At 35.0% G+C, this 113,721-nt stretch carries 133 protein-coding genes, 3 tRNA genes, 1 other RNA gene and 1 pseudogene (1 of these 138 only partly in view); 67 read left to right on the top strand and 71 right to left on the bottom strand.

The window, feature by feature from the left end; genetic code table 11:
* Positions 1–41, bottom strand: partial view of an MFS transporter gene (locus SACI_RS00685; RefSeq protein WP_015385369.1) — the beginning only. The gene continues 1,099 nt to the left of window position 1, outside the view; only the first 41 of its 1,140 coding nucleotides appear in the window; its start codon is at positions 39–41; its stop codon lies off the left edge, out of view.
* A gap of 56 nt (positions 42–97) precedes the next feature.
* Here SACI_RS00685 and SACI_RS12155 point away from each other — a divergent pair.
* Both SACI_RS12155 and SACI_RS00670 read left to right on the top strand, forming a co-directional pair.
* Positions 98–1,352: pseudogene (locus tag SACI_RS12155) on the top strand (SLC13 family permease).
* Positions 1,353–1,721: 369 nt separating this feature from the next.
* Positions 1,722–2,390 (top strand): creatininase family protein, encoded by a 669-nt coding sequence (locus tag SACI_RS00670; protein ID WP_011277065.1) that lies wholly within the window; start codon positions 1,722–1,724, stop codon positions 2,388–2,390.
* Here SACI_RS00670 and SACI_RS00665 read toward each other — a convergent pair.
* The 4 genes from SACI_RS00665 to thiC form a co-directional block, all read right to left on the bottom strand.
* Positions 2,380–3,219: a DUF973 family protein gene (locus tag SACI_RS00665; protein WP_011277064.1), complete on the bottom strand. Its 840-nt coding sequence runs from the start codon at positions 3,217–3,219 to the stop codon at positions 2,380–2,382. The genes SACI_RS00670 and SACI_RS00665 overlap by 11 nt on opposite strands.
* A 67-nt stretch (positions 3,220–3,286) precedes the next feature.
* Positions 3,287–3,955 carry an A24 family peptidase C-terminal domain-containing protein gene (locus tag SACI_RS00660; RefSeq protein ID WP_080504002.1) on the bottom strand — a complete coding sequence of 223 codons (669 nt, stop codon included), beginning with the start codon at positions 3,953–3,955 and terminating at the stop codon, positions 3,287–3,289.
* A gap of 138 nt (positions 3,956–4,093) precedes the next feature.
* A complete protein-coding gene (locus SACI_RS00655; RefSeq protein WP_011277062.1) occupies positions 4,094–4,948 on the bottom strand; it encodes a translation elongation factor in 855 nt (284 codons plus the stop codon).
* 55 nt (positions 4,949–5,003) lie between these two features.
* Entirely contained in the window at positions 5,004–6,290 is a 1,287-nt protein-coding gene (gene thiC, locus SACI_RS00650) for a phosphomethylpyrimidine synthase ThiC (RefSeq protein WP_011277061.1), read from the bottom strand.
* Positions 6,291–6,426: 136 nt separating this feature from the next.
* Between thiC and SACI_RS00645 the strand changes: the two genes are divergently transcribed.
* Together SACI_RS00645 and SACI_RS00640 are read left to right on the top strand one after the other, a co-directional pair.
* Entirely contained in the window at positions 6,427–7,671 is a 1,245-nt protein-coding gene (locus SACI_RS00645) for an FAD-dependent oxidoreductase (protein ID WP_011277060.1), read from the top strand.
* On the top strand, positions 7,668–8,471 hold the full coding sequence (locus SACI_RS00640) for an aldo/keto reductase (RefSeq protein ID WP_011277059.1): 804 nt from the start codon (positions 7,668–7,670) through the stop codon (positions 8,469–8,471). Before SACI_RS00645 ends, SACI_RS00640 begins: the two co-directional genes overlap by 4 nt.
* Before the next feature lies 1 nt (position 8,472).
* Here SACI_RS00640 and SACI_RS00635 read toward each other — a convergent pair whose 3' ends face one another.
* Positions 8,473–9,411: an NAD-dependent epimerase/dehydratase family protein gene (locus SACI_RS00635; protein ID WP_011277058.1), complete on the bottom strand. Its 939-nt coding sequence runs from the start codon at positions 9,409–9,411 to the stop codon at positions 8,473–8,475.
* Between the two features lie 8 nt (positions 9,412–9,419).
* A complete protein-coding gene (lrs14, locus tag SACI_RS00630; protein WP_176586671.1) occupies positions 9,420–9,803 on the bottom strand; it encodes an HTH-type transcriptional regulator Lrs14 in 384 nt (127 codons plus the stop codon).
* Positions 9,804–10,046: 243 nt separating this feature from the next.
* Between lrs14 (SACI_RS00630) and SACI_RS00625 the strand changes: the two genes are divergently transcribed.
* Entirely contained in the window at positions 10,047–10,505 is a 459-nt protein-coding gene (locus SACI_RS00625; protein WP_011277056.1) for a hypothetical protein, read from the top strand.
* Between the two features lie 199 nt (positions 10,506–10,704).
* On the top strand, positions 10,705–11,778 hold the full coding sequence (locus SACI_RS00620) for a DUF1641 domain-containing protein (RefSeq protein ID WP_011277055.1): 1,074 nt from the start codon (positions 10,705–10,707) through the stop codon (positions 11,776–11,778).
* 66 nt (positions 11,779–11,844) lie between these two features.
* Here SACI_RS00620 and SACI_RS00615 read toward each other — a convergent pair whose 3' ends face one another.
* Positions 11,845–12,105 (bottom strand): sulfurtransferase TusA family protein, encoded by a 261-nt coding sequence (locus SACI_RS00615; RefSeq protein WP_011277054.1) that lies wholly within the window; start codon positions 12,103–12,105, stop codon positions 11,845–11,847.
* A 262-nt stretch (positions 12,106–12,367) separates the two neighbouring features.
* Here SACI_RS00615 and SACI_RS00610 point away from each other — a divergent pair, with 262 nt between their 5' ends.
* Positions 12,368–13,093 carry an exodeoxyribonuclease III gene (locus SACI_RS00610; protein ID WP_011277053.1) on the top strand — a complete coding sequence of 242 codons (726 nt, stop codon included), beginning with the start codon at positions 12,368–12,370 and terminating at the stop codon, positions 13,091–13,093.
* Here SACI_RS00610 and SACI_RS00605 read toward each other — a convergent pair.
* The 5 genes from SACI_RS00605 to SACI_RS00585 form a co-directional block, all read right to left on the bottom strand.
* Positions 13,079–14,059: a stage II sporulation protein M gene (locus SACI_RS00605; RefSeq protein WP_011277052.1), complete on the bottom strand. Its 981-nt coding sequence runs from the start codon at positions 14,057–14,059 to the stop codon at positions 13,079–13,081. The genes SACI_RS00610 and SACI_RS00605 overlap by 15 nt on opposite strands.
* 37 nt (positions 14,060–14,096) lie before the next feature.
* Positions 14,097–16,313, bottom strand: coding sequence for a tRNA(Met) cytidine acetyltransferase TmcA (locus SACI_RS00600; RefSeq protein WP_011277051.1), 2,217 nt, complete (start codon positions 16,311–16,313; stop codon positions 14,097–14,099).
* A gap of 89 nt (positions 16,314–16,402) precedes the next feature.
* A complete protein-coding gene (locus SACI_RS00595) occupies positions 16,403–18,841 on the bottom strand; it encodes an MMPL family transporter (RefSeq protein WP_015385362.1) in 2,439 nt (812 codons plus the stop codon).
* A 112-nt stretch (positions 18,842–18,953) separates the two neighbouring features.
* Complete coding sequence (locus SACI_RS00590) at positions 18,954–20,240, bottom strand: glycosyltransferase family 2 protein (RefSeq protein ID WP_011277049.1); 1,287 nt, start codon at positions 20,238–20,240, stop codon at positions 18,954–18,956.
* A 36-nt stretch (positions 20,241–20,276) separates the two neighbouring features.
* Positions 20,277–20,873, bottom strand: coding sequence for an MBL fold metallo-hydrolase (locus tag SACI_RS00585; RefSeq protein WP_011277048.1), 597 nt, complete (start codon positions 20,871–20,873; stop codon positions 20,277–20,279).
* A gap of 121 nt (positions 20,874–20,994) precedes the next feature.
* On the opposite strand from SACI_RS00585, the gene SACI_RS00580 reads away from it, so the two are divergent.
* Together SACI_RS00580 and SACI_RS00575 are read left to right on the top strand one after the other, a co-directional pair.
* Positions 20,995–22,311: a class II fumarate hydratase gene (locus tag SACI_RS00580; RefSeq protein ID WP_011277047.1), complete on the top strand. Its 1,317-nt coding sequence runs from the start codon at positions 20,995–20,997 to the stop codon at positions 22,309–22,311.
* A 5-nt stretch (positions 22,312–22,316) separates the two neighbouring features.
* On the top strand, positions 22,317–22,769 hold the full coding sequence (locus tag SACI_RS00575; RefSeq protein WP_015385361.1) for an 8-oxo-dGTP diphosphatase: 453 nt from the start codon (positions 22,317–22,319) through the stop codon (positions 22,767–22,769).
* Positions 22,770–23,089: 320 nt separating this feature from the next.
* Here SACI_RS00575 and SACI_RS00570 read toward each other — a convergent pair whose 3' ends face one another.
* Complete coding sequence (locus SACI_RS00570; RefSeq protein WP_015385360.1) at positions 23,090–24,049, bottom strand: alpha/beta hydrolase-fold protein; 960 nt, start codon at positions 24,047–24,049, stop codon at positions 23,090–23,092.
* A 388-nt stretch (positions 24,050–24,437) separates the two neighbouring features.
* Between SACI_RS00570 and SACI_RS00565 the strand changes: the two genes are divergently transcribed.
* A complete protein-coding gene (locus SACI_RS00565) occupies positions 24,438–26,009 on the top strand; it encodes a cation:proton antiporter (RefSeq protein WP_011277044.1) in 1,572 nt (523 codons plus the stop codon).
* Here SACI_RS00565 and SACI_RS00560 read toward each other — a convergent pair.
* Positions 25,984–26,514, bottom strand: coding sequence for a DUF429 domain-containing protein (locus SACI_RS00560; protein ID WP_011277043.1), 531 nt, complete (start codon positions 26,512–26,514; stop codon positions 25,984–25,986). The genes SACI_RS00565 and SACI_RS00560 overlap by 26 nt on opposite strands.
* Before the next feature lie 28 nt (positions 26,515–26,542).
* On the opposite strand from SACI_RS00560, the gene tpiA reads away from it, so the two are divergent.
* Entirely contained in the window at positions 26,543–27,235 is a 693-nt protein-coding gene (gene tpiA, locus SACI_RS00555; protein WP_011277042.1) for a triose-phosphate isomerase, read from the top strand.
* 5 nt (positions 27,236–27,240) lie between these two features.
* On the opposite strand, the gene SACI_RS00550 is transcribed toward tpiA, so the two are convergent.
* The 5 genes from SACI_RS00550 to SACI_RS00525 form a co-directional block, all read right to left on the bottom strand.
* Positions 27,241–27,549: a hypothetical protein gene (locus SACI_RS00550; RefSeq protein ID WP_011277041.1), complete on the bottom strand. Its 309-nt coding sequence runs from the start codon at positions 27,547–27,549 to the stop codon at positions 27,241–27,243.
* A 102-nt stretch (positions 27,550–27,651) separates the two neighbouring features.
* A complete protein-coding gene (locus SACI_RS00545; protein ID WP_015385358.1) occupies positions 27,652–28,452 on the bottom strand; it encodes an ABC transporter permease in 801 nt (266 codons plus the stop codon).
* A gap of 412 nt (positions 28,453–28,864) precedes the next feature.
* On the bottom strand, positions 28,865–30,046 hold the full coding sequence (locus tag SACI_RS00535) for a glycerate 2-kinase (protein WP_011277039.1): 1,182 nt from the start codon (positions 30,044–30,046) through the stop codon (positions 28,865–28,867).
* A gap of 22 nt (positions 30,047–30,068) precedes the next feature.
* Entirely contained in the window at positions 30,069–30,713 is a 645-nt protein-coding gene (locus SACI_RS00530; RefSeq protein WP_011277038.1) for a metal-dependent transcriptional regulator, read from the bottom strand.
* A gap of 3 nt (positions 30,714–30,716) precedes the next feature.
* Entirely contained in the window at positions 30,717–30,971 is a 255-nt protein-coding gene (locus SACI_RS00525; protein WP_011277037.1) for a hypothetical protein, read from the bottom strand.
* Positions 30,972–31,083: 112 nt separating this feature from the next.
* On the opposite strand from SACI_RS00525, the gene SACI_RS00520 reads away from it, so the two are divergent.
* On the top strand, positions 31,084–31,509 hold the full coding sequence (locus SACI_RS00520) for a hypothetical protein (protein ID WP_015385355.1): 426 nt from the start codon (positions 31,084–31,086) through the stop codon (positions 31,507–31,509).
* Complete coding sequence (locus SACI_RS00515; protein ID WP_011277035.1) at positions 31,485–31,895, top strand: hypothetical protein; 411 nt, start codon at positions 31,485–31,487, stop codon at positions 31,893–31,895. Before SACI_RS00520 ends, SACI_RS00515 begins: the two co-directional genes overlap by 25 nt.
* On the opposite strand, the gene SACI_RS00510 is transcribed toward SACI_RS00515, so the two are convergent.
* The gene (locus SACI_RS00510; protein WP_011277034.1) at positions 31,876–32,571 is read right to left on the bottom strand and encodes a class I SAM-dependent methyltransferase; all 696 of its coding nucleotides are present in this window, start codon (positions 32,569–32,571) and stop codon (positions 31,876–31,878) included. The two genes, SACI_RS00515 and SACI_RS00510, sit on opposite strands and share 20 nt — an antisense overlap.
* A gap of 172 nt (positions 32,572–32,743) precedes the next feature.
* The gene (gene mobB, locus SACI_RS00505; RefSeq protein WP_015385354.1) at positions 32,744–33,259 is read right to left on the bottom strand and encodes a molybdopterin-guanine dinucleotide biosynthesis protein B; all 516 of its coding nucleotides are present in this window, start codon (positions 33,257–33,259) and stop codon (positions 32,744–32,746) included.
* A gap of 19 nt (positions 33,260–33,278) precedes the next feature.
* On the opposite strand from mobB, the gene SACI_RS00500 reads away from it, so the two are divergent.
* From SACI_RS00500 to SACI_RS00485, 4 genes are read left to right on the top strand one after another with little or no spacing between them, the layout of a single operon-like run.
* Positions 33,279–34,448 carry a molybdopterin molybdotransferase MoeA gene (locus tag SACI_RS00500; protein ID WP_011277032.1) on the top strand — a complete coding sequence of 390 codons (1,170 nt, stop codon included), beginning with the start codon at positions 33,279–33,281 and terminating at the stop codon, positions 34,446–34,448.
* Positions 34,423–35,010, top strand: coding sequence for a molybdenum cofactor guanylyltransferase (gene mobA / locus SACI_RS00495; protein ID WP_011277031.1), 588 nt, complete (start codon positions 34,423–34,425; stop codon positions 35,008–35,010). The genes SACI_RS00500 and mobA overlap by 26 nt, the downstream gene beginning before the upstream one ends.
* Complete coding sequence (locus SACI_RS00490) at positions 35,004–35,471, top strand: hypothetical protein (protein ID WP_011277030.1); 468 nt, start codon at positions 35,004–35,006, stop codon at positions 35,469–35,471. Before mobA ends, SACI_RS00490 begins: the two co-directional genes overlap by 7 nt.
* Complete coding sequence (locus SACI_RS00485) at positions 35,468–36,139, top strand: diphthine--ammonia ligase (RefSeq protein ID WP_011277029.1); 672 nt, start codon at positions 35,468–35,470, stop codon at positions 36,137–36,139. The genes SACI_RS00490 and SACI_RS00485 overlap by 4 nt, the downstream gene beginning before the upstream one ends.
* 21 nt (positions 36,140–36,160) lie before the next feature.
* Here the strand turns inward: SACI_RS00485 and lrs14 (SACI_RS00480) are convergent, their stop codons facing one another.
* Complete coding sequence (gene lrs14, locus SACI_RS00480) at positions 36,161–36,541, bottom strand: HTH-type transcriptional regulator Lrs14 (protein ID WP_011277028.1); 381 nt, start codon at positions 36,539–36,541, stop codon at positions 36,161–36,163.
* A gap of 237 nt (positions 36,542–36,778) precedes the next feature.
* Here lrs14 (SACI_RS00480) and SACI_RS00475 point away from each other — a divergent pair, with 237 nt between their 5' ends.
* Together SACI_RS00475 and SACI_RS00470 are read left to right on the top strand one after the other, a co-directional pair.
* Complete coding sequence (locus SACI_RS00475) at positions 36,779–36,940, top strand: AbrB/MazE/SpoVT family DNA-binding domain-containing protein (RefSeq protein WP_011277027.1); 162 nt, start codon at positions 36,779–36,781, stop codon at positions 36,938–36,940.
* A 45-nt stretch (positions 36,941–36,985) separates the two neighbouring features.
* Positions 36,986–37,717: a TatD family hydrolase gene (locus tag SACI_RS00470; protein WP_011277026.1), complete on the top strand. Its 732-nt coding sequence runs from the start codon at positions 36,986–36,988 to the stop codon at positions 37,715–37,717.
* Between the two features lie 11 nt (positions 37,718–37,728).
* Here SACI_RS00470 and SACI_RS00465 read toward each other — a convergent pair whose 3' ends face one another.
* From SACI_RS00465 to SACI_RS00455, 3 genes are read right to left on the bottom strand one after another with little or no spacing between them, the layout of a single operon-like run.
* The gene (locus tag SACI_RS00465) at positions 37,729–37,914 is read right to left on the bottom strand and encodes a hypothetical protein (RefSeq protein WP_011277025.1); all 186 of its coding nucleotides are present in this window, start codon (positions 37,912–37,914) and stop codon (positions 37,729–37,731) included.
* A gap of 8 nt (positions 37,915–37,922) precedes the next feature.
* The gene (locus tag SACI_RS00460; RefSeq protein WP_011277024.1) at positions 37,923–39,008 is read right to left on the bottom strand and encodes a hypothetical protein; all 1,086 of its coding nucleotides are present in this window, start codon (positions 39,006–39,008) and stop codon (positions 37,923–37,925) included.
* Positions 39,009–39,020: 12 nt separating this feature from the next.
* Positions 39,021–40,781: a cbb3-type cytochrome c oxidase subunit I gene (locus SACI_RS00455; RefSeq protein ID WP_015385353.1), complete on the bottom strand. Its 1,761-nt coding sequence runs from the start codon at positions 40,779–40,781 to the stop codon at positions 39,021–39,023.
* Positions 40,782–41,064: 283 nt separating this feature from the next.
* Between SACI_RS00455 and SACI_RS00450 the strand changes: the two genes are divergently transcribed.
* Positions 41,065–41,152 (top strand) — tRNA-Ser (locus SACI_RS00450).
* Positions 41,153–41,245: 93 nt separating this feature from the next.
* Here the strand turns inward: SACI_RS00450 and ffs are convergent.
* From ffs to SACI_RS00365, 17 genes are all read right to left on the bottom strand, one after another.
* Positions 41,246–41,552: signal recognition particle sRNA (ffs, locus tag SACI_RS00445), an RNA gene on the bottom strand.
* Between the two features lie 21 nt (positions 41,553–41,573).
* Positions 41,574–42,203: an HAD family hydrolase gene (locus SACI_RS00440; protein ID WP_230937893.1), complete on the bottom strand. Its 630-nt coding sequence runs from the start codon at positions 42,201–42,203 to the stop codon at positions 41,574–41,576.
* A 44-nt stretch (positions 42,204–42,247) separates the two neighbouring features.
* Entirely contained in the window at positions 42,248–43,234 is a 987-nt protein-coding gene (locus SACI_RS00435; protein ID WP_011277021.1) for an MraY family glycosyltransferase, read from the bottom strand.
* Complete coding sequence (gene gds, locus SACI_RS00430; RefSeq protein ID WP_011277020.1) at positions 43,234–44,226, bottom strand: geranylgeranyl diphosphate synthase; 993 nt, start codon at positions 44,224–44,226, stop codon at positions 43,234–43,236. The genes SACI_RS00435 and gds overlap by 1 nt, the downstream gene beginning before the upstream one ends.
* Positions 44,223–45,326: a type 2 isopentenyl-diphosphate Delta-isomerase gene (gene fni / locus SACI_RS00425; protein ID WP_080504001.1), complete on the bottom strand. Its 1,104-nt coding sequence runs from the start codon at positions 45,324–45,326 to the stop codon at positions 44,223–44,225. The genes gds and fni overlap by 4 nt, the downstream gene beginning before the upstream one ends.
* Positions 45,301–45,987: a hypothetical protein gene (locus SACI_RS00420; protein WP_011277018.1), complete on the bottom strand. Its 687-nt coding sequence runs from the start codon at positions 45,985–45,987 to the stop codon at positions 45,301–45,303. Before SACI_RS00420 ends, fni begins: the two co-directional genes overlap by 26 nt.
* Complete coding sequence (amrB, locus tag SACI_RS00415) at positions 45,980–46,834, bottom strand: AmmeMemoRadiSam system protein B (RefSeq protein ID WP_011277017.1); 855 nt, start codon at positions 46,832–46,834, stop codon at positions 45,980–45,982. The genes SACI_RS00420 and amrB overlap by 8 nt, the downstream gene beginning before the upstream one ends.
* A complete protein-coding gene (gene rpsB, locus SACI_RS00410) occupies positions 46,831–47,508 on the bottom strand; it encodes a 30S ribosomal protein S2 (RefSeq protein WP_011277016.1) in 678 nt (225 codons plus the stop codon). Before rpsB ends, amrB begins: the two co-directional genes overlap by 4 nt.
* Positions 47,509–47,517: 9 nt before the next feature.
* Positions 47,518–47,718, bottom strand: a complete 201-nt coding sequence (locus tag SACI_RS00405; RefSeq protein WP_011277015.1) for a DNA-directed RNA polymerase subunit N — start codon at positions 47,716–47,718, stop codon at positions 47,518–47,520.
* Between the two features lie 6 nt (positions 47,719–47,724).
* Positions 47,725–48,141, bottom strand: a complete 417-nt coding sequence (locus SACI_RS00400; RefSeq protein ID WP_011277014.1) for a 30S ribosomal protein S9 — start codon at positions 48,139–48,141, stop codon at positions 47,725–47,727.
* Positions 48,138–48,584 (bottom strand): 50S ribosomal protein L13, encoded by a 447-nt coding sequence (locus tag SACI_RS00395; protein ID WP_011277013.1) that lies wholly within the window; start codon positions 48,582–48,584, stop codon positions 48,138–48,140. Before SACI_RS00395 ends, SACI_RS00400 begins: the two co-directional genes overlap by 4 nt.
* The gene (locus SACI_RS00390) at positions 48,581–48,937 is read right to left on the bottom strand and encodes a 50S ribosomal protein L18e (RefSeq protein WP_015385350.1); all 357 of its coding nucleotides are present in this window, start codon (positions 48,935–48,937) and stop codon (positions 48,581–48,583) included. Before SACI_RS00390 ends, SACI_RS00395 begins: the two co-directional genes overlap by 4 nt.
* Positions 48,937–49,731, bottom strand: a complete 795-nt coding sequence (locus tag SACI_RS00385) for a DNA-directed RNA polymerase subunit D (RefSeq protein WP_011277011.1) — start codon at positions 49,729–49,731, stop codon at positions 48,937–48,939. Before SACI_RS00385 ends, SACI_RS00390 begins: the two co-directional genes overlap by 1 nt.
* 11 nt (positions 49,732–49,742) lie before the next feature.
* Positions 49,743–50,141, bottom strand: a complete 399-nt coding sequence (locus SACI_RS00380; RefSeq protein WP_011277010.1) for a 30S ribosomal protein S11 — start codon at positions 50,139–50,141, stop codon at positions 49,743–49,745.
* Positions 50,125–50,655, bottom strand: coding sequence for a 30S ribosomal protein S4 (locus tag SACI_RS00375; protein ID WP_011277009.1), 531 nt, complete (start codon positions 50,653–50,655; stop codon positions 50,125–50,127). Before SACI_RS00375 ends, SACI_RS00380 begins: the two co-directional genes overlap by 17 nt.
* Positions 50,656–50,672: 17 nt before the next feature.
* Positions 50,673–51,185 carry a 30S ribosomal protein S13 gene (locus SACI_RS00370; RefSeq protein ID WP_011277008.1) on the bottom strand — a complete coding sequence of 171 codons (513 nt, stop codon included), beginning with the start codon at positions 51,183–51,185 and terminating at the stop codon, positions 50,673–50,675.
* A 26-nt stretch (positions 51,186–51,211) separates the two neighbouring features.
* Positions 51,212–52,486, bottom strand: a complete 1,275-nt coding sequence (locus SACI_RS00365; RefSeq protein WP_011277007.1) for an AIR synthase related protein — start codon at positions 52,484–52,486, stop codon at positions 51,212–51,214.
* Between the two features lie 34 nt (positions 52,487–52,520).
* Here SACI_RS00365 and SACI_RS00360 point away from each other — a divergent pair, with 34 nt between their 5' ends.
* The 4 genes from SACI_RS00360 to dnaG are packed head-to-tail and all read left to right on the top strand — an operon-like array spanning position 52,521 to position 55,699.
* Complete coding sequence (locus SACI_RS00360) at positions 52,521–52,925, top strand: secondary thiamine-phosphate synthase enzyme YjbQ (protein WP_011277006.1); 405 nt, start codon at positions 52,521–52,523, stop codon at positions 52,923–52,925.
* Positions 52,926–52,970: 45 nt separating this feature from the next.
* Positions 52,971–53,321, top strand: coding sequence for a hypothetical protein (locus SACI_RS00355; RefSeq protein WP_011277005.1), 351 nt, complete (start codon positions 52,971–52,973; stop codon positions 53,319–53,321).
* A 44-nt stretch (positions 53,322–53,365) separates the two neighbouring features.
* Positions 53,366–54,451 (top strand): tyrosine--tRNA ligase, encoded by a 1,086-nt coding sequence (locus SACI_RS00350; RefSeq protein ID WP_011277004.1) that lies wholly within the window; start codon positions 53,366–53,368, stop codon positions 54,449–54,451.
* Between the two features lie 9 nt (positions 54,452–54,460).
* On the top strand, positions 54,461–55,699 hold the full coding sequence (gene dnaG / locus SACI_RS00345; RefSeq protein WP_011277003.1) for a DNA primase DnaG: 1,239 nt from the start codon (positions 54,461–54,463) through the stop codon (positions 55,697–55,699).
* Here dnaG and SACI_RS00340 read toward each other — a convergent pair.
* Positions 55,689–58,037, bottom strand: a complete 2,349-nt coding sequence (locus tag SACI_RS00340; RefSeq protein ID WP_011277002.1) for a DNA-directed DNA polymerase — start codon at positions 58,035–58,037, stop codon at positions 55,689–55,691. The two genes, dnaG and SACI_RS00340, sit on opposite strands and share 11 nt — an antisense overlap.
* Positions 58,038–58,069: 32 nt before the next feature.
* Positions 58,070–58,534, bottom strand: a complete 465-nt coding sequence (rimI, locus tag SACI_RS00335) for a ribosomal protein S18-alanine N-acetyltransferase (RefSeq protein ID WP_011277001.1) — start codon at positions 58,532–58,534, stop codon at positions 58,070–58,072.
* A gap of 22 nt (positions 58,535–58,556) precedes the next feature.
* On the opposite strand from rimI, the gene SACI_RS00330 reads away from it, so the two are divergent.
* Complete coding sequence (locus SACI_RS00330) at positions 58,557–59,585, top strand: mRNA surveillance protein pelota (RefSeq protein ID WP_011277000.1); 1,029 nt, start codon at positions 58,557–58,559, stop codon at positions 59,583–59,585.
* On the opposite strand, the gene SACI_RS00325 is transcribed toward SACI_RS00330, so the two are convergent.
* From SACI_RS00325 to SACI_RS00315, 3 genes are read right to left on the bottom strand one after another with little or no spacing between them, the layout of a single operon-like run.
* Positions 59,562–60,575 carry a radical SAM protein gene (locus tag SACI_RS00325; RefSeq protein WP_011276999.1) on the bottom strand — a complete coding sequence of 338 codons (1,014 nt, stop codon included), beginning with the start codon at positions 60,573–60,575 and terminating at the stop codon, positions 59,562–59,564. The genes SACI_RS00330 and SACI_RS00325 overlap by 24 nt on opposite strands.
* On the bottom strand, positions 60,556–61,089 hold the full coding sequence (locus tag SACI_RS00320; RefSeq protein ID WP_011276998.1) for a DUF1122 family protein: 534 nt from the start codon (positions 61,087–61,089) through the stop codon (positions 60,556–60,558). Before SACI_RS00320 ends, SACI_RS00325 begins: the two co-directional genes overlap by 20 nt.
* A complete protein-coding gene (locus tag SACI_RS00315) occupies positions 61,076–61,741 on the bottom strand; it encodes a nucleotidyltransferase domain-containing protein (protein WP_011276997.1) in 666 nt (221 codons plus the stop codon). Before SACI_RS00315 ends, SACI_RS00320 begins: the two co-directional genes overlap by 14 nt.
* A gap of 34 nt (positions 61,742–61,775) precedes the next feature.
* On the opposite strand from SACI_RS00315, the gene SACI_RS00310 reads away from it, so the two are divergent.
* On the top strand, positions 61,776–62,852 hold the full coding sequence (locus SACI_RS00310) for a site-2 protease family protein (protein WP_011276996.1): 1,077 nt from the start codon (positions 61,776–61,778) through the stop codon (positions 62,850–62,852).
* On the opposite strand, the gene lysS is transcribed toward SACI_RS00310, so the two are convergent.
* Positions 62,836–64,314, bottom strand: coding sequence for a lysine--tRNA ligase (gene lysS / locus SACI_RS00305; RefSeq protein ID WP_015385348.1), 1,479 nt, complete (start codon positions 64,312–64,314; stop codon positions 62,836–62,838). The genes SACI_RS00310 and lysS overlap by 17 nt on opposite strands.
* A gap of 113 nt (positions 64,315–64,427) precedes the next feature.
* Here lysS and SACI_RS00300 point away from each other — a divergent pair.
* Positions 64,428–64,561: transfer RNA gene (locus SACI_RS00300), tRNA-Trp, on the top strand.
* Positions 64,562–64,666: 105 nt separating this feature from the next.
* Here the strand turns inward: SACI_RS00300 and SACI_RS00295 are convergent.
* Together SACI_RS00295 and sac7d are read right to left on the bottom strand one after the other, a co-directional pair.
* Positions 64,667–65,002 carry a transcriptional regulator gene (locus SACI_RS00295; protein ID WP_011276994.1) on the bottom strand — a complete coding sequence of 112 codons (336 nt, stop codon included), beginning with the start codon at positions 65,000–65,002 and terminating at the stop codon, positions 64,667–64,669.
* 118 nt (positions 65,003–65,120) lie between these two features.
* A complete protein-coding gene (gene sac7d, locus SACI_RS00290) occupies positions 65,121–65,321 on the bottom strand; it encodes a chromatin protein Sac7d (RefSeq protein WP_011276993.1) in 201 nt (66 codons plus the stop codon).
* Between the two features lie 291 nt (positions 65,322–65,612).
* On the opposite strand from sac7d, the gene SACI_RS00285 reads away from it, so the two are divergent.
* The 3 genes from SACI_RS00285 to meaB all read left to right on the top strand — a co-directional run bounded on the left by SACI_RS00285 (position 65,613) and on the right by meaB (position 67,092).
* Positions 65,613–65,688 (top strand) — tRNA-Pro (locus tag SACI_RS00285).
* Between the two features lie 38 nt (positions 65,689–65,726).
* Positions 65,727–66,149, top strand: a complete 423-nt coding sequence (locus SACI_RS00280) for a cobalamin B12-binding domain-containing protein (RefSeq protein ID WP_011276992.1) — start codon at positions 65,727–65,729, stop codon at positions 66,147–66,149.
* Positions 66,133–67,092, top strand: a complete 960-nt coding sequence (meaB, locus tag SACI_RS00275; protein ID WP_011276991.1) for a methylmalonyl Co-A mutase-associated GTPase MeaB — start codon at positions 66,133–66,135, stop codon at positions 67,090–67,092. The genes SACI_RS00280 and meaB overlap by 17 nt, the downstream gene beginning before the upstream one ends.
* A 24-nt stretch (positions 67,093–67,116) precedes the next feature.
* Here meaB and SACI_RS00270 read toward each other — a convergent pair whose 3' ends face one another.
* Complete coding sequence (locus tag SACI_RS00270) at positions 67,117–67,932, bottom strand: hypothetical protein (protein WP_011276990.1); 816 nt, start codon at positions 67,930–67,932, stop codon at positions 67,117–67,119.
* Entirely contained in the window at positions 67,929–69,464 is a 1,536-nt protein-coding gene (gene ppcA, locus SACI_RS00265; RefSeq protein ID WP_015385346.1) for a phosphoenolpyruvate carboxylase, read from the bottom strand. Before ppcA ends, SACI_RS00270 begins: the two co-directional genes overlap by 4 nt.
* 64 nt (positions 69,465–69,528) lie before the next feature.
* Between ppcA and SACI_RS00260 the strand changes: the two genes are divergently transcribed.
* Entirely contained in the window at positions 69,529–69,990 is a 462-nt protein-coding gene (locus SACI_RS00260) for a peroxiredoxin (protein ID WP_011276988.1), read from the top strand.
* Here the strand turns inward: SACI_RS00260 and SACI_RS00255 are convergent.
* The gene (locus tag SACI_RS00255) at positions 69,987–71,498 is read right to left on the bottom strand and encodes a bifunctional ADP-dependent NAD(P)H-hydrate dehydratase/NAD(P)H-hydrate epimerase (protein WP_011276987.1); all 1,512 of its coding nucleotides are present in this window, start codon (positions 71,496–71,498) and stop codon (positions 69,987–69,989) included. The two genes, SACI_RS00260 and SACI_RS00255, sit on opposite strands and share 4 nt — an antisense overlap.
* Before the next feature lie 129 nt (positions 71,499–71,627).
* On the opposite strand from SACI_RS00255, the gene SACI_RS00250 reads away from it, so the two are divergent.
* The 6 genes from SACI_RS00250 (at position 71,628) to nurA (ending at position 78,938) form a co-directional block, all read left to right on the top strand.
* Positions 71,628–72,035 carry a hypothetical protein gene (locus SACI_RS00250; RefSeq protein WP_011276986.1) on the top strand — a complete coding sequence of 136 codons (408 nt, stop codon included), beginning with the start codon at positions 71,628–71,630 and terminating at the stop codon, positions 72,033–72,035.
* 139 nt (positions 72,036–72,174) lie between these two features.
* Positions 72,175–72,549 carry a hypothetical protein gene (locus SACI_RS00245; protein ID WP_015385345.1) on the top strand — a complete coding sequence of 125 codons (375 nt, stop codon included), beginning with the start codon at positions 72,175–72,177 and terminating at the stop codon, positions 72,547–72,549.
* Between the two features lie 102 nt (positions 72,550–72,651).
* Positions 72,652–74,139, top strand: a complete 1,488-nt coding sequence (gene herA, locus SACI_RS00240) for a DNA double-strand break repair helicase HerA (RefSeq protein WP_011276984.1) — start codon at positions 72,652–72,654, stop codon at positions 74,137–74,139.
* A 5-nt stretch (positions 74,140–74,144) separates the two neighbouring features.
* A complete protein-coding gene (mre11, locus tag SACI_RS00235) occupies positions 74,145–75,293 on the top strand; it encodes a DNA double-strand break repair protein Mre11 (RefSeq protein WP_011276983.1) in 1,149 nt (382 codons plus the stop codon).
* Complete coding sequence (gene rad50, locus SACI_RS00230; RefSeq protein WP_011276982.1) at positions 75,290–77,950, top strand: DNA double-strand break repair ATPase Rad50; 2,661 nt, start codon at positions 75,290–75,292, stop codon at positions 77,948–77,950. Before mre11 ends, rad50 begins: the two co-directional genes overlap by 4 nt.
* Positions 77,940–78,938, top strand: coding sequence for a DNA double-strand break repair nuclease NurA (gene nurA, locus SACI_RS00225; RefSeq protein ID WP_011276981.1), 999 nt, complete (start codon positions 77,940–77,942; stop codon positions 78,936–78,938). The genes rad50 and nurA overlap by 11 nt, the downstream gene beginning before the upstream one ends.
* A gap of 80 nt (positions 78,939–79,018) precedes the next feature.
* Here the strand turns inward: nurA and SACI_RS00220 are convergent, their stop codons facing one another.
* Complete coding sequence (locus SACI_RS00220; RefSeq protein ID WP_011276980.1) at positions 79,019–79,480, bottom strand: hypothetical protein; 462 nt, start codon at positions 79,478–79,480, stop codon at positions 79,019–79,021.
* Between the two features lie 544 nt (positions 79,481–80,024).
* Between SACI_RS00220 and SACI_RS00215 the strand changes: the two genes are divergently transcribed.
* A complete protein-coding gene (locus tag SACI_RS00215; RefSeq protein ID WP_011276979.1) occupies positions 80,025–80,447 on the top strand; it encodes a Fur family transcriptional regulator in 423 nt (140 codons plus the stop codon).
* On the opposite strand, the gene SACI_RS00210 is transcribed toward SACI_RS00215, so the two are convergent.
* On the bottom strand, positions 80,410–81,336 hold the full coding sequence (locus SACI_RS00210) for a nucleoside hydrolase (RefSeq protein ID WP_011276978.1): 927 nt from the start codon (positions 81,334–81,336) through the stop codon (positions 80,410–80,412). The two genes, SACI_RS00215 and SACI_RS00210, sit on opposite strands and share 38 nt — an antisense overlap.
* 208 nt (positions 81,337–81,544) lie before the next feature.
* Here SACI_RS00210 and SACI_RS00205 point away from each other — a divergent pair, with 208 nt between their 5' ends.
* Positions 81,545–83,290: an archaea-specific SMC-related protein gene (locus tag SACI_RS00205; protein WP_011276977.1), complete on the top strand. Its 1,746-nt coding sequence runs from the start codon at positions 81,545–81,547 to the stop codon at positions 83,288–83,290.
* On the opposite strand, the gene SACI_RS00200 is transcribed toward SACI_RS00205, so the two are convergent.
* Both SACI_RS00200 and SACI_RS00195 read right to left on the bottom strand, forming a co-directional pair.
* Positions 83,241–83,582, bottom strand: coding sequence for a hypothetical protein (locus tag SACI_RS00200; protein ID WP_011276976.1), 342 nt, complete (start codon positions 83,580–83,582; stop codon positions 83,241–83,243). The genes SACI_RS00205 and SACI_RS00200 overlap by 50 nt on opposite strands.
* Before the next feature lie 31 nt (positions 83,583–83,613).
* On the bottom strand, positions 83,614–84,108 hold the full coding sequence (locus SACI_RS00195; RefSeq protein WP_011276975.1) for a CBS domain-containing protein: 495 nt from the start codon (positions 84,106–84,108) through the stop codon (positions 83,614–83,616).
* Between the two features lie 196 nt (positions 84,109–84,304).
* Between SACI_RS00195 and SACI_RS00190 the strand changes: the two genes are divergently transcribed.
* Positions 84,305–84,931 (top strand): 2,3-diphosphoglycerate-dependent phosphoglycerate mutase, encoded by a 627-nt coding sequence (locus SACI_RS00190; protein WP_011276974.1) that lies wholly within the window; start codon positions 84,305–84,307, stop codon positions 84,929–84,931.
* Here the strand turns inward: SACI_RS00190 and SACI_RS00185 are convergent.
* The gene (locus SACI_RS00185) at positions 84,911–85,624 is read right to left on the bottom strand and encodes a D-aminoacyl-tRNA deacylase (protein ID WP_011276973.1); all 714 of its coding nucleotides are present in this window, start codon (positions 85,622–85,624) and stop codon (positions 84,911–84,913) included. The two genes, SACI_RS00190 and SACI_RS00185, sit on opposite strands and share 21 nt — an antisense overlap.
* Before the next feature lie 83 nt (positions 85,625–85,707).
* Here SACI_RS00185 and trxA point away from each other — a divergent pair, with 83 nt between their 5' ends.
* Positions 85,708–86,046, top strand: coding sequence for a thioredoxin (gene trxA, locus SACI_RS00180; RefSeq protein WP_011276972.1), 339 nt, complete (start codon positions 85,708–85,710; stop codon positions 86,044–86,046).
* Positions 86,047–86,049: 3 nt separating this feature from the next.
* On the top strand, positions 86,050–86,703 hold the full coding sequence (locus SACI_RS00175; RefSeq protein ID WP_230937895.1) for a hypothetical protein: 654 nt from the start codon (positions 86,050–86,052) through the stop codon (positions 86,701–86,703).
* Here SACI_RS00175 and SACI_RS00170 read toward each other — a convergent pair.
* The gene (locus SACI_RS00170) at positions 86,700–87,209 is read right to left on the bottom strand and encodes a DUF84 family protein (RefSeq protein ID WP_011276970.1); all 510 of its coding nucleotides are present in this window, start codon (positions 87,207–87,209) and stop codon (positions 86,700–86,702) included. The genes SACI_RS00175 and SACI_RS00170 overlap by 4 nt on opposite strands.
* Positions 87,210–87,237: 28 nt before the next feature.
* Here SACI_RS00170 and SACI_RS00165 point away from each other — a divergent pair, with 28 nt between their 5' ends.
* The 3 genes from SACI_RS00165 (at position 87,238) to SACI_RS00155 (ending at position 90,148) form a co-directional block, all read left to right on the top strand.
* Positions 87,238–88,104 (top strand): menaquinone biosynthesis family protein, encoded by an 867-nt coding sequence (locus SACI_RS00165; protein WP_011276969.1) that lies wholly within the window; start codon positions 87,238–87,240, stop codon positions 88,102–88,104.
* Between the two features lie 57 nt (positions 88,105–88,161).
* Positions 88,162–89,217: a hypothetical protein gene (locus SACI_RS00160; RefSeq protein WP_011276968.1), complete on the top strand. Its 1,056-nt coding sequence runs from the start codon at positions 88,162–88,164 to the stop codon at positions 89,215–89,217.
* A 349-nt stretch (positions 89,218–89,566) separates the two neighbouring features.
* Positions 89,567–90,148, top strand: a complete 582-nt coding sequence (locus SACI_RS00155; RefSeq protein WP_011276966.1) for a hypothetical protein — start codon at positions 89,567–89,569, stop codon at positions 90,146–90,148.
* Here the strand turns inward: SACI_RS00155 and SACI_RS00150 are convergent.
* Positions 90,131–90,790, bottom strand: a complete 660-nt coding sequence (locus SACI_RS00150) for a 16S rRNA methyltransferase (RefSeq protein ID WP_011276965.1) — start codon at positions 90,788–90,790, stop codon at positions 90,131–90,133. The genes SACI_RS00155 and SACI_RS00150 overlap by 18 nt on opposite strands.
* Positions 90,791–90,808: 18 nt before the next feature.
* Between SACI_RS00150 and SACI_RS11515 the strand changes: the two genes are divergently transcribed.
* The 3 genes from SACI_RS11515 to SACI_RS11510 are packed head-to-tail and all read left to right on the top strand — an operon-like array spanning position 90,809 to position 91,821.
* Positions 90,809–91,165, top strand: a complete 357-nt coding sequence (locus tag SACI_RS11515; protein ID WP_011276964.1) for a ribonuclease P protein component 4 — start codon at positions 90,809–90,811, stop codon at positions 91,163–91,165.
* The gene (locus SACI_RS00145) at positions 91,089–91,352 is read left to right on the top strand and encodes a YhbY family RNA-binding protein (protein WP_011276963.1); all 264 of its coding nucleotides are present in this window, start codon (positions 91,089–91,091) and stop codon (positions 91,350–91,352) included. Before SACI_RS11515 ends, SACI_RS00145 begins: the two co-directional genes overlap by 77 nt.
* Positions 91,339–91,821 carry a DUF371 domain-containing protein gene (locus tag SACI_RS11510; RefSeq protein WP_011276962.1) on the top strand — a complete coding sequence of 161 codons (483 nt, stop codon included), beginning with the start codon at positions 91,339–91,341 and terminating at the stop codon, positions 91,819–91,821. Before SACI_RS00145 ends, SACI_RS11510 begins: the two co-directional genes overlap by 14 nt.
* Here the strand turns inward: SACI_RS11510 and SACI_RS00140 are convergent.
* Positions 91,747–92,637: a class I SAM-dependent methyltransferase gene (locus SACI_RS00140; protein WP_011276961.1), complete on the bottom strand. Its 891-nt coding sequence runs from the start codon at positions 92,635–92,637 to the stop codon at positions 91,747–91,749. The two genes, SACI_RS11510 and SACI_RS00140, sit on opposite strands and share 75 nt — an antisense overlap.
* Entirely contained in the window at positions 92,634–93,635 is a 1,002-nt protein-coding gene (locus SACI_RS00135; protein ID WP_015385342.1) for an NAD(P)/FAD-dependent oxidoreductase, read from the bottom strand. The genes SACI_RS00140 and SACI_RS00135 overlap by 4 nt, the downstream gene beginning before the upstream one ends.
* Before the next feature lie 79 nt (positions 93,636–93,714).
* Between SACI_RS00135 and SACI_RS00130 the strand changes: the two genes are divergently transcribed.
* Genes SACI_RS00130 through SACI_RS00110 form a run of 5 tightly spaced genes read left to right on the top strand, consistent with a single transcriptional unit; the run spans position 93,715 to position 98,118 of the window.
* On the top strand, positions 93,715–94,068 hold the full coding sequence (locus SACI_RS00130; protein WP_015385341.1) for a hypothetical protein: 354 nt from the start codon (positions 93,715–93,717) through the stop codon (positions 94,066–94,068).
* An 8-nt stretch (positions 94,069–94,076) separates the two neighbouring features.
* Positions 94,077–94,823, top strand: coding sequence for an NAD(+)/NADH kinase (locus SACI_RS00125; RefSeq protein ID WP_011276958.1), 747 nt, complete (start codon positions 94,077–94,079; stop codon positions 94,821–94,823).
* Between the two features lie 4 nt (positions 94,824–94,827).
* Positions 94,828–95,289 (top strand): NOB1 family endonuclease, encoded by a 462-nt coding sequence (locus tag SACI_RS00120; protein WP_230937896.1) that lies wholly within the window; start codon positions 94,828–94,830, stop codon positions 95,287–95,289.
* An 11-nt stretch (positions 95,290–95,300) separates the two neighbouring features.
* Positions 95,301–97,007 (top strand): AMP-binding protein, encoded by a 1,707-nt coding sequence (locus SACI_RS00115; RefSeq protein WP_011276956.1) that lies wholly within the window; start codon positions 95,301–95,303, stop codon positions 97,005–97,007.
* A complete protein-coding gene (locus SACI_RS00110; RefSeq protein ID WP_011276955.1) occupies positions 96,994–98,118 on the top strand; it encodes an aminotransferase class V-fold PLP-dependent enzyme in 1,125 nt (374 codons plus the stop codon). The genes SACI_RS00115 and SACI_RS00110 overlap by 14 nt, the downstream gene beginning before the upstream one ends.
* Here the strand turns inward: SACI_RS00110 and nadA are convergent.
* Both nadA and SACI_RS00100 read right to left on the bottom strand, forming a co-directional pair.
* Entirely contained in the window at positions 98,039–99,037 is a 999-nt protein-coding gene (nadA, locus tag SACI_RS00105; RefSeq protein WP_011276954.1) for a quinolinate synthase NadA, read from the bottom strand. The genes SACI_RS00110 and nadA overlap by 80 nt on opposite strands.
* 26 nt (positions 99,038–99,063) lie before the next feature.
* Positions 99,064–99,420, bottom strand: a complete 357-nt coding sequence (locus SACI_RS00100; RefSeq protein WP_011276953.1) for a hypothetical protein — start codon at positions 99,418–99,420, stop codon at positions 99,064–99,066.
* A 40-nt stretch (positions 99,421–99,460) separates the two neighbouring features.
* Between SACI_RS00100 and cobT the strand changes: the two genes are divergently transcribed.
* The 4 genes from cobT to SACI_RS00080 are packed head-to-tail and all read left to right on the top strand — an operon-like array spanning position 99,461 to position 102,049.
* Positions 99,461–100,483 carry a nicotinate mononucleotide-dependent phosphoribosyltransferase CobT gene (gene cobT / locus SACI_RS00095; protein ID WP_011276951.1) on the top strand — a complete coding sequence of 341 codons (1,023 nt, stop codon included), beginning with the start codon at positions 99,461–99,463 and terminating at the stop codon, positions 100,481–100,483.
* Positions 100,480–100,794 carry a transcriptional regulator gene (locus SACI_RS00090; RefSeq protein WP_011276950.1) on the top strand — a complete coding sequence of 105 codons (315 nt, stop codon included), beginning with the start codon at positions 100,480–100,482 and terminating at the stop codon, positions 100,792–100,794. Before cobT ends, SACI_RS00090 begins: the two co-directional genes overlap by 4 nt.
* The gene (locus SACI_RS00085; RefSeq protein WP_011276949.1) at positions 100,791–101,453 is read left to right on the top strand and encodes an HAD family hydrolase; all 663 of its coding nucleotides are present in this window, start codon (positions 100,791–100,793) and stop codon (positions 101,451–101,453) included. Before SACI_RS00090 ends, SACI_RS00085 begins: the two co-directional genes overlap by 4 nt.
* Positions 101,417–102,049, top strand: coding sequence for an METTL5 family protein (locus SACI_RS00080; RefSeq protein WP_306308642.1), 633 nt, complete (start codon positions 101,417–101,419; stop codon positions 102,047–102,049). The genes SACI_RS00085 and SACI_RS00080 overlap by 37 nt, the downstream gene beginning before the upstream one ends.
* Here the strand turns inward: SACI_RS00080 and SACI_RS00075 are convergent.
* Entirely contained in the window at positions 102,020–102,697 is a 678-nt protein-coding gene (locus tag SACI_RS00075; RefSeq protein WP_011276947.1) for a phosphoglycolate phosphatase, read from the bottom strand. The genes SACI_RS00080 and SACI_RS00075 overlap by 30 nt on opposite strands.
* Positions 102,690–103,523 (bottom strand): deoxyribonuclease IV, encoded by an 834-nt coding sequence (locus SACI_RS00070; protein WP_011276946.1) that lies wholly within the window; start codon positions 103,521–103,523, stop codon positions 102,690–102,692. The genes SACI_RS00075 and SACI_RS00070 overlap by 8 nt, the downstream gene beginning before the upstream one ends.
* Before the next feature lie 69 nt (positions 103,524–103,592).
* Between SACI_RS00070 and SACI_RS00065 the strand changes: the two genes are divergently transcribed.
* Together SACI_RS00065 and SACI_RS00060 are read left to right on the top strand one after the other, a co-directional pair.
* Positions 103,593–104,201, top strand: coding sequence for a hypothetical protein (locus tag SACI_RS00065; protein WP_011276945.1), 609 nt, complete (start codon positions 103,593–103,595; stop codon positions 104,199–104,201).
* 4 nt (positions 104,202–104,205) lie between these two features.
* Positions 104,206–104,733, top strand: coding sequence for an NUDIX hydrolase (locus SACI_RS00060; RefSeq protein ID WP_011276944.1), 528 nt, complete (start codon positions 104,206–104,208; stop codon positions 104,731–104,733).
* Here the strand turns inward: SACI_RS00060 and SACI_RS00055 are convergent.
* Entirely contained in the window at positions 104,687–105,355 is a 669-nt protein-coding gene (locus tag SACI_RS00055) for a chlorite dismutase family protein (RefSeq protein WP_011276943.1), read from the bottom strand. The two genes, SACI_RS00060 and SACI_RS00055, sit on opposite strands and share 47 nt — an antisense overlap.
* 121 nt (positions 105,356–105,476) lie before the next feature.
* On the opposite strand from SACI_RS00055, the gene SACI_RS00050 reads away from it, so the two are divergent.
* The 8 genes from SACI_RS00050 (at position 105,477) to SACI_RS00020 (ending at position 111,169) form a co-directional block, all read left to right on the top strand.
* Positions 105,477–105,995: an NTPase gene (locus SACI_RS00050; RefSeq protein ID WP_011276942.1), complete on the top strand. Its 519-nt coding sequence runs from the start codon at positions 105,477–105,479 to the stop codon at positions 105,993–105,995.
* 20 nt (positions 105,996–106,015) lie between these two features.
* Positions 106,016–107,605, top strand: coding sequence for a hypothetical protein (locus SACI_RS00045; protein WP_230937897.1), 1,590 nt, complete (start codon positions 106,016–106,018; stop codon positions 107,603–107,605).
* Positions 107,606–107,620: 15 nt separating this feature from the next.
* Positions 107,621–108,460 carry an NAD+ synthase gene (locus SACI_RS00040; RefSeq protein WP_011276940.1) on the top strand — a complete coding sequence of 280 codons (840 nt, stop codon included), beginning with the start codon at positions 107,621–107,623 and terminating at the stop codon, positions 108,458–108,460.
* Positions 108,451–109,266, top strand: coding sequence for a nitrilase-related carbon-nitrogen hydrolase (locus SACI_RS00035; RefSeq protein ID WP_011276939.1), 816 nt, complete (start codon positions 108,451–108,453; stop codon positions 109,264–109,266). Before SACI_RS00040 ends, SACI_RS00035 begins: the two co-directional genes overlap by 10 nt.
* A gap of 36 nt (positions 109,267–109,302) precedes the next feature.
* The gene (locus tag SACI_RS11965) at positions 109,303–109,584 is read left to right on the top strand and encodes a hypothetical protein (protein ID WP_061972215.1); all 282 of its coding nucleotides are present in this window, start codon (positions 109,303–109,305) and stop codon (positions 109,582–109,584) included.
* A gap of 85 nt (positions 109,585–109,669) precedes the next feature.
* On the top strand, positions 109,670–109,921 hold the full coding sequence (locus SACI_RS00030) for an ArsR/SmtB family transcription factor (RefSeq protein ID WP_011276937.1): 252 nt from the start codon (positions 109,670–109,672) through the stop codon (positions 109,919–109,921).
* 32 nt (positions 109,922–109,953) lie between these two features.
* On the top strand, positions 109,954–110,673 hold the full coding sequence (locus tag SACI_RS00025) for a hypothetical protein (protein ID WP_011276936.1): 720 nt from the start codon (positions 109,954–109,956) through the stop codon (positions 110,671–110,673).
* The gene (locus SACI_RS00020) at positions 110,666–111,169 is read left to right on the top strand and encodes a hypothetical protein (RefSeq protein WP_015385334.1); all 504 of its coding nucleotides are present in this window, start codon (positions 110,666–110,668) and stop codon (positions 111,167–111,169) included. The genes SACI_RS00025 and SACI_RS00020 overlap by 8 nt, the downstream gene beginning before the upstream one ends.
* 48 nt (positions 111,170–111,217) lie before the next feature.
* On the opposite strand, the gene SACI_RS00015 is transcribed toward SACI_RS00020, so the two are convergent.
* Genes SACI_RS00015 through SACI_RS00005 form a run of 3 tightly spaced genes read right to left on the bottom strand, consistent with a single transcriptional unit; the run spans position 111,218 to position 113,621 of the window.
* Positions 111,218–112,057 (bottom strand): mechanosensitive ion channel family protein, encoded by an 840-nt coding sequence (locus SACI_RS00015; protein WP_011276934.1) that lies wholly within the window; start codon positions 112,055–112,057, stop codon positions 111,218–111,220.
* 35 nt (positions 112,058–112,092) lie between these two features.
* A complete protein-coding gene (locus SACI_RS00010; RefSeq protein ID WP_011276933.1) occupies positions 112,093–112,428 on the bottom strand; it encodes a hypothetical protein in 336 nt (111 codons plus the stop codon).
* A gap of 32 nt (positions 112,429–112,460) precedes the next feature.
* The gene (locus SACI_RS00005) at positions 112,461–113,621 is read right to left on the bottom strand and encodes a Cdc6/Cdc18 family protein (RefSeq protein ID WP_011276932.1); all 1,161 of its coding nucleotides are present in this window, start codon (positions 113,619–113,621) and stop codon (positions 112,461–112,463) included.
* Positions 113,622–113,721 lie beyond the last annotated feature (100 nt).

The following is a 113,721-nucleotide window of genomic DNA, read 5'->3' as shown; positions in this document are numbered from 1 at the left end:
GATCCGGCTACTATGAATGCTTGCCCTATGAATAGCTTCACGTTAGTTGTGTTTATCGACAATAACTTAAAAAGAATAAGGCATTAACTACTTACTCATGGAATATATAGCTCTTATAATAGGCATAATAACATACGGATTGATCATTTCAAGGAGTATTATTAAGGTACCTTTATGGGCTTCTATGTTCTTTGGCGGAATCCTAATGATAGTTACAGGAGTAATAACTCTACAAGAAGCTTACTCCAGTGTTAATTTAGATGTAATTCTATTTCTCATGACACTTTTTATGTTCTCTTCAGCGTTAGAAGTATCTGGATTTCTTAAATTTCTTGCATACAAATTAGTTTCTCGATATAAGGATCCAAAAAAGGTTCTCTTCTATATTCTATTTTACGCTGGAATCCTTTCCAACTTGGTTACAAATGACGGTATATCATCAAGCTGGACACCTGTCGTTCTTGAAGCGTCTAAGGCAATGAAAGTCGATGAGTTACCCTTCCTTTACGCTTTAGCATTTGGAGTAACAATAGGTAGTGTAATGATGCCAACTGGCAATCCTCAGAACTTATTAATATTACTAGAATCCAATACTCCCTTTCTGATATTTGTTGCTATTCTTCTAATACCTACTATGATAAATTTTATCCTTTCTTATTTCGTCCTTCTTCTGATTTTTAGAAAAAAAACTCTCTAACATTACTGTGGACGATAACCTTGGAAATATTCAGATACAAAACAAAAGATTGGCTTATTCTTCTCTTATTTTATTGGCAATTACTATCATACTATTTTTTGTCTTAAGCATTTACAGAATAGATATAGTACTAGCATCCCTAGTAACTTCCTCTATCTTATTACTGGTCAATAGAGAAAGAAGAGAAATAATTCAAAAGGTTGATTGGAGTGTAATTGTGTTTTTCATAGGACTGTTCATATTTACCGAAGGTCTAGTCAAGGGCGGAATAATGGATGCTTTATATCATATAGTTCCATTACCTACTAACACAGCTACCATAATGGCTTCCAGTGTAGTCTTAAGTCAAATACTCAGCAATGTGCCTTTAGTTGCTATATACATACAAGAAATGCAGAAGTTAGGCGCAATAAGTATATTGAATTGGCTAGCGTTAGCAGCAGGAAGCACTATTGCTGGAAACTTCACTATTTTAGGGGCTGCCAGTAATGTTATAGTTTCTGAGGCTTCAGAAAGTAGAGGAGGAAAAGGCTTTAACTTTCTAGAATTCATAAAATATGCATTGCCTATATTGGCCGTAAATTTTGTAGTACTTTATCTCTTCATTTCTTTTGTTGGGACAATCTTGATACAACTATTAACACCATTTCATTAGTACCTCATGATATTTGCATTACGTTCATTTCCCTATAGGGTCTCTCCATCTTAGAATCCATAGTTAACCTATGTCCACAAAATACATTCACGTATCGCTACTCCCACATAAAAATCCCTTCTTATAGTTAGAGCACCGATACTTTCCCTATAAGCATCTCCTTCTAACTGGTGAATCTTTAGGTACGTTAACATTATTTGACTTTACATAGCTAAATCCAGTTCTAAAGGTTCTGAAGAGATCAAGTTTATGAGTGTCTGTTCCTCACGTCTTACTATCTATTTAAAGCACATATATGCCTTGAATGGACTTGAGATTGAAAGTGAAGTTGTTTTAAACTCTTTAATCCACTTAAGTAAATAGAGAATAATGAAGATATTGTACTCGAATAAGGACGATATTCAAAATAAAATAGCTTTGATACCAGTAGGTAGTTTAGAACAACACGGACCACATTTACCTATGGGCACCGATTCTATAATTGCTGAAGAAATAGCTAAAAGAGTTGAAGAAGAGCTGAATAATGTTGTTTTATTATTCCCAACTGTTTATTACACCTGTTCCATGGAACATGAGGGATTTCCATATGCAGGTGTCTCATATATCACATTCGCCTCTTACATGCTCGAAATCCTAAATTCTATTTCAAAATTTTCCAAAAAAGCAGTATTAGTAATTGGACATGGAGGAGTAGTTTCTGTGATAGATGTAGTTAAGAGGCAGTTAAACTTCACTAACAAAACGTTTAAAGTTTACACATTTACAGTTCAGGAAGAAAATTCAGAGGATCTTCATGCAGGCACAATAGAGACGTCTGCAATAAAAGTGATTAATCCGAAACTGGTTAATGAAGATAAGCTGAAGGACGTTGATTACTCTTTTCAAGAGGGTGTTTTCGATATCATAACTACTAAAGAGTCAAACCCATACGGAATTATTAATAAGGGAAAAGTAGTTATAGACGAAGAAAAAGGTAGAGTGTTTATCAGTAAGAATGTTGAAAAATTAAAAAGACTAATTTTAAGCCTTACATGTTAGTGTAGAACGCTGTTACCCTCACTACTTGTCCGTTTGATAGAGATAATGCTACAGTATAGTTTCCTCCTATACTTAGACCTGTCACTGTTGGGAAGAGTATTGTAATTTGGTTATTACCTTGATTTAACACTGATGGAGATATATTGGTCGTTGTTATTGAAAACGCCTCTATTGTAGCTGATATTATAGATATTCCTGCCACATTTGAATAGAGTGTAACCTTGAGTTCACCATTGGGTTTGAGGTATGCAGTACCAACTTGATAAATTGCAGGAGGCATATAAGTAGGACCACTAGGATAGGAAGGTGTACCAAATGTGGTTGGACTTTGTGCAGGCATGCCTCTAAATCTGTTTATGACCTCATCTATTGAAATATAAATTAGGATCCAGCCTATAAAGCTCAAGAAAATTTCAACTATTCCGCCTATAGACATTAAACTAGAATTATAACTATTACCAATGTTATAGAGAGCTACTCCTATCAATACCTGAGCCACAAATATCAATAAAACCCCTACACCAACTAGTGCAACTCCAGCTAAGGGTACCAAGAAGGTTAGTACTCCACCGATAAAGGCTATTATAAAACCGTATATAAGTAGGTTAAGTCCTGTCAAGCCTAAATTAACATTCTTACCTAGATTCGAAAAAGCTTGAAACGCGTCTCTTAACTTAGGTATTCCAACTACAAAATAAAGTATTAATGGCACAATTATTATTAATGCAAAAAAGAAACCTACGAAATATAGTATGCCTATTATAATAAACCACAGAGAAGCGTCTTTTAGTTTATTTAACGCATCTAGATCGGAAGTTGGATATGACATTTCACTATACTTGCTAAATCTTAAATTATAAAATCTATTCGTATTTTGACTAAATATTTTATATAGTCTATATAGGAAAACCTATCACAAGACTTATTAAATAGCCTAAGAAGAAAAATGGAATTACTGGAACACCCCACATAACCCAAATATAATCTTCCTCTCTGATTAAACCTTTCCCTACATACTCCCGATATAATTTTCTCCATTCTTCATCATCCTCTTCCACATCAAAACTAGTTCTAATACTCTGGTTTCCTTTTTCATCTATTACGGTTAATGGGAATAGAAATTTTGAAGATAGAAAATCCTTTACTTTTATCCTCCTGGCAGAAATAGCAAGATTCAATCTTATCGTCAATGAATAACCTTTTGTATACTTTAAGTTCCTGAACAGATTGACTAAGCCTGATAGGAGTATGATTATAGAACCGTACAGAATGACTAGAAAAGGCTCAAAGCCTTCTGATGAAAGATTAGGGAAAAATATGGGATATGTCGTGGCATTACTGAGAGACAGAATTATGGATAGTATCAAATCTGCACCTCCCATCATTGAGAAACGGTATAAAAAATACATGATTAAATTTACAGTTATGACTGAATATAAATATAGAAACAGATTAAGATGTGGATAGTTGAATATGAAGAAGATTACTAGAGGGGCGTAGATAGCCCATATTTTTAGGTCGACTTCTCTCTTTTTAATATCAAGATAAGATGTGTGAGCTAACATTATGGAAGTCAAGACTATTTGTAATATATATATCAAATTCACGGCAGGAAGCCCTCCTCACACAGCCCTCTGCGAGGCAGTCAGAGGGCTAGATACCCCTACTTATAATAAAATTCAATGATATTTATATTTATGAAGTTATTTGACCTCTGCATATCCATATACCCTAGAACTCTTGGGCTTAGCGTTAAGATTTAGTAAGATAACTCTTCCTACAGTTATAGGTATTTCGTCTTTTAAGGTAATGATATTACCGTCAATCTTTCCTATTGTCTTAATGCCCCCTGCTACTACATGAACTGAGTCCGCATCTGAAGTCCACTTAAACTTCGTAAATCCTTGAATTGAGTTGACCAACTTAATGTTAGGCTTCACTAAGGCTGTTACCCCCTCTATGTCTTCGATCTTTACATTCTTTAATGCAAAGCCTATTCTAACACCTGGCAAAACCCCTTCCTGATCCTCATCTAAAACTTGTATACTCTTAACCTCTACCTCCTTCTTCATTGGCAAAGCTATCAACTTGTCGTGAGGTCTGACTTCTGTAAGCGAAAATCCTAAAACTACTGTACCAACGCCCTTAACATTAAATGCTCTATCAACGTAAACATAACCCTTATCGTTCACATCACCATCTGTTTCCTTAAATTCATTACTAACCATTGAAACTATTGATAAATCCTTGAAGATTTTTTCAAATGCGGAACTATCTTCTGGAGGGAGTACCACACCTTTCAGTCCTGAAGCCTCTGCTAGTAAAGCCAATTCTCCCTCAACAGAAGTTATTTGGCTCATTTTCAAGTAAAATGCGGATGATACGCTTAGAGCCTCAGCTTGATCAAGTAACTTTTGAGGGACAAGAATAGACCTGATATGTTCACCAAACTTCTTATAGTAAATGCTTGACTCAACCCTTTTACCTAATCTTTCAGCTATATTCAGGGCATCAGCTTCTGTTGAAGCAAGGACTGTTATTATGGAGCCTTTTAACATTATAAGGAAGATAAATAACAGATACTAAAAAAGTGATTGTATATCTTTTTGTTTGTCAGCCAATCTTTTTAACCTGTTCCATAGCCCACATCATTGGGCAATAGCCACCACACATAGTACAGGCTTTAACATTGGGTTCACCAAATTGGGTATAAACCTTGTAAGCCTGCTCAGGATCAATAAGTTTCTCTATCATCTTATCCCACTCCAGTTTACCCCTGTAGTAGCTTACTTCATCATCCCATTTCCTAACTTTCTTGCCTAATTTCACTATATCTCCAGCATGAGCTGCTATCCTATATGCTATAGCTCCTTCTTCAACTTGCTTAGCGTTAGGTAAACTGAGATGCTCTGCAGGTGTAAGATAACACAGTAGATCTGCTCCCGCAGCTGAGGCTATTGCAGCCCCTATAGAAGAGGCTATATGATCATATGGTGCGCCAACATCGATTACTAAAGGTCCTAATACATAGTATGGAACGCCTCCGGTTAGCTTTTTCATTAGTTTCACATCCCATGCCACTTCATTTAATGGAACGTGACCAGGACCTTCAACCATAACCTGAACTCCGTTATTAATAGCATCCTTTACAAGTCTAGCAGTTTCTATTAACTCCCCTATCTGAAACTCATCATGAGCGTCTGCAGTTGCACCTGGTCTTAATGCATCTCCCAGAGATATGGTAGCATCATATTCCTTAAAAAGCTCTAGTAAATATTTCCAGTTAGTTCGATAAGGATTTTCTTTACCATTGTGTATCATCCATCCTGCGATCATATCTCCTCCTCTAGAAACTATTGGGATAACTCTATCACTTTTAAGAGCTCTAATAGCGAGTTCTCTTGTTAAACCTGCATGAATTGTCATGAATGCCACACCATCTTTTAGTTGTCTTTCAACTATACTTAGGAGTTCGTCTTCGCTGAAGTAAGCTCCCCCACTTTTCTTCTTGAAGGACTGTATGAACGCCTGATATACTGGCACCGTACCTACAGGAAGGTCGCTTTTATCTATAATTTTTCTCCTTATTTCGTCTATGTCCCCTCCAGTGGATAAGTCCATTAAAGTATCTCCCCACTTATTCGATATCTTAACTTTCTCTAGCTCCATGTCTAAATCAATTACCTCACTGGATGTCCCAATATTGATGTTTATCTTAGTCGTTAGACCTTTACCTATGGGTACTAACTTTTTACTGGGTCTCTTAACATTTCTAAGTAACATTATTTTACCTTCAGCTATCCTTTTTCTTACTTTTTCAGGAGAAACTTTCTCTAACTTACTAATACTTTTTATTTCATCTGTTATTATACCTCTCCTAGCTTCTTCGATTATGGACATCATAAGATATTCAATAAACTAGATTATAAACCTTATTATACTGTATTTTAATCATTTTATCTACAAATTAAAAACCAAAGTACCAAAACATAGGTAATTGAAATTAATTTTTAAATTACAAAGGACAAGAATATTTATGCGAATCGTCGTAATTGGTTCGGGTCCTGCAGGTCTATACTCAGCTATAACTTCTTCCTCACTAGGAAATAAGGTCACTTTGGTAGAAAAAGAGGATAGGCTAGGAGGAACCTGTGTACTTTACGGATGCATACCATCGAAAGCCATGTTACACCCCTTAATTCTATCTTCAGGCATTGAAAAGGTAAAGGGTAACAGTAAAATAGAATTCAACTTTAAGGAAATTAGCGAATTGGGCATAAATGCAGTAAACAGAGTAAGTAAGGGTACCGAGTACATGTTGGAAAAATACAACGTAGATATTATACATGGAAGAGCAATATTAAAGGGAAATTCAGTAGAAGTTAACGGACAGACCTTAAGTTCTGACAAGATAATTATTGCTACAGGTACTGTAAAGCCACAGGTTCAAGGCTCAATTGCATCAGATGACTTACCTTACCTAGATAGGGACTTTCAAAAAGTGGTAATTATAGGAGGAGGCGTAGGAGGAGTCGAATACGGATGGTTACTTAGGGCATTAGGTAAAGAGATTTTTGTAGTGGAAAAAGAGAATTTACTTCTCCCTAGACATGATCCTGATCTTCGTAACTCTGTCACATATACCTTCAGAAAAATGGGGTTTAGCCTCCTTCTAGGTAAAGAAGTTAAGAAGATTGAGAGGAATAAAGTTGTTCTAGATGACGGAAAAGAAATAGAAGGTGATATCATTCTAATGAGTTTCGGAAGGACAGCAAATGTTAACGGCTTCGAAGGAGTACCTCATGATAAATGGATAAAAGTCAATGAGTTTATGGAGACTGAAATTAGAGGAGTGTATGCCGCAGGAGATGTCACAGGAAGTTTTACTGCTCATGAGGCTATAAGCAAAGGAATAACTGCAGGATATAATGCATCTGGAATAGCCTCTAGGTATAGAAGTGATGGCATAGTAAAAGTGATTTACACTAAACCTCAGATAGCATATGTGGGGGATACAACGAGAGGTAAATGTGTTAAATTGAATATGGCATCATTAACGAGGGCTATCGCAGAGAAGGAGACAGAAGGATTTGTTAAAGTTTGCGTGGAGGATGATAAAGTAATTGGAGCAGTTGCATTTTCTGAAAGAGCAGAAGAAATTGTAAGTGTATTAGGATTAGCTATAAGATATAACATTAAAGTAAAAGAACTTGCAGAGTATCCATTCCCGCATCCTTCTTATTTGGAAACAATAAATGAGATAATGAGGGAACTAAAATGAACTTGTGTGATAAAAAAATTAGTAGTATAGGTTTAGGTACTTGGAAGATGGGAGGAGATTATTGGACTCCAGGTCACGGGAACGATAATGTTTACATTGAAGCAATAAAATATACTATAAATAAAGGAATAAACCTAATCGATACCGCAGAGATGTATGGAGGAGGACACACAGAAGAAATAGTTGGTAAAGCCGTGGCTGACTTTGATAGGGAGTCCCTCTTTATAACCACAAAAGTATGGCCTAATCACCTTAAATATGACGATACAATAAAGTCGGCGCTAGCTAGTTTGAAGAGATTAAACACCAAATATATAGATCTTTATCTGATTCATTGGCCTAATCCTGATGTGAAGGTTGAGGAGACAATATCAGCAATGGAGAAACTAATTGATATGGGAGTTGTCAGATGTATTGGAGTTAGTAATTTTGATGTAAAGTTACTTGACCAAGCCATACACTCCACTAAGAAATACGAAATAGTAGCAAATCAAATTCAGTACAGTATATATAGGCTGACACCAGAAAGGGACGTTATTCCGTTTGCCGAGAAGAATAAAGTAACAATAATTGCGTACTCTCCTTTAGGTCAGGGATCTATATCCTCAGAATCAAGGTTGAAGGATATCGCACTAAAATATGGCAAGACGCAGGCACAAGTTGCATTAGCATATCTAAAGAGAAGATCAATACCTATACCAAAAGCCGTACAAAAAACACATATTGATGAAATAGCTGATGTTATGAAATTTGACCTGAGGGACGAAGATTATAATGAAATAAGAAAAAGATTTTCATAGTCTACGTAGGAATAAGTATTTTATTTTTATCTAACGTCGAGAGAAACTTAGCATTTTCAATAACCTCTTCCCTGTCAAACTCCATATTAGAGACGTACTCCTTCATTACTGTACAATCATAGACCGTTCCGGCATATTTTAATAGGGACTTAACCTCTTTAGGTAATGCAATCTCAGCCAACTTATTCGGTATAGGAATTTGTATCCCCTTCTTGTTAATTGTTGAAGCATATATCTGAAAGAATTCAGATAAGTTTACAAGTGAACATTCAGTAGCATAAAAGTAATTTCTCGAGGGCAGTTTACCATTAGCTATGGAGTCAATGAGATAAGCTATGTATCTAGCACTAACAGGTTGAAATTCTATTTCAAGTTTTGGAATTATTCCCAGCTTAACCAACTTATAGATTGTGACGAACTGCACATGCGCGTTAAATCTTCCATATACCAATGTAGGTCTTAGTATGATGGCATTCTTACCCAGTATGTTGAGTAACTCTTTCTCGCCTTGTAGCTTAGTTTTCTCAAAAGCGGTTGATGGGTTTAAACCCTCGCCGTGATTTTCCTCAATAGTTACTTTTCCTGTTACACCGTATGTAGAACCACTTGCGTGGATCATAACCTTATTGTACTTTTTGCACGCCTGCGCTATAATTGATGGAACTTCGACATTAGCCATGTACAATACTTTCTCGTCCCCTTGAATATCTCCCACGAAATTTACGATTAGATCATTAGATTTTACTAACTCTTCCAATTTCTGTGTTTCATTAATTACATCAAGCTTTGTTGTATCTACGCCTTTTTCCTTTAGAATCTTAGTGTATAACTCTTTAACCGGATTAAGGCTCCTGTAAGTAATTTTTATGTCATGTTTCGGAGATAAAAAGTAAGCTACATTTGATGAAATAAATCCTAAACCTGTAATTAATATTTTCACAGGCTAAATCATTGCTGGCTAAACTTTAATTCTTTGGGTAAAACCGCTCCGAACAGCTCAGCACATCGTTTAAAGTCCTCTGTAATTCTCTCTATCAATTTATCAACTGGTATACTTCTGTAAATATATTTTGGTCTACCTCCCTTAGAGGATACATCCTTCATCCTCTCTACAAAGCCTAAAGAAACTAGCTTATTTACGCTCCTGTTTATGGAGGCTTTAGATAATTTCAATTGTTCTGCTAAATCGTCCTCATTTTTTCCATCGCTTCCTATTAGTGCTTTTAATACCTGAAAATCTGTATCTGATATGTCATAGCAGAACTTCAACGCCTCAATTAATCTTATTTCCTTTCCTGATGGTAATCTAACTTTGGCTGGTTCAAACTCAATATTAAATCTACTAGATCCCATTTCCATATTAATTCATTTTAAATACTCATATTTAAATCTTTTCATTAAAAAGTAAATCGAGATACATACATATTTATCATTTGTATGTTTTTCTCTTTTTTAAGGTATAGGGATAGTTTAAATTGTTTAAAAAAGAAAATTTATGAATACCTTATTACTCACAATAATTTTCATGTGAATATGTATAGATAAATAAAAAAACAACCGTAACCATTATTTTATGTGCATTTTCCCGGGATACTGGTTGAAGAAAAAGAATTGATGAAGAGCAAAGATGTAGAGCAGATAAAGAGGGAATTGGAAAAACAGGGATACGTAATAGTAAAGGAGAAAAAAGAAAAAAATTTACTAAAAGTATTTGATGACAACGTAGTATTTACATGCAATAAGGATGAGACTATATTCTCCTTATCCTTTCTGAGTAATGTAATAGCCAGAATAGTAATCACAGATAAACTTACTACCGTTATTACGTTTACCAAGAGAAAAAACACGTCATATACGTTTAAGATCGGCAGAATTCCATCATTAAAAGGGATAAGGGAAACGTATAACGTTAGTTCCTACGAACTATTCCTAGAAAGATACTTAGAATACTTATCAAATAATAATGACGAGGAAGTGTTAAATTGGCTTAGGAGATTGATGAGAGAAAAGAAAACAACAGAATCTACACATTAAATATCTAACTTTAATAAGTTGAGGTTACTGGAAAAATTGAGAGTATTACGTAATCAAATAATTTCCTCAAACTAGAATAGTTAAGGATACAAACGCATGCGAACACTACTCTACACGAAAACGGGAATATCGACTATTCCACATAGATTTGTATTAAAAGATATAAAATGGCATACAAATAAACATATGGAGATTAAAGTTGTCTCAGATGTTTGAAGATCCGTTAGAAAAGCTTGTTTCGCCTGAAAATATGCAAAGAATATCAAAACTAGTCGATTCACTTTCTACTATAGAAAAGCTCACGGAAAAACTAAATGAGATGGATAGGAAGGGTCAGTTAGACACAATGCTAAACATGTTAGATCAGGCTGTTGAAGTGGTAGATGCTGTTCAAAAGGCTGATCTGATCAATGCGTTAATGTCTTTTGGAATGGACCAAATAGCAAAAATACAAGCAATATGGCCAGTAATAGAAAAACTAACCAGTGAGAGAGCCCTAACTTTCTATCAGACCTTAGATGTTGACAATCTTCTAAATGTCCTTGAAAAATATCTACCTTTGGTCCAGAAGCTAACAAATGATAAGACGATTAAAACAATTGAAAGCCTTAACCTAGACTCATTAATGGACTCAGTTCAAAAGCTAGCACCAGTACTCAATAAGACAGCTTCATTAGTTGACGAAATGGAGAAAAAGGGTCAGCTTGATGCAATGATAAACCTTATTCAGCAGGCAGTAGACCTTATAGATGCTGTTCAAAAATCGGATCTTATAAATACCCTTGTATCCTTTGGAATGGACCAAATAGCAAAAATACAAGCAATATGGCCAGTAATAGAAAAACTAACCAGCGAGAAAACCATTAAATTACTTGAATCAATAGACTTAGAGTCAACAATAAATGCACTAACATCGTTATCACCATTGTTCAAACAACTCACCAGTGAAAAAGTAATCGGAACAATATCACAACTTGACATAAACTCCTTACTTTTACTATTTGAAAGATTTACATATTTACAAAAAACTGGTGCATTAGATAGGCTACTAAAGGTAATGGAAGTGTTCAGTGATCCTCAAGTAGTAGATGGGTTAGTCCTATTTACACAAAAATTCGGAGTTGCGCTTAAGGCTTGGGTCAACGATTTACCCTCAGTAAAACCAGTTGGGACTTTTGGTCTAATAGGTGCTCTAAATAACAAAGATGTTGGATACACTATGGGTGCATTGCTGAAACTAGCTGAAGAATTAGGGAAATCAATAAGGCAATAAAAACTTTTATACTAATATTATATTTTATAAACTTAAAAATATATACTATTTTTCTTTGTAACCTTTCTAACAACCACTGGCTTTAATCTCTTTCGGGGTTTTACTAGAACTAGTTTTCTGAATTGTTATACTGAAAACATCTCCTTGTTTTGTATTTTCAAGAACATTGCAATCCATTAACTTCACTGCTTCAACTATCATGTCTACACATTTAGGGTCTTTAAACATCACTTTTACAGTACCTTCCTTCATTCCCATTAACTTTGCTACAGTCTTCATAAATGGCTCAGGACATTCCAATTTTGTTGCATCAATCACTTCAACCATAATTATAACAGAATAAAGGCGTAACTAAAAAGTTTTAGACAAAACTTTTCTCAGGTATTTTAAGAGTATTAACCTCAAACTTTGCGGAAAGTACTTCTAACTTTCCGCCTTACTTACTTTTATTCCAGGCTGATAGTAAATAGAAATTATATCCTTATGTTTTTGCCAAATTTACAAGTTGGGTCTCACTTACTCAGTGTATTTTTTAAAGTACTCGCAATTGCCTAACCATTTTTAAGTCCTCATATAAAATCTTCAACCAATGAAAATACTTTCATGGAATGTAAATGGAATAAAAGCAATATTGCGTAAGGGAGCCCTACAACCGGTAATTAATGATTATGACGTAATCATGCTCCAGGAAATTAGGACAAATGAGATACCACTTGATATAGCTCTGAGTGGAAGTAATTTATTTCCCTTTCCCTCAAAGAAAAAAGGCTATAGCGGAGTCCTAACTATCTCTAAAATTAAGCCATTGTCAGTAATCAAGGGACTGGGCATAAATGAGTTCGATGAAGAGGGAAGAGTGCTAACAATAGAGCTCGATGATTATTTTATCATAAATGCCTACTTTCCAAGGGCAGGAGACGATCTAAATAGACTAGATTATAAGATTAAATTCGATTTGGAGATCGAGAAGTTTATGTTAGAACTGAGAAAGAGAAAGCCAGTAATACTCTGTGGAGACTTAAATGTGGCAAGGGACAAAATAGATTCAACTTTTTGGGACGAGAAGGAACCAGGGTTAACGAGTGAGGAGAGAGGTTGGATAAACAAAATATTGTCCACAGATTTTGTAGATACTTATAGGTTTATAAACGGAAATAAAATAGAATATTCCTGGAGAAGTTACCTGGAGAAATGGAAAGCAATGAGAATAGACTACTGTATCGTATCTAGTGAAATCAAGGATAGGATTAAAGATAGTAAGATAATTAAAATAGAAGGATCAGACCATTACCCTGTTTATTTAGAAATTCTGTAGACTCACATAAATTCTATCTAGTCTAGGAATAAGAATTTTGACTGTCTGTAGAAACTGTGGTATGTCATTACTCAGTTTGTACTGAAAAGCTCTATTATAGTCGTCAAATAATCCAGGCTCTCTCTGCGATAGATAGCTTATAACATTATCCAAATCTTGTTTGGTGTAATAAGGCATATTCATTTTTGTTGCTATGGCGTCTATGAGAAAGATCACAGCTAACCAGTAGTTGTTCACAGCGTTAATGAAATCGGATCTAACTTCGTACTGAATAGCCTGTGACATAACGTTCTTAAAATTATTATAATAAGAGGCATAAATAGGAACACTTCCTAAAGCTGATGTTCCAGCTAAGACAGGTTGCATATTTTGTGTTTTAATTAATGATTCCGCAAACTTCTGAATCCTTTGATAGAGAAAATATACTAAAAGTAACGATCCTATGGATGCAGGCCATAATGCGTATGGGTTAAATCCTGTATATGTAATTATTGCGGACTCAATAAGGGCAGCCAGGAAAAGTTCAATAGGTATGAGTGGATACATGAGGAGATATCTTTTCCAATCCTTTCGTTTTACAATAACATACGTACCAGCAGCCACTGCTATTGCATAAGTTGGTAATTCGACAGCAGAGTGAGGAAGTGTTAAGAGTGCTATTGCAACTAAAAAGGATGGCACATTCCGGCTGGTAGCAACTACGCTTAATAAATATGCAGTCTGACCAATAGATATGCCAAAGAATATTGCACCGACAACAGGGATGAAATCTATTGTGGCTATTAACAGGTTATGAGAGAATATTTCAATTACCTGACTAAAGTATGGCATGGAATAAATTCCACTTTCCATTGAGTTGTACTCCTGCACTAGGGCTGGATTATTATAAGGTATCGAGGAGACACCAATAAATATAGCTAATTCTATAATGAAATAAATTAATATTAGTTTAGATATGAGTCTCATTGAGACTTAATATCACTTCAGAATGAAATAAATCTTATCACAACACTCTATCACAATATTTCATATATATCTTGTCTATAGAAGATCTCATGTATTCTTCAACTACTCTCCTGTCTATTCCAGTACTTAATGAAATATGATGCCAGCTTTTGCCCTGAAGTGTCCTAGCTATTAAAACTGCTTCCTCTCTTTCTTCCAAGAAGTGATCTGGATAAAGAAAATAATACTGAGTAACAGCGTGAATTCCATCTGCAACACTATTATATTCCAGTATTCCCTTCAAATAGGATTCTATTTTATAACAATACTCCTTGGGGAAACTTACAGGATAGTTAGACGATTTACTGTCAATATTAGTCCCCCTCAGGATTTTTGAGAGCAAAAGAGGATTAACGTTAAAGTATAACTGGTGAGCTGTATGCAAAATCTTAAACCTGAGTAATACTGATAATCTGTTAATTATAGGCTCTATAGCCTCATTCAGTGCTTTAAGTACTACGATAGAATATCCGTTAAGACCTTCATTTTTTCTGTTAGATAAATGTACAGGAGTGAAACCATTATTAAGCCAGAAGTTCACTACTCTATAATCAGCCACAAAGGATGCGCCTATCCAATCAATACCCTCTCTTTTACCTCTCTCCACCACACTCCTCAATAATTTACTACCAAATCCCTTGTTTTGAACATCTGGTTGAACCGCAATTCTCATTATACGCCAACCCTTATACTTTCCAAATTCCTGAAGTCTCTCATATAGCGTAAGCTTATAAGGAATTAGATGTCCTTCTAATCCACTACCATTCAAAATTCTATCTATTTCTCCTTTCTCCAGTGCACCCTCTTCTATAACCTGTGCAACTGCAATCTTTCCTAATGAGAAAATACGTTGAAAATGATGATCTCCTAGTATCATTAGGTCGTCTGGGGAATTCCTATAATGTGCAGAGACAAGAATTCCGTAAACCTGCCTTAATAGATGATCCTTTTCAAATAGTTCTTTTCTATCGATTTCTGTGAATTCTAAGTTTTCATTCTCTTTTTTAGGTTCTGCATCTAGAAGCATAACGTCATAAATAAATCTCTCTATCGGGTCTCCCTTAGCATACCTTATAGGTTTCTCTAAAGTCACATGTTTAAACTTTATACTTTTATCCTCTCTAAGACCATTAAGATACTTTAAGAAGGCTTTGCCCGTACCCTCATATCCGTGAATTGTGGTCACGAGAATTACTTTCTCCCAACTTCTAACTATATAATCTAAAGTCTCAGTGCCTATTGATGCGGCTTCGTCTACTACTATTATATCTCCTTGATAATCTTTTGCCACATCTGGGGCTAACCATTTCACTCTTAAAGCTCCAGACATGATACCCATTACTTTGCCATCTCTAGACCTAGTTATGGAATATCTTTTACCTAACTGATCCAAACCCTTTATCAGAAAAGAAATAATTTCTATCGAGGAATAATACGAAGGAGAAGTTATAATGATATCTAAAGAGATGTTAAGAGTACTCAAATGTGAGAGGAATAAACCTATAGAAGAGCTTTTACCCCTTCCCCTTGGAGCAGTGATGGTTAACACTCTTCTTCCATCTTCCAAGATAAACAGAGACTCGTCTAAGACCTTCGCCTGATCATCGGTCAAACATAGGCTATATAACTTAGAATTAATAATAGATTTTCTAGGATTTAACTTGGAATTAATAATAGAAAGCTGCTCCGTCTTAAATGTGTTAAAGCTTTCCAGGTTATCGTTGACGAAGAGAAATACCCCAGGATAAGACTTAGCCATTCTAAGAAACCTCTCCTCAAAATAATTGTCCACAATGCCGTTCCTCTGGATGGAGTTCTTGTAAAGCTTGTTTCTTTGGAGATCATCGGAGTACATTATTATTAAACCTCCTCCCCTCACTAAATCCACAAGTGCGGAAATATAATTGGGTCTAAAGTCATCCATTAAGTCTAATATGACCACATCATATGTTCCTCCCAATATCTTGCCGTAGTTACTGTAATCCAGGTCAAGGAGATTGGGGATATATTTCTTGAATTTAAAGAATCTATCTTTCGCACCTTCTATCCAAGGGTGAAAAGCATACAATGCTTTCTCAGGTTCCCTGAATTCCTTATAAACCCGTAACAAATCGAATGTCGATTTTTCCCAATTACCTAGATGAATGCTCAAAAGCCTATAGTTGTAGTTTGAAGCTTTTCTAAATTCCTCATTAAAATTGATAGTATTTATCAATCCAATATACAATATTCGGCTAAAAATTAAAACTATCAGCAAGGATCCAGGACATCATAGCTCAGCCCTTGTAAGGCTCATCACAAGTTTTAGCTCTTGGTTTTAGTTTTTGGCCACCAATTATATTTTTTAAGTATACTCATAACTGCTGGTACAAGTATCGGTCTTACTATAAAGGTGTCAAATAATATAGTTAAACCAACCGCTAGACCAATCTCCTGTAAGAATCTCATATTTGACACAACTAAGGACATAAACGCACCTGCTAAAATGAGACCTGCAGCAGTAACCGCAAGACCAGTACTTTCCACACTTTTAACAATACGTTCCTCTTCATTACCCTCTTCCTCTAGGATCCTGACTATTATGAACATATCGTAGTCAATACCTAAACTATACATTATTGCAAAGACTATGAGTGGAGATAACCAATACACACTACCAAATATTATGTGGAGTAGAGCAACACCAAATAATGAACTTAGGAGGAGTGTTAGTGAAAGCCTTATTGGAACTATGATAGAACCTAAAACAAGACCAAGATAAAGTGTGATAATTAATATAGTTACAGGTAGTACGAAGCTATAGTAAATCGATACGGTATTATCAATTATATCTACCCTCTCCGCATTAGCTCCTCCCACAAGGTAACCCATCTTTATAAGGTTTTCAGTGAAATTTATGGCTTGATTACTGAACACAGGAGATGAGATATAAATCTCAACAAGTGTGTAATTGCCTGCAAAGAAGAAGTTAGTCAATTCTGTGGTAGTATTTAAGAGAGTTCTACCTATACCAGCTGGTCCTATTACGAAGCCACCTTTATCTATTACATATTTAGATAGGCTGTAGATTTGACTGTATGACTGATTTGGGTTCCCTCTTATTATAACGTAATCCACGCTGTAATTGAAGAAATTATTTAACTCTTTTTCTCCCACTAACACTTTGCTGTTTGGTGATACGATCTCACTTATGTCACCATTCGTACTCCCGTGAATAAAAACGAAATAACTGAATATTGCAATAAGAATCATTGAGGCTAATACAATATATCGATAGTTTATTGATTTTCTACTTACCTTAGAAAGGTACTGTTGTCTTATATCAATAGAACTTGGTAATTGCTTTCTAGGAAACTTCAAGTACTTGATGGACACTACACTTAGAGAACTCTTCATAAAGAGAATAGACGGGATTAGTGCAGATAAGCTAGCTATAACTAATGCTATTCCTATATTTTTAAGCAAAGGAGAAGGAGATATAAGAAATGATAAGAAACCTAAGCCTATACTTAATCCACTGAAGAGAATTGCTCTTCTAGCATTCCTATAAGCTTTATCTAATGGAAACGTACTGCCTTTGGATACCTCCTCAAAATATCTATATAAAAATAGTACTGAGTAATCTATGGTAATCCCAAACACTATTGGTGGAATAACCAGACCAGAAATATAGTATATGGAATAACCTAGAAAGGTGGATATGTATAATGCAGTGTATGCTATTTCTAAACCTATAACCGCACTGATAATGAGGAGGATTATCGGTACTAATGCCCTAATTAAAACAGATAAGAGAATTGCGACCAGTAAAATAGTTACAATATCAATTACCCGTAAATCTGACTCCGTGGTTGATGCAGAATCTGCATAAACTGGTAGGTGACCGGTAACTGTGTAATTAATGCTGGAGATAAAGTTTTCAATATTCTGTAAACTTTCGTTTGACGGAACTTGTACTATAAATAACCACTGATCACCCTTATGAAAATTAGAAATAGATAAACCTGAAGTGTTGACTTTACTGTAAACTAACTTCTCTGAATACACATAAGGGTTTTCTAGGGCAACCTCAGGTATACTTTTACCTGTCAATAAGTAAATAAGATATGAGTAATTACTGAAATTCATAATAGTCCTGTAAGCAAGTGATGTGTTACTATAGTTCATGAAAGAAAATAATAATATAAAGGGATCACGGAAAACATATAGACTAGCATTCCTGGCTTTTTCAAGCAATGAACCAGGCTGTGCGAAAAAGATTTGCTTAAAGAGTACTGCCTGGGTACTACTAGAGTTAAATTTTCCTTGAGGAATTCCATAAGATACGTTCAATTGGTACATGAAATACGTGAAGTTCGATAGAATAATCAACTTCTCAAAGGTAAGATTTCCATATAGATAGTGGAGTGGCAATATTTTATTGTAAATTTCCTCTATTAACGGTTTAGAATAATTTTGTAATGTTTCATTAAACATTTTAAGGTATTCATATGGTGTAATTAATTTGGAGTCGGGAGAGAGGTAGTGCAATGAGTTGTTTAGTTTATCTAATATCTGTGAATAATTTCCTGACGCTATTATGTAAATGTTATCATTTGACGAGTAATTAAAATCTTTAACTAAAATTTGATCAACTCTTACACTGGAATATTGAGGTGTTAAGAAGGGAGAGTCTGAGTATACGAAATTGTTTTGAATCATCAGCACTATCGGCGAAAGTATGATAGCAATTACCAAAAACATAATGAATGGTGACTTCCCCACACTAATTCTGGACGTACCTTAAGTTAAAAGAATTAGTACTAAAAATACTGAAACAAAACCACAAGACATTAAAATTGAGCAAGATTTGGATTCATTTCTTAGATTTACGATTTTTCTCTCTAGAAGACCAACTCTGTTTCCACATACTAGCTATGGAATAGAACGATGCCAACGACTGAACAATTAATGCTATAACACCATACATCAAAGTTTTCCCCCTTTCTTTTTCCATAATTTTTATCATAACCAATAGAAATGTTACACCACCTATAATACTCAGTACTCTCGGTAAAATAAATACAAGAACGAAATCAAAGGGAGGTAAATGTGCTCTGATGGGGATACCTAAAATTAATTGGAAAATATCCAATCTTTCTAGAGAGGTAATTGAGGCTGAAAGTGTGTTAAATATATCAAAACGAGGATATTGAAGAGGAATTAGGGAGAATATCACCAAGATAGGCAGAAAATTCATATATATGATGTCGAATACGTATAGATTTCCCCTGAGACTTAAACTTCCATCCCTCAATGATCGCAGGAAGAACAGATAGTTTGCTCTAGTCCACCTTACTACCTGTTTAACAAACTGTGATAAATTTTCTGGAGGTTTCGTATATGCAATTGCATCAATTGCTTTTATCGCCTTGTACCCTCTTTCTATAATATACTCCGTTAAATCTCTATCATCAGATATCTTCAAAGAAATATTGAATATCTTAGAACTAGTGAAATCGTTCGACATCACATAGTTCCTTATGGCTGACGTTTTATATAATACACATTGCCCGCTGAGAATTATAGTTCTTCCAAAATAACTTGTAGCTCTATTCACTATTTCGCTCATAATCTCATAAAAATTAGCATAATAGTATGATATCTTTCCATTGTTCCAGACCCTTATGCTAGGTGAGACACCACCTACGTCTTCTGCCATATAGCTTAGCATCCTTTCCAACGATCTTTTATCTATGAAAGTATCGCTATCGAGCAATAACACCAGCCTTGTATCTATATATCTCATGCCTTCCGATAACGCAAATCTCTTTCCCCTTCTTTCTTCCAATCGTATAAAAATACCGCCGTTCTGTTCTGTAATTGCCCTATATGGCTGATCAACTCCATCTCCTACTACTACGAACTTTAAACCCATACTAGAAACTGACTTGATCACTTTTCTAAATATGTCCTCTACTTCATTATACACAGGAATGAGTACAGTTATATCTGTAAAAGTGTAATCAGGGTCACCTTTAATTCCTACAACTTTTTTAGGATTATATATTACAGCAAATAGACCGTTGAATATAAGGAAACCAACACTGAGAATCGCTGAAGTATACTGATACAGTAAATGCTCAAATACTCCTGGAAACACAAAACTAAATGAATAGAATGAAATTTAAACTTAATCCTACCAGTCTATCTCACCATTTAGGAAAGGATTATTTAGCTTTTCATAACCTAGTGTAGTTATGAATCCGTGCCCAGGATAAACGTTAAGCAAATCCTCTAGATCCATTAGCCTACGTAAACTTTTCTTTAGGTATTCCCTGTCTCCACCTAAATCGTATCTCCCTATGTTCTCGTTAAATAAAGTATCACCTGTAAATAAGTTGTCTTCAATCATAAACGATACGCTTCCAAGTGTATGTCCTGGTGTTTCAATAACTTTAACCAAAATTTTCCCAAAATTAATAACACCTTCTTTCAAGTCACCATCCACATTAATTTCTCTAGTTCTACTGTCGTATCTTAATATTATTTCGTCCTTTCTATTCATGTAGAAGGGAACTTTAAAGTGTCTCTGAATTAACGGAACCCCAATAACATGGTCAAAATGCCCGTGTGTTGCAAGTATTGCCTTAAGATTAATATTATTAGTTCTAACATATTCTAAGATCTCAGAGGGGTCTCCACCCACGTCTATGAGTATTGAATCATCTTCCTCGATGACCAAATATGAGTTGGTGAAATAATCTCCAATCTCAAAACGTTTTACTGTTACCATCAATCATAGTAATAAATTAATCAAAATAAAATCCTAACTAGATAACCACCCTTAAACCATCTATCCTGGTTAGTCTGTTTACTAACACAAAGGATATATTCCCTTTAGATTAATGAAACGTATGAAATACACTGATACAGCTCCAAAACTGTTTATGAACACAGGAACAAGATTTCCAAGAAGAATAATATGGGCAATGGGTCTAATAAAGTACGCCTGTGCAAGAGTCAACATGAACTTAGGTCTACTCGATAGAGAGATCGGCAGAGCTATAATTCAGGCAGCTGAACAAGTGATGAAAGGAGATCATGATGATAAGATCATTTTAGATGTATTTCAAACAGGCTCAGGAACTGGACTCAACATGAATATTAATGAAGTAATAGCAGAAACAGCCAGCAAAATCGCTAACAAACATGTACATCCCAATGATCATGTAAATCTTGGTCAGTCATCTAACGACACTGTACCCACTGGAATTAGAGTAGCTGCTGCAGCTGAAGTGGAAGAGAACTTGATACCTGCCCTTACTAAATTGATAAATACATTGGACAGAAAAGCAGAAGAATATAAGGATATAGTGAAAGCAGGGAGAACCCATCTGAGAGATGCCTTACCTGTAACTCTTGGTCAGGAACTTTCTGCATACTCAGATGCGTTTAAGCATGATCTTGAGAACATCAGGCAAACCGTTGAATATGTGAAAGAACTGCCAATAGGTGGAACTGCTGTTGGAACAGGCGCTAATTCACACCCAGATTTTCAGATAAAGGTTATTGATGAAATCAATAACGAGACAGGACTAGGGTTTAAACCTGCTAACAAGTTCAGAGCAATGCGACTTCTCACAGATTTACTTACACTGAGTGGAGCACTAAGGACTTCAGCAGTAAATCTCTACAGACTAGGGCAAGACATCAGATTGATGTTCTCCGGACCCATGACAGGGTTTAATGAAATAGATTTACCTAGTCAAGAGGAAATAGCAGGAAGTAGTATAATGCCAGGAAAAACCAACCCTGTTACGGTTGAAGCTTCGCTACTGATATCTGCACAGGTGGTAGGTTTGGATCATGCAAACCAATTTGCATCAATGCTAGGTGAATTTGAATTGTCTATGGGAATTCCTTTGATCGGATATAATGTAGTTACACAAACTAGGTTACTAGCAGAGGCTCTCAACAAGTTTGCTGATTTAGTAATTGATAAAATGGTTCCTAATCTAGAGAGAATGAGAAGATTAGCTGAAAGTAGTCCATCACTCATAACTATTGTATCACCGGTTATCGGCTACGATAAAGCTTCCGAAATAGGTAAAAAGTTAGCTAAAGGACTATCTATAAGAGAAGCATTAAAGGAACTCGGATACAATGACGAACAGATAGACAAGATTTTAGACCTCAAGAAACTCACCAAACCAGGATTTAGTGCCAAGTGAGATTCATGGAGACATGTTTAGGAGTAGTAAAAAGAGGAGATTTTTTTCTATTCATTAGAAAGTTAAGAGGAATTGGAACAGGTTATATAAATTCAGCTGGAGGAAAATTAAGGGATACAGAAACACCCAGAGAATGCGTCGAAAGAGAACTTTACGAGGAGTTGGGGATCAGAGTCCTCTCGTCAGAGAGAGTAGGTAAAATAGAATTTCTTTACGGTCAGGAAAAGTATTTAATGCATGTATATCTTGTTACAGAATTTGAGGGAATTCCAAGGGCAAGTGAGGAAGGTATACCAATGTGGCTCAAAGAACCACCGTACGAGGAAATGTGGCAAGATGATAAGATATGGTTACCTAAAGTCCTAGCAGGAGAAAAAGTGGATTGTAAGTTTTACTTTAGCTCAGACTGGAAAGAATTCTTTGGAGGAGAGTGTAAAAGTTTAACCGAATTTACCTAGAACGTATTTTACTGTGAGCTCCTTTCTAGGGTTATCAAATACCTCATATTTTGACCCATAAACCATACATAATGAGACCATTTTGTCATTTGAGGTATATGCATAAGAACAATTATTCTAATCTCCTTTTTAAGTGAAAAATAAACTCCTTGATTTTTCTTAAAACTACTACGTTGATCATTTATGTTTTTGCACTAATAAAACCTTAGGTACTACACTAAAGATCTTGCAATTAATATTCCAAGTAGATTTTCTATATATATAAAAGTTACTCTAAATAGACAAACACGGTTTGTATATTCAGTGTAGATACATGGTGTTTATTTATTATTGAACACCCTTGACACTAAAGATAAAGAGATATCGTATCTGAAACTCATATTGAAATGTCCACCGTCGTACTCTTCATAAAAGTGATTTACACTATGTTTGTTTAATTTCTCATGCAATATCCTTAGACCTATATCCAGTTTGAATTCATCCTTATTCCCTACATCTATGTATAACAACTTAAGATTTCTCAGGTTATCATACATTTTATCCACTATTCTAACAGGATCTTTTTCCAACCACATATTCCATATATTGTAATTTATCTCTCCTGTCTCTAACTCAAACGGTAACAATATATCCGTATCCTGGGGAGAATAGAAGGCAGACATTGCAACTAATGTTAGCGTATCAAGTAGATCTTTTCTCTTCCTGTCAGACCTCTCCCAAAAATGCTTCAACCATTCCTTTGGAGAGCTAAACTTCCTTAGGTGCTTCAGAACTTTAGGGAACATTGGAATATAAATGTACTCGAAATACGCATCGCCGGAATGGTTAACTATTCCCGAGATTATATTAGGATATTTCATGCCTAATACCATAGCACCATATCCACCAGAAGACTTGCCCATCAATACAACATTCTGAGCATGATATTTCTCCTTAAAATATGGAATCAATTCCCTAACAATAAAGTCCTCGTAGAGACCAACAGCTGAAGAATTTATATATTGATTTCCTCCAACGGAAGTGAAGGTATCTGGTAAAAGAACAACCATGTTGTCTATTTTACCCTCTTTACTAAGTCTAGTCAATTTCTGATCAAAATTTTCTACTAAGGGATCATAATTCAATAAACTTATAGATGATGATAGAAAACCACTGAGATAAATGATCAAAGTAGGAGACGAAGAAGGATTCACCTCCAATGTATATACTTTTCTTGATGGGGGATCATTCAATGGATTATTCTTAAGATACTGGCTATCAATCACTTCGCTTTTAACCACTACCAAATCTTATCAGAATCAAATTTAAATTAGTAAATAAAATGTGTATTGAAGGGCAATAATCTATCGTATGACGTTTTAATGAGTTAAATGGTACTTCTCTCTGAAGGGTAAACAGACTTTATATACGGTGGAATATACTCATAAGAAATTAAAATTCGTCTATGCATGAGTATAATCTATCATAAATGAACTTTATTTACCAAAACTTCACATGTTATATCTATTCTTATTCCCAGCTAAAAGATAGAACTTAACAAATGATTTTTAATATAATATATTTTGAACCTTGTATCTTCTGTCCATATAATCATTTTTTCTTTACACCCTTTACGTATCTATTTCTAGGAATGATTTATTATTTATTATTTTAAAGATTGAACATAAAATGGAATCGCAACTTACTCTTATTACATTAACGTTGGTTATAGCAACTATATTTGGAGTTGCATTAAGTAGGTTTAGAATATCCCCTATTCCAGCTTATCTGATAGCCGGTCTATTGGGTAAGAGTTTTGGCTTAGATTACAGTAGTGACTTGTTTAATTTTTTATCCACGTTGGCTATTAATTTAGTCTCTTTTAACGTGGGTATTTCACTCGACATAAGGGAATTGAAAAATATTCTTTCAAAGGCTACTATAATAGCTATAACCGAGTACATAGTTGGATTTACGATAATATCAATCATCTCACTAATTATCGGTTTGCCTTTTTACGACACCTTCATATTGACAATAATAAGCGTGACAACTAGCACTACAATTACCTATAAATTGATTCAAAATAAAATAGATGATAAACAGTCTGGTCTCATATTAGCGGTTTTATCACTAGAAGATGTTATAACTTTCATAGCTCTCGGCGTTATATTATCATCGAATTCCAATATAGTCGAAATAATACCAACATCCTTAGCCTCTCTCGGACTGGGTTATCTAGTTTCCAGGACAATAATAAATAGAAGTATAAATACTTCAGAAGAATCCGTTATTATTTCTAGTATAGCATCAGTTTTAAGCTTCTCATTACTTGGACAGATATTCGACATCCCTTCAACTTTAGCTAATTTTCTACTTGGCTTAGGTGCTTCATATGCACTGAAAGATACCAAGAAAGTATCAAGGATCTTGTCGCCATTAATCGACTTCTCCCTAATATTTTTCTTTTTCTCAGCCGGTAGTTATCTAAATTTATCATTATCGTCTCTATATGTACTAGTGCCCATATCATTGATTATGACACTAGTTAAATACTTGTCATTTAGCACATCGTATTGGTTAACAGGATCAAATTTCCTCGTAGCCTTTAGATCAGGAATCTATATGACATCTTTGAGCGAACTAGGAATAATTGTAGCGCTTAACGCATTTCAGCAGGGTATCATTACATCACTTGTGTATAATTTATCAGCATTCTTGGTCATGATGTCATCGACCATAACTAGTATAACAGTGCCTAGGGAAAGAAGAATAATAGGACTCATATCAAAGACATATGAAAAATTACGGATAGATAGAATTGATGGAGCACTGCAAAGAATAACAAGGGTGGTTAAATTAAATAGAAATACAACGTCAAATTTTATACTAAGGTTTATTTTAATAGGATTAATAACAATATTCTCAGCCTCGTATCTTCTCATATTTCTAGTTTCTTTTGCGAGATTTTTTATCTACATAGCCCCACTTATATCAGTATTAGTGCCGTTTCTATTAGCTTTACTTGTGATAGAGGAAACTAGAAGATTAAGTAACTTAGGACAAAAGAGAATAAATGAAATTATTTTATGGATTATATACGTGTTTATAACCATTAATTTTGAAATTTTTATCGTACGAATAATATCAGAACTCAACTATTACGTCATCTATTTAGGAATACTAGTCTCCATAATCGTAATAGTGATAATGTATCAGCGATTAAACACCTTTATTAAAGAGCTGGATAAAAGTCTTTAAATTCATAAATATTCTCACTTTTCCTCTCGATTTTAAGAGTACCTCTGGGTAATAGATAAATTATACCATCTTCAGCCTCAATTTTCAATATATTCCCCTTATCCTTAAAATAGGCTACTAAAGCGCATATAACCGCATCTAATTCGTCCTTCTTTTTAGCCCCCACGTCTTTCCAATTCAAATTGATGTTCTTTTCAGATGAGGTCGGATGGGTCTCAATTACTTCTGCATTTAAAATGGAATTCAACCTGATGGCTCTCTCTACTAATCCTTTCATCCAACTTGGAGGAAGTACCCTAAAGCCGTTTTTTATCATTAACCTATCTACTTTTCTAAACCCCTTGGACATTGACAACGGCGAGTCTATAGCAATAATTTTGGAACCAGAACAACCCGAGAGAATCTCTCCATCGGTAACAACATCACTTACATAAATTAATGTATTTTCAAAAACGGCTATTGTAGAAGGTCGCTTTACGGCTAAATCTATACCACAAAATTTCAATATGAATTCCCCCATTCAATAGTATGACATGAAACCGCCTGTTATTTTAATTAATTATAAAGCTTATGAAAATTCTTATGGCAAGAAATCTATCGAAATAACAAAGAAAATAGAAAAAGTAAGCAAAGAATATGGAACCGAAATAATAGTTTCCGTCCCAGCTACAATGATACACCGTATAAGTGAGGAATCTGAATTGACTGTATTTGCCCAGCATGTTGATAGTGGAGAACAGGGTGCTAGAACAGGAGCCATATTACCTGAAATGATAAAGGATGCTGGCGCCAGAGGATCTCTGCTTAACCATAGCGAGAGAAGAATAAGATTAGACGAAATGGCTGAATCGTTAGAGAGAATCAGAGTACTGAATTTAGAGAGTGTAGTATGCGTGGACAGATATGAATTAGTTTTGCCCGTCGCGTTGCTGAGACCTAACGCTGTATTAATAGAGCCTCCAGAACTAATAGGAACAGGTATTCCCGTGTCAAAGGCTAAACCTGAAGCCATAACTAAGGCTGTGGAGGAAATTAAGAAAACTAAAGATGTTTACCTATTAGCAGGAGCCGGAATAACAACAGGAGAAGATGTCTTTAAGGCTATAGAATTGGGTGCTGATGGTATAGGTGCAGCTAGTGCAGTGATGAAAGCAAAGGAGCCTGAAAAAGTAGTAGAGGACTTTGTGAAGAACGCTATAAAAGCAATGGAGAAAAGAGGAGAATAAAGGTATTATAACATATTTAACATTTTAGATGCAATACCGTTGTCCTTTAAGTATGTTTCAAGCACTCTTTTCACTTCATTGTCGTCCCTATATATTGCTTTCAATATAGCTATTATGAGAAATGTTGACATGATGAGGGACTCATTTCCACTCTGTATAGACATGCTCTCATAACGCAAGGAATTTATTTTAACCACTTTACCCTCTAACACTGACAGCTGATTATAAGGTAGGTCGGTTATCTGTATATCTACATCACTCTCTTTGCCTTCCTCCTCGAGAATTCTTCTAATAACACCTTTTATACATTCCATATCTCTACACAACATTTAAATCACATCGATCTGACGAACAACCTGTCATCATAACCTCAGATAAGGTTGGGTTCTTCATTGGAATAAGATTAGTCGGTAGACTTAATAAAGTAATCTTAACTTCTCTAGTACTATTTTTACAATTCTTGTGGAGAAAACTAACAATAAGGAAAATATAATTAAGGTCGCAGATGCTGTAATAGCTGCATTAAAGTAAGTCTGGTACTCGTTGTAAATGTACACAGATGCAGGAGAGTCACCATTAAAAATCCAACCAGAGAGAAAAGGTGCTACAATAGAAACTGAACCGAATTCGCTAATAGCTCTAGCAATTGCAGTGAGACCAGCAGATATGATACCTCCAGTTGACAATGGAAATATGACTCTAAAAAAAGTACTAACTTCTGAATATCTTAGAGACCATGAGAACTCTTCATAACTTCTTGGTAAAGATTCATAAAAATTTTGCATGGCTCTAATGTACACTGGGGCTGATGTTATAACTAAAGCAAGTATGAGACCTAAGTAGCTATAATAGATGTTAATACCTAATGAAGTAAGAAATCTCCCTAATGGATTAAGAGGACTTCCCATGAAAATAACTGCGATCCCCACTATAGGATGAGGAATAGATGCAGGAATATCAACTAGACTTTCTATCAAAGGATTCCTATGTCTAGCTAAATAATAAGCCAATGGGGTAAAAATAATTATAATTAGAACAGTTGCCACACTTGAGGAAAAGAAGGATAGTGCTATGGATGAAAGTAATGCTCTACTAAATGCTGTAGACCCTACAAAATATGGACCGTAACCATAAAATAGTAAAAATAAAACCGGAATAACTAGCAGTAATGTTAACACAAACGAACTAATCTTAAAACCTGTAGAAGACTTCACCATTTGAGAACTTCACCCTTCAAATTAAATCTTAGGTGAAAACTATCACATTTTTTACTCTCTCTCCTGAAGACGATATACGCAAAAATCAGCTCACTCTCATACTTGCAATAATGGAATAATTCTCCTCCTACGAAAGTCTCATGGAAGAAATATAGTTTTGGCCTGTTTAACCCATGTTTTAGTTTTAAGATTTTTTTAATTACCATTTTTTCTCTTGAGCTTACTCTCCAGGTAATACTATTCTCATGTGGTTCGGTCATGAAGACAATATTATCAGAACTCATGAATTAAGTTACATATTTATGTAAAATCATATATATTTCTTTTGCTATATATTAGTATCTTTATTATTACAAGCGATAATGGAAAAATAGGTTACCTAAGACTTAATGTCCTTTATTTAATATGCAATTTAATTGTTTATGTGGAGAACGTAAATATTATTTACATTATCTCCTGTAAAACCAGTTTGAATAACGTTACCTGTTTTTTCAAGTATTTCGTACGATGAGTGGGACTCGACATAATAATCAATGTTTTCTATTTTTACATTATGGTCTACGTAGCAACCTGCGTACTCGCTATTACCGTCAATACCATCTGTTGCTACGGCGTACAACTTAGCATTAGCTCTTATATATTTTAGAAAACCTAAGCATACTTCTCCATTTCTTCCTCCTTTACCAGCTTTTGATGTTATTTTCACGTCTGGCTCCCCTCCTGCCAGAATAACATTTTCCTGTCTATTAATTCTTGCAAAGGTATTAGCTATGCCAGCTAAGTTTACTCCGAAGGAGTAAGCATCGCCTTTGACCTCTGAACTCAATAATAGAGAATTTTTTAAATGATTCTTTAATTTTACCAATACTTCTTCAACATCTAATATTTTTACATTTACAGTATTTTTAATATCCTTTGGAGTCTCAACTAGATACTTATTGTAACTAGAAAGACCTATTTTAGCTAATATCCTCTCGGCATCGATAACAGACGTTTTATCAAGAATTGTTGGTCCACTCCCAACAAAACTGATATCGCTACTCGGGACATCACTGATTATTAGAGAAACTATTGGAGCTTTAGAGTATTTAGCGAGCCACCCTCCCTTAATTTTGGACAAATGCTTTCTAACCGTATTTATTTCGTCTATGGAAAGACCTGATGTGACTAGCTTATCATTAATTTCCTTTAATACTTCTAATGGAACATCACTGTACTCAACTAAAGCTGAAGCTCCTCCAGACAGTAAAAAAATTACTATGTCATAATCCTCTCGCCTTAACATATCTACAATTCTACTTCCTGCATACAGACTTTTCTCAGTTATCTTAGGATGAGAAGATACTATTACTTCAAGACTATCAACCTTAGCCTGATATGGAGATACTATCAATCCTCTTGATACCTTAAGTCTCTCCACGAAAAATTTTGCCATTTTAGGTGATGATTTGCCTATAGATATCAAAAGAGGATTCTGGAATTCATAATCAACACCATTAATTCTTATTTTGTTCCCGTTTACTTCTACTTTTCTACTTAAAGCTAAGTAACTGTCAGAATAGGACAATATAGTTTTTACAATATCGGTTTCCATAACTATTAAGAGTAAAATTGAGCTATAATATCCTTTCAACCAATATCTGAGTTGCTAAAACATTAGGAATCTCATCTATCCTGTCATTAATCTTAACCTTTGTGATATTTTGATCTTTGCCTAAAACTTCTATCTTTGTACCGGGTATTATGTGTTTTTGATTAACCATTGCAAGTATCCACTCTTCTTCCTTAACTATCATTGAAATCTTATACAATTTTCCGACTTCTGCCTCAGTGAGTAAAACACCATTTATCTTGATTCCCCTACCAGGAATAGGGTGCCCGTGAGGACATGTGGAGGGTTTATTTAACATAACATCTATTTTTTCAATTATATCCTCAGGCCATATATGCTCTAATCTATGGGCTAACTCATGAGCCCTTATCCAATCTATACCTAATATATCAGTTAAAAGTCTTTCAGAGAGTCTATGAGATTTAATTAACCTCTCTGCTATTTTTCTCCCTTCCTCGGTTAATGTAAGTCTCTTATTATCCCTCTTGATTAGCCCCAGTTTCTCGAGCTTGGAAAGAGCCTTACTTATTGTACCAGGAGATATGTTAAAATCATTTATGATATCGGTAACCCTAGCGTGACCCTTCATTTCCTCAAGTTCATAAATCTCCTTTAGGTAATTTTCCAATGGTTCAGATAGTTCAGCCAAACCTCAATTCACATTTATTTTTAACTTCACAGTTTGTATTAATCTTGACTTACCATTTTCCTTCGCATATACTTCAACGAAAATTTCGAATTTTCCAGAATATCCTTGGGATCTAAGTATATCTTTAACATTCTTTGATATCTCATCAATAGCTGAAGAGACGTGCTCGTGATAGCCACTTTGCACATTTTTTTCTAGGTCAAGACTATCTAGTTTGCTAACAGCATAGTATTTCTTACTGTCTTGGCTGGTGATCATCCATAATCAATGTTATGTTAAAGCTCATAGAATTAAAATTTAAGGTTTAAAATTCGTATCGTTTACATATAAGAGGAAAAAATATTTATCACAATATTATCAAAATATACTGATGTACAAAGTAATTTTTAAACTTATGGGCAATAGAAAATCACCAAATTCTATTAGAACATTTACGAAAGCAGGATTTATAATAACGTATTATAGAAAAAATGGCAACATTGAGGAATACACGACACTATATAGAACCAATGACATTAATGAATTAAAAGAGGCCATAGCAGACCTAGCTTACCTTCTTAGTAAACAAGGAAAATATGGAACTTACGATTTTGCTAGAATTTACATGATAAAAGACCAGTATATTGGAAAGATTGCAGGAGGAGGATTAGGGGCAGCTCTGGGGTATACATTGGGCGGACTTGGAGGTCTAGTGTTAGGAACTTTAGGAGGAATACTTTTAGGTGAGTTAGTAGATGTAGAATTAGGTGAAACTTTTATAGGTGTTATGGCATGGCCCATAGAATTAAAGTACTAGCGAAAAGACTCACTAACTTTGTAATAGGCTTAGTGATGTTCGTTACGTCTCTGTTCCTAATCATAAATGTGCACGTGGGATTATTTGATGCTATATATACTCTTAACCCTTATCCATTCTATTTTCTAGGCGTAATAGTTGGAGTTGAAAGAATATTCTACTCTATAACCGGTAGCACAAAGATTTTTTCTTTAATAGTGGGAGAAGGAGAAGGGTTCTTCTCTATCGCGTTAATGGGTATATTCTTAGTATTTATAACGTTTGGCATCTACATAGCCGTATATACAATATTCTATTCAAATGCTATAACAATGCTAGTTAATGGATTGGATGGCGCTAGTTTTCTACTGTTTTCTTTAATCATTTTCAAGTCTTGGTACAAGTAATATAGCTCCAAGCTCCTAATCTCACATAATTTATGTTTGAAAAACCTATCTCATTAAAGAGTTGTACATAATATTCCACTTGATGCAAATCTATTTTCCACCAACTAGCTAGAATACTACTTACTGTATTATTTCTCGTAAGAATTGAAGCAACAAATTTTCCTTTAGGTTTAAGAACCCTGTAAATTTCCCTTAGGGCAGTAACTTTAGATGGAAGTAAATGAAGCATGAACATAGCCGAAACACCATTAGCGACCTCATCATTGAAAGGTAATTTATTAACGTCTGCTCTTAATGCTACAACCTTAGGTCTTTTCTTCTTTAATATTCTTAAAAATTTACTTGAGATATCAACTCCAAAACAATAATTACAGATAGTGTAATCGAAAAGTTTCCCAGTGCCGGTGCCAATATCGATTACCGTATCCCCCGACACAAACTTTCCTGCATTATTCATTATCTCAGAGTACCTATGACCAGAGCTCACAAAGAGACCTAAAGGAGCCCAAATATTTTCATATATTCCGGACACTCTTTCAAGTATATCGTTTAGCTTAACATCACTGTAAACGAAATTAATGATTCCTTCCATCTCGACGAAAGAGTGACCTCTCTCACATTTCCACTTCTCAATAAGTTTTGACCCATCTATTGGACACTTAAAGAGATTTAGCATATCACCTTATCCTATTCTCTTAAATATTTAATTTTTTAACATATATTCTGATACAGATAGAGTAGATATAACATTATAATTACTAGAGATAGAATTGTAAAAATCTCAGTTTGCTAAATGGTCTAAATTATTAGTTTTTAATTCTCACTGTCTAAAAACTTAAGAAGTTAAATTAGCTATTTCTCACGGACAATTCCTTAATATTTAAAAAATTCAGAAGTTTGTACAACATCTTTAACATCTTATCCCTACTTATGTCAACCTCATTTCCCCCATTCACAATGAACTTCCCTTCCAATTTATTACATAAACTTCCTAGTTCGACTATCCTTTTCGACACACTCTCTATTTGAGACGGCGACTCTATCTCAATTTTTTGCCCTAAACTAAGGTCTTTATACCCTTCTATTATAAGAATGTCTGTGGGTAATAGATAGATTATATTAATGTCACAAGGAATAAACATACCACAATCGTTTCCGAAGAAGAGGACATAATCAGCTCCAGCTTGCTTAAACCTAAAGGTATCTTTCCCTGGTGAATCAAGGGAATGATGAGAATGTTTGAGAACAGTAACGGAATATCCCATATCCTTGAGAGACTTGACTGCCCTCTCTATTGCACTGGTCTTACCTGAATCTTTCTTACCTACAACCTGAATTATACAGTCCATAATGTTTTTTTGCATAAAAGGAAATATTTATTTAATGTTAATATCACTGGAAGAAGCTAGGAAGATAATAGATAATGCTAACATAAGAAATGCTAATATTAGGTCTGAGAGCATATACAATGCAGTTGGGAGAGTAGCAGGGAAAGACATTGTGGCTAAGATCGATATCCCTGAGTTTAACATCTCTGCAATGGATGGATTTGCGTTCAATGTTTCTGACTATAAGAAGAATGGTAAGTTAAAGATCGCCGGGAAGATATTTCCATCCAGTTCAGAAATCCCACAGTTAAAAGAAGGAGAGGCGTATTATGTTGCAACAGGATCTCCAATACCTAAAGGTGCAAATGCTATAGCTAGGATAGAAGCCACTAAAATAAGTGGAGATAATCAAATAGTGTTCAGTGAAGACGTATTCGAAGGCAAGGACATAAAGTTTGCAGGAGAGGATATTAAGAAAGGAGATATAATAGTCAGAAAAGGAGAAGTCATAAACCATTATCACTTGGGCGTTCTAACAATGCAAAAAATCAGAGAGGTTGATATCGTGGATATTAATAGTTGTGTTTTGGCATCTGGGGACGAACTATGTCCCTATGACTCTCCTGAGGATAATAAGATACCAGACTCAATCTCACCTATTCTTATTTCTATACTCAGAAAGTTCGGAGTTGCAAATTACTTTGGAATAGTCAGTGATCATAAGGAATCTCTGAAGACTAAGCTGGAAAGTATGGTTGAGAACTGTGACTACATAGTGTTGATAGGGGGATCATCGGTTGGGGAAAAGGACTACTCAAAGAGAGTTATAGCAGAATTAGGGGACTTATTGTTCGAGGGAGTAAGTGTAAATATAATAAAACGAGGTGGAGTCGGTGTAATCAATGGAAAACCTGTCATTAATCTTCCAGGACAAGTAGTGTCAGCTCTGACTGTATTTCATGAGCATGGGTTACATATGATTTCCAGAATGATAGGACAGGAAGTGAGAAAATTTGGAAAATATATACTCTCTGAGGATGTACAGGTCGAGCACAAAATGGATTCCATTTATCTATTTGACACTATTGGCATTTTGGCTAAACCGCTTAGATGGGGTACAGGACTTTATAGCGAACTAATTAAAGCTAAGGGGTTTGGAGTGTTAAAGAGAGGCAGAATCTACCATAAGGGAGAAGAAATTGAGCTTCAGCACCTTATCTTATAACGTTGTAATCCTTGCAGGAGGAGCCTCAAAAAGGTTTGGGGAGGATAAGTGTGACCATGAAATTGACTGTAAAACATTCCTTCAGAGAATCAGTGAAAATTTTGATGAACCGATAATAGTAACAAAAAGAATTAGAAGGATAAAAAATGGAATTCAAGTATTGGACAATGTAAATGGAGGACCAGTAGAAGCAATAAAGCTTGCATTACCTTACTTGAGTAAGGAGAAGGTATTTATAACGGGCTGTGACTATCCCTTTCTTTCGAAGAGAATAGCTGACGAGATTTGCAGTAAAGACGCGGAAATATCTATAGTTGATACGGGTGAATTACAACCTCTTATAGGATGCTACTCCCTGAAATTTCTCAGGGATAACATCGATAAGGTAAAGAAGATGTTAGATTTCGTACAACTGGCTAAAAGGATATATATTGTTGGCACTCATGAAATTAGGCTCAAAGGAATACCGTTAAAGTCCTTTGTAAATGTTAATAACTGGGATGATCTTACAAATTCCTATAAACCTAAATTTACATTAAGTAAATATATAATAAAATGTTAGTACCATTTGTTCCTACACCTCCGGAAGTAGCAAGAGAAATGTTAAGGTGTGCAGACGCTAATGAAAATGATGTGGTTCTAGATCTTGGTTCCGGAATGGGTGCCATATTGAATGTGGCAAAAAAGGAATTTAAGGTAAAACTAGCAATAGGTGTGGAATTGGATAAAAAGCTCTCCTTTGTTTCATACCAAGAGAATAACAGAGATGTTGAAATCATATGTGGGGATATGATCTCATTGGCTCCAGTCTTGTTGCCTAGAGCCACAATTCTAGTATCCTATTTGTCCACGAGGACTAACGAGATTATTGAACCGTATATATTAGGTTATGCAAAAAAGGGGGCTAAAATAGTCTCTCACGACTTTCAGTTTCAAAAACTAGACCTGGTAAAGGTAAAGAGAATTACAGCGATGGGATTTTTTGGACCCACTGAACATACAATTTATTGTTATAAAATATGAAAGAGGTTTGCGTGCTATATTCAGGGGGAAAAGACAGTACATATTCATTACATTGGGCAGTCTTTAAGGGCTTTGATGTGATATGTTTAATAACTCTTCTCCCCAGAAGGGAAGACTCTTGGATGTTTCAATACCCTAATGTCATATTCACAAAGAAACAGGCTGAGGTAATGGGTTTCGAAATAATACAACAGGAAACTACTGGCGAGAAGGACAGGGAGCTAAACGACCTAAAAATTGCGTTTGAAAAAGCTAAAAAGAAAGGTGCTAAAGGAATAGTAGCTGGAGCTCTCTTATCAGATTACCAGAGATTGAATATAAGTATCATTGCTGAAGAGCTTGGGTTAAAGACTTACACTCCGCTCTGGAGAAAAGACCAGAAAGAGTACATGTATAGCCTAGTTAGAGATGGATTTAAGTTCATTATAACTTCAGCATCAGCTTATGGCTTTCCCTTTGAGTTAGTAGGAAAGGTCATCGAAATGGAAGATATCAAGAAGATAGTTTATGCTGCTGAGAGATATGGTTTTAATCCCGCTTTTGAAGGTGGAGAAGCTGAAACATTCGTGGTTTATGCACCTTTATTCAGTAGAGAGCTAAAAATACGTGGACATAAAGAAAGAGTGAGTGAGTTCGAGTGGAAATATGTCATAGAGGATGTTTACTAAGTAGGGGAAAAGTCAAGGGAATTACTGAAGGGTAAATTCTTGCTCAACTAGTTTAGCCATTTTGTCTGCACAATCTTTAAGATCACTTAATATTTTACTCCTAAGCTCATTATAGTCTCTAGCCTTATAGAGATATCTAGGTCTACCCGCCTTATTTACAGACTCTTTGATCCTCATTGCTAAACCCATTTCAAGCAACTTATTGAGGCTACGATTTATAGAAGCCTTAGATAATTTGAGGTCACTCTCCAATTCTTCTGTGCCTTTAGCACCGCTTTTTGCTAATGCAACTAATACTTGTACATCAGTTTCTGAAAGACCATAACAGAACGATAGTACGTCAATTAATGTAGCGTCTTTTCCAGACGGAAACTTCATTCTAGCTCCGCTAATTTGGGACATTTATCTCACAAATAAAGTTCTAATTGATCAAGTATTTATATTTTTTTGATCGTTATAAATCATATCAAGTTATACTTTTAAACTAGATAAATATAGGATTTAACGTTTCTGACAAAAAATATCAAAAAACACATCTAATCTTATTAGTACTATTTTCCCTTTTCCGCGGAAATCTGACTTTTCATATTTATAGTAAAGTTTTAAATATTATGATAAATATATTATGACTGGGAAAACATGGTGGAAGAGATAGTTAAAGTATCAAGAAATTATCAAGTGACAATCCCTGCAAAAATAAGACAGAAATTCCAAGTCAAAGAAGGAGATCTAGTTAGAGTTATCTATGATGAGAACGAGAATGTAGTGAAAATACAAATCCTAAGGGAAGCCTGGAAATAAAAATCCTTTTTATTATTTTATACCTTAATTTATTTCTGGCTTACAATGTATGTAGATGTTCATGCGCATATTGATGTGGAGTCTTTTGATGGAGACAGAGACCTAGTTTTAAGTGAATGCGAAATAACAGTAATTAACGCAGGAGTAGATATAAAAAGTAACCTCAAAACTTTAGAACTCTATAAGAAGTATAACAATGTAATACCAGCAGTAGGTTTTCACCCTGAGTTCGTAAAAGATAAGTTAGATGAGGTTGATAAATGTCTTGAGCTAGTCGATAATGTTAATATAATAAGTGAAGTAGGAATAGACTACTTTTGGATAAAGGAACCTGAATTCAGGAAAAAACAGCTAGAGATACTTTCAAAATTCTTAGATAAAGGGGAACGCCAAAGAAAACCTCTAATAATACATGTGAGAGGAGGAATTAATGATTTAATTAATCTCCTGTCCTCATATAATGTAAACTTTGTCATACATGCATTTGAGGGAAGTCCCTCTGTAGCCCAAAAAATAGTGGAGTTAGGTGGCATGATTTCAATTCCACCAGTTATAGTTAGGGATAAATACAGGCAAGAAGTAGTAAAAAATATAGATTTAAACTATATTTTAACTGAAACAGATTCACCCTTTCTACCACCACAAAAGATGGAGAGAAATAAGCCTTGTAATGTAATATTTACAGTAAAGAAGATAGCTGAATTAAAGAAAATTGAAGAGAAGGAGGTTATTCGACAAATTCATGAGAACTTCACTAAAAAGATACTGATGAAATAGAAAAAAGAAATTCACTTTTTACTGGGTGAAAAGTAGACCATCAGGAAAAATATTACAAACCCAATAAATGCCGTAACTGTAAATGGTAGAACATATCTAGTTGCAGCCTGGTGAAGAGTTATATCCAGGAGTTCCCAGATCAATCCTATTACAGCAAATAAGTAACCTATTCCTAACAGTTTAAAGAAACTAACCATTTTAGTTCTCACCCCTCAAAAACTAAGACTGAACCCCATAAGGACATTACATATCCCTTTTGCTCTCCTAACAAACTACTTGATAGGTTGTTTGGATTGAAGTTATAGAAGGAAGGATAGATGATACCATATAGATATGCCGGAGCTCTAGCTTCAAACGTGAAGTTAATTGGCGAATCGTATTTTATAAGCTGATAAACAACAGGAGTTATGGTTCCATTCCACCATACCGCATAAACACCTACATAGATATTATTAATTGCGTAAGGTTCCCCGTTACTTGAGTAGTTGTACAGCCAATTATGATCTCCTTTTGGAGTTGGAATATAGATCTTTAAAGTAACAGTGGAATTTTCCGCGACAGCAAATGTAGGACCGGGAACACTATCATTAAACAATGCATAATCATCACTGACTAAGTAGAACGTAGGATCAGTAGAATTACTAATGTAAAGAGGAGGATTATATGGGTCTCCAATCAATCCTGACGACTGCGCAACTTTAGTTGATGAGATATATGAAAGAAGAGAGGAATAGGGAATATATCCGCTTTCAGGTATTACTAAAATTTCCCCAGCCTGATATGAAAACCAAGGACCATTATATTCTGAGTTTAAGAAAGTATATGCGCCATAGGGTAAATATGAACCATTAGTGGTACCAGAGTACCATACTGCATACTGTGATATCCCAGGTAAAATCTTTGTATCTACTACATACTTGGAGTTATAGACAGGAATATACATACTTTCTGTGGCTGATTTACCTTCAACACCATACATTGTCATGTTTAAATATTCGCCTGGATGAACAACCATGAGATTGTAGTAATATGGTAAAATTTCCCCGTTTGGAAGAATCGTAATTGACTTTAGGCTTTCTGAGGACTCACTTATCATAAACGTGTACTGGGTAGCGTTAATTATGGTATTTATGACTCTATTACTCGATGTATTAGATGGGATATCTGAAGTTACGTTAGGGCTTCCACCTAATGTGTAAACCATAGGATAGGTCGCTAGTGCAGTAATTGCTAGTAACACGATACCTATCACCATCCAATATATCTCGTACCTATCTCCACCTTCAGTCAACTTTTTCACCCCTCATAAACCCTTAAAGAGACGAAAAGCGTTCACCGCAACCATGACTATCCCCAGTGTGAAGACAGCTAACCATAACCACTCAAGTGGGTCAGTAGGAGAAGTCGCATCACCTGCTGATGCTAAGATTATAGAGCTAGAGACTATCATCAATGCGCCCAAAATTGCCAAGACTAATGAAGCTGATAGACCTTTTCTAATTCTAGGAATTTTATCCTTAAGCAAAGATATTGAACCCCAATCTAGTTGCATAGAAACAGTGCCAACGATCTGACCTAACGACAAACCCTCCAAACTTACTTGACTTCCCTTGGCAATTGTAAGTATAACGTTAATGAACCATCCTAACGTGGCAATATCGGCTATTGCTGCACCTGCAGTAGCCAAATTCTCTGCAAGGGGTATCCCTCCCGCTCTAGGAACTATTTCTGCCCTTCTTGTTATCCCGTAAAAACCTAATAATTCAAAAGATACAGTAAGGATAACCACACCAACTATATAACCCCAGAAATGGAACCAAGCCATTTTACTAGAATACCACATTTTACCTGAAATCATTGGTATCAATACGTAAAGTACAGCCATTGCGCCAGGTACAATACTTAGTAAAATCATTTGATGGAAATGGGCTACAACCCACATACTGTTGTTTACTATGAAATCAAATGAGACAGTTGCATTAGCAATACCAGTAACTCCAGCTAGAATTGCACCAGCGAAACTTGTAACTGTAAATGCAGTAATTATATTCCATTTAACATCCGCCCCTTTTGCTGTTGCCCACAAGTTTAAGAATGTCATGAAACTGGGAATTACAACACCATAAGTCAGAGCCTCTTGAACAAACTTTAGTTCTACAGGCAAATTAATAGTATACATATGATGAATTGGAACATTGTTAGAAAATACTAGATATAATATTGCAGATATGCGAGCCATCCTGTCACTAAATAAGGGCTTGTTGGCCAACATGGGAATTAGAAGATATAGTGCAGCTACTGCTGGCAACCATAACATATAAACCACAGAGTGACCAAATATCCAGAATGCTATTTGATTCAGAAGAGCATTCATTGGAACTACACCAAAGAAAGATAATATATCCCATACATCTGAGGCTGTAACTCCCGTATATCCTATCATAAATATTAATATGTCTACTAAGAAGAAGAGTAAGGGGACTGGAAGTTTTTCTTTAAGATTTCTAGTACCTATATACATGTGGTAGGCAATCCAAAAACCAGCCAAGTATACGAAGGCGTCATTAAGGATCCAACCAATAAAAAATAGCGGAGAAACTACATAAAGCGAGTAGCCAGGAATCCCTATTGGTGATAGATAATACCAGATGGTTGCCGAAAAGTAATTATCAAAGGCTTGAGAAGGATAAATAAGTATAGGACCCTCCATAAGCATCATTGATATATTTAGAAGAACAAACGCAGTATTTAGCAACCATTTCAATCTAGGCTGTATCCCCATTAGCTTTATCACGAGATATATAATAATTGCAAAGATAATTTGTTGGGCAAACCCAAACAATGTTCTTTCTGCATGTAGAGTTATTCCCGCGAAGTATTCCTGTGGCGTGAAGGGGAGGAAACCATATATGCCCCATGCAGACTCTTGTATTCTTACCATTAGTCCATCTATAACACCTAATGCGCCCCAGACCACACCTAAAATGAGCATAGAGGATACTATTCTTGTGGTCCAGTCCTTGTCCAACTGGAATAAAGTTACTATAATATTCCTAAATGTCATAGACATACTATATCTAAAATATGATCAGTGGAAGGGGCTTAATAACTTTTTTTAATAAATTTGATGAAAACAGTATTAACTGAGTTTATTTCAAAAAATAATTATTTATAAATTTTCATAACTGATTAGATTTCATAAATGATGATTATTACAAATTAGAGTCTTTGAATCACACCTTTATGTTCACCAGGATAACATTAGTTAGAAGAGTAGGCTGATCTAAATTAGAGACATAAGAGAAAACACTTATAACCTTGATAATTTATAATATCAAGTACTTATTGCCGGGGTCGCCTAGCTCGGTAGGGCGGAGGCCTGCTAAGCCTCTGGGGTCCCACCCCGCGCGGGTTCAAATCCCGCCCCCGGCGCCATGAATATTATCTTATAATTGTAATTTGAGTCACAAAGGAAAATTTGACATAGTAAATGAACATGAACCAAATAAACTATTACCATAAAATAAATGGTCAGCTCCCCTATGCCATAACCCTTACTCCCCGAGATTTACCCCCAGTCTTCCTCCTATCGGAGACCGACGAACGCGGATAGCCGGGCACGGTTGCTCCCTTCCGGGCCTGGCCGGTTCCCCCGGTCAACGTGGAATTCCCTCTCCCTCCAGAAAGGGAACCCACGACTATCTCGCCCCGTCGGGCGATGATCATAGTTAGACTGGGATCTCGAAGAGCAGGTATTATAGCATAGGAGTTACTGGTGCCCACGTTGCGCCATGTGGGTATAAGGGCTGGCGAGACCCTCCACCCTACCTGACCATATAATAATCATTATATAAAATTAAGAGATTAACTCTAATAGTTCACATAAAGATGAGATAACAATCCCACCATACATTTTGACTACTTCTTCCCTAAAAGGAACACCAGATTTTACAAGATATATACCTCCTAGACCAGCTTTATAATATGCCTCTACGTCCACCTCTGTATCTCCAACACCTATCACGTCTCTTCCGTCCAAATAGAGTAAACTTAAGGCTTTATTTATCCCTTCTGGATTTGGCTTACTGTTAATTACATCATCGCCCGTAAGAACTACCTCACTGGTAATACCCAATTTCTTTAAAACACTACCTGAGGAAAGTTTATTTGAAGATGTAACTATGGCTGTCTTTATTTCTTTCTTTCTCAAGTAGGATAATAGATCCAAAGCACAGGGTGTTGGAGAAGCTTTCTCCTTAACTAGTTCTACATAAATTTGATTTTTTATGTTAATTAATTCGCTCCAATTATTAGGAGCCAATAGTTTAGCTATATCACTACTTTTCCTTCCAAGTAAGTTATCAATTTTCACGTCACTCTTTATACCAAGTCTATCAAGGGCTTTCTCCCAAGCCTCCTTGTGAATAAGTGCTGTATTTGCAAGGGTTCCATCTAGATCAAATATTACGCCCTTCACTTTAAACACGGGGAAATTGTATTTTATCACGAAAATAAAAATATTGTATATCATTAGATGGTTATCGTAACCGTTTGAAACACTACTGCTAAAATTGCAAACAGTATCTCTATTCCCCAAATTATGAGGACGATATGATATTCCTTAAATTTTCCAATCCTCATAACTATATGTGTTAATGAATTTGGCTTAGAGTCCCAATGGAGGTAACCTTGATCGTCAATTTTTCCGAACGAGACTCCCTTAAACCTAGTTTTAGCCTTTAAAACAAACTCAATTACATATGGTAGATACAAGAAGAATAGGGCAGTATACATGTATCCTGAAATTCCAATTGAACCGATAACAGATCCAATAAAATAAGTACCTATATTTCCTGGAAAAGTTTTAGCCGGATAGAAATTGAATATTAGAAAACCAAAGAGTACTGACGCTAGGATAATAGATACGATACCGGCGTAAAATGATGTACCTCCAGATTTTAACCCTATGTATGCTAAAGCTAGAGCCATAATTAGACCCATTCCTGCCCCTAAACCGTTAAGTCCTTCAAGCATGTTGAAGGCATTTGCAGTTATAGTTAATGTTGCAGGGAGTATTATAATATAAAATAATATTCCGAAGTTTACCTTACCCAGAAAAGGGATTGAAATTATCGTATGACCAACACTATATAATATCAGAGGAATTGAGGCAAATATTGGAAGAAATGCCCTAGTAGCCTGGCTTATGTTGAAAATGTCATCAAGTAGACCAAGAAAACCTATAATCAATGATGATAATAATATAGACACAACCACGTTTTCTATTCCAGGAGAAAGATTATAAGAGGTTAATAAAAAGGTAAAAGACCCAGCCACAAAGCCAGCCACAATTCCTATACCGCCAAGTACAGGAACATCATCCTTAGTCAATTTATTTATGTCCTTCCCTGTAAAACCCCTTTTCTTGCAGAGCCCAATTACCCATTTAGTTGATATTAATGTAACCACAAAACCTACAATTACCGAGAGAAGAATACCAAGCAGGGATACGAGCATTATTTTCTCCTTCTTATCGTAAATTCAGCTAGATATTTTAAAGCCTTTCCAGGTATATCACTCTTAGAGGAGACTTGATTTAAAGAGTCTATAGCATTTTTATAATATTTCTCTGCTAAATTGTATGCATAATCTAAAGAGTATTTCTTAATTATATCTGCTGAGCTCATTAATTCTTCTTTTGAGGCTGACTTATTACCTAACGCCTTTAGGACAATCTTCTTCTCGTCCTCTTTACAAAGCTCCAGTGTTTTTATTACAAGTATAGTCTTTTTACCCTCCCTAATATCACTAAAAACAGGCTTTCCAAGTTCCTTTTCGTCTGCTGTTAGACCTAAGATATCGTCAACAATCTGAAATGCAATACCTAGATTCGTACCGAAATCAGACATCAGTCTTACATCATTATCATTAGCACCAGCAATAAGTGCGCCTATACTTGAGGATGCCGAGAATAATGCAGCTGTCTTACGTGAGATCATGTCAAGGTATTCCTGCTCCTTTATATCAATTCTGTCCTCAAATTCCATATCTACTGCCTGTCCTTCGGATATAATTATTATTGAACGAGTGAAAATATCGAAAGCCTTAATTATGGTTTCACTTGGCAAACCTCTAAGAGCCTGGGTTAAGAGCTGAAAAGCCTTTGCATGTAGTAAATCCCCAGCTAATATTGCTAAGGGTAAGCCGTATTTCACGTGGACTGTGGGTAACCCTCTTCTGATATTATCTTGATCCATAATATCATCATGCACAAGCGTAAAAGTATGAAGAACTTCAATAGCTGCACCTGCATAATAAGCTCTTTCTCTCTGTCCTCCGAATAAATCTGATGATATAGTTAAGATTAATGGTCTTAACCTCTTACCTCCAGATGTAAACAAATGATATGAGGCTTCATATAGTTTAGGAACATCTCCAGATATATAGCTCTTAATAATGTCGTTTACAGAATTAACAATCTCATTAAAATAGTTGTCAAAGTAACTCATATTCTTCTCTTTCTAACACTCTCAAAAGTAGATAAGCTTATCTCTCTTGACTCCATCCAATCCCTCAGTGGTCCATGTATAACTAGGGGTGTTTTATACACATCTCTAACCGTCTTACTACCTATCAAAAACATAGCTGCCTTTATCTCAAAGATGACCTGCTGTAAAAATTGTTTCAGAGCCTCTTTACCCCTTATCGCAGCTTTCAGTGCAGGTAGAGCAAAACCACCTATGTTGGCACCTAGGGATATTGATTTTACCACCTCTAAGCCATTTCTAACCCCTCCACTTCCTATAACAAAAGCATCAGGAGCTGAAACTCTGGTTTCAATTATTGTTGCGGCAGTAGGAATTCCCCAATCAGAAAATAATTTAGCACTTTCAGCCTTCCAATTATTTCTTCTAAGACCTCTGAACATCTCCACGGCAACCCAACTTGTGCCTCCCTGTCCTGAAACATCAAAATATCTGAAGCCATTAGAGTAGAATAATGATACGAATTCTTTTGATAAACCACCACTACTTTCCTTTATAATTATAGGAACACTTAACGCTTTACTTACGTCCCGTATTTTATCGAGAATTTCCATGGGATAGTCGGGCTCTCCTTCCGGTTGAAATACCTCTTGTGAGGGATTAAAGTGAATTGCAATTGCGTCTGCCTCTAGCATTTGAACAGCTTCCTCTATCTGTTTCAATCCATAACCTCTAGTTAGTTGTGGTGCCCCTAAATTTGCTATTATGGGAGAGTTAGGAGCATTCCTTCTAGCTATCTTGAAAGTCTCTCTCACTTCAGGTTTTTCTATTGCTATCCTTTGACTTCCCACTCCCATTGCTATACCTATCTCCTCAATGACCTCAGCAATAATACCATTGATTCTCCCTAACTCATTTGTACCTCCAGTCATGCCCGTTATCATAATTGGAGCAGATATCTTCTTCTTTAAGAACTCAGTCGAAGTATCAATGTCAGAGAAAGAGAAACCAGGTAAAGATTGGTGAATTAATCTTACGTATTCCAGGTAATTAGATATATAGCCCTCAACGTTCTCGTAAAGGCAAATCTCTACATGTTCAACTTTTCTGTTGGTTATCGAAATAAAAACTCACCTCAATACCAGTCACATATTTTAAATCCCATATTAATTTCCATCTATCCTTGGAAGGTATTGAAATTTTATAAAGTGAATTCCATAAGCCGTTTTCCACATTAAATAACCCCAAGTCTTTTGTCTCAGCAAATTCTACAGGGAGTATACCCAAAAGGTGTATTAGTGAGTTATCTATGAACAGAGGCGAGTTTGGGATAGGGTACTTGAACAGCAAAGACGCACTCATCTCTGGCAATGAGACAGGTATAGGATCTTCTCCATCCCTATATAATATACCTGAGCCCATCCTCATAGAAGTACGTAGTGCTCTGATTAATGGCGAATTATATAATACATCATCAATCATCTTCAAAGTATCCCACATCTCCTCCTCAGTCAATGGTAGTTCACATTTTTCTATGGCTTTCCTGAAAAATAATTCTGAAAGATATATGTAGGTTGACGACAAAGGAGTTGGACTTCCTGTGATATCTAATAATACCTTACACTCAAATCCTGTAGCTTCCTTGAAGAGACTCTTAAAATCGGTAAGTAGAGGGGAATCTACCCCTTCTCTTACTTGAGCATCGAAGCCTATAAAAGCTGTCAAAATTGGATTATTTACACCCTTTATTGGAATCCCAAAGAGGGATAGAGGTAGATTAATCACCAAACCTCACTGAAAGATAACCTACAACAGAGGATTTATCTCCAGATGTGTCACCTGAAGTGGCATGCCTTAATACGTATGGTTTCTTTCCAAGTTTTTTAGCTAATATCAGGACAGTCATTATAGGACCATAACCACATGCAGTAACATCCTTCTCCTCTACCACCCTAAATAACCCCTTATAGTCTAGCTTTTGAATTTCATCTATTGCTAAGTTATCCTTTTCAATAGTTTTATCATGTGGCTCATAATGATTGAGGTCACTACTGGCTAAAACTACAATGTCCTTCTTACCTGATGATACCAGCTTATAAATGCCCTCAGCTAAACTTTCAGCAACATCTGGTGTTTGCATCATTATAACTATGGGAACAATCTTAAAGTTTTGACCAAATAAATATTGAAGAAATGGGATTTGAACCTCTATTGAATGCTCATATAGATGAGCCCTCTCGTCAATATCAATAATCTCAGTTAATTTCACTAATTCAAGTGATATTTCATCATCTACTGACACTTCTCCCAGCGGAGTTTTCCACTTACCCTTGTGCCATATTGAAACATATGAACCTAAACCAGTGTGATTAGGTCCCAAAATAATAACTGTATCTGGAGAACCTTCTAAAGAGAGATGGTAGTATGCATGAGCAGCTACAGGACCACTATACATATAACCTGCATGAGGAACTACGAAAAATCTATTACTTCTCTGTGGAGGCTTATTTTGAGGAACAGAGGGTAAACTTTTTGGACCCAGATCATGCAAAAAGGACCATTCTATTTGTTTTCTTAACCTAACAGGATCTGCCTCATAGAAAGAACCTGCAACTGCAGGGATTCTTATCATTCTGTTAGCCTCGTCTCAAAATCCTCAACCCTTAAAGGTATATCACCATCCAAAGGTATCTCTTTCCTTTCTCGCAGAATCTGCCTAGCGAGAACCCAATACAATAATGCTAAAGACTTTCTACCCTTGTTGTTGGCAGGAATTATTACGTCAATAAAATCTACTCTTGCATCAGTATCTGTGAATGCTACTATTGGTATACCAACTTTAGAAGCTTCCTTTATTGCTTGCAAATCTGTCCTAGGATCTGTTACTATCAATACTTCAGGTTCTATGTAATTATCTAGATAAGGATTTGTCAAAGTTCCAGGAGGGAATCTACCACTAATTTCCTTACCCCTTACGACTTCACTAAATTTTTGAACAGGGGTAAAGGCATATGGTCTGGAAGCAACCGTTAAAACAGCCTCAGGTCTGAACCTAGAAATAAACTTGGCTGCCACTCTTAGTCGCTCATCTATTTTTCTAACATCAAGTACATAAAGTCCCTCAGGTCTTACCCTATAGATAAACCTTTCCATATATCGAGTACATGTGTGAGTACCTATGTGAACTCCTGCAGATAAATAAGTGTCCAACGGAACTAATAATTCTATTACTGTCCCTTTCTCTGTCTTTTGAAGCTCAGCCTTCTCCTCCTCACTTAATTCTGTTCCTCTCTCCTTCTCCGACATTTAAATCACCTAAATTGGTCTAGTATAATGTATAATTTCCCTTATAATATTAACGTGGGATAAAAGCATCCTTCTACAACAATATCTATTTACACCAAGCTCAGTTAGCACTTTCTCAGGATCCTCTCCACCCATTACCCTATTACTAAATGGCTCCCACTTATCTGCCACGACTGCACCACATGTAAAACATCTAATCGGAATAATCAAGAAGTTTCACCTGTACGCTTTCTGTCTCCATCTTCTAGCACTATATCTCATCCACTTTTCAGACTCAGTCTGCCTTGGGTCTCCAGCTAGCATAGTTCTGTCATATGACTTATAGATCTCTACAAGTTCCTTACTATTCGTAAATTTGACCAATGCTCTAGCTAGTGCCATTCTAGCAGCATCAGCTTGACCCATTATACCTCCTCCTTGTGTGTATATTCTAGCTTCTATGGAAGAGGTTATCTTGTCTCCAGCCAAGACCAAAGGTTCCATTATTTTATATCTAACTACCTCAATTGGTATAATTTCAATTGGAATATCGTTCACGAAAACTTTCCCATTACCAGGTTTGATGTAACAACTTGCTCTAGCAGACTTCCTTCTCGCATAAGTAATCATAAAATTCTGTTCAGCCTGACTCATTGCTTTAACCCACCTAATAATCTTGATAACTCTGCAACAGTTATATATTTACCTTTTAACCTACTAACATCAGCATCGTCAAATCTAATCATAGATTTACCTTCCAGTTCTTTAGGAATTCCGATATATGCTTTGAGATTCCTGTAAATTTGCTTTCCTAATTTATTTTTAGGAAGCATCCCTCTCACTGTTCTCTTCACTATGTTTATTGGATTTCTGGGTCTTCTAATTCCTTGCCTGTAAGGATTTTGCATAGTCTTTACAGTAAATAGAAGGGAGTAGCCCTCTAGAACCCTAGATCTAGGACCACTTATTATCGCTTTTTCAGCATTCACCACATAGACCTTCTTACCTGACTTCAATAACTTAGCTATGTGGGTTGACATTCTTCCTAATATTTGGTTTGTTGCGTCTACAATAACTATCTCTTCCTGACTACTCATTGCTTCATCAACCTCACAGTTTTACCTTTAAAATCATTTAACTCCTGTATAGCCTTATACAAACTCATAACCTTACCTCCACTTCTTAATATCTTCTCCTTAGCCGGTTTGGAGAACGAGAGTGCCACTACTGTCACTGGATGATCAAGGTTTCCTACTCCTAATACCTTTCCGGGTACCACAATTATATCATTTGCCTTACTATACCTATTGATTTTATAAATGTTAATGTAAGCCCTCTTTCTTCTTGGAGCCTCTAGCTCCTCAGCCACTCTAACCCATATAGCCTTATCTTGTTTTTTCAATGAAGTAATCAACTTTCTTAACATTATGTTAGTACTACCACGAGACATTACTTTCCAGCCTCCAACTTACTCTTTAATTCACTCAACTTACGTAATAAGCTCTTACTTGCCTCTATTAAAATTCTCTCTGGCTTTAAACTACCTACCGATTCTATTTCTAAAATAAATTTATTCTCTACACTCTCTATAGAAACAGAACCCGCACAATACTTTAAGCATTCTTCACATAGAATACACGACAATTCATTCTTTACAACTAGTTTATTATTTTCCATAGCAAAGACGCCTTCTGGACAAACCTCCACTGCCTTCTCACAATTTCCTAATACGGTAACTTTAGGATAATACCTAACAATTGAGACAGAAACTGGACTATACTTAATGTGCTCTTTTCCATATCCCAATCTTAATCTAGCTTCTAAACTAATCTTCTGCTTAGAGCCCAACAATACTATTGGGATTGCCCCCGAAACAGGAGTTATCATTTGGTCTTCAGACTTCAAATCTCTGGAGTAAATCATAAGAGGCTGATCTTTAGCCTCCACGTCAAGATATACTCTATTATAACAACCATCACAATTTTCCTTACATTCCGCACACTCCTCTGGAGGTCTATAATGTTCTAAGGCTTCATCTGAAACAAAAGGCACGAGTGCAAGTCTATGAGCTAAAATCTCGTCATACAAAGGACTATTGTTTTCTATAAAATAGACTTCATCCACAGCCATAACGGGTACATATAAAATTGATGCTCTCCTTATAGAGTTTACGAACTCAAGGGGATAATTCTCTAGCACTAACCTAAGCCTTAATCCATTTCTTTCGATTAAAGAAATAGGCATAGCTTAACACGTTATACTCTTCTTCCTCTTCTTCCACCAGGTCTCCTTATGGTATCATGAGGTAATGGCGTAACGTCTTCAATTCTTCCAATTATAAATCCAGCTCTTGCTAATGCCCTTATAGCCGGTTGAGCTCCAGGTCCAGGAGTCTTGGAACCGTATCCACCCTGTGCTCTGACCTTTATATGTATAGCACTAATACCCTTATCAAAGGCATCATTTGCAGCCTTATTGGCAGCTAACATTGCAGCATATGGCGATGGTTTTTCTCTATCAGCCTTAACTACCATACCACCTGATGCCTTAGATATTATCTCTGCACCTGTAATATCAGTTATTGTTATTATTGTATTATTCTGCGAGGCATATATCCTCGCATTTCCCCATCTAATTTCACGCCTGCTCGACATTTACCTCACCTTGTGATGGTGGATTTTGCTTGAAAGGAGAAGTTGGATAATAATCTATTAAATCCTCCTCTCCCCTCAAAACTACATAACCTGGAGAAGTAACTTTCCTACCACTTATGGCTATATGACCATGGGTTATCAGTTGCCTAGCCTGATATATTGTCCTTGCAAGACCTTTCTTATATACAATAGTCTGTAGTCTTCTTTCAAGGTAATTCTCCTCAGTTAAGCTCAGAATGTCATCAAGTGTAGAGTTGTCCTTCTCTAGTATACCCATCCTATAGAGCTTCTGTATCAATTGCTTCTCTCTAATATTTCTCTCTGCTGGTGGTAATGCCAGTAAAGATCTTGCTTGATGCCTGAAGTTTCTAATCATGGTCTGTGCTATCCAGATTTCTTTCTTATTTCTAAGCCCGTATTTGCCTATTAGAATTTGCTCCTTACCTAGGTTTATTTTTATCCAAGGATGGCTAGGACCCATCCATTTTTTCTTACTCTTTCTGGGATCTCCCATCTAAATCACCTAAGAGTTTATTTCTTTGCTTCTCCACCCTCTGCGGGTCCAGCTGGCTTTGCCTGCTGTTGAGGCTGACCAGCTTTTGCTCTTCTTACACCTATGGTGGCACCAGTTCTTCCAGTAGTTCTAGTTCTCTGACCTCTGACCTTGAGACCTAAACTATGTCTCACACCTCTCCAGCTCCTACTTCTCCTCTCCCTCTCAATATCATTTCTAACGTAAAAGATCAAATCAGAGGTCACCAAATGCATATCGGCTCCTGACTCGTAATCCTTCTGTCTGTTATAGATCCAGTTAGGGCTTTCCGGAATAATTTTGTTGTTTAACAAATTCTCAATCTTCTTTATGTCCTCGTCTGATATTTCACCTAATCGTTTATCCTTATCAAGATTCAATTTACGAATAATTATCATAGCAGTATTATACCCTATACCCTTAATCATGGCTAAGGCATAAGGAAGCTTCATAGTTCCATCTACGTCTTGACCAAAGAGCCTTACTATGTACTTGAACTGCTGTTGAGACATAAATATCTACTTGTAAACCTAAACTATTAACTCGCTTTTAAAGTTTTCAATACTTTTTCCATCTTATCCTTCACCTGCTCAAAGGATGTTTCCAAAGCTTTCCTAATATCACCAATAGACAAAGGAGAATAATTACCTATAACTCTTTTAACTGGTGTATAAGCAGACTCTCTGAAATTCATGATTAGAGGTTTACCTTCACTAGTAATTAATGGCGAATCTTGTCTTTGAACTACTTTTCCAATTATCTCCGCATTAATACCTTTGCTTTTTAATTTACTTACAACTTCATTACCTATATCAGTGAAGATGAGTATAGAGTCTATAGATAGCCCGAAAACATCTATCTGCAGTTCATTAAGCATATTTAACACTTTTCTGTTTATCAGCCTCAGAAAAGATTCTGTGTTTATGGCTAATGATAAGTTTTCAGGCAACTCATTTGCAGTAGCCCTTATACCGCCATTTGTAACGTCAGTCATACTATCTACTAAATCATACATTTCCTCAGAAACTATTTTACAGGTAATCAGATCTTTAATAGAAATAGTCTCTCTTACCACGTCGTAATACCCATTATATATTGCAGTTGTAGCAATCGTTCCTCCTCCAGATCCCTCTGTCATTACAATATCCATATTCTGCTTAATCGAGTTCCTTCCAAAGTACTTTTTATGTATCACACCTATCGCACCAACTCCTCCACTAATTCTCTCACCTATTACAAGATCTCCCCCAATTCTTAGTGTACTACCCGAGAGAATAGGCACATTAAGCGACTCTGCAACTGATAATACACCGGCCTCAAAGTCCAATAACATCCCTACATCACTATCATCAGATAAATGTATGTCGATGAGTATCCCTATTGGTCTTCCACCTTTCACCATAACATCTCTTAACGATGCTCTCGTTGCATGAAAGCCAGCAAGAAAAGGGAAATACGAAAGCCTAGAATGGATACCGTCTATTGAGGCAAGTATCCCCTCTTCTGTGACTCTTGCGTCTTCATATACCCCTAGTTTACTAAGTTGAAGTATTTTTTCGTGAACTATATGATCACCTATACCCCTAGAACCAAGACCTGCTTCTCCTGCTCTGACTCCCGTAACGGGATACTTAAGTAATTTATCTTTATTTTCTGCCTCAAGGGATCTCCTTGCCTCTTCAACTACTGCGTCTACCAATTCCTTTATGAAAGGATACCTGTTATCCTTGTAGAACGAGATCTCCTCCTCTATTTTCCGTCTAGCGCTCTCTAGATCAGGAATTAATTTTCTAGCAATCCCTTCAAGATCCATGAAATATAATAATTTCCTTACATATTATAAGCTTATGAAGATAGTTACTCATGAGTTTAATGTTAGAACTAAATCTAGGTTTGAAAGTATAGACATAACAGAACACATAAGGGAAAACATTAAGGGAATCAAAGATGGGGTGGTATATGTTTTTGTGAAACATACTACATGTGCATTAATCGTTAATGAGGCTGAAAGTGGTTTAATGAAGGATTATCTTGAATGGGGTAAGAAACTTGTTCCACCTGATGGCACATTTGAACATAATAACATTGACAATAATGGACATGCACACATTATTTCCTCCATAATTGGGAACTCCAGGGTCTTGCCAATAACCAATGGAGAATTAGATTTAGGGACGTGGCAAAGGGTCATTCTTTTAGAATTTGATGGACCAAGAACTAGGAGTATATTAGTAAAGGGTATCGGAGAATAATAGCTTTTTTACTACTTAGTATGTAAATATTAGTGGGTTACCAGAATGCCACCCGCTTACTTCTCTATTTTCGAAAAGTTAGGATATTGCAATAACTCGTCATGTGTAGAAAAAATAGTTGATGAGTATCTAAAATCTATCATTAATACTAGCACTAGAATTGACGTTTCTGAATTGAGTAAAACTAATAATCAGGTGAAATTTGCGTTTACTGATGATGACGAAGAGGAGATGGATGAGAAGGAATTTTTTAATTTCTACAAGTTTACAGAGGCTTTAGTCGAGAAAATTATTCAGAACGAAATTGATGTAGATTTGATCGTATATGATCTAGAAGAAAAACTTGGTAAATCGCACCCGATTGTAATATTCTTGAAGCAAATAATCGATGAATAGGGTTTTTTATTTGTTATGCCTTCATTTTTTAAGGGGATGCTTATTTGAACATAGATGAAAAAATTAAATTAATTACTAGAAATACTGATGAAGTAATAACTATAGATGAACTGAAAAAAAAGTTAGAAGAGAACAGTAAATTAAAGGGTTATATAGGCTTTGAACCAAGTGGCTTATTTCACATCGGTTGGCTTATTTGGGCTCAGAAACTGAAAGACTTAATCAAAGCCGGAGTAGACATGTCAATTCTCGTGGCAACTTGGCATGCGATGATAAATGATAAGCTTGGAGGAGATCTAGAGAAAATAAAACTTGCGGGTAAATACGCATTAGAAGTACTTGAAGGATTTGGAGTTGACATGAGTAAATTGAAAGTTGTTTACGCAGAAGACTTAGTGGAGAATATTGATTATTGGAGCTTAGTGGTAAAAGTCGCAAAAAATACTAGTCTCGCAAGAATGAAAAGAGCGCTAACTATAATGGGGAGGAGATCAGAGGAAGCTGAGCTTGATACCTCAAAATTAATTTATCCTGCAATGCAAGTTTCTGACATATTCTTCCAGGATCTTGACATAGCTTTAGGTGGTACGGATCAGAGAAAAGCCCATATGCTAGCAAGAGACGTGGCAGAAAAATTACAAAGGAAAAAAGTGATTGCAATTCACACACCTCTTCTAGTCGGTCTCCAGGGAGGACAAAGAATGAATACAGAAGGACTAGAGGAAGACGACTACTTAGCCACTATAAAAATGAGTAAATCTAAACCTGAAACTGCAATATTTATTCATGACTCACCAGAACTAGTTGAGTCTAAACTAAAGAATTCATACTGTCCAAAGGGAGTAGTAAACGATAACCCTGTTCTTCAGATAAACAAATATATAATTTTTGGAGAACAAGGCGTAACGTTGAAAATAGAGAGAGACACCAAGTATGGTGGAGACATAGAGATAAAATCATACGAAGAACTAGAACGCATTTTCATTGAAGGTAAATTGCATCCGTTAGACTTAAAGCTAGCTACGGCAAGAAAATTAAATGATATACTAGACCCTATAAGGAAAAGAATAAGCTCCAAGTCACAATTCGTAGATCTGATATCAAGTATAGAAAAAAGTATAACTAGGTGAAAAAGACAAATGAAATACAACATAGTGTTTAAATTTAATGTTGAGGGGATAGTGGATAAACCCGATGTTATAGGTGCGATCTTCGGACAGACTGAAAATTTATTTGGCGATGATTTTGACCTCAGAGAACTTCAAGACAAAGGTAGATTAGGTAGAATATCTGTAGATTTATCAACCAGTAAGGGAAGATCTGAAGGAACAATAATTATTCCCTCAAATCTAGATAAAGTTGAAACCGCTTTAGTTGCTGCTATGATAGAGAACGTGGATAAAGTAGGTCCATACAATGCTGAATTCAAACTAATTGACATAGTTGACATTAGAGAGGAAAAGATAAAAAAGATAATTGGTAGAGCTAAAGAAATTTTAGGAAGTTGGAGTAGAGAAAAAACCTTAGATATAAGAGAAGTCATTAATGAAATAACGTCCTCTGTAAAGACGGGAGAGTTGACAGAATACGGACCAGAAAGACTACCTGCAGGACCAGATGTAGACAAGGATCCTGAACTGATAATAGTTGAAGGAAGAGCAGACGTAATAAATCTATTAAGATATGGATATAAGAACGTTATTGCAGTTGAAGGTGCCACAGGGAAAATACCTCAAACTCTTGTTGACCTTACAAAACAGAAAAAGGCAGTAATAGCATTCTTAGATGGAGATCATGGTGGAGATTTGATACTAAAAGAACTGCTATCTAGCAACATAAAATTGGATTATGTAGCTAGAGCACCTACAGGAAAAGAAGTAGAGGAGCTAACAGGAAAAGAAATAGCCAAATCACTTTCAAATATGGTTACAATAGCGCAATACATAAAGAAACAACAAGAGGCTCAACAGGCGATAAAACAAGCACTTGCTACTGAGACTACAACTACTGCAGTTACAACTACATCTACACAAATACAAGTTGAAGTTAAGCCTGAAGAGAAGAAAGAAATACAGATAACGGTACCTGCGCAAATAATAGAAGAGATAAAGAAACTACCAGGAACTTTAGAGGGAATTTTACTAGATGAAAATTGGAATATAATTGAAAAAATACAGGTGAGAGACATAGTACAAAAACTAGAAAATATTAGCGCAGATAGTATTAGGTACATCGTATTTGATGGTGTTATAACACAGAGATTAGTGGACCTAGCTTCAGCCAAAAACATAAAAATGCTAATAGGCGCACGAATAGGAGGAATAAATAGAAGACCAAAAGAACTTGAGTTATTAAGTTTCAACGACATTATTTCTTAAAAAAATTCAAAACGTCAGTTCCCCCAAATTTAAAGGTATTTTCTTTTACCCCAAATAACCCCAGAACTTTTAATGCACTGGGTATTATCTGCTTATCAATATAATATTCAATATCAACTTTTGATTTTTCCTTAACCATAAAATATGGCTCAGCTCTGTTACTAAGCTTACCTGAACCCTTAACTATCACATAACCTATCTTAGATCCTCTAGTTACTAAATGTCCTGATTTCATAGCTTTTCTAGCGGCAACAATATGAGGCAAGTCAAACTTGTACTCTTCTATGTCCTTATCTATAATATTCCATGTAACAAGATCTTCTATCTTAAACTCTCCCCTTCTCAACGAGTATATGACACTCTTGACATATCTTACAGCTTCGTTGATCTTGTCGCTTCTCAGCACCTGGTCTACCACGTTTTGTAGAACTTCTTTAGCGAGATCACACCAATTATTCCTATAATCCTCGATACCGACCATATCTACCTTGTTATCTTTGGTGAGAGCTGCGTACTGTTTCTTGCCCTCTAATAGAATAAGTTTAGTATAGAATTTGTTAAATTTGAGATTAAGGCTTAACCTATTGGCTATGTCTTCTTCCAACTTCTTAGGATCATTTTCGCCTTTAAAAAACATTAAGTCAGTGTCTGCATAAATTACCTGAAAACCGCTCTCCTTAACGATTTTTAGAATTTGTAGGATAAGTTCCCTTCCCCATTCAAATAATCCTTCGGCACATTCTTTAACATACCATCTAGCATTAGTCCACCTTATATAGTCGTAAAATGAGTTTAATATAGACCTTAAGGCTCTTAATTCTTCTTCGAGCCTCCTCCTCTTCTCAGGGTCTAAAGTCTTTATGATTTCTTCTCTTCTTTCAATCTCTGCTGAAAGATTTAAGAGAACATTTTGATAAAGACCTTTAATATCCTTTCTGAACTTATAATTACCATTCAAAGAGGTCCAGCAATCACTACAATCTCCTCTCACTAGGGTGTCGGGGCTTATATTATATTTTAAAATGATGGAAGGGTATATGGTCGAGAAATCTAGCATGTAGACGTTATTATGTAGACCAGATACTGGAGGGACTATAATACCTTCATCAGAGGCTTCAGTTCTCCTCTCTTCTCTATTTGGTATAAATTCATTATATTTCTTGGACTCCCTAACCAGAAGCCATTCAATTCTGTGTCCTGAACTAGCCATGGAAAGTTGATCTAGAGGTAAGCCAGTGACTTTAACAAGTTGGATGAGGTAGTGGAGATTAGACTGACCTATATCATAAATTGATTTTATATTAGATAAGTTATGCTTCAGGAGAATTTCCCTCTTACTTTTATCATCCCAGTACCTAGGTACTTCATACCATTCTAATATTTCTCTCTTATTCTTTGGCATAACACCCAGATTATCCGCGAGATCTATTAGACTCTTACTTCTAGATGAGCAAAAAACACCTGCTAGATCTACGTTTAGTCTACCTGTTACCGAGTAATGACCATAGACCCCTTGTGAAGGCTCACTATTAACTTTCCTACCTATTGCAACTTTAATCCCTCTTAATTCTGCTCTTTCTACAAGATATCTCCAGTCAAACGAATTAGAATTATAACCAAAAATTATATCCGGCTCAAAATCATTTACAAACTTTATGAATTCTCTTATTACATTTATATCGTCATAATCCGAGGATATGAATTGTTTATACCCATTTTCAGTATATACACCTATTACTATAATAGGATCTCTTCTTGTGTTAGGAAAACCATACTTATTATAAACCTCTATGCTGAACGCCATGGTTTTAAGCCTAGGTTCCTCTGCCTCATATATTTCTAATATGTCTTTAATCAAATACAGTTTCTCAGATTTTACCTTGAAAATCTCCTTCGGTTGAATTTCCTCCACGTCAGCCTTAATCCAGTAAAACGGTTTTATTCCCTTGTCTATTGAATATCTCATGTAAAATCTTATGTCAGCCTCTAGTACATTCTTTACACCTTTAATTTTAGATACCTCATCTCTATATATCCTCACATATGCAGGAACTACAGTCTCTATCTTTAATGATTTTAAAGGATTACCAAAGTACCTTCGATCAGTCTCAATTTCTATATTGGTTATAGGAGAGGAGGGCTTACTTAGTTTCTTTATCTCAGAGATCACCCTAGATACATCTTCTCTATCATCTACCACAGCGTAGAAATATGGTCTAAAGTTCTTCTCTACTAGTGTAACTCTGTTACCTCGTCTATCTATAGACCAAATAAATATAACGGGGATGTTGTCAACAACATCATATGAAAAGTCTAATACAAAGAAATCCTCTAACACACTGATTATCTACTAGAAACTAAATAAAATATTTACTCAAAGCCATTTTGATGATCGTATAGGCTCTTAATCATAATTATGGCATGCTTTTCTCTTCCATAATAGTCCTTCTGAATCCTTACTGCTTTATAACCGTTCTTTATATAGAAATTGATAGCAGATATATTTTTATAATAAACTTCTAGGTACGAATGGATACAATGATAAGCTAATTTAAACCTATTTTCTAGTTCAGAGATAAGTTTAGTGCCAATACCACTTCCTCTCTTATCTTTTTTTACCGCTATAGATACTATATGTCCCCTATAACCAAATTGTATTATGCCTAGAATATACCCAATAACCTTATCACCGCTTTTAGCAACGATAAAGAGATCACCAGATATATAATAATACGCTCTAAGTAAAGAAAACGGATAAGGATTATCAAAACTCTCTAATTCTACATCATAAATTTCAGGTAAATCCTCCTCCCTAGCGTCAGATATAATTATCAAAGTTACTCACTAGATATAAGAAATGAAGATTTTAGAATTTAATGACAAAAGAGGATCGCTCAAACTTCACGTAGAAAATGAAGACGATTTATGGCTATTACACATTATAATAAAAAAGGGAGATAGAATAGTCGCCAAGACCACCAGAGATATCAGTATGGGAAAAGACAGTAGGAGAATTCCAATGACTATAGAACTACAGGTGGAATATACGGAATTTCAAAATTTTACCACTAGGCTTAGAATACACGGACTAATACTTGACGCACCAGAAAGGTTCGGAATAAAAGGAGCTCATCATACTGTAAATTTAGATATTGGTGATGAAGTGATCATAATAAAAGAACAATGGAGTAATTATGAATTAGAGAAAATAAGAGAACAAGAGGAGAAAAAAGGTAAACTACTAATTGCATTAGTGGACGTAGATGAATATATCATAGCATTATTGATGAAGCAAGGTGTGAAAATCCTAGCAGAGAAAAGTCTCCAGACTCCAGGGAAGGATAACGATGTAGTAAATGAAAATATTGAGGAAATGGCAAATGAAATAATCTCGTTCGTAAAACTCACAGGCGTAAACGTGATTATAATTGCAGGACCAGGTCCTTTTAAAGATATGGTAAACCAGAAAATAAAACAGATTGATAATAAGTTGATCGTATATGTAGATAGCGTATCGTCAGCTAGTAGAGCGGGGTTAAATGAATTACTCAGAAGGGATATTATAGATCAGGTATACAGGGAATTTGAAATAGCACAACAATTAAAAATACTTGAAAGTATAATGGAAAATCTAGCTAAAAATACCGGATTAGTCGTATATGGCATAGAAGATATAAAGAAGGCTAATGAACTAGGTGCGGTGGATAAATTACTAATTACTGAAGACTATCTAACTGATACTGGTAGGGAAATTATTGATGAGCTCTTGAGGGATATTGAGAAAAAGAAGGGAAAGATCATGATAGTACCAAAGGATTCTCCAATCTACTATCAAGTTAAAAATTTGACAGGAATAGTCTCTCTACTGAGGTTTAGAATAAACTAACTTCTCTCCTATCTTAAGTTTCCTCCAATCAGGATACTCCTCCACTAATACGTACTCATTTACTCCTAAGTGAGTAATCAGAGATGGTGAAATACTCCAGACTCCCTTTTCTATCTCTTCACCGTAATCACTTAGATCTTGAGAAGACTTCACTACGGCTCTTAGAACTGTTCCCTCTCCCGTTCCTTCCTCATAGGCTTTAGATGAGTACTTTATAATTCTCAGGAACCTAGTTCTGGTCTCCACTAAATCTTTGTAAACTGAGCTACAGTAGTGGAGTGCAATTTTCTCTTCATGTAATTTTCTCAAAGTAGCATAAGCCGTTTCAAAACTTCCATTTACTCCTGCAAGTCCATGGGCACTTTTAAAACCTCTAGCATTTAAAGGTGCATAATTCCTTTCCGTTAGTTCTAGCTCATTCATGTTAACGAACTTAACTCCTATCGCTTTTGACCATAATATCAACTTTTCCAACTCTTGTTCTTGTCCTGGTATTGCAGGAACCTCTATTCCCACATCGAAATTAAACTGCACTGCTTTCTCTATTGCTCTAAGGTATTCTCTTTTTAGAGGGTGAAATCTAATTTCGTCCAAGCCGGCTCTTTCTAGTTCACTTAGAACATCCTTAGTTACATATCTACCACTAGTATACAGGTGAATGTGGAATTCCTGACCAAATTCGTCCTTAAATTTCTTAATCAAACTTACTACTTTGTCAATTCTTATCAAGGGATCTCCGCCTGTAATTCCTGCACCTAACGCCCTCATTCTGTAGGCTTCATAAATAAAATCTACCAGGTTTTCAGCAGGCGCTTCATTAGCAAACGCCTTATCCTTCCCAAATCTCTGTTCACTTACCGGACAATAGTAGCAATTATCCCCACATTCACCTGTGATAAAAACTACAAGCTTACCCCCCATCCTACATAGCTCGCAACCTTTAGGCAGATCAAGATTATATAATCCAATCTCAGGATTTCCTTTTAGCAATCTTACTCTCTATGAAAGCTTTTACTTCATTCCTTTTAACTTCATCTAATAGTTCTCTGAGCTGTCTAATCATATCTGTATCGTTTAACGGCTTATTGGCTTGAATCTTAGGAGCACCTTCATTACCTCCTTCAGGGAAATACCAGTTTTTAAACCACGTGAAGCCTGCTTTTAGCAGAGAGAAACCTAACGGTGTATCGGCAGGCGAAAAACCTTGATATAACATGTCAGCAGTTTCCTTGTCCCTTATGTAAGTTACAAATAGTTTACCACCAGGAGGAAGTACATTGTAGATAAAATTGAATAAATCAACTTCCCCATCAATTTCCCTAAGCCATGGGTCATAATCTATTTCTATCCAAGGCAAATAATACTCCCTTCCAGTAAAATAAAACGTCCTACCAACTTTCCTTCCATTTACATAAAGAATGAATGTCTTCAGTTCTTTTATTTGAGTGTCTTTTACGTCTATGCTCTCTATAACTAATTTATTCCCTACCTTACCGCTTAGCATCTATCACTCTTCTAAAATACTTATTTGACTTATATAAATCTCTAAAAGCCTCTTGTAAACTTTCCTCCCTGGTAAGTTCATATTTAATAAAGATTCCAGTATGACCCTTCTCCTCTCTTTTAGTCAATAATCTTTCCCTTTCCATTATTGTATCCTTTGAAACATTCTTAATCACTTTTACAGCATAATCTTCATTACCTTTCAATGGAAGTTCAATGTGTCCCTCCTTGGTGGGAATTATAATTGATAGCTTTTTATTAACACCAGGAGCTCGAATGTCCTTTATTATCTCATCTCTGCTCAATAATCCACCAAAGTAGTAGAATTCAGTCTCTTTCTTTGTCAATTTGGATAATGGAAATGAAATGACTTTCTTCTCCTCATGATCCAATGAAATATATGCCTTAGGAGTGGAAAAAGGTGTTGCTTGCACTATAAATTTATGATCACAAGATATTAAATCCAGACCCAGAATATTAGGATTAAATATCACAATATCTATATCACTTTCCTTATTTACGTCGCCTCTGGCAACAGAACCGTAAACAAAACCCTCCATTCCAAGTTTGGTTAAATAATTCAAAATCTCCATAGCAATTTTTCTCTTCTCTATAAGTACTTTCCAGTGCTCATTAGTATAAGCTACCTCCATTTAGTTTTTATTATCCAAATAAGGATATAAATTCATGAATAACATAGTATACTTTGCCTTAGGTATATTACTTTTCTGGCTAGTAATGTACACGTTTAGAAGACGACTGGAAAAAAGGGGATTCGTGGTTTACCCTTTCATGTTACTGTGGAAAAAACAGACAAGAAGTGAATGGTTTCCAAATTTTGCTAGGAAACGGGCGTACAAGATATTTGATAAAATTGCAGTTGTGCTTGGAGTAATTTCATTAGTGTTAGGCTTAGCTCTAATATTATATGTTTTCCTGAACTCTGTATTCCCGTCTAGTTCAGGGTCTACAGTTTCGTTACAGCCCATAATCCCGGGTATAACAGTTGGTTTAGACCAATTACCCTATATCCTCCTTGCAATTGGAATCTCTGTCACACTACACGAATTAGCTCATGCAATATCAGCTACCTCTAACGGCATTAAGGTAAGGAGTGGCGGTCTTTTACTTCTCATTTTCTTTCCGGGAGCATTTGTGGAGCCTGATGAAGAGGAGTTCAAATCTGCCAGCTCCATATCTAGACTTAAAATAATATCCGCTGGAATAGCTGTAAATCTGATCTTAGCAGCCATATTCTTTCCCTTAGCCAACTTTCTACCTGCAAACCTTTCGCAAGGTTTACTTATAGTAGGTGAAAAACAATATTTTCCAGCTTATAATGCTTCAATACCCGTTAACAGTATAATATTGAAAGTAGATGGAAATGCGGTAAAAGTACCTCAACAATTATCTTATTATCTAGATCAAGGAAGAACTCATATACTTACCTTATTATATCCCAATGGTTCAATAAACTCAATTACGATTAATACAACACAAACACATCAGATAGGTGTATACATTACTTATTATTTTCCTCAGGGACTACTTGGATTGCTTCAATTCATAACATGGATGTTCACTGTTAACTTCAGCCTTGCACTGCTAAACGGCGCCCCATTAATTATCACAGATGGAGGAAAAGTTTTCACAGAAATAACAAGAAAATTAGGATTGGGAGATAGGGAATCTTATCTTATACAATCAGTATTTACTGTAATCCTCATAGGAGCAATATTGTTCTCTTTTAATCCTCTTGGATGACCTTAGCACTAAGCATAGGATATGGTATTATTTCTTTTATACTCATGTTATTTGTCAACAACATTATCAACCTGTCTATACCTATTCCTAATCCTCCTGTAGGAGGCATACCGTAGCTAAGGGCTCTAACGAAGTCGACATCGTATGGGTGAGCCTCTTCGTCTCCCCTCTTAAACATTTCTTGCTCTTGTTTGAATAGCATGTCTTGTATTATAGGATCGTTCAGTTCAGTATAAGCATTTGCAAGTTCCATTCCAGCTACGTATAGTTCAAACCTTTCCACCAATCCTTGCTTGCTTCTATGAGGCTTGCAGAGGGGAGTTGTTTCTACAGGATAATCCAAAACGAAGGTCGGTTGTATCAGTGTTGGAGTGACTAATTTATCAAATAATTTCTCTATCATTAAACCTCTAATATACATATTTCCTCTTGGCTTAAGCCCATTCTTGTCCATAAGAGACTTCAGCTCTTCATCACTCATTTTATCAACATCTTTGCCTAAAACTTCAGTCAAAGAATCAATCATGGTAATTTTTCTAAATTGTGAAAACTCTATCGTATACTCTTTTCCTCCAATACTGTATTTTATTTTGGAGTCATTATTGATATTTTTAACTACGTCTTGAAGCATTTCTTCAGTGAGTCTCATAATATCATTATAATCTGCGTAAGCCCAATATAACTCCAATAGAGTAAATTCTGGATTATGTGTAACATCTATGTCTTCGTTTCGAAACACTTTACCTATTTCAAATACTTTATTGAATCCACCAACAATGTATCTTTTGAGATATAATTCTAAAGATATTCTCAGATACCAGTTTTCATTCAGGTAGTTTACATGGCTCATAAACGGTTTAGCCAGTGCCCCTCCGTAAACAGGTTGTAATATGGGTGTTTCCACTTCCATAAATCCTTTTGAATAAAGGAATTCTCTTATCCTCCTTATTGTAGAATATCTAATTTCCATATTTCTCCTAGCCAAATCATTATACAGAAAATCTACGTACCTATGAGCATATCTAAATTCAGGTGAAAGCTTAGACCAATCAGGAGGTTCTATTAGGGACTTTGACAAGAGCACATAGTCCTTGATTCTAAGTGTTAATTCGCCTTTTATAGTATAGAGCAAGTCACCTTTAACACCTAATATGTCTCCTCTGTCTACTATCTCGAAGAATTTATCATACCTATCGCCTAATTCATTAACTCTCAATTGTAATTGAAGTCTTTCACCCTCATCAAATATATCTACGAACGAGATTTTGCCATGTCTCCTAATATTAGCAACCCTACCAGCAGTTGATATATCAAAAGCAAACGCATCTGTTGGTTTGTCGCTCCTCTCCATCTTCTTTATGTCTATGATGGTGTGAGTTATATCGTATTTATGAGGATATGGATTGATTCCCTTTGACTTTAACTCATCAACTATTTTTACTCGTCGTTCATCCCATTTCAACGCTAAATCAATAATATGAAACATAGAGTTAAGTTTTAAACTTTGCACAAAGCCGGTGAGTTAAGTTTATTTCTATCTAACACTTAAACTATAATCAACAGATGATCGATAATGGGCCCATAGCTCAGCCAGGTAGAGTGCCGGGCTCCAGATGAGCTGCATTGGGTCTTAAGACCCCCTTGTTGGGGGATGATATAGATCTGGAGGAGAGACCCGGTGGTCCGGGGTTCAAGTCCCCGTGGGCCCATTATTTTTAGTTTAGTTTCTAACCGAAACATTGTAGCATGAAAACAATTACATAAATCAGATCTTGCTAACCCTCTTCATCAATCCAGAGCCTGGAAGCTCATCATTATATATCGTATGGACAAATAATAGACCAGTTTAATACTTTTCGCCTAACATAACTACATAATGGACACAATGATAAAAATTCTTCACCACTAGTCACATACGATTCTACCAACTCCGTAAACTCCTTATCCTTTTTAAGTATGTCTCTAAGTTCATTAGTACCCCTTAACCCTCTGATCAAGTAATTTATTTCTGTAGCTGAAACTCCTAGAATCTCCCCTATTTGCTTGTACGTATATCCTTTTGCGTACAAGTTATTGGCTATTAAATTTTTTACAACTGGGATAATTTCACGGGATGCTCTCTCACAAGGCGCATTAATTCTCTTTGTCATAACATAAAATATATGTAGTAAGTATAAATTATGTTAACCTTAAAGTTAAGCCGAATTCTAATAAATTAAAACAAGAAAATAAAAAGAATTTATATGAAGATTTTCTTAACAAATTATTTTATTTCTTCTCTCTTTCTGCTCTTGCTAACATGTCTAATAATTCTTTTGGAGCATCTTTCTCGCTTACAGCTCCTCTACCTGTCTTACCATTGTCGTCATAGGTAAAGGACACCATTTTGCCTACTCTCCAAACCTTCTTTATCTTTGAAGTGTCTACTTCTTTCTCTTCACCCTTATACTTGAACTTTACCTTCACCATATTAGGTCAAGTTATCTTACGATATTGTCATAAATAAACCTTACGGTATTAAGTTAAGTCATACTTATGAGACTACCTCAAATTATTTTTCCTATATAATGTATACAATTTTATGGGGAATCCAGTACAATAATTAGTAATATTGAAATATAATTTATTCTCTAAAGGAGTTATACAAACTGTTCATAATTACGCTATAGAACATAAGAATTCAACATAATATCTAGATCAACGTATGTTGGTAAGATCAAGCAACAAATTAATAAACCTTAAACTAGCTAGTTATAGTGAGGGGCCGTAGTCTAGCTTGGACTAGGATGCCAGGCTTGGGCCCTGGTGGTCCCGGGTTCAAATCCCGGCGGCCCCAGACTAAAAAATTTAAACAGTTTAAACTTAATATTAAGTATGAAGCGTATCAAAGTTCTAGTAGCTAAATTAGGATTAGACGGCCATGATAGGGGTGCTAAAGTAGTAGCCAGAGCATTGAAAGATGCTGGCATGGAAGTTGTTTATACTGGTTTAAGACAAACACCTGAGCAAATAGTAAAAGCTGCAATACAGGAAGACGTAGATGTTATAGGAGTAAGTATACTGAGTGGAGCTCACATTGAGTTAATATCAATGTTAGTAAAAGAAATGAAAGACAAGAAACTAAATGACGTAGGCCTTGTAGTTGGAGGAGTTATTCCACCTCAAGATATTCCTGCCCTAAAACAATTGGGTGTAGATGAAGTATTTTTGCCTGGTTCAAGTCTTAAAGAAATAACTGAAAAAATAATAAAAGTAGCCTCAGATAAGAGAGGTCTAAGTTTTGAGCCTGTTAGATGAGGCACTTAAGGGGAACCAGTTAGCAATCGGAAGACTGTTAACTAAGATAGAATACCTGACCCCAGAGGGTCTCGATGCCTTAGAGCAATTAATGAAAAATTCCGGAAAAGCCCATGTGATAGGAATCACTGGTTCTCCTGGCTCAGGGAAAAGTACACTAATTTCCAAGCTGGTTAGTGAATATTTAAATAGAGGACATAGGGTAGGTGTGATACTAATAGATCCGTCAAGTCCATTTAGTTTAGGCTCCTTTATGGGTAATAGAATAAGGCTATCAGAAGATGAGTTTGGAGAAAAAGTTTTCATTAGAAGTATAGGATCCAGAGGATATTTAGGTGGTATATCTTCAGAAGCATTAATGTTAGTGGAAGCTTTGGATGGATTAGGATTTGATAGAATATTGGTTGAAACAGTCGGTGCAGGACAAACGGATACAGAAGTCATAGATACCGTTCATACCATAAGTGTATTAACGACTCCTGGAACTGGAGATGACATACAAGCCCTAAAAGCAGGAATAATGGAAATTGGAGATATCTATGTTATAAACAAATCTGATAAGCCTGAAACTGAATTAGCTTATAACACTATAAGGTTTGCAATTGAAACCGCTGAAGGTGAGTATAAGGATGGATGGAAACCAAGGATAGTGAAAACAATAGCAATTAAGGGAGTTGGTATAAGTGAACTCATTGACGCCTTTGATGAACATCTGAGGTTCTTGATAGGTAATAGAAAGTTTGAATTTAAAGTTGAAAATAGAAGGGTTAAGATACTAGAATTACTACTAAAAAGATCTATAAACACTATAATAGAAAGGTTCATTATACAGAATAAAAATGAGATAGACGTAGAGTTAAATAAAAATCACAGAATTAAGCTTCTTATTGAGAAATATACAAAAATCATAGGCAGTATATTAGAAAATCAACAGAAGGCTTAATTTTACTGAGAATAAGTCCACTTCTTACTCTTTTTCAGCTAAGCCTAACAAAAAATCCTCTAAACCGTTTTCCAGTTTATATGTACCCAACTCTGTTTTCCACACTTTGCTCACTTTTGCATACCTAATAAATGAGGATCCCTGAATTAGCCAAGGCTGAGTAGCAAAGAGAGTAATGAACTTCTTAAACTCGTCTATTAAAAACACTTTACCAGGAGATACGATAAAGAGACAATCTACGTTTAAAGAACTATAGTTAGGAGCTAAGGCGTCATTATAAGACTCAATTAAAACATTAGACTCCCGAGACAATATTTTCTGAGTAGATATATCAGAGATGTCTGGTGAGTAATTTATAATCTCATTTAACTTTTCCTTAGGAACTCGGATGGCTTTTAGAACCTTTGATAATGACTCTATCTTTTCTACGAGAGAATCGGTTACCAATTCACTAAACTTTTCTAAAACAAGGTGTGATACGGCATTGCCGTCATATAATCTTATCATTACGGGAAGACCATTCGTAATAATCTCTTTATAGAGTCTTACATTATACCCTAATTTTTCAAGATCTGGAGGAGCAAGAAGAACCGCAAAAGGATTTATCATATTTATATCTAGTCTGGTTTCATCATAGTATTTTAGAGCATCGTTGCCTACAAGTGCTTTAAGTTCTTCGCTTCTTAATAGTGTAGAATAACTATACCACGCATTATGACCTGCAACTGGCTTATGCGGAAACACATCTATTCCAACACTCTTAAAAAAGCTTAGAATAGAAAGCGAAAAAGTGGTCTTACCCGAATCTACGGGAATTAAACCACTTACTAGTATTTTCATCCTATTGCTCTTCTTACTATAGCCATTTCTTTTATATACGTTTTAGCCTCGTCCAATTTACCCTCTTTTATGGACAATAGTGCCAGGGTAGAGAGTAGAACGTGTTTTTTGCTCATATAATCACTTTCGCCTATTCTAATTCCCAAACTATTTTCTGCGTAGTCTATATCTTCCTTTATAGCTTTGACAACCTCTGCATCAATATTCCATATATCTTTAAGTAATTGAAGAGCTTCAAAGTTAACGAAACGAGCTGCGAATTGCAGATCGTTCTTCAAATACTTGTAATTATTGAATATGGCATTAAGTTCTTGATCAGTCATTTTTGATAGAGAGGAAAGTCCTATAATCTCAGGTGGAATACCTATAGTATAAAGAGAGCCAACAAAGGAAATAGCTCTAGGTAGTGTTACCTTACCTGTGCTTCTAGAATATCCAAACAAACCTATGTGTAATTTCCTTGCTCTTCTTCTAGGAAGCAGTAATGCCACTTTGTTTATAACATCGGCTAATGCCTCTATCTTATTCTGATAACCTTGCGTGTATTTTCTCGTTACGTTGGAAATGATCTCCTCATCTTCCTCACTTAATTCAATTTTTTCGGTTACGTTAGTCCCATTTACTTTCTTTATTGCACTGATCACAAGGTCATCTTCATAGTCATATTTGAACGCTGATTGAACAGTAAAGGTATATATGCCTCTATATTCATTCAAGGTATTTTCAACATTATATGGACTAAAATGACCCCTGAAGGGTAAAGAACCGACTCCAAGTAAAGGAAATATTTTCACTCCATAAATCTTTTCCATTTTCGAAAGTCTACTTAATGCATATTTGACTGACAGAACAGCTGACAATAAACCGTAATTCATAGCTGGATCTGATCTTGCTAAGAATACTCTCAGATATGGAGGTCTCTCTATTTCTATGTATTTCCCAACTATTGTATCTATTCTTAACATTGAATCTCTATCTTCTATTAGAGGAATTACTTCGATCTTCTTAGGATTTGTCTCACCTATAATATCCTTTACATAAGTATCATCAACTAGCTTCGTATTGTCACTGTTAACTATTACTTTCTCATAAAACTTGATGACTGCAATTAACTCTTCATAACTAGTTGTAAAAGGTAAAATAACTTCAAAGACTGGTGGATTAGGATTTTCGCCGTAAAACTTCTCAGCTAAGTCATATGTTATTGGTATAGTATTTAGCGTTTCAGCAAAGACTTTTCTCTCAGCACCCTCTATTTTTGGATTTGGAACCCTATACGTCAGGAAAATATCCTTGCCTAATATCCTATGTCTGAAAAATTCTGGGTATTGACTTAGTAATTTTCTCACTACATGAGTGTCCACGTCCTTACCTTCAGCATCCCACATTACCTCCTCCACACCATACCTGGAGAAAGCCAAATATGCCTCGATGATCTCGTTTTCACCGCTTATTGCTTCTCCTTGGTTCCACTCAGGAACTTTTGCGTTATCAGGATGCTGTGTTGACATAGTCCTAGGTATTTTTCTCATTTGTAAGGCATAAGCGAAAAAGAGGTTAAAAACCATAACTGAATATATTTATATCAGATAATCTATGGCTTTAGAAAAAGGAAATGAAGCTCCTGATTTTGAAGGAGATTCAACTATAGGAAAATTGAAACTATCTTCATATAGAGGCAAATCTGTAGTTGTACTATATTTCTATCCTAAGGCGTTTACACCTGGTTGTACTAGAGAGACCATAAAATTTGGACAACTTTATGACCAATTTAAACAGTTAAATGCTGAAGTTATAGGTGTTAGTGTTGATACAGTTTCAACTCAAAAGAGTTTTGCAGACAAATGCGGTGCCAGATTTCCTATAGTTTCTGACTCAAATAAACAAATAGCTAAATTATACGGTGTTCTAAACGAGAAAGGCTCAAGTGCTCAGAGAGTAACCTTTATCATAGACGAAAACGGAAAAATTATAGAGGTATTGAGCGGTCTAGGAAATGCAGAAGAACATGCAAACAAATCACTTGAGATTATTAAAAGAATTAGGGGTAAAACCTAAGTATCTAAAATCCTTTTGTACACTTTTTTCTTGAACACTTCTAAAGGTTCATTAATTACCTTAGGAATGTTTTCTATTATATCTGTTGCAACTAGATGTGCGCCAAGTTTTTCATATGCTATAGACCCTGCTAAACCATTAACGAATGCTCCCAAGTAAGCAGAAGTGAATGGAGATAGTTTTTGAGCCATAAATGAGGCAATTATTCCTGTCAATGTATCCCCAGTACCGCCAACTGCCATTCCAGGATTTCCTGTCTTATTAAGTTTAAATTCTTCCTTTTCTGCTATGATATCAACATAACCCTTAAGGAGTACTACACAATTACATTTCAGTGAGCACTCCTTCACTTGCTCAATTCTTTTTCTCATGTTCGAATCAGGCTGAACCCCTGAATATATCTTAAATTCTCCTGCATGAGGAGTTATTACTGCATTCGGGAATAATTCCATACCTGCCACTGATTTTAACGCATCAGCATCTATGACTGAAGGTTTATTCTTTGCTTTCAGATATCTAACTATCTCTATGGAAGCATCTACAGTTTCCCTTTCTTGTCCCATACCAGGTCCTACAACTACGACGTCAGCTTTATCAATCCATGGTTTTAGCTCATCCAAATTGTCTGTAGATATATTCTTTCCCTTAAGCTTAATAGATATAAGGTCAGGGGAAAAGCTAGAGATGACCTTAGCTGTCTCCTCTGGAGATGCGACATATACCAGATCTGCTCCCGTCCTTAAGGCTCCCAAAGCAGATAGAGTTGGGGCTCCACTAAATGTAAAATTCCCTCCAATGATCAAAACTCTTCCATTATCTCCTTTCTTTGTGTTATACTCTCTTTTCTTCACATTGACAATGACATCACCGGGACCAACATATATTTCAGCCTCTTTAGGAATACCTATTTTCTTGACGACCACTTTACTCTCAAATTTTTTTAAGCCTGGCTTAAGATCATGAAAGGTGACTATTAGGTCGGGAATAACGTGTTCTCCCTGCTGTTCTTCATCGTCTGCATTTATCCCAGAGGGTATATCTATAGAAACCTTAAAACCAGAGCTCTGATTAAATACTCTAATAGCTGTTCTAAATGGTTCTCTAACTTTACCAGAAAATCCCGTGCCTAACATGGCATCTATAAGCACGTCAGCTTTAACTGGTTGCAATTCGTCAGTATCTTTTATCAGTTTAACTTCTCTAATAGAATAATCCATTTCATATATTGCATTCAAGTTAATGATTGCGTCCGGATGTTTGTTCTCGCCTAAAAGTAAAACATGAACCTCTGACCCTTCCGAGGCAAGGTGCCTTGCTACTACTAATCCGTCTCCTCCTTTTCCACCAGTTCCTGCAAATACTACAACCTTTTTAGAATAGTCCAAATTCAGTCTTTTCATTATTTCATCCTTTACACTTCTCCCTGCGTTTTCCATCAAGAGTAATGTTGGCACGCCTAATGCTTCGCTATTAATTTCAAGGGCTTTCATTCTTTTTGAGGTTATCATACAAATATTCTCAGTAGGGAAGGATTTTACTTTTATTCAGTTTCGGGTTACGACATCATTGGTCAGTATTGGAGTTAGTCATCATTATTTTAACAAGAGTATATTAGCTATGAATACAATTTAAAGGTGATGAAGGGGACACAGACTGAAATAGGATTAAAAGAGCTTTTTATGGCTAACTCCGAAGACCATTTATTACTATTGTTCTCCTCTCAAAAGCTGGAGGAGGTTAATAAAAAGGAAGAATCTGAAAAAATTAGGGAAAAAGCCTTAGTTGAATTGGGTCATGCTAGGGGAATATTAGAGAAAATGATAAAGTATTTAGGGTTAGAATATATAACCAATTGGTTCGAAGAGTTAAATAAAAAGGAAAGTGAGCAATTAAAAGAGAAATTTATGCTTACAGCTACAGTTTATATGCTCTCAAAACTATTAGCTGAAAAACTTCCTGAAAGGAAGAACGAATTAGAAACCAAATCAAAGGAGAAGTATGAAGAGGCAAAGAAATTATACGAAAGAATTTTATATACAAGTTAAGTTTTTTAGAGGATTTTTAGTTCCGTAATACAAAAATCTCAAACTTTGTTGAAATACAAAAATGCTAATTATATTTAGTATTAAAAAAGCTTAACAAATGCTTATATATTTGCCTTCCGATTATTCATTACGAATACCTATGATATCCAGTAAAGTAGAAAAAATATTAGAAGAATTCTCAATAAAAGAGGGAGAGGAGCACATATCCACATACAACAAAATAGCAATGACAGCAAAAGCAGAAGGATATGCCGACATAGAAGCAATGCTATGCGCATTTGCTGAAGAAGAAGCAAAAATTGCAGAAACTGTAGGAAAAGTAGCCACCGAATTAAAGGTAAAGAAGTTACTATCTGATTTCGCTACTAAAGAGGGAGAGGAGCACATATCCACATACAACAAAATAGCAATGACAGCAAAAGCAGAAGGATATGCCGACATAGAAGCAATGCTATGCGCATTTGCTGAAGAAGAAGCAAAAATTGCAGAAACTGTAGGAAAAGTAGCCGCATAATATTTTAAAATTCTTTTTTTACAATTTTCTAATTTCTCGTTCTGGTATTACTATCACACTATAATAAATCGTTATATACTTTTTAGGATAACATCTTAATAAATGACCATAGGATACATCATAGGGTCAGCAACTATAAATGAAGCTACCGCCATACTAGAGCAAAAAATTAGAGCTGGCTATTATGTGATTCTTGAATATGATGGGGATAAAATTTTAGGACTCATTACTAATGTTTATACAGGTAGTCCTTTATTAGATGATAATTTGAATGATGTGAAATTTGTACAAAGAATAAAACAACTGGAGGCAAATAAGATCCCATTTTTCATTAAAGCCAGAATCAAACTACTTTGTAAATTAGACGGAAAATTCACACAACCAGATTTACCTCCTGTAGCTGGAACACCTGTTAGACTAGCCTCTGATGAGGAGCTTTCAACTGTTTTTTCTGCAGGGGATGTTAGAATAGGAAAATTAATAGGGAGTAATGTGGAGGTCAAAATAAGACTAAATCCTCTATCTAGACACCTTGCTATTTTGGCAGCAACAGGGTCAGGTAAATCAAATACAGTCGCCATACTATCCCAGAGGCTAGTCGAAATAGGAGGTTCTATCTTAATATTTGACTACCATGGGGAGTATTACGATAGTACACTACCCAATTTGAATATCATAGAGCCAAAATTAAATCCCTTATACCTGTCTGTGAATGAATTCGCTACCTTACTTGAAATAAGGGAAAACGCTAATATTCAATACAGAATAATAAGGAGGACTTTCAATCAATTGAAAGAAGAAATAAACAATGAAATAAAGGAAGGAAAAACCTCCTTAGCAGAATTAAATAGTAATTTCTTCGAGAGACTAAAAGTGAAAATAGAGGAAGAAGGTAGAAATGAAAAAAGAAAGGAGAGTAAGGATGAGGTTTTGAATAAGGTTGAGGACTTTGCGGAGAGGTATTCAGATATTATTGACATAACATTTGGTGATGTCATAAACAAAATAAAACTAGGCAAGATAAACGTTGTAAATCTTAGCTCCTTGGACGAGGACGCAATAGACGCCATAGTAGCCCATTATTTAAGAAGAATACTAACTTCAAGGAAAGAAAATAAGATAAAGAAAGATTCTGGTTTAAAATTCCCAATACTAACCGTTGTAGAGGAGGCTCACGTCCTATTGTCTAAGGATACAAATACATTAACGAAGAAATGGGCTGGCAGAATAGCGAGAGAAGGAAGGAAGTTTGGTGTAGGACTAATAATCGTTAGTCAGAGACCTAAAGGTCTTGACGAGAACATACTTAGCCAAATGACAAATAAGATAATCCTTAAGATAGTTGAGCCAAGTGATAAGAAATATGTGCTAGAAACTAGTGATAACTTAAGTGAGGATTTAGCTGATGGATTGTCCTCTCTGGACACAGGTGAAGCAATAATCATAGGTAATGTGGTTAAACTGCCAACAATAATCAAAATAGACAAGTTCGAAGGTAAACTATCAGGAAGTGATCCAAATCTAACAGAAGAATGGAAGAGAGCTAAGGAAGAAGAAATTGTTCACTCAGATGTTTCTGATTGGGGTTAGATATTATGCAATTACTTCATATTTCAGACACTCATCTAGGTAAAAGACAGTACAACCTTGAATCTAGGGAAAAAGATGTTTATGACACATTTACACAACTAATTGATATAGCAATTAATGAACATGTTAAAGCAGTAATTCATACAGGAGATTTATTTGACGTGAATAACCCGCCTAATAGAGCAAAACTCCATGCAATAAAGGAACTTAAGAGGCTTAAAGACCACAATATTCCTTTTATATGTATAGCAGGAGATCATGATTCCCCGAAAAGAAAAGAAGAAATATACCCACAACGAATACTAGAAGAATTTAATCTGATAAAAATCCTACAAAAAATAGATAACAGGGTTAAGTTAGAAAACGTTGAAGTATATGGAATTTCTCACATTTCAAATGTATCTGTTAATGACTTGAAAGAACAGCTAAGCAAAGTTAAACCGGAAACGAGAAAAAGCATACTGATGCTACATCAGGGAATTAGAACCTACTTACCATATCAAGGGGCATGGCAAATTGAGTTATCTGACTTGCCTAAAGGATTTAGTTTGTATGCAGTTGGTCATCTTCATTCAAGAAGGAAAGACTATCTAGATGGAGGAGCTCTTATTGAAATAGCTGGTTCACCTGATATAATGAGAGAAGAGGAAATCGAGGATTATCAGAAGAGTAAAAAGGGGGCAACATTAATCGATATGTCAGGAGATTTACCGAGTATTAACTACATTAACGTCAACATAAGAGATCAGTTAGTTCTAGACATTAACGTGGACAAAATTGAACAGTCTATAGAAAGTGTCATACAAAAATTGAAGGAGAACGTGAAAAACGACAAAAAACCAATTCTACATATAGAACTAGAGGGAACTGTACCTATAAGAAAGGACGTTTTAATGACTAAGTTACAGGCTTTAAGGGATTATGTGGAACATTATAGAATATATAAGAATAACATTGTGAGTATTAAGGAGGAAAACCTTAAGACAAAACTTAAAACAACATACTCTTCTCTGAACGATATAATAGCTGACTACCTTAAAGGCATAGGATACACTGATGAAGAAACTAAGATAATTATTGATATTATAAACGAAGAGGACGAGAAAAAGGTAGAAGAACTTTTGAAAAAATTTGCAGGTGTTGAGGACAAATGATAATCAGAGAGATAAGATTACAAAACTTCCTTAGTCATGAAGATACTACAGTTAAGTTTGAGGGCAGTATAAATGTCATAATTGGAAACAATGGTGCCGGAAAAAGTTCGATAATAGACGGGATACTATTTGGATTGTTCAAGAGAACCAATAGGGACATAGGTAAAAATGAAGAGCTCATAAAGAAAGGAAAGAAAAGCGGACAAGTTTCAATAAAATTCGAGATCAATGGCGACACATACCTTATAGATAGAAATGTAGGTGAGACAAGCAGGGACACAATATCTTTGTTAAAGGAAGGAAAGATCATAACACTAGCTAGACAATCTACGACTGTTAATAACAAGATAAAGGAGATCCTGGGCTTCGATCATAAAATTTTGATGTCTACAACAATTATAGGTCAAGGTAGTGTAGAAAGCGTATTTTCTGACTTTCCTGAGGTCATGAAAGAATTGCTAAAAATAAACAAATTAGAGATGCTCAGAGAAAGTAATGGACCTATACACTCCTTAATAAAAGTATTAACCGATAGAATAAGAAGCTTACAAAGTATAAAGGATATACTAAAGAGGGAAGAAGCTGAAATAGACAGACTAAAAAAAGAAATAGAAGAAATTAAGGTAAAACTAGAAAACATAGAGAGAGAAGCTAAAGAGAAAGAGGATGAACTAAATCAATATAACACAGAATTTAATAGAATTAAAGAAATTAAGGTTCAATATGATATCTTATCAGGGGAATTAAGTGTTGTAAATAAAAAAATTGAAGAGATCGCTTTAAGGCTAAAGGATTTTGAAGAAAAGGAAAAAAGATATAATAAAATAGAGACAGAAGTTAAAGAATTAGACGAGAACAGAGAGAAAATCAACACAATAAGTAGTTTTAAGAGTATTCTTGTTCAGATAGATTCTTTAAAATCCCAAATAAATGTGGTAGAAAATGACCTAAAAAGAAAGAAAGAGAAGTTGAAGAGAAAGAAAGAGTTAGAAGAGAAAGAAAAACAATACGAAGAAATAGAAAAGAGAAAGAAAGAGTTAGAAGAGAAAGAAAAACAATACGAAGAAATAGAAAAGAGACTTACATACGTGCTAAAAAATATTGAAAGACAAAAGAATGAAATAGAGAAACTTAACTATGTAGACACACAAGATCTAGAGAATAAAATCAAGGATGTAAGTGATAGAATTAACCAAATAGACAATGAACTTAAGGGACTTTTGGACAGAAGAGGAGACCTAAATGGAAGAAAGGAACAGACACTCAAGATTTACAATAATTTAAATTCAATTGAAGACGATAGATGCCCCATTTGTGGAAGACCTTTAGATAGTGAGCATAAAGCGAAAATCAGGGAGGAAATAAAAGTACAATTGCTTGAGCTAAACAAACAGATTACTGCTCTTCAAGCTAGAATAAATTCTCTAATTAAAGAAAGAGAAGAGCTGGAAGCCACTAGAAATAAATTACAGTTAGAGTTGCAGAAAAGGAGTAAAGAGAAAGGTATATATGAAGCTAAACTCAAAGAGTTACAACGACTAGAGGAAGAGAAAAATAAGTTACAAAATGAAATCCTCTCACTTTTATCATATCATCAAGAATTTGAGAATATAGCAGAAAAAGAGAAAGAGCTTATTGATTACCACGAGGAGTATCTTAAGAATTCTGATATACTTGAAGAAGACATACAGGAACAAGAACAAAGACTGAACGAGCTTAACTCTAAACTGAGTGAATTAGAAAAGAGTTATAATGATTACAAGGCTAAATATCAATTTCTGCCAGCTGATTTAAAATCCCTTGTCAGTCTGGAAGAGAGAATAAGAAGGAGGATAAGTGAACTGGAGAAACTTAAAATAGAGTATGAGAGGTTAAAGGAAGAAATTACAAGAATGAAAGGACTAAAGGAAGAGTATGAAAAGTTAAAGGAAGAAGAAGATGCGTTACTTAACCGTATCAGCGAACTTGGATACAGTGAAAAAAGGTATAAACAGTTAGAAGAGATTATAGACAAACTTTCCAAGATTTTATCAGGTATTGAAGCAGACAAAGGTAAAATAAAGGGAAGCTTAGAAGAAAAGATAAAAAACATAGAAGAAAAGGAGAGAAACATAGAAGAATTAAGAAATAAAATGAATGAGGAAAGTAAGTTAAACCTAGGGATAAGCAAGCTTCAAAAACTTAGGGAAGTGTTAGATAATAAGCACCTCCAGAGCCACATAATGAATATTGTCAGGAATCAAATAGAGAATAATGTGAACGAAGTAATAGCCAAATTTGATTTATCTTTCTCAGCGGTAGAGATTGATTTCGTTGGAAAATCTGAATTATATGTTTATACTGCGTCTGGTCAAAAAATCCACATAAATGCATTAAGTGGTGGTGAAAGAATTTCCATTGCGTTAGCATTGAGGTTAGCTATTGCAAAAGCTCTTATGAATCAATTTTCCACATTAATACTTGATGAACCTACTGTAAATCTTGATGAGTATAGAAGAAAAGAACTAATAGATGTTATACGAAGTGCCATAGAGATTGTTCCTCAAATAATTTTAGTCACACATGATCAAGAATTGATTCAGGCAGGCGACTATATCATAAGAGTAGAGAAGAAGGGAGACACTAGTAAGGTAGAGGTGTCAAGTTATGATAGATAAGGCATATGAAGAACTAATCAAAATGAAGGAGAAAATAATGAGGGATTCCTATACAATACACAAGGAATTAAGCGAGAGTGTAGAAAGTATTCTTAATGAACTGTGGATTAATTACTCTCCTGAAAGTGTTGAACATAGTAAGAAGTTATTGGCTATAGATGGAGGTATGTGGGTTAAGGAAACGAGGCAAGGTGTCATATTTATAGTAAATGCTAAAGCGATAGTATTTGAAGGAATAAACGAAATAAATAGTGAGGGTAAGGTATTAGTTCATATTTTTAGTCCAGGTAATTACGCCAAGGAAAGAATAGAATTATTGATGCAACTGCTAGAATTACAATTGGCACTAAAACTAGTAGAAAATGTTGACTATGTTCTTCTAGATGGAAGTTTTAGTAAAAAATTAGGAAGGCATAAATCGGAATTGAAAGTAGATTTATTAGATGATATAGTTAGCATTGATAAGATACTATCATTGGAAGAAAAAGATGAAGATAACATGTTAAGATTCCTTATTGCTGAAAATCAATTAGTTTTATCTGAACTAGTATCAAGATATAAAGATAAACTATTGTTTATCTCTAAGAACAGTAAGTCTAGTGATTTATTCAAACAGGCTTATTCCGATATAACTATTCTAGAGTTGTTCACGCAGAATTGTGGTTATTCAAAGATTCTAGAAAAGAAAATAGATGAAAATTACATTTTATCAAGGAAGGCTAGTAAATTGTTATCAGGCTTAAACTACTATTTTACGAATTTAAGATTAGAACCTTCTGAAAGATTATTTAGATTAGATTTCTTCAATGCCGACAAAATATTTGAGTATTTAAAGGTTCTAAAACCCGTTTCTCTGAAGGGATATCCTTATCCGCTTATAAAGGTTCATAAGGATGTGAGGGTTGGTAAAGAGGATAGAGAGAGAATTTACAGCATTCTTGAGATGAAAAGAAAAGACATAAGTTGGTGGCCTAGCCAATTTTATTAAGTAGTTTTCACAAATAATTATTTGGCAGGATCGCCTCTGCAAGTAGGACTGTCAGGTCGCTATGAGCAGAGGACCGACAATTATTTTTTAAACAGTATTTGGATCAACAATTTACTTATACGTAGTTTAGATCTTGTCTCCTCAAGTAAGTGAATTAGTTCCTCTCTTCGTCTTCTGATGTAAAAATTCTGGTTTGAAAGGGAAGTCTTCTGATCCATAATTATTAACTCCTTCTCTATTTGTTCTCCTAGACTTTCATAGTAAAGTAAGATCTCAAACAGATCGAAGGCTACCCTTCTACTATCATCTTGTCTTAAAGAAAAATAGGGACATATATAACATAAAATTGGATGTGGGTCCATCTCGTTATTTGAAATCCATAATGCTGGTGCTTCTGAATTTACCAGATATTTTCTGCATTTTCCTTCATAGAAGTTACCGCAAGAATACTTTTTCCTGTTTCCTTCTTGAATTATTTGCTCATAGTTTTGTATTTTAGGTGAGACAGACAGATCAATTAAAAGTTCTCTGAACCGCTCCATCTAATATAATTATAACGCGTCTCAGCCTTATATACCAATATTACAAATATTTTATCAAAATACTACACTTAAAATATACTTAATTTAGCACCATACCCTTTTTATTCTAGTTTTTGAATGAATATTTAGTAATTTTTAAGGAAAATAATTCCTTCCCTGAAAAATAGCTTTTACCTTAAATCCATATTCATGTGATTTTCATATCAAAGTCTAATAGTCTCAAAACCTTTGTTTTTTAGTATAGTGTATACTCATAGATTTTAGATTTTTTAATAAACAAAAAGTTAAATTAAATATATTTACAGTGTATGTCAATATTTAATATATATTCTATGTATCTCCTAGATTATATCAGTTGTTTTTATATATAAAAAATCATGATTGTTACATTGAAACTGTGAATTCTTAGAGGTTTACATAGAGTATTATATTGAAATAAAATATTATCCAATAAACATTTGAAATCACTTAAATTATTTTTAAAATAATTCTGAGTACCGAGAAAAAAATAATTTTAAATTCTACGGAGTTCCTATATAACACGATGGAAGCAGAAATCATAAATGTGCTGAGAACACACGGATTGAAAGCGACCCCACAAAGAATATCAATACTTAAACTAGTCCATAATGGAGGACATTTCAATGGAGAGCAGATTTACAACGAATTGAAAAAAATAGAACCGACAATAAGCTTATCGACAGTTTACAATACGTTAAATGCCCTAGAAAAGGCTGGTCTATTGAACTCCTTTGAGGTAGGAGGAGTTACTTGGTACGAAATGAAGAGGGACCTGCACGTAAATGTTTATTGTGAGGATCTAAATACAATAATTGACGTCGATATTAATCTTGACCAGGTATATAAACAATTAATTGAAAAAGGAATTGATGTGAAAAGCCTAAACATAGTCACTGTAGCGAATTGTTCTAAGCTCGGGAAAGATAATCAAAAAGGTATTGCTTAAACTTCTTTTCGTCAGCCTTAAGTACTATTTGTATTGAATTTCTATCCTTAAACTGGTTATACCAATCAACTAGCATAGCCCCTCTTGAATCGGAACATGTCTCAACAGATATACTCTTGTAGACATATGATAGAGCTAAACTATTATCATATGCAATTGAGACGGTTAAAGAGTCTGGATGAACACTCCCTTTAGATCCCACAGATTTGGAATATTCCCGCAAAACCCTGTTTACATTTATAAAAAACTCCGACCTTCTATTTCCCAATTTTTCAATTTTTTCCCATTCATTGTCATAAATTGTTGCAGACTCCTCTGTTACTTCCCAGGGTACCACTGTTATATCAAACCCAGCTGAAACTACGATATTTGCAGCCTCAGGATCAACCCAGAAGTTAAACTCTGCTAGGGGAGTAGTATTGCCCTTGGAAAATGCCCCACCCATTATCCAAACCTTCCTAATTCTTTTCACCAAATCATGGTCTTTTAGATATGCAAGAGCCAGATTTGTTAAAGGTGAAACCGCAAGGATTTCAAGCTCTCCATTATATTCTTTTGAAAGCCTTATTATGGCATCTATAGCATGCTCACTCTCTGGTTTTTTAGTGGGCTCAGAAATCTTCCAGTCACCCATTCCATTCTTACCATGAACTTCCTCCACCGTCCGCCACTTACCCAAAATTGGTCTGTTGCTTCCTACAAATACGGGTATATCGGATAGTCCAGAATACTCTAAGGTAAATAGGGCATTTCTAATTTCATTCTCAAATTTCACGTTACCTGCTACTATTGTGACTCCTTTTACTTCAAAAAAATCTGATGCTAACATAAGTGCTATGGTATCATCACTTGCTGTATCACTGTCGAATATGACTTTTCTTTTAGCCATAATCTTATTTTAAATTTAGTGAAACAAAATTTTATTTGAAGTGAATATCATTCATAACTCCCTAACTTTTGACATGGAGTGAGTATACACTTTCTGATACAAATGAATTTTTACTTTTTAAAAAATATAATAATATGATTGAAAACATAGAACAAACTCCGAGTTTCGAGAGTAATATTTTTAAGTAAAGAAGTCTAACGTGTGCATAATGCAAGTTAGAATATTAAATATTGGTGGTATAAATAGAGAGCTAGTATTATCGCTAGAGAAAGGCATTACTATATACAGAGCGCCTAACGCTTACGGTAAAACCTCACTGTCGAAAGCCCTAGTATCCTTATTGACCAACGAAATTACAGCTGAGGATCTTTTGAATGTATTTAGTGATGAAGGTTTTGTAGAGATTGAAATGGACGGCAAGAAATATTTTAGAAGGCTAAAGAGAATAAAAAATAGAATTTTAGAAGAAAAGAATTTAATAGCCGATGACAAGAACGCAACATTACTATCATACTTCTCACCTGAAAACCCATTGATAGCCAGGATAATAACAGGAGACGAAAATATAGAGTGGTTTATATCTTCGACATCAAGAATTGATGAGTTAAAGCGAAGAAGAGAGAGTCTGATCATGAAATTGGAAGAGGTAAAGAGCAACTACAACAATCTTTTGAGAACTTATGACGATATAAAGAAAATTGCTAATGAATTAGAGAACATAAATCTGGAAATTGAAAGGCTCGAAAAGGAAAAGGAAAATGTGACGGTACAGACGGAACAGACCATAAAGATAACAAGACAGAATAGAATAGTTGAAATAAGGGAACGTATACAGGCTAAAATTAAAGAATTGAAAGAAAAAGAAACTAAAATACAAAAACTAACCCAAGAGTTAGAGGAACTTAAGGGAAAAGCTAACATTGAATTAAAGGATAAATTAACAAAAGAAATTCAGGAGATAGATAGAGAGTTAGACTCACTAATTAACAGACAGAACTCAATAGAGATTGAACAAGGTGTATTAACTAGAATATTACAAGATATACAAGAAGCGGAGAGAATACACTCCAGTATGTGTCCAGTTTGTGGAAGTAAAGTAGAGCCAGATTTATGGAAAGTTAGGTTTGAAACCGTAAAGAAGGATATTAATGAATTAGACCGTACAAAGAATGACATCATAAACAACATCAACAAGAAAAAAATGAGAAGAAGCGAGTTATTACAGAAAGTAAAAGAAATAGAAAGAACTGAGGAGTTAATTGCGCAAAAGAGTAAAGCGCTGGAAAATCTGAATATTGAGGCAAGTGTAATAAACAGAACAATTGAGGCTTTGCAGAAACAATTAAAGAGTTTAGAAGAAAGAGTAGAATCTACTTATGAGGTCGAGAGCAAAGATAATGACATTGACAAGAGAATTGAAGAACTGAGAAAGAGGAGAAGTGATTTAGAACTTCAATTACAGCAGTTAGGTATTCCTAAGAAGGTTGCAGAGGAGATTGAAAGCCTTAAGAAGCAAATAGATGATATAAACAAACAGATAGATGATATAAATAGAGAGTATATAAGAAGATTAACTGTAGTTAAGGAAGAATTTGAGACATTATCGAATAGTATATTGAAAGAATTAGAGTTCAATTATACTGCTGAGATAGATGAAAAGTATAGATTAGTAATAAAGAAAGATGGAGTAACCATGGAGTTAAGAAGACTGTCAACATCAGAAAAAACCACGTTAGCTTTAATACTTATTCTAGTAGGGCTGAAGGAATACTTCAAAGCGCCATTCTTCATAATTGATGAGTCATTTATGACATTCGACCAGAAGAGGTTCTCAAGAGTACTAAAGTACCTGAATGGAATAGTGGACTATGTAATAATCACAAAGAGTGATGAGACGTTACAAGTCAAGACTGAACGACTTTTGGAGACCAGGGAACTTCCAGTTCTCTCATAAGTAGTTTGTTTAAATCTGTCTTTACCGCTTCTTCAACGTCTGGCGGTACATCAGAGATCTCCGTGAACCAACCAACTGATGCTATCATTCCTAACTCTTCAGCCTTTTGCTTTAACCATAATGCAACAGCTAATCCCGATTTTGTTGGTTTAAAAAGAACTATAGAAGCACTTACAGATGAACTAGCTATTTTAATCGCATGTTTTGAGACTGTTTTCCATCTTGTTTTAGTTATTATCCTAACTAACTCTTTAGCTCTGTCTCTTTCACCAACCGCATAGAATATTATCATAATATCAAAAAATGATTTCAAAGATAAAAAATTACCCTGAACCCGAACCACATCCACAATAACCGTATTCGTCTATCTCTACTCCACAAACTGGGCATGCAATTCCTGTACCTCTAACCTCCTCAGGCTCCTTACCATAAGTCAGATAGTGCGGGTCAATTAATGTTCTTGCTAGATCCCTTATACTTAGAATCCCTTTAACTCTACCATCTTTTCCTATTATAGGCAAATGCCTAAACCCGTGATCTAACATTACTTGTAAGGCTTGATTAGGATCAAAATTCTCTGTGACCCCTATTACATTTCTTGTCATATAATTGCTTACTGTACTGTTTATATTTCCTTCAGCAATAGCTCTTACTAGATCTCTCTCGGTTATTATACCTGAGACCTTACCCCTATTATCTATTACTATTAATGAGCCTATGTTATGTTTTTTCATTTCCTCTGCTGCAAATCTTACAGAGTCATCTTCTCTTATCACATGAACAGTTTTATTTAAAATAAAATTGAACTGGGTTTGCATAGCATTATAATATTATGTTATGGAAAATAAAAACTTTTCCTTTATGTTTATACAATCCATTAGTATTACGACTATATTATTATAAATCATCAATACAATAGAATAAAGATGAAAATAATCTATTAAAATAATTACATTCTAAGAGCGGTTTATCGAGAAAAATTTATTTTAAAAGTAACCACATATAGTCTTAACTATGACAGTTATAGTCTTTATAAGGCATGCACAGTCGAACGCAAATACACAACAAATACTATCTGATGATATAAACTCTTACCCATTAACAGATGAAGGACAAAGACAGGCAAAAAGAGCAGTAGATGAAGTTAGGAAAATTATATTCCTTAATTTTTCTAAGATTTACACAAGTCCAATTCTTAGAGCTTATCAGACGGCTTCTATCCTCTCAGAAGGATTAAACTTGGTTACCGTAATAGACGATAGACTGAAGGAGAGAAGACTTGGAGAATTAAATAACAAGAAGGTAAATATGATTGAGTTAATGAAAAAAATTGCCGAAAATAGATCTAACACACCTAAAGATTTAGAATCATGGGATGAATTAACTAAAAGGATAATAAACTTCACCGAAACAATCTTAAGTACAAGAGAAAATGTAATTGTTGTATCACATCATGATCCTATAAAATCTCTAATCACTTACATTCTAGATCTTGATGAATTTTCAGGACTAGGTGTAATATTGCCAAATGCCAGTATGACAATTTTAAAGTGTTTTAATCAAAATGTAAAAGATTGTAGGTTAGTTTCTATTGGTGCCTTAACATTAACTAATGAGATTTTAATGAAACTTAAATTTTAAATTCCTGTCTTTTAGAACATGCATAACTTTGTCTCTCACACTTAAAGGTACACTATCAAATACCACAGTATCTACGTTCTCCATACACTTCTCCACAGTCTGGATTATCGTGGTATCTTTAATTGAAGCCAAATAATACTTGGAAATTATATGACCAATGCAAACTTTTTCTCCTAGCTTAGAGAAATATGGAGCGTAATGAGGACCACCAAAGCCTACTATAATCTCTTCGCAATACAATGACGATACCTTATCTATAGCTGATAAGGTAGATTCCACTAAACTCTTTACTATCTTCTCGTTACCCCAATAGGTAGGATCACTCCCAACTTCAACAAATACTATAGGAACTTTCTGGTATGTAGGTCCGTGATGAGTAGCCTCTAAAGTTTTCTGTACTGGTATATCAAGTTTATTAATCTCCCTAAAGATTGCTGTCAATAACCTAGGAAATGCAACCCCTAATTTTTCCGGTTCTCCGCCTAACACCTGAGAGCTTGGATTTCCTGGATAATGAACCGTAAGTGCTGGGGTCTTAGACGAACTCTGATGTTTCGAAAAAATGACTATAGCATCACCTCTCTCAAATCTGAAATCAACCTCATCTTCGTCAATTTCCTCAAATTTATACCCTAATTTTTTAATAGTTTCTCCGACAGGATCCCTTGTTGAAACTACAATTGAGATGTTCATGATTTGCCAAGAAAGTTATTTATACGCTATTATTTTATGTTTATGGGAAAAATATAATTCCTAGTATAACCTATTAACTAATTATGCCTGAGACCAAGAGCAGTCCTGTAATTGAACTAAATTCAAGTAATTTTAATTCGTTTGTAGAATCTCATAAAATAGCTGTGGTGGATTTTTGGGCTGAATGGTGTGCTCCATGCTTTGTCCTCTCCCCAATAATTGAGGAATTGGCGTCTGAGTATACTCAAATAGGCTTTGGAAAAGTAAATGCTGATGAAAATAGTGATATAGCCAACCAATTTGGTATAATGAGCTTACCCACAGTGCTCATATTTAAAAATGGTAAGGTAGTTGACACAATAGTGGGTGCAGTTCCTAGAGATACTATCGAAAATAAGCTAAAGTCTGTTTTAGGTGAATAGTAATTGAAACCTCTGCTAATTGGGATTGACAGTTTAAGCTACTCCAGTTTTATGAAGTGTCAACCACGTGTTCTATTGACTCTCTTTAATGACATTAACAGAGGAGTGGTTGTTAATAGGACACTTAATAAACATCCTGCTCAAGCATGGCTAAGTATTCTGGATATGAAGATCGATCACAGTGTAAACACCTTTTTGAGTAGTGTTGGTAAGTTAAAATTAGTGGAGATGACTGGTGCGACTCTAGTTAATATACCTATTACTAACCCTACCTACGGGGAGATAGGGATAGATTATAGAGCTGAAGTTGAAATTGAAAAAGAAATAGAATTAGTTAAGAAAAGTATATTATCTAAAATTCAAGAGAAGCCGGTTATAGCTGACATTACCGCGCTAGATAGGATACTGAGTTCAAATACTAAAATAGATAAATGTAAGTTATATGAGAAGGTTGATAGATTTATTGGTGAACTTTTGAGTAAGGTAGACGATTTCATATTATTTTCGCCATACGGAGAGCCTACTAAAGAAAATGTACATGAGGAACACGGTGTCTACTTAGCTACTGTGGAGAGACCAAATAGTAGGAGACCGCTCGAGTTATTAGAAATAAGTTTACAGTTCCTGAAGTTAAATAAAGGAACAAAAATTTACTAATCCACGTTATTATAGAAAGGATAAAGTGCAGCTATTACTGGCTGTACATAAAGCTCTTTTCTATTGATGACTTTAGTTAGATATCCTATAGCACCTTCATTCTCCTTACTCCCCTTGGCAGAGAAAACTATATCCGTAGCCTCTCCTAACTCCTTCCCTTGAAATATAAGGGATGTTATACTTGTTGGTAATGTAAAGGAAGTAGAAAACGAAAAATTCTCGAGACCATTTCTGTCTACAGCATAGACCACTGCAAACGCCATTAACCTATTCTCGTAGCTAAATACTCCCCCTTCTATTCCTATACCTATATCAGAATCAGTTTCTTTTAAGGACTTAAACGCTCTATTTCTAGCTCCTATGAAAGTCTGATGACCAAAGGGCTGTAAAGGAACTTCAGGACTTACTTCCACAGAAATAACTTCAGCATTTAAACCTATACGCATTATCGCTTCACGAACTGCCTCTATTTTTACCTTATTCTTGGAACCAATTGAAACAAGCATTTTTTAGATCACTTATTGATATAGAGTTATGACAACAATAAAAATTGGTCCATTAGCGGACTCAGGTGATCTGTATCCATTCATACCACTTATAGAGGGAATGGTAAAGCCAGAGGGAATCAATCTAGAATTCGAAATAATCTCTACAGTTCAAGATACTAATGAAAAAGTACTAAAGAAGGATGTAGATGTCGCAGTACCTTCTGCTGCGATGTATCCATATATACAGAATGATTATTATATCCTTGGAGAGGCTGTTGCTTCTGCAATAGACGGGATAACTGGTATGCCTGTGATATCCATCAATCCCATAAAGGTAGATGAAATAAAAAACTCCAGGTTAATAGTGCATGGTCATAATACAACTGCTTTTACTCTTTATAAACTCCTTATTGGTAAGTACAGGAAACTGGTTATAATAAAGAATGTTCTCGACGAGATCAAGGCACTTGGGAAGGAAGGAGATGTGTTAGTTGCAGTTCATGAGTTGAAGATGATGTATGCATTAGAAAAACTAGGCGTAAAAGTCAACAGAATAATAAGTATGTGGGATCTATGGAAACAGTTAGCAGGAGATACACCAATGCCTATGGGATTAGTTGTAATCAGTAAGGACATTGGCAGAGAATTAGCTATGAAGTTTAAGGAGGCTTATGTGAAAAGTAAGCATTATGCAGAGAAGCATATCGATGAAATAATTAAAATAGATGCTAAGATAATGGCTGATGCCCATAAGACAAATTTAGATGAGGAGATTATAAGAAAAACCATATGGGCTGACATACAGGAGTATAATGTGCCACTTCCAGAGGTTAAAAGAGGTTTAGAGAAATTCTATTCTATAACACATGAAAGGGGCATTTTACCTAAAGTGTTTAACATAGATTTGATTTGAAAAAATTTCCATGACCAAAACAAACATTTTTTATACATCAGTTTTTACACATCAATAATGCAACAGTTTTTGACGTTTAATCCACGATTATGGGAGTTTATTTCAATTAACCCTTTCGATTTTGGATTTAATAATTATGTCCCCGCAACATTAGTAAGGCGTGAATTTGAAAACCTAATAAGTGTCTTAAAGGAAAATGGAGATGTAATAGATCTGTGTAATATAGTCGACAACGATAAACTATTAGATATAATTTATGATACAATAAGTGTAGACGTTGAAAATTCGTCATGTAAAAACAATCTCAAAAAAAACTTAGTTAATAACGACAAGGAGGAATTATGTAAAATCTTTATTTTGAATCCATCGATCATCCTTAATGAGGAGGGTAAAGTTTCTAAAAATAGAATATTAGTTCATAACATGAGGGCTGAACTCCTCTGGTTACATAAATATATTATGTACGCTAAAAATAAGCTGACCATCAGCTATCCATCAACTTTTTCTGATAAAGTCACGGCAAAGTTCCTCAGAAATGCTCTTGAAAAATTTTCTAAAGAAATAATATTAGTAAACTATCCTCCAGCCCTGTTAAATTTGGACGATGTAACAATCTTAGGGGATCAGATGCTACTAGCGCAAATCTCTTCCTCAACTAATGCAGATGGGTTCTTAACTCTTTTTTCACTTAATTTTCCACAAATTGTCGAGGTATTTTCGGACTTTAGCGGGGATGAAAAGCCCTTATCTTCTATATTGAGACTAGTCTCTCAAGATTATGTCCTTACAAATCTAAATATATCAGAAAAGATTAAACTGAACATCTATGAAATGGAGAGAGAAAAATACATCTTAAAGGGAAAAACAAGTCTGAGAGAATTCCTCAGGAAGGTCAACTTAAAAATCATTGATGTGAGTGTTCAAGATATAAATAAAGGTCTTTTATCATTCCTAGAGGTTAATGATAAGAGATTATTGGTTAAAGACCTTAAGGATGATGGTAGCCATGAAATTTTCAAAAATTTGGGATACGAAATAGTTAAAATACAGATGGATAATTTAGCTCCTGATCATAGGGGACCTAATAACTTAATTGTCAAAATTACTGAATGAGATTTCGTTATAATAAAGTATGTATGAAATCTTCATCAGGTTACTTTTACATTAATTTCGTTTAGGACCTGTACTTAAACCAAAAATTTATAATGACTGTAGGAAATTTTAAATTTTACCGATAGAAATAAAATATTATGAGCAATGACAAAGAATATTCAATTGATTCTTTTATAAATCTGATTAAAGCTTTATTCAAATATGATAATTGGTATCTTGGAGGTTTTATAATAGTTTTCATTTTATTTATAGTCTTTGATATAATATTTTTTACTCCTAGATAACACGTTCGTTGGTAAAGAAAAGCTATTTATTTTTTCAAGTTTCTTATTTTATAGTGTGGGAGTGATTGGGAAGAATAAATATAGCGGCAGATGAAAAGCTAGTGAAAGAATTAGAGCAAGAGGCAAAGAAAAAAGGCTATACTATGTATGCTGTTACAAATCTAGCTATTCAGGCTATGGTTGAGGCACTTAGAGAGGGAAATGCAGAAACGTTGTTATCTTTAATTGAGTACTATAAAATAGTTAAAGACTTAGAGCTTATACCAGTGACCACGTGGTATCTTGAAAATCTAATAAGGATAGCATATGAACATGATTCGAATAGAGTTACAGAGATATGCGAATCAGCAGGCATACAGCTAGCTTCTTACTTAAAAACCAAGGTGACTGGTCTTAATGATATAATAAATATTTATGATAAAATCAGAACCATACTACCTGTTAAGGATGTATTTCTCAAACAGGACGAGGACGGAATAGTAATAAGAATTACAGGCTCTGGATTTGGGTTAGAGTCAACAACCTGTGCTTCTGTTATATTTAGAAAAATATTAGAGGAGTATGGCTTTAGAGTAAATCAAGTCTCAGCTACACCTGGAGGAATAATAGTCTATAAGATAGCATTACTATCAGCTAAGGAACCCTGAACAGGCTATTGAGACTCTGCATATGACTTGATGAGTTTCTAAAACATTTTTACTTATTGAAAGAAAATCGCTAGCCGATTCCTTAACTTCAGATGAAAAATCCCCATGAGCAAATGCGCCTACCCCAAATAGCACATTTTCGTGCATGAGTTTGCATAAATCAGCAGGATTTACTTTTCTTCCACTTTCACTTAACACTATTAGAGAGGAGTATTTTCTAGAGAGATCCTTTAATTTAAGGTTAGTAATTTCCATTAGAGTCCTATCACCCTTTGGAGGAATTTTGCCCTCTAATAATAACTGTTCCATTAATCCTACAAACCTGTTGTAGTTTTTAGGTGGTCTCATTTGCCTATCAACGAATATTATTTTACCGTCAATTGTATGTATAAATAGATCTCCTCTGATCTCCTCTTCAAGGGTTAAAAATAACAACAATGCGAAATGAACTATATCTGGTCTTCCCCTCTTATTCGCATTCTCTAAGTTTTTCATAGCTTTATAATGCAATGAAATATCAAGTAAGGTATTTTCTGCCTTTTTACCCCTTCTTACAGCATTTTTTACAACAGCAGGGTGGGATACGATCTCTCGGGGAACAAGTTCTAACGCAGAATCTAACAATATAAGATTTAATCTCACGATAAAAAATACTAAAAAATGAAGGTAAAAAATGTAAAACCCTACAAGAGGAGGTCATTAGAACTCATTGAGATGGCAATTGATATGACGAAGAATAGAGAATATCAGCTTGCCAGAGAATATACAAAATTGGCTATTACGTATTCACGTAAATTTAGATTTAAAATTCCTATAGAATATAAGCGTAGCATATGTAGAAAGTGTTACGTACCACTGGTCATAGGATTGACAGAGAGAAGGAGAATAAAAAATAAAGTTGTTATAAGAACATGTTTATTATGTGGATGGGTCAGAAGATATGAGCTTAAAAGAGATAGTAAAGAGGGTAAAGGCATCCCACCCAGACATAAGAATAGGCAAGAAAGGACTCAATGAAGGGATGGTAAACGAAATAAAGAGACGATTGAAAGAACATAAGGTCGTTAAAATAAGAATAGGAGCTGATGTTGAAGATAGAAAGTCGTTCGCTAAAGAAGTTGCTGATAAGGTAAATGCAAAATTAATAGAAGTTAGGGGCTACACATTTATTCTAGCTAAGGAAGATAAAGATGATCAAGTTTGATGTAATTAAGGCAAAAGGACATTTCAATGTTAGAGCGAAACACAGAACTACACTTGAGATCACAAAAGATGATTATTTAACTCCTAGAGGAGACTGCATCATTGGGATACTTTCAGATAAAGGTGCAAAGGATATTTCAGAGGAAACTAAAAAACTACTTAAAAGGGATGAAACTTATGTATATTTAGTAATTCATGTTGAAGGACTTACAGATATTATACGTGGAAGGGGATCGTCTAAATTAAAATTGACTGACCCAAATAGAATGATCTTCAGAAAGTCCAATTACATATGCGAAGCTACGGTAATGATTAATTCTGATAAATCTGCGAAGGACATTAATAGGGAAATTGTCAGGAAGCTGAGAACAGACCAGAGCAATATGGTAGCTATATTACTGACATCTGATTCTCCCCTTAAAGATGAAGAGATCCTTAGAGTAGTCATTAACCTTAACCCAGTTAGCTAATCCTATAAGATTACTAGCCTCCTCCGTGCTATGAGCTAGTATGTAAAAAAATGCCTCTTTGCATACCCTACATATTTCCTCTTTAAATTGACTAACTATAGTCGGATTATCAGCAATTCCTAAATCGAATGTCTTATCTCTAAATGGTAGATACTTAGCATCATAATTAACGACGTCTATTTCTCCTTTTAATTTATTGTAATTAATAGATTCTTTCAAAAGTAATAGACCTTCTAAGTTTAGATCTCCAGCAACTATATACCCACATTTTCTTGCCAAATGGATTGCAATAGCGCCATAACCTGTAAATAGGTCAACTATTTTACCACATTCTATCTCGTTAACGATCTTCTGCCTTTCGTTTGACATTGATGGGTTTACATAAACCTTATTTATATCAACTAAGAATTTCAGACCATTCTCTTTATATATAGTTTGAGTTTTATTTTCTCCCCCTGCAAATTCTATCTGATTTACTCTTAGTTCTCCTTTAACTTTTTTTCTTATGAAAACAGATTTAATCCTTGGGTTAGTTTCCATTATTGTTTTAGCCAACAATTCCTTGTCTATATTTATCTTGGGGGTTACTAATGCTATGTCTCCTATAACGTAATAACTTCTAACACCGTTTATAATCTCATTTAGTTTTGGAGTCTTACGAGGCGGATTACATTCGATAATATCATACCCTGAAATTTCCTCATAAACAGGTATATACGCATAATCCTTACTATAATACACTTTAAAAAATGGATTTACATGTATCTGCTTTATGACTTTATTTAATTCGTCTTTATGTACTTTAATGCACTTCATTTCTTAAACTTGTTATCCATTTCTGAACTATGTCCTGCAAACACTGATGCATTAGGGTCTATGTACTTCTTAGCTACACTCACAGCTATAGCGGCTTGAGCAAATCCTGTAGCTATTAAGGCAAGTTTTGGTGTACCCTCTTGCTCTACGATATCACCAGCAGCGTAAACACCAGCTAAGTTTGTTTCCATTTTACCATTTACCGTAATGCTCCTTCCTTTCATGTTTAGACCCCATTTGACCATATTTCCTAGATCTCCCTTATGTCCAATACTTATTATTACAGCGTCAACATCTAGCGTTTTCTCCTCCTTTGTCCTATTATCAAATATTACAGCCTGTGTAACCTTACTTCCATCCCCCTTTACTTCCTTCAACTCATGCCAAGTATAAACTGTAGCTACTTGGAACATCTGTTTTACACTTCTTTCATGTGCCCTAAATTGATCTCTCCTGTGTATTAGAGTAACTGATTTTGCCACTGGTGATAATGTTAAAGCCCAATCTACTGCAGAATCTCCTCCTCCTACTATTAGTATTCTTTTTCCCTCAAAATCCCTCTTTCTTCTCACGGTGTAGTATACTCCTTTATTCTCGTACTCTATTTCTCCTTTAGCATTAAGTCTTGACGGTATTATTTTCCCGATTCCAGCTGCAATAAGAATTGTCTTGGTCTTAAAGGCTCCTCCTTTATCGGTTTTTATAATCCACATATTATCTGGAGTTCTTTCAATCATATCAGCCCATTCATTTATTCTAATATCTGGAGAGAACATCTTTGCCTGTTCAATCAGGTTTTGCGCTAAATCATAAGCTAAAATTCCGGGATAACCACCTACATCATAAACTACCTTTTCTGGATACAAGGTAACCAATTGTCCACCTAATTCGTCTTGAGCATCAATTACCAAAGCTCTCATATCCCTTAAACCTGCATAAAATGTAGCGTAAAGTCCTATAGGACCACCGCCTATAATAACCATGTCATATTCCGTCAAAGTAGTCCCCGGATTTTGATTGTGGCTTATACTATTTAAACTTTAATTCTTTGATTTTAAACTTGATTGGGAAATACATTTGCTCACTGAAAACTTCATCCTATTGCTACTGCCAATATATATTATTGGATTAATGATACTTGTACAGATGTGGTTCGTATATTCTAGGAAAATAACCAAAGCTGCAATAGAGTACGCAGGAGAGAATCCTCAAAAATTAGAGATAAAACTGAAACCAAAACAAAGTGTAAAAATTCAAGTAACAGGAAAGACAACAATATTAACTACAGGTTGGTTAACACTAAAATACAAGGGAACAAAACAGCGTATCTATAAAATAAGGTTAATTAATCATTACGGAGAAATAGAACTAGTTAACGAAAGCCTAATATCCAGCACTAATGTAATTATTTTAAAATCTAACTCAGGGTAAGTTAAATTATGAGACTCAGAGTAGTGTCAAAGGATACTAAGGATGCAAAAGAGATAGCAAGCAACATAAAAAAGATAGCTATTGATATGGGATTTAAAATTGTAGAGGACGAGACAGAAGATGCCATAGTAGTTGTTGGAGGAGATGGAACATTATTGAGATATGTAAAATTAGGAAAACCCATAATTGGTATAAAAAGCGGAAGAAGATCTGCCCTATTTGATGTGGAACCAGGGCAATCAAAAGAGATGTTATTGAAGCTAAAAAACAGAGACTATAAAGTAGAGGAATATAAGTTGCTAGAGGCTAAATCGAAGTATGTAAAGGACATCGCATTTAATGATATTGCAATATTATTTGATCTTCCTGAGACTATATATGGAAGTATTCTATTTGAATCCAACAAAATTATTTTTGAAGGCGACGGAATACTAGTTTCCACCACCCAGGGAAGTTGGGCATGGGGTTATGCAGCAAATAGGATTGTTGTGCATAGAAAAGTGAACGCTATCAATGTTTCATTTTTAAACTGTCTAACACCTGACATTAGAGCACTAATTTTACCTGACAACGAAGAGCTTTCAATAAAATTAGAGGATAAAGGGAGACCACAAAGTGTCAGAATAGTAGTTGATGGTGAAACAGTAGGATATCTTAAAACTAATGAGGATGATGCAATAACTATCAAGATTTCAGAAAAGAAGGCTAACATACTTAGGTTCTTCAACTCGGTGAATCTTGGAAATGTCCGTTAATATTGTGTTCGATACAGCAGGCTTTTTAGCCGGTTTAGAGAATCTTTATGAGAAAGTTTACACAACACAAGAAGTTATAAGAGAAGTTAAGGATTTCAAATCAGCTAGTCTCTTAGAACTTGCTATATCTTCAAATAAGGTTATTATATTTGAACCTACAAGACAATCTCTTTTAACTGTGACTAAAACCCTGAATAAAATTAATGATATATCTCTTTCTAGAACTGACATATCTGTAGCAGCTTTAGCTTTAGATTTAAAACCAAGTTTAGTAGTTACAGATGACTTATCATTACAAAATCTACTCTTACACATGAATATTAAATATTATTCTGTGAAGTTAAATATAAAAATAAGCAAGAAAAAAAATTATATATATAAATGTGAAGGATGTGGAAAAACTTACATGAAAAATATAAAAATATGTGAAATATGTGGTCATAAAGTAATAAAGGTTAGTCAATGACTAACTAATAAATGGATTATTTTACACTCTACCAACTAGCCCTAGAGAAGCCAGAAGTGTATTGGAAGAGTTTTTCAGATAAACTAACATGGTTTACACCTTGGGAAAAGGTTCTACAACAGAAGGACAAATATAGGTATAGCTGGTTCGTAAATGGAAAAACAAACATCTCTTATAACACAGTGGATAGGCATACAGGGACAGCTCTAGTATTTTTCCCTGAGGATTCCAAGCCTATTTACGTAAGATTTGAAGAATTAAAAAGAGTTGTCCAATCCATATCATCAATACTCCTTAAATTAGGTTTACGTAAAGGAAAAAGAATAACCATATATTCCCCTAACTCAATTCAAACACTCTCCACGATTTTTGCATCTGCTAGAATAGGGGCAATTTACTCACTAATATTTGCAGGACTTGGGAAGGAAGCTGTAAATAGTAGATTGCAAGATTTCAATCCAGACATTATAGTTACCAGTAAATATACTGTGAGAAGAGGAAATAAGATACCTTTGCACCATAAAGGCAATATCATGTTTAGGCAAAAAGACGATAATGAGGAAATAAATAATTTGTTAAACATGTCTGAAGATGTAAAAGTAGAGGAGATTGAATCCAGTGAACCTCTTAAGGTAATGTACACTTCAGGTACTACAGGAAAGCCTAAGGGAGTGATCCTACCCCATGGCTCATGGATGGTTGGAGATTACACAGTTTTTGACATACTATTTGGATTGAAACCAACAGATACTGTATTTACTACTGCAGATGTTGGCTGGATAACCTTTTCAAGGGTTATGTATGGTACATTACTTCATGGTTCTACATTCGGATTTATGGAGGGAGCACCAGATAATCCCACAGATAGACTAGTTAAAATAATAGATGAAATTAGACCAAAAGTTTTCTTCACTTCGCCCACGTTATTGAGAATGTTAAGAAGATATGAAATAAGAATACCTAGGGTCGAGTATATAGCTACTGCTGGTGAAATATTTGATGAACAGACATGGGAATATGCTAAGAGATTTGCTGACAGAGTAACTGATGTTTATGGACAAACGGAGTTAGGATATATAATAGGAACACCGTATAGCCTAGACGACGTCGAAGCAAAACCAGGTTATGCCGGTGTTCCGTTCCCTGGAGCTGTAGTAGATACTTTAGACGAAGATGGAAGATCCGTAAGAGGAAATCCAGGTTACTTAGTATGTAAAACGCCTTTTCCTACTCAATTCACAGGAATTTTAAATGATGAAGAGAGATTTTTGTCATATTTTAAGAAATTTGGATATCATGACACAGGAGATGTTGCAATACTTGAAGGAAATTATGTGAAGATAGTGGGTAGAGCGGATGATATGATAAAAGTAGCAGGTCATAGAATAACAAGTGGAGAGGTAGAAAATGTGATCATGGAAATAGATGGTGTTAAAGACGTTGCAGTAGTCGGAGTACCTGATGAAGTTAAAGGAGAAAAATTAATTGTTTTTATTGTAGGAAACGTCAACCAAGACGAGATTACACGTAAGGTAAGGGATTCATTAGGTCCCATATACATTATAGACAAAGTATATTACGTGAAAAGACTTCCAAAGTCTAGGAGTGGTAAAGTAGTTAGACGTGCTCTGAGAGATTTATTAATAGGAAAACAAATTGATTCTAGTATGTTAGAAGACCCAGAAGTAATCGAGGAGATCAAGAATGACATTCGTTGAAGATTTCAGAGAACTAGTACCTATAACAAAAAGAATGACATACCTTAACCATGCCGCTATATCTCCTACCCCACTACCTGTTTACTTTGAAGCTAACAGATATTTAATCGATGTAATGCGTTATGGTTCCTTAGCAGATAACGATGAAGAATCAGATGAATTATACCATATAAGAAAAAACATTGGTTCCTTAATAAATGCAGAAGCTGATGAGATATCGTTAATACCAAACACCAGCTTTGGGGTTAATGTTATCTCATTTGGTTTAGACATAAAGGAAGGAGAAAATATAGTAACTGATAATTTAGAATTTCCAACTGTCGTCTATCCATTTTTAAAACTTGAAAAGAAAGGAGTTAAAATTAAACTAGTAAAAACAAAACCAGATACAATAGAAGAGGATCTGCTTTCCGCAATAGACACTAGAACAAGACTAGTAGCTGTTAGTCATGTAAGTTTCAACACTGGCGTTATGGTAGATGTTAAAAAAATAGTTAAAGAGGTTAAAAGTGTTGGAGGATTTACCCTTTTAGACATAATTCAGAGTGCAGGAGCTATAAAGGTTGATGTAAAAGACCTTGGTGTAGATTTCGCAGTAGCTGGAGGGTATAAGTGGTTAATGAGTCCACAGGGCTCTGGATTTATATACGTAAGAAAAGGATTAATTTCGGACCCACCATTCTATGGATGGAAGAGTACTAAGAATTATTTAGAGTTTAATCCGGAAAAATTTGAAATTGAACCAGGTCCAAGAAGGTTCGAAATTGGGACAATCGATATAGCAGCTAATCTGGGATTAGCCAAGTCTTGTGAAATAATCAGAAAGCATGAAGAAGAAACCTATTCTTCAGTTCAAAATTTATCTGATTATGTGATAAAACTTGCTGAAGAGAACAGACTAGACGTGATTACACCTAAGAAAAGAAAGGCAGGTATATCCATAATAAGGGTAAATAATGCTAAGCAAGTAGTTCAGAAACTATTAGAGAAGCATATAGTTGTTTCTGCCCGAGGAGAAGGGATAAGAATATCTACTCATTTCTATAATACAAAGAGGGAAGTTGAGATCTTGATTGAAGAGATGAAGAAGATTCTCCAACAAGCCTCATAGTCCTTAGGAAAGCCTCCTTAGCTTTTTCTCCTACATCTTTAGGAACCTTTACCTCATAAACTTCCAACTCTAACGATCTCTTAATATTCTCCAAGTTTACCATAGCCATATAAGGACATCTTGCACATCCGCAAGCTTCTGTTGTAACTAAGGGGTAAAATTCCTTTTCTGGAACTTTTAGCTTTAATGCGTTTATCATTCCTAATTCTGTGGCGACTATAAATTCTCTCTGTGGGCTATCCTTCGCAAATTTGACCATCTGATTAGTAGATCCCACATAATCTGCTGCTTCCAGTACTTCTAGAGGGCTTTCCGGATGCGCCATAAGAATAGCGTTCGGATATCTTTTCCTAGCCAACTCTACTAATTGTTTGGTATAATTTGCATGTACTATACATTTTCCATCCGGTGGTACTTTAATTAGTTTCTTGCCTGTACGAGACTCAACATATCTAGCAAGATTAATATCAGGACCAAAAATGATTTTATCCGAATTAATTCGCTCAATTACTTGAATGGCTGTGGAAGAAGTTACCACATAATCGGCTAAGGCTTTTGCGTAAATACTGGTATTTATGTAAAGAACTACTGGAGCTCCAGGATACATTTCCTTGTATTTCTTCAATACGTCTACTGGTAATGAGTCTGATAGAGAACAACCGGCATTAGGCTCTGGTGATAGCACTTTCTTATCTGGATTTAATGCAGCAGCCTGCTCTACCATAAAGTAAACACCAGCGAATACTATTATATCCGCGTTAGTATTCATTGCCTTTAATGCTAGATCAAAAGAATCTCCTGTAAAATCAGAAACTAGTTGAACACCATACTCCATATAATTATGTCCCAGTATTATTGCATTCTTTTCTTTTTTTAATCTTTTTATCTCAGATATTAAATTATTATTGTAGGCAGGCATTGGCAATCGAACATATGTTCAATTACTTATGAGTTTTTAAAATTAATTATTGAAAAGTATAAGTCTTCTAAATCCTCCATTATTCTAACTAGCATAGGGTAAATTATACTATCATCTACTTCTTCTATTCTTGTGGCAATGTTTACAACATCTATGAACTCCTCTATATTAGATGGTCTTATCACCTTTTTTCTGGCTAAATCCCAAATCAAATTTTCCCCCTTACTTGAAGTTATTTTACTTGCTGATGATTCAATTAATTTGTATAAGAACTTTATAGCTTCTCTGATACTGAGGTTTATCTCTCTATTATTCTTAAACTCTTCAAAACTAATTAGTGTACCTTTTTCAATAACTTTATAATATTCCCAAAATTTTTCCATGCCTTAAGATTTTTATTATCACCTCGCTAATGAAGTTAATGTGAATTTCATTCAGGAGATTAACGGAAAAATAAGCCTTAATGGTAATTTTGCGTTTATTCTAGTTATAGCAACAACTGACGTTAGTCTTATTCCAGGAATTACTGTTGCTGGGGCTACACCTGAATTAACGCACTTTACTCCTGCAGCAGATGCAGAATTCTTGATTAAAGAAAAGTGTATCTCTATAAATTCTGTTCCTGTAACACCAACTGGAATACCAACACCAGCAATAATCAGTAGAGCCTCACTGAAACTTGTAAATGCTACAAAGTTAGTGGTTAACGCAGGTTCTAGGGTAAAACCAAAAATACCCTTTATAGATGTAGGGGGAGAACCAGGGGGAGATATTAGGAAATTCTCCCTTACCAGAGAGACATCACAGAGGATATTAGAAAATTCTATCATATTGGGAGAAGAATTGGCAAACTCCTATGACTTCTTAGTGATTGGTGAATCAATACCCGCAGGCACCACCACAGCTATGGCTGTACTCCTAAGTCTAGGATATGACGCAGCTGATAAAGTCAGTTCTGCGTCTCCTGTGAACCCTAAAGACTTAAAAAGAAAAGTGGTATACGAAGCCATAAAAGATTTACCTAGTGACTTTCTGGGCAAAATAAGTAAAGTTTCTGATCCCATGTTAATCAGCGTGGCTGGAATCACAATTGGATTTAGGAAAAGAGTGTTATTAGCAGGAGGTACACAGATGACTGCAGCTGCAGCTATAATCAAGGAAATTGACAAGAAGATAATTCAAAACATATCAATAGGTACAACTAAATGGATAATTCAAGACTCTTCCTCAGATATAGTCTCCATATCTAGACAAGTCGGAGTACCAGTTATGGCATCATTATTAGATTTCAGCAAATCAAAATACAGTGGATTAAGAGCATATGAAGAAGGGTTCGTTAAGGAAGGTGTAGGAGCAGGCGGGTCATCAATTATTGCATTATCAAAAGGATTTACACCGCAAGATATATTAGTGGAAATAGAAAAAATATATTCTAAATTAATATGATAAATGAGTTTGAGTTCCTTACGACGAGAGAGAAGATTGTACTACTGTTAAAATATTCACAAGAACCATTAACAGCAAAACAGATAATGAAAATATTAGGGATAAAAAAGGAAAAAGAAGTTTATGAAAACCTTTACCATATAGCCAAATCCTTAAAAAGGAAAAACGTAAAACTTTTTGTATATTTACCAAAATGTAACAATTGCGGTTACGTCTTCAACATCGAGAAACCAAGAAAACCAAGTAAATGCCCCGAGTGTAAGAGTGAAAACATAGAACCGCCAAAATTTACAATTAAGTGGTTGAAATGAATAAAGTAATATTCATAGATATGGGAGAAACACTTGTCAGTTTTAGTCCAAAATTTCATCAACCTATATTTCAATTTCTTAAAGATAAAGGATATAATATCTCTGAAAAGCAGGTATTTAGAGCCATTAATAGGCAGTTAGGCAAAAAGCATTTTCCAGATCCTACAATTGGCGGATTAAGTGAAATAAACTACTATGAACTTTTGTATGACCTTAAGATATTTCCTTCTGAAAGTTTAGTAAATGAGCTCATGAAACTTAATCTACTATCAGATGTATGGGAGTTATACGAAGATGCCTTAAATTTCGTAAAAGAAGCAAAAGAAATGGGCTATAAATTGATATTAATCACAAACGCTACCAAAAGTGTTTACAGAATAATTCGTGATCTAGAGATAGACAAATATATAGATGATATGTATGCCTCTTGTGATCTAGGCGTTTTAAAACCTCATCCCAGGATATTTAAAATGGCTATGGAAAAACATGGAAGACCAGTATTTCATATTGGTGATGTATATGAAGTGGATTACATTGGGGCACTACGAGCAGGAATTAATCCTGTATTGTTAGACAGATTCGGTTTTTATGAGGACGTAAAAGCTAATAGGGTGAAAAGCTTATTAGAGGTACTGAAATTAATAGTAAGAAACAATTAGAAATATTTCTAGAAAAAGTTAAAAATCATCCAAATCCTAAGTACCAATTAGAGCAGTATATAACCCCTTCCGATCTAGCATCTACAATATTATGGACAGCTTACCTGAGGAAAGATATTCAGGGTAAATTAGTAATAGACCTAGGCTGTGGAACAGGAAAATTCTGCTTAGGTGTGACTGTACTGAGAGGAAATTGCGTATGCATTGAACTCGATAGGGAAGCCATTATGGAGGCGAAAAGCTTATTGAGGGAATTCGATAATCCTGAGTTTATTGAAGCTGATGTTGAGTCACTTGAGATATCAAAAAAGGTAGACACTGTAATACAAAACCCTCCATTTGGAGTAGTGAAGCAAGGTATGGATATGGTATTTCTGAGAAAAGCTCTGAGTATTTCTACAACAGTTTATTCAATTCATAAGTCAAATCCAAAAACACAACAATTAATTGAAAGGATATCTAAAGAATATGGTTTTCAGTATGAAATGCTGACTTCCAGATACAGAATGAAGCCCTACTATCCATGGCATACAAAAAATTTTCATGAATTCCAGGTAGATGTCTACTTATTTTATAAGAATAATTTCTCCTTTTAATACCTTTAACAAGAATTCTTTTACTCCCTCCCCATCCTCTTTTTCTAGTATCAATTCACTAATCTCCTTAATCATGGGTAGGGCATTTGCAACACTAACCCTAATGTCTGCAACTCTAAACATTGAAATATCGTTTTCACTGTCCCCAATTGCAACTATCTTGCCTCTATAACCAAGTCTCTCTCGAAGTTGGATTACAGCACTCCCCTTATCAACTCCTTTCGGAAGAATCATTGCATCATTTCTATTCCATTCAACTGTTGCGTCCTTAATCGAATTTAGAACACCTTTATATTCATGAGCCTTATCTACATATACTATTACATTTCCCAGACTATAAGAAATATTGTAATTATCAAGGATTTTAATTATGTTTTTTCGTGTATCAAACCAAGAAGGTTGAATATTGTAAATTAACTCACCATTAACGTACATTAAAGCTCCATTTTCTAATATCCAACCAGTAGGTTTAAGTTCAGGGGCTAGAATATCTATAAACTTCTTCTCCCTTCCCGTAACAACAAAAAATGGATAGGTCTTAGAAAAATCATTTACAATCCGAGCGACTTCTTTGTCTATACGAAAATTATTCTTTTCTGAGGACAGAGTTCTATCATAGTCAGATACAAAAATTATGTCCTTATTCAAACTTATACCCCAGATCTTCCAATACCTTTTTCATCTTAAGCGCATCTCTTTCTAGCTCTGGACTTTCACAGATAAGAGAAATTGAAATGTCCTTCCTCTTAACTAATTCTCTAGCTAAAGGTTCAAAAGGAGGAGTATTGTTATCTATAGGTATATGTTCATCAATATACTTACCGTTTTTAAAAATTAATGACTCAAAATGGGAATTTATATGAATTAAGTTCAACTCTTTAACTAGTCTATTGATTATTTCCTCATAATCTATCTTACCACCCAATCTTCCAAAGGTATGTGCCCAATCAATGTAGGGAATAACACCTTTTATTTCCTTAGATATTGAAATGACCTCGTCTAGTGAGCCAAAAGCTGTCTCCTTAGCCATAGTCTCTACGCCAAATTTTACGTTTTTGATTCCATTAGATCTAGCACTATCCACAACCTCTCCTAATTCAGATTTAATTTTCCCATAACATTCCTCTGGTTTCATTTTACCGTAAAACGCTATGTGAATAGCTATAGCATCTGCACCCATGCTCTCTGCCCTATCTGCAGTATCAAGTATCCTTTTCTTGGATGCCTGTACTTTCTCGTCTTCCTCTGAACATAAGTTTATAAAATAAGGAGCGTGCACTGATAATCTTACCCCTAACTCCTTCGCTACTCTACCTACTTCTTCTGCTGTCTCCTTACTCATTTTCACTCCTTGAACAAATTCAACTTCCATTGCGTTCAAACCTAGCTCTTTAACAGTTTTTACTCCGTCTATAGTAGATTTCTTCTTTGCGCTATGGGGAACACCTGCAGGTCCTAAGTATATCTTTACCATGTGATGAAATTATAACTTGCAGATAAATATTATTTAGGATACACACTAATAATGTTAAGTTGAGCATCAATGATGCATATCGATAATTATCTATTAGAGGCAATAATAATATTCATAATAAGTTTAGCCTCAAATGCTCTCCCGTTCCTTGGTGCTCCTTATACATTGATAGCAACATATTTCATCATCAAGAACGGGATAAACATAGAAAATTTTGTTATAGCAATAGTTATTTCGGGTTTAGGGGCAGCTTTAGCTAAAACGCTCACTTATGCTTTAGGATTTGTTTTAAGAAAACCTTTACGAAGAAATAAAAATATCGACATTCTAAGTAAGTTTTCTCGCTCTAGATATTTTAAAATATTATTATTCATCCTTTCTGTAATTCCACTTCTTCCCTTTGATGATTATTTATTTATAGGTGGAGGAGTGGCTAAAGTATCTATACTTAATATGTTAAAAGTGTCAATACTTGGCAAATTGACCAAAAGTGCTGTAGAAATACCTTTAGAAGTATTCGGAATAATTAAGATAAGTGATGTTTTAAATGTAGGGGCACTTACTTTAACATTAATATTTTCAATAGCTTTTATAGTGTTAGGAGTTGTCCTCTTCTTAATTGACTGGGAAACATTATATTTGAAAGCAAAGCAAAAATATCATTGGATTAATTTTTAGTCCTATGAGAATATATTCGTCTAAGAAATTTGATGTACTAATTGAGAACTTTAACTTACCAAATGGAAAACAAGTGGAGAAAGCATTTGTGAGACATAGAGGCTCAGTAGTCATTGCTCCCTTTTTAGGACCAGAGAGGATAATTTTGATCAAACAATACAGACCCATATTAGGAAAGTGGTTATATGAGTTTCCTGCTGGAACAATAGAGGAAGGGGAAAGTGAGGATCTAACTGCAAGAAGAGAGTTAGAGGAGGAAATAGGTTATGTTCCCCTTAAATTATTCAAGGTTTTAAAATTCTATGTCTCCCCTGGAATAGCAACAGAGTTAATGCACCTATATATAGCTACAAATTTGACAAAAACTACTCAAAAATTAGAGGAGTATGAGGTAATAGAGCCTTTTGAATTAACGATTGATGAAGCAATTAAAATGATAGATGAAGGAAAAATAGAGGACGGAAAAACTATTCTCAGCCTCTTATTCATTTCAAGAAAATATCAAGAGATCCGATCTCTCCTACAAGGATAGGCTCCTCTGAAACAACCCACTTTCTTGCCTTTGCCTCCCTGAGTCGCTCCACTACATTTATCCACTTGGAGAGATCTGGAGCTTCATAAATTACCACGAACTCATAGTCAGCAATACCAAAAGAATAAGTGGTATATGACCTGATTCCCTGATTATCAGGATGGGTCTTTGCTATCTCTATATGCTCATCCATTATCTCTTTACGTTCTTCGAAAGGTAGTAAATACCATTCAGGAGATTTTTTCATTGGGTATGCTATAAAATACCTGAGAGGTTCTAGTCTAAGGTAAGAGGCTAATTTATCAGCTGAACCACCAATATAAGGTGATGGTTTAAAATACGAAAATAGTGTAAGCTTCTCCTCTAAAAATCCTTCCCCTGAAGAAATCAGGGAATATCTGAGGTTATTTAGTTTAGACGTATCAAAGTCTGATACCCAATATAAAAGATGACCATCGTATCGCAGAGAAATAAATCTCTTTAATGCAACAAGATCATTCTTACTACGAGCCTCTAATTCTTCTATTCTATTTAATATATTCCTTCTTGTTTGGAGAGAGGTTGACCACCATTCGTTATTAAATTTAGCCTGAATTACGTACATGTAAACTCCGTTAGCCATATTTCTTACTCTTCAGATTTGTAGTATAAAAAATGCATTACAAACTAATAAACCAAAAATCTCTAAATCTTAAAACTTAATGTCAGTTAACCCAAGCATATATAATAGATAGGGAACTCTAATGGATAAGCCTTTTAGAATATACATAACAGGCAAACCAGGCATAGGGAAGACAACACTTCTCTTCAATATCTACAGGATATTAAAAGAGAAGAACTGGAGAATTACAGGCTTTTATTGCCCAGAGGTGAGAGTTAATAATACTAGAATGGGCTTTAAAATTAAAAGCGTCCTATCAGGCAAAGAGGCTTGGCTTGCTAGAGTAGACGCTAGAAGTGGAATCAGGATTGGAAAATATTATGTAGTCTTAGAAGATAATTTCGTAAGACAGCTCGAGGAAGAAATATTTAGCTTCCCTGATATCATCTTGATTGACGAAATAGGACCCATGGAACTTTCCTCTGTTTCCCTCAAAAATTTGATAAATAAAATACTGACATCAAATTACCCTGTTATTGCTGTTGTTCATAGGTCAATAAAGTTTGATGATGGTGTGATCTATGAAGTAACGATACAAAACAGGGATATACTCCTGGAAGAGATACTAGGAAGAGTAACTTCTAACAAAAATAATATATAGATAAGGTCTTTATTATTTCTGTGGATTCAGAATTACGTAGACGAATAGTCTATTTTCTTCTTTCTTCAATCATGCTTTACGTCTTGTTTGTGTATAATTCGAGAGAGAGTATTCTTTCAAATCCCGTGCAGTCTGCAATAGTCTCTATCTCCTTCTTCTCTGTGGTAGCCATAATAATAATAGCCATATATCCTGAAATATTAAGCCCACAAAGGAAAATGGAGAGAATAGATGATTTCGTGGTTATTATTGCCACATTAACTTTCCTATTTATAGGTCTCTCCCTCATAAACTCCTTCGGAACTGATAATATGGAGTACACGTATGAGGCATTGAACAACTTTTTCCAGGGCAAAAATCCTTACGAGATGGTATATGGACCACATACAGTCCAACCAACTTATACCTTATCTGGAGGTGTAGCAAGTAACTTCATCTATCCTCCGTTCTCGTTTATCGTTTATATCCCCATTTATCTTCTAATAAAGGCGTTTAACTTACCTGGTTACGTTTTAAATGCTGAAAACGTTATATTTGCAGTCATATTAGGCTTGTTACTCTACAAAATTGGTAAAGAAAAGGACGATCCATTTGCACTTTTTCCTGTCATATTTTTATATATAATCACTGCAGTATCCATACCACCTTTCTATGGCGTGCCTATAGTTATCGCATCAACTTTTCTGGCTTTATCTTACGTTAAGAAGAATTATCTAGGAGGAATTAGCTTAGCCTTAGCCATATCATTTTCCCAACTATCATGGCTTGCTTTCCCTTTTCTACTGATTTACAGGATCAGAAGCGACAACGTGGGCAAACAATTTCTTAGATCTAGTTACTTCCTATCATTCCTTATTACACTATCCATCATAAATATTCCATTTCTAGCTTGGAATCCTGTGAGATTCATAGGCAACATAATAACATTGAATACGCAACTGATACCAGTTGGTCAGATAGGTCTTACAGTTATCTCATACTCTGGATTGTATCCTATGGAGCCATGGTTCTTCACTATAGTGTTTGGCGTAGTAGCCATATTCTTAACATACTTATATTACCAACTCTTTGATTATTTGAAGGAAATTATTTGGCTATTTCCACTCATCATCTCATGGTTTCTGTGGAGGACACTAACGGAATATTTCTTTATGTGGATACCGTTGATCTTCACTTCCCTGTTTAGAACTCAGTATAAGCTCCCAACAATCAAACTTAACTTTAAGAAAAAAATCGTATTGCCATTACTTATTATATTTGTTTTCTTAGCATCATTGTCAGTTTACGCCCACGAGTCTTACGTGGCTTCAAATCCACTAAAAATAGATGAAGTATACACCTTGCAGAATACCCCACCATATACTGCTTTAATAATTAAGGTCCAAAACACTAAAAATGAACCGGTCAATATAACATTAGTTAGAGTATCTATACCTAACAATCTAAACATGGTATGGAATTCAACTGAGACTGTTATCCCGCCAAACTCTAGTGCTCTGGTGTTTGCGTATGCCAGCAATTCATTAGAGGCTATAAATTCCACACCATTTACAGTGCAAGTATATTCAGAATACTATTTTGCAACATATACTGTTAATAGCACTCAGTAGGATTATAAATTGATGATGCCGGAATATGTAAGGGAAAAATTAACACTTAATTTCCCTTTAGTTACTGAATACTTAGTCAAGAGAATTAAGGATTACATCAATAACAGTGGAAAGAGCGGAGGTATAATTGGATTAAGTGGAGGTATAGACTCCTCTGTTGCTTCAGTTCTTTTATCTAAAGCAACTGAAAATTTTCATGTACTATTAATGCCTTCATCAAGTACACCAAAAGAAGATTTAGACCATGCCTTCATGATTTTACGTCTCATAAATGCTACTGAATCAAAGTACACGATCATAAACATAGATCCAATAGTGGATCAATTTAGGTTAGCGGTAAAGACTAATGATAAAATTATTTCGGGCAACATAAAAGCAAGAAGTAGAATGATCTTGTTATATGCTTTTGCCCAAAAATTCAACTACTTAGTTGTGGGTACGGGGGACAAAAGTGAACTTATGCTGGGTTATTTCACCAAATACGGGGACGGTGGAGTAGACATACTTCCCCTAGGTGACTTATATAAAACCCAAGTAAGAATGCTTGGTAGATATTTGGGAGTACCAGAGGATATTGTAAAGAAGCCTCCCTCTCCTGCCTTGTGGGAAGGGCAAACTGCAGAAGGCGAAATAGGATTAGACTATGAGACTATAGATTCAATATTGTACCTCAGGTTCGAGGAAATGAGGAGTGAGAATGAAATTTCAGCGTTAGTAAATGTTCCAATAGACTTAGTGAGAAGGATTGTGCGAATGGTAAAGATCTCTCAGCATAAGCGACTGCCACCTGAGATATTTAGACTAAGTGGAAGATCAATAAATTCAGACTGGAGGTATCCAAGACAATGGGCATAAAGGTTGAGTTAGCACAAATATCTTCAAAACTAGGAGATGTAGAATATAATCTGAACAAGCATTTAGAGATACTACAAACTTCTAGTGCAGAATGTGTAGTTTTCCCGGAACTATCTCTAACAGGTTACGTGCTTAAAGATTTGGTTTATGAGGTATATAAGGACAGTGAAAATGCTCTAAACAAAATTGCGGAAAATGCAAGAGGTTGTATCATAGTAGGTTTTATAAAAGAAGTGAGACCAGGGATATTAAGAAATACGGCAGGCGTTATATTAAATTCTCAGATAAATTACGTATACAAATTCTATTTACCCACATATGGACTTTTTGAAGAAAGAAGATATTTCCAACCTGGAAACCCTATAAGGGACTTAAACATATTTGAGTATAAGGGATTAAGATTCGGTGTAATTGTATGTGAGGATGCGTGGCATTATGAGCCTATAGAAGCATTAACCATGTTAGGGGCAGATGCCATTTTCATACCCTCTGCTTCACCCATGAGAAGATTGACATCACATAAACTATTCATACAGGATAATTGGGAGGCTTTATTGAAAGCCCACTCACTGATTAACGGAATATGGACCCTATTTTCAAATTCAGTAGGTAGCCAGGAGGAAGAGTATTTTTGGGGTGGCTCTATGGCTGTATCCCCTCTGGGCGAAATTAAAGCAAAGGCGAAATTATTTGAAGAAGACAGGATTATAATTGAAATTAACATTAATGAGAATAGGAAAAATAGATTTTTCAGTAGTTTCAGAGAACATATTTCAACGTTTCATGACGTATTAAGAGAACTTTAATCTTTTTTAGTTAGAAACTTAATCATATATTGGAATATGCAGTTACTCAAAAGATCTAATTTAATGGAGACTGTACTATTCCTACTTCTTCTCCTGTTCCTTATCCTCTCTTTATTATCACCAATTTTTCTTATACCTGCCATTGGATTATCAGCACTAAATACTATGTATGATAAATATTTTCTACCTATACCTCTTTCGCTTATTCTTCTATTATTACTTGGTATCCATGAATATTATACATATGCTGTAATAACACTGACGTTATTTCTTGTAGCAATGGTTGTTTTAAATAGACTAAAATACCATCCATTTTAGAAAAAAATGTTTATCTAGTTTTCAGTAAATTTTTACTATTCCAAAAAGGCTTAGATTTAAACATAAAGAACGGCTCATGTAGCATATGAGCATCGTAAAGTTAGAGGAACTCATGTCACTCCCTGGTTGGGATACTAGGAGGAAAATATTAGAGAGTTTATCAGAGAAACCAAAAACTGCTTACGAACTGTCTAAAGAGCTTGATTTGAATTATTCAACAGTCAGATATCACTTAGAATTACTAGAAAAATTTGGATTTGTAAAGGCTAGAAAAACTAAGAAATACGTATATGAAGTTAGCTTCAAAAATCTTGAATTTTATTCCAATCAGGTATAATTTTTTATATATCTTATTAAGAATCTATATTTATGAAATGTTCTACTGAAGACTTAAGAGACATTAGAGGTTTTAATTTTTTCGTAGAAAACTGCAACAAGGATTATTTATCTCAAAAGTTTAATCTATTTAGAAAACATGCGGATGAAAACAACAAGACATACATAGTGAGGATAGCCGAGAGCAATTACTTTAGATTTGAAGTTCTGTTGATTCCAAAGGGTCCAACACTACTATCTCTTTCCACAGCTAGGGGGACAAATAACATTACCCTGAGAAGTTTGTCCAGCATTGAAGAGTTAACAAAGCTCACATACTGTGCGTATAATAACCCTGATGTAAAGAAACTATTTGACCAATTCCTAACTGCATCGACTAGAGAATCTGAGATAGTGGATTTATTGGAAAGAAGAGATGAAGTTGAAGTAAATAATGAGTGCCAGGAAGTTAAGTTAGTAAAACTAGAATTACCAATGGAAACACAAGGTAAATGGGTATCCAGTGAAATTTTGACTATTAATAAGTTATCTTTAAAAGCTCTCACAAGTGGTCAGACTAGATTCGTCTCCATATCCACGGAAAGACCTCAGAATTCCATCAAGTTTACGAACTTTGAGAGGATAAAGAGTTTGTTTTGCTTTGTAGCAATGGTAAACGAAAAAATGAACAAGTGTGACGGACTAAAGGAAGTTGTCACAGCTTTACTTGAGTCAAATCCTAAAACTAGAAGAAAAAGGAGTAAGAATGAGTGAAAAAGTAAAACCAATTTATGCTTCTGGAGTTTTCACATTTAGCAGAAATGGAAAAGTTACACAATATACTATTTTTTACTATGAGGATCCTGAGAATTATTATGCCTCACTTAATAAAAGTAGCTTAGATTTAGAGCTGAAAAACATAAAGAGTAATTTACAATATTTTTTAGACCAAGAAACTATTTTAATAAATGGTGAGAAATCAAGAGCAAGAGTTATATGGGCGAAACTAGGACTTATAAAAGTTGACCTACCATTTGTTGAGTTTATAATAACATTCAGGGGAAGACTGCGAAGAGGAAGTAATGAATACGTAAACTATTACGAGGAAGAGGAAGCTGAATACCCATACGAAGTAACTTGGGTTATGCCTGGAAGGATCTTGGACATCAAAATCCATGGTCAGGTTACTATAAATAAAAATATAGTTTATGTGAAAGTTAATAGAGGTACAAAAGTAGGTGGAGAAGAAAAAATAACTTTCTTTATCTAATGTCAGTACTTAAAGGACTCTTCATGGATTCTGACTGGGGAGTTCTCATCACTTAAATTCTGAAGCCAATTTCTTAGCCATAGCATATATCAGTGGGATTAATAAAATTCCAAATCCTATTGCTAATCCCCATGCTAGGATCTGAATTATCGAAGTTACATTACTAAATGGTTGTATTATTATAGCTACTGCAACTAGGATAAATATTGCGTAGAGAATAAACCTACCATATGTGGTTATATATGTTGCGTTTGGATCACTTTTAGAAATATTTTCCATAGCTTTGTCAATAATCACAAAACTAAACAGGAGAACTAAGAATCCTATTAGAATATCGTAGAATAGATAAGCACTTATGAATGGGATCCATTGGAAAATAGCTAAAGTTGCAGCAACAGTTATTATAACTGCATATAATCCTAATCTTAAAACTGAAAATATCGATGCAGCAAATGGATCGTCAACCTTAATCTGAGCAGATATGTAGTCCAGTAGAATGTTAATTAGTGTTATACCTAGGGTAAGTAATAGAATTGCCCCAGCTAGATAGGGTAGATATGTGGCTATTGCAGAAATATATGTATTTGCAGGTCCTAAGTTCAAAATGGAAAATGCAATTGCTAATGAGATTATTATTATCAATGCCTTCACAGTTCCTGAGACTAGATTAGCACTTATGTGGATAGTACTACTGGATACCAGCGACCTAAGTACTCTACCTACTATACTTGCCACTATATCGGCAACAATATATCCGATAATTACTATAATTACAAATAGTATTATTGAAGGAATTGCGTTAATAATTTCTGTAGCTAAGTTCGATAGAGCCTCTGATATGCTAGTTGCTTGATAGATTATAATGCTAAATAGAAGGTTCTCTAACATATCAGGTTAGTTTATAATTTTATAAATATATAAAATTATGTATTTAATTGGTCATTTTCTACTAGAATTTTACTTATTTTATCTAGAATTCTTACTATTCTATTTCTTTCTTCTATCAATCTATTTAACTTTATCTTAGTCTCTGTGGCAATCTTAAACTTCTCCTTGATTTCAGTTACATCTTTCCCCAAATACTTACTCCTTAACCTACCGTTCTCCCAATACCTAAGATAATAATACTTTTTACCCTTCACTACCTTTTCCTCAAGATGACCATTAGGTAACGTATCCAAAACCTTCTGCAGTTCAGCGATCTCTGTATCCAGTTTACTCCTCCTCTCTTCTAGTACTTTTACAATTTCCCATAACATGTAAACCGACCTATTACAGTATAATTTCAGTGTTACACTGTGTCCTCATACTCTAACTGCATTGCCTCTTCCAATGCTTTAGTTATCTTCTCCTTATCTGCAACCTCTATTGTTTTCTTAATTCCTCCCGCCCTTCCCTTATTTATTATTTTAACCTTTATTATACCAAACATATCAAGCTCAGATATCACGTCAGAAAATCTTCTGTAGGATAGGGGTTTCTGTTTGTACTCATTACACAGATCCGAGTAAATCTTATGTGCCGTGATAACATCAGAAGCTTGCATAGATGCAATTAGAGCTAGCTTATAGTGAAATGGAAGGGCTTTTATTGCCTCTATTAGCCTCTCTTGCTCATATTCTATTATCGCCCTATCTACATGCTCCTTTCTGATCATTCCTTCCCCTGAGGCTAACTGAGCAGCCCTAAATAGCAAATTAACTGCTTTTCTTGCATCACCGTGTTCTTTAGCTGATATAGCAGCAATATATGATAGAATTTCGTCTGTATACGACCCTTTAATTAATCCGTATTCAGAATAGATGGAAAGTATATGCTTTAACTGTTCTGCATCATAGGGCTTAAAGAAAATTGTCGGACCTAGAGATGAAAGAACTCGCGGTTCCATATAATCACGGATATTAATATCGTTACTTACCATAATTACTGAAATGTCAGCGTTTGCTCTTAGTAGTTGGTAAAGTACTATATCTCCGCCTCTCCTTTTAATCAAAGTGTCTACTTCGTCAAGATATATTAAGGCTTTCTTATCTACTAAATTTTCCTTAATTCTTTCTATGTACTCACCAAGATTTATTCCATGCTTAGGAACCTCCTCACCCGTTATACGTTGAGTTATGGCTGATAAAACAGCCTGAGGTGTCCCACCTACCTCCCTACAGTTAACATAAGCCTGAGACACTACACCATACTCACCGTCCTCCTTCTTAACCTCCTGTATCTCGTTAAACATATACATGGCAACGAAAGTTTTTCCGGTTCCGGTCAAACCGAGAAACAGGGTCGAGAATTTCATGTTATTTTTAACGAAATACCTTACAGCAATAGCAACCTCTCTAAGAATATCCTCTCTAAAAGGAATATCCTTAAATACGGTAAGGGGATCTATGAAGACCTTAGGATTCTTTATAACCTCCCCTTTGCCACCTTTCAGCGTTTCCCTAATTGCCACATGAATACATATGTTTCATACGTTATTTTAGTTTACAATAATTTCCAATGGTGTTACCTCAAACTATTTTGAAATAGGGATTACAGTCATTTAACTCCCC

Source organism: Sulfolobus acidocaldarius DSM 639, assembly GCF_000012285.1.
GTDB classification, from domain to species: Archaea; Thermoproteota; Thermoprotei_A; order Sulfolobales; family Sulfolobaceae; genus Sulfolobus; species Sulfolobus acidocaldarius.
The sequence above is the reverse complement of the archived record's forward strand: the minus strand, read 5'-3'. Positions and strand labels throughout refer to the sequence as shown.

Bases quoted from the DNA above. Each gene is read 5' to 3' on its own strand.
- SACI_RS00375 (WP_011277009.1), bottom strand. From the start codon at position 50,655: ATGGGAGATCCCAGAAAGAGTAAGAAAAAATGGATGGGTCCTAGCCAT.
- SACI_RS00585 (WP_011277048.1), bottom strand. From the start codon at position 20,873: ATGGTAACAGTAAAACGTTTTGAGATTGGAGATTATTTCACCAACTCA.
- SACI_RS00280 (WP_011276992.1), top strand. From the start codon at position 65,727: ATGAAGCGTATCAAAGTTCTAGTAGCTAAATTAGGATTAGACGGCCAT.
- SACI_RS00030 (WP_011276937.1), top strand. From the start codon at position 109,670: ATGAGCATCGTAAAGTTAGAGGAACTCATGTCACTCCCTGGTTGGGAT.
- nadA (WP_011276954.1), bottom strand. From the start codon at position 99,037: ATGCCTGCCTACAATAATAATTTAATATCTGAGATAAAAAGATTAAAA.
- SACI_RS00575 (WP_015385361.1), top strand. From the start codon at position 22,317: ATGGAGACATGTTTAGGAGTAGTAAAAAGAGGAGATTTTTTTCTATTC.
- SACI_RS00615 (WP_011277054.1), bottom strand. From the start codon at position 12,105: ATGGTTGAAGTGATTGATGCAACAAAATTGGAATGTCCTGAGCCATTT.
- SACI_RS00395 (WP_011277013.1), bottom strand. From the start codon at position 48,584: ATGAGTAGTCAGGAAGAGATAGTTATTGTAGACGCAACAAACCAAATA.
- SACI_RS00610 (WP_011277053.1), top strand. From the start codon at position 12,368: ATGAAAATACTTTCATGGAATGTAAATGGAATAAAAGCAATATTGCGT.
- SACI_RS00220 (WP_011276980.1), bottom strand. From the start codon at position 79,480: ATGGAGCGGTTCAGAGAACTTTTAATTGATCTGTCTGTCTCACCTAAA.
- SACI_RS00470 (WP_011277026.1), top strand. From the start codon at position 36,986: ATGTATGTAGATGTTCATGCGCATATTGATGTGGAGTCTTTTGATGGA.
- SACI_RS00050 (WP_011276942.1), top strand. From the start codon at position 105,477: ATGGATAAGCCTTTTAGAATATACATAACAGGCAAACCAGGCATAGGG.
- mobB (WP_015385354.1), bottom strand. From the start codon at position 33,259: ATGCAAAAAAACATTATGGACTGTATAATTCAGGTTGTAGGTAAGAAA.
- herA (WP_011276984.1), top strand. From the start codon at position 72,652: ATGACCATAGGATACATCATAGGGTCAGCAACTATAAATGAAGCTACC.
- thiC (WP_011277061.1), bottom strand. From the start codon at position 6,290: ATGTCCATAATCGAAGAAGCTAGGAGAGGTATAATAACAGATGAAATA.
- SACI_RS00055 (WP_011276943.1), bottom strand. From the start codon at position 105,355: ATGGCTAACGGAGTTTACATGTACGTAATTCAGGCTAAATTTAATAAC.
- SACI_RS00025 (WP_011276936.1), top strand. From the start codon at position 109,954: ATGAAATGTTCTACTGAAGACTTAAGAGACATTAGAGGTTTTAATTTT.
- rad50 (WP_011276982.1), top strand. From the start codon at position 75,290: ATGATAATCAGAGAGATAAGATTACAAAACTTCCTTAGTCATGAAGAT.
- SACI_RS00485 (WP_011277029.1), top strand. From the start codon at position 35,468: ATGAAAGAGGTTTGCGTGCTATATTCAGGGGGAAAAGACAGTACATAT.
- SACI_RS00510 (WP_011277034.1), bottom strand. From the start codon at position 32,571: ATGCTAAATCTCTTTAAGTGTCCAATAGATGGGTCAAAACTTATTGAG.
- SACI_RS00295 (WP_011276994.1), bottom strand. From the start codon at position 65,002: ATGACAAAGAGAATTAATGCGCCTTGTGAGAGAGCATCCCGTGAAATT.
- amrB (WP_011277017.1), bottom strand. From the start codon at position 46,834: ATGATAAGAATCCCTGCAGTTGCAGGTTCTTTCTATGAGGCAGATCCT.
- SACI_RS00330 (WP_011277000.1), top strand. From the start codon at position 58,557: ATGAAGATTTTAGAATTTAATGACAAAAGAGGATCGCTCAAACTTCAC.
- SACI_RS00605 (WP_011277052.1), bottom strand. From the start codon at position 14,059: ATGAGACTCATATCTAAACTAATATTAATTTATTTCATTATAGAATTA.
- rpsB (WP_011277016.1), bottom strand. From the start codon at position 47,508: ATGTCGGAGAAGGAGAGAGGAACAGAATTAAGTGAGGAGGAGAAGGCT.
- SACI_RS00145 (WP_011276963.1), top strand. From the start codon at position 91,089: ATGAGCTTAAAAGAGATAGTAAAGAGGGTAAAGGCATCCCACCCAGAC.
- SACI_RS00500 (WP_011277032.1), top strand. From the start codon at position 33,279: ATGTTAATATCACTGGAAGAAGCTAGGAAGATAATAGATAATGCTAAC.
- SACI_RS00525 (WP_011277037.1), bottom strand. From the start codon at position 30,971: ATGATCACCAGCCAAGACAGTAAGAAATACTATGCTGTTAGCAAACTA.
- SACI_RS00065 (WP_011276945.1), top strand. From the start codon at position 103,593: ATGATGCATATCGATAATTATCTATTAGAGGCAATAATAATATTCATA.
- SACI_RS00010 (WP_011276933.1), bottom strand. From the start codon at position 112,428: ATGTTATGGGAAATTGTAAAAGTACTAGAAGAGAGGAGGAGTAAACTG.
- SACI_RS00390 (WP_015385350.1), bottom strand. From the start codon at position 48,937: ATGTCTCGTGGTAGTACTAACATAATGTTAAGAAAGTTGATTACTTCA.
- SACI_RS00595 (WP_015385362.1), bottom strand. From the start codon at position 18,841: ATGTTTTTGGTAATTGCTATCATACTTTCGCCGATAGTGCTGATGATT.
- gds (WP_011277020.1), bottom strand. From the start codon at position 44,226: ATGAGTTACTTTGACAACTATTTTAATGAGATTGTTAATTCTGTAAAC.
- SACI_RS00035 (WP_011276939.1), top strand. From the start codon at position 108,451: ATGGGCATAAAGGTTGAGTTAGCACAAATATCTTCAAAACTAGGAGAT.
- SACI_RS00040 (WP_011276940.1), top strand. From the start codon at position 107,621: ATGCCGGAATATGTAAGGGAAAAATTAACACTTAATTTCCCTTTAGTT.
- SACI_RS00435 (WP_011277021.1), bottom strand. From the start codon at position 43,234: ATGCTCGTATCCCTGCTTGGTATTCTTCTCTCGGTAATTGTAGGTTTT.
- dnaG (WP_011277003.1), top strand. From the start codon at position 54,461: ATGAAATACAACATAGTGTTTAAATTTAATGTTGAGGGGATAGTGGAT.
- SACI_RS00660 (WP_080504002.1), bottom strand. From the start codon at position 3,955: ATGTTAGCTCACACATCTTATCTTGATATTAAAAAGAGAGAAGTCGAC.
- SACI_RS00490 (WP_011277030.1), top strand. From the start codon at position 35,004: ATGTTAGTACCATTTGTTCCTACACCTCCGGAAGTAGCAAGAGAAATG.
- tpiA (WP_011277042.1), top strand. From the start codon at position 26,543: ATGAAACCGCCTGTTATTTTAATTAATTATAAAGCTTATGAAAATTCT.
- SACI_RS00165 (WP_011276969.1), top strand. From the start codon at position 87,238: ATGACAACAATAAAAATTGGTCCATTAGCGGACTCAGGTGATCTGTAT.
- SACI_RS00400 (WP_011277014.1), bottom strand. From the start codon at position 48,141: ATGAGTCAGGCTGAACAGAATTTTATGATTACTTATGCGAGAAGGAAG.
- SACI_RS11965 (WP_061972215.1), top strand. From the start codon at position 109,303: ATGCAGTTACTCAAAAGATCTAATTTAATGGAGACTGTACTATTCCTA.
- SACI_RS00310 (WP_011276996.1), top strand. From the start codon at position 61,776: ATGAATAACATAGTATACTTTGCCTTAGGTATATTACTTTTCTGGCTA.
- SACI_RS00315 (WP_011276997.1), bottom strand. From the start codon at position 61,741: ATGGAGGTAGCTTATACTAATGAGCACTGGAAAGTACTTATAGAGAAG.
- SACI_RS00245 (WP_015385345.1), top strand. From the start codon at position 72,175: ATGATATCCAGTAAAGTAGAAAAAATATTAGAAGAATTCTCAATAAAA.
- SACI_RS00515 (WP_011277035.1), top strand. From the start codon at position 31,485: ATGGCCCATAGAATTAAAGTACTAGCGAAAAGACTCACTAACTTTGTA.
- SACI_RS00665 (WP_011277064.1), bottom strand. From the start codon at position 3,219: ATGTCATATCCAACTTCCGATCTAGATGCGTTAAATAAACTAAAAGAC.
- SACI_RS00250 (WP_011276986.1), top strand. From the start codon at position 71,628: ATGAAGGGGACACAGACTGAAATAGGATTAAAAGAGCTTTTTATGGCT.
- SACI_RS00190 (WP_011276974.1), top strand. From the start codon at position 84,305: ATGACAGTTATAGTCTTTATAAGGCATGCACAGTCGAACGCAAATACA.
- SACI_RS00550 (WP_011277041.1), bottom strand. From the start codon at position 27,549: ATGGAATGTATAAAAGGTGTTATTAGAAGAATTCTCGAGGAGGAAGGC.
- SACI_RS00640 (WP_011277059.1), top strand. From the start codon at position 7,668: ATGAACTTGTGTGATAAAAAAATTAGTAGTATAGGTTTAGGTACTTGG.
- SACI_RS00535 (WP_011277039.1), bottom strand. From the start codon at position 30,046: ATGGAAACCGATATTGTAAAAACTATATTGTCCTATTCTGACAGTTAC.
- ppcA (WP_015385346.1), bottom strand. From the start codon at position 69,464: ATGAGAAAAATACCTAGGACTATGTCAACACAGCATCCTGATAACGCA.
- mre11 (WP_011276983.1), top strand. From the start codon at position 74,145: ATGCAATTACTTCATATTTCAGACACTCATCTAGGTAAAAGACAGTAC.
- SACI_RS00185 (WP_011276973.1), bottom strand. From the start codon at position 85,624: ATGAACATCTCAATTGTAGTTTCAACAAGGGATCCTGTCGGAGAAACT.
- SACI_RS00210 (WP_011276978.1), bottom strand. From the start codon at position 81,336: ATGGCTAAAAGAAAAGTCATATTCGACAGTGATACAGCAAGTGATGAT.
- sac7d (WP_011276993.1), bottom strand. From the start codon at position 65,321: ATGGTGAAGGTAAAGTTCAAGTATAAGGGTGAAGAGAAAGAAGTAGAC.
- SACI_RS00160 (WP_011276968.1), top strand. From the start codon at position 88,162: ATGCAACAGTTTTTGACGTTTAATCCACGATTATGGGAGTTTATTTCA.
- SACI_RS00140 (WP_011276961.1), bottom strand. From the start codon at position 92,637: ATGAAGTGCATTAAAGTACATAAAGACGAATTAAATAAAGTCATAAAG.
- SACI_RS00320 (WP_011276998.1), bottom strand. From the start codon at position 61,089: ATGCTAAGCGGTAAGGTAGGGAATAAATTAGTTATAGAGAGCATAGAC.
- SACI_RS00580 (WP_011277047.1), top strand. From the start codon at position 20,995: ATGAAATACACTGATACAGCTCCAAAACTGTTTATGAACACAGGAACA.
- SACI_RS00015 (WP_011276934.1), bottom strand. From the start codon at position 112,057: ATGTTAGAGAACCTTCTATTTAGCATTATAATCTATCAAGCAACTAGC.
- SACI_RS00360 (WP_011277006.1), top strand. From the start codon at position 52,521: ATGAAGATAGTTACTCATGAGTTTAATGTTAGAACTAAATCTAGGTTT.
- SACI_RS00475 (WP_011277027.1), top strand. From the start codon at position 36,779: ATGGTGGAAGAGATAGTTAAAGTATCAAGAAATTATCAAGTGACAATC.
- SACI_RS00260 (WP_011276988.1), top strand. From the start codon at position 69,529: ATGGCTTTAGAAAAAGGAAATGAAGCTCCTGATTTTGAAGGAGATTCA.
- SACI_RS11515 (WP_011276964.1), top strand. From the start codon at position 90,809: ATGAAGGTAAAAAATGTAAAACCCTACAAGAGGAGGTCATTAGAACTC.
- SACI_RS00195 (WP_011276975.1), bottom strand. From the start codon at position 84,108: ATGCAAACCCAGTTCAATTTTATTTTAAATAAAACTGTTCATGTGATA.
- SACI_RS00125 (WP_011276958.1), top strand. From the start codon at position 94,077: ATGAGACTCAGAGTAGTGTCAAAGGATACTAAGGATGCAAAAGAGATA.
- SACI_RS00565 (WP_011277044.1), top strand. From the start codon at position 24,438: ATGGAATCGCAACTTACTCTTATTACATTAACGTTGGTTATAGCAACT.
- SACI_RS00205 (WP_011276977.1), top strand. From the start codon at position 81,545: ATGCAAGTTAGAATATTAAATATTGGTGGTATAAATAGAGAGCTAGTA.
- nurA (WP_011276981.1), top strand. From the start codon at position 77,940: ATGATAGATAAGGCATATGAAGAACTAATCAAAATGAAGGAGAAAATA.
- SACI_RS00255 (WP_011276987.1), bottom strand. From the start codon at position 71,498: ATGATAACCTCAAAAAGAATGAAAGCCCTTGAAATTAATAGCGAAGCA.
- SACI_RS00170 (WP_011276970.1), bottom strand. From the start codon at position 87,209: ATGCTTGTTTCAATTGGTTCCAAGAATAAGGTAAAAATAGAGGCAGTT.
- SACI_RS00455 (WP_015385353.1), bottom strand. From the start codon at position 40,781: ATGACATTTAGGAATATTATAGTAACTTTATTCCAGTTGGACAAGGAC.
- SACI_RS00060 (WP_011276944.1), top strand. From the start codon at position 104,206: ATGAGAATATATTCGTCTAAGAAATTTGATGTACTAATTGAGAACTTT.
- SACI_RS00545 (WP_015385358.1), bottom strand. From the start codon at position 28,452: ATGGTGAAGTCTTCTACAGGTTTTAAGATTAGTTCGTTTGTGTTAACA.
- SACI_RS00385 (WP_011277011.1), bottom strand. From the start codon at position 49,731: ATGCCTATTTCTTTAATCGAAAGAAATGGATTAAGGCTTAGGTTAGTG.
- SACI_RS00670 (WP_011277065.1), top strand. From the start codon at position 1,722: ATGAAGATATTGTACTCGAATAAGGACGATATTCAAAATAAAATAGCT.
- SACI_RS00520 (WP_015385355.1), top strand. From the start codon at position 31,084: ATGTACAAAGTAATTTTTAAACTTATGGGCAATAGAAAATCACCAAAT.
- SACI_RS00465 (WP_011277025.1), bottom strand. From the start codon at position 37,914: ATGGTTAGTTTCTTTAAACTGTTAGGAATAGGTTACTTATTTGCTGTA.
- SACI_RS00370 (WP_011277008.1), bottom strand. From the start codon at position 51,185: ATGTCTCAACAGCAGTTCAAGTACATAGTAAGGCTCTTTGGTCAAGAC.
- SACI_RS00655 (WP_011277062.1), bottom strand. From the start codon at position 4,948: ATGTTAAAAGGCTCCATAATAACAGTCCTTGCTTCAACAGAAGCTGAT.
- SACI_RS00355 (WP_011277005.1), top strand. From the start codon at position 52,971: ATGCCACCCGCTTACTTCTCTATTTTCGAAAAGTTAGGATATTGCAAT.
- SACI_RS00365 (WP_011277007.1), bottom strand. From the start codon at position 52,486: ATGGATCTTGAAGGGATTGCTAGAAAATTAATTCCTGATCTAGAGAGC.
- lrs14 (WP_011277028.1), bottom strand. From the start codon at position 36,541: ATGTCCCAAATTAGCGGAGCTAGAATGAAGTTTCCGTCTGGAAAAGAC.
- SACI_RS00215 (WP_011276979.1), top strand. From the start codon at position 80,025: ATGGAAGCAGAAATCATAAATGTGCTGAGAACACACGGATTGAAAGCG.
- SACI_RS00200 (WP_011276976.1), bottom strand. From the start codon at position 83,582: ATGATAATATTCTATGCGGTTGGTGAAAGAGACAGAGCTAAAGAGTTA.
- trxA (WP_011276972.1), top strand. From the start codon at position 85,708: ATGCCTGAGACCAAGAGCAGTCCTGTAATTGAACTAAATTCAAGTAAT.
- SACI_RS00085 (WP_011276949.1), top strand. From the start codon at position 100,791: ATGAATAAAGTAATATTCATAGATATGGGAGAAACACTTGTCAGTTTT.
- SACI_RS00020 (WP_015385334.1), top strand. From the start codon at position 110,666: ATGAGTGAAAAAGTAAAACCAATTTATGCTTCTGGAGTTTTCACATTT.
- SACI_RS11510 (WP_011276962.1), top strand. From the start codon at position 91,339: ATGATCAAGTTTGATGTAATTAAGGCAAAAGGACATTTCAATGTTAGA.
- SACI_RS00645 (WP_011277060.1), top strand. From the start codon at position 6,427: ATGCGAATCGTCGTAATTGGTTCGGGTCCTGCAGGTCTATACTCAGCT.
- SACI_RS00070 (WP_011276946.1), bottom strand. From the start codon at position 103,523: ATGGTAAAGATATACTTAGGACCTGCAGGTGTTCCCCATAGCGCAAAG.
- SACI_RS00090 (WP_011276950.1), top strand. From the start codon at position 100,480: ATGATAAATGAGTTTGAGTTCCTTACGACGAGAGAGAAGATTGTACTA.
- SACI_RS00110 (WP_011276955.1), top strand. From the start codon at position 96,994: ATGACATTCGTTGAAGATTTCAGAGAACTAGTACCTATAACAAAAAGA.
- SACI_RS00115 (WP_011276956.1), top strand. From the start codon at position 95,301: ATGGATTATTTTACACTCTACCAACTAGCCCTAGAGAAGCCAGAAGTG.
- SACI_RS00380 (WP_011277010.1), bottom strand. From the start codon at position 50,141: ATGTCGAGCAGGCGTGAAATTAGATGGGGAAATGCGAGGATATATGCC.
- SACI_RS00270 (WP_011276990.1), bottom strand. From the start codon at position 67,932: ATGAAAATACTAGTAAGTGGTTTAATTCCCGTAGATTCGGGTAAGACC.
- SACI_RS00100 (WP_011276953.1), bottom strand. From the start codon at position 99,420: ATGGAAAAATTTTGGGAATATTATAAAGTTATTGAAAAAGGTACACTA.